Below are 113,577 nucleotides of genomic sequence, written 5' to 3'. Positions count from 1 at the left end.
GCCTGAGCGCAATTGCGCCCGCACGCCGATGCAATGGTCAAGAGAGCCCAATGCGGGCTTCACCAAACACGATAAACCTGTCCTGCCGGTCATTACGAAAGGCCCTTACGGATACCAGCACGTGAACGTTGCGGCGCAACGGCGCGATCCGCAGTCAATGCTGAACTGGACAGAGCGCCTGATCCGCATGCGCAAGGAGGCGCCGGAGATCGGCTGGGGTGACTTTACCTGCCTCGATGCCGGCGACCCGGGCGTGCTCGCCATCCGGTACGATTGGCGAAACAATGCCGTGCTGATCGTCCACAATCTCCATTCGAAGCCCGTGGAAGTTGAAATCGATCCTGATGTCGGCGAACAAGGGCACTTGTTGATCGACATCGCCGATGGCGACAACAGCGAAGCCGACGATCGCGGCAAACATTGCCTGCTCCTGGAGCCCTATGCCTATAGGTGGTTCAGGATCGGGGGACTGGATTATCTGCTGCGGCGAACCGAGATCTGAGGGCTGGCAGGCAGATCGCCCACCTCCACACGGCAAGGCCGGCGTCAAGAGGAACGGTCGGCACGCGCGGCCTACTTCGCGGCGGTCACGCGCCAAACCGTGTTGCCGACATCGTCGGCGATCAACAGGCCGCCGGCCTTGTCGACTGCCAGACCGACCGGCCTGCCATGCGTCTGGTCGTCCCCTTGTAGAAAGCCTGTGACGATGTCCTGCGGTTTCCCGCTCGGCTTGCCATTCTGGAATGGTACGAAAACGACCTTGTAGCCATTGAATTCATAGCGGTTCCAGCTGCCATGTTCGCCGACGAACGCGCCGCCCTTATATTGCGCTGGCAGATTGTCGGCGGTGTAGAAGACCATGCCAAGCGGCGCCACATGCGAACTCAGGGAGTAATCGGGGACGATGGCCTTCGCCACGAGATCTGGCCTCTGCGGCATGACGCGTGGATCGATATTCTGACCGAAATAGCTATATGGCCAACCATAAAAGCCGCTATCTTTGACTGAGGTCATATAGTCAGGAACGAGATTCGGACCAAGTTCGTCGCGTTCATTGACGACCGTCCAGAGCGCATGTGTCTGTGGCTCCCAACTGAGGCCATTGGGATTACGCAGGCCGTTGGCAAAAATCCTGAAGCTGCCGGTCTGCCGGTCGACTTCTAGGATAGCGGCCCGGTTCTTTTCCGCCTCAATGCCGTTTTCCGTGATGTTGCTGTTTGAGCCGACGCCGGCATAGAGCTTGTTGCCGTCTTCGCTGGCGACGAGGCTCTTCGTCCAATGATGGTCGATCGGCCCGCCGGGGAGTTCGGTCAGCACGGTGCCGGGCTCGGTTATCTTCGTCTCGCCCTCCTGATAGGGATAGTGCCTGATGGCATCGGTATCGGCGACATAGAGTTCATTGCCGACAAGTGCCACGCCGAAGGGCGAATTGAGATGGTCGAGGAAGGTCTCCTTGACTTCGGCGATCCCATCGCCATCGGCATCGCGCAGCAGGGTAATGCGGTTGCTTCCCTCGTTGCTGGAGCCACCGCCCGAGGTCGCCATGGATTCTATCCAGCCCATGATCAGATCCTTGGGCCGCTTGATCGACGCGGCAGGCGGCGCAATGGATTCGACCGCCAGCACATCGCCGTTTGGCAGGACATAGACCGAGCGCGGATGTTTCAGCCCCGTCGCCAGCGCCTTGATCTGCAACCCATCGGCGACTTTCGGCGTTTCGCCCTCCTTCCATCCGATCACCGAGGCGACGTGCATCGGCGGTACGAGATATTGGGCCTGTTCCGGCAGTTTGGGATTGGGGCCGATTTCGCTCGCCGGGTCGGGCTCATTGTCGCTGCAGCCAGCGAGAAGCGCGCCGCTGCTGCAGAGCAGGATCAGCGCCAACGCATTGCAACGGAATAAAGCAAGGGAGCGGCTCATTGTTCGAGACCTCCTGTGCGCTGGCGCAAAATGGCCCAGCCGAAGCAAGCATTGATCACGATCAGTACGGCTGCAACGATCGAGAGGGTCAGCCCCGTCGGCACGACCGAGGTCCATGCGTCGCGGCTGTGTATGAAGGCGTTGAAGAGCGACGCTACAAAGGCGGCGATGTTGCCGATGATATAGAGCCAGCCCAAACCGCCCAGGAGAAGTCGCCCGCTGAAGATGTCGATGAGGACGGCAATCGCCGCCAGAGCGCCGAGCAGCAATCCGAAGGTGAGAAGCCAGGAGGAAAAGTTCGTCCACATCATTTCGGCTGTCCGCCAGTAGGCAATGTCGGTCAGAAGCGCGCCAACAAGGCAGGCGGCGGAAAAATGGAGCGGAACCGAACGCAGAGGTGGCGCTACGATTGCAACGTAAGAGCGCGTGGTCGTGTAGGTCATGGTGTAATCCGTAAAGCTTTGCCGGGCGCTTGCCTAACCACTACCACTGGAAATTGTTCCGGGTATGCGAATTGAAAAAGCGGCCGTCCCCGGGGCTTGCGGCATTTTGACCGGAACCGAAGCCGATGATCCGGCGTTGGTCTCCGGTTTCAAGATGAAAGTTTTTGCCGTGCCCCAAAACCAGCGCGCCGCCGCCAGGCAACAGCAACCTTCCGCTCCCGCAACAGACGAAGCCCCGGTCAAAGAGGCAGAAAACACTGCCGAGAAGGACCAGGAGAAGGAAAAGCGACCCTCTGTCATCAGGCGTCATCCGATCGCCGCTCTTCTCATTGTTCTTGCGCTGATTGCCCTTGCTGCCGCCGGCTACCTGGTCTGGCTTATCTATTTCCATCCCTATGAAACGACGGATGATGCGTTCGTCGATGCGCGCAGCTTCTCCGTCGCGGCCAAGATCTCGGGTTACGTGTCGGAGATTCCCGTCTCCGATAACCAGCATGTCGATGCCGGAACGGTGATCGCCAAGATCGACCCGCGCGACTACCAGATCGCGCTCGATCAGGCGCGTAGCCAGATAGACGTCGCAAAGGCTGCCATTTCGAGCGCCGAAGCTCAGATCGCCGCTGCAGCGGCGGCAATCGACGAGGCCAAGGCGCAGCTGGCATCGGCAGAGGCCGCCCTTCAATATGCCAAGGACGAGAACAACAGGCAGCAGCAACTGGTCAAAAGCGGTGCGGGCTCCGAGCAGGCAGCCCAGCAGGCAATGTCTACCTTGCGGCAGAACGAGGCGAGCACCGCTCAGGCCCAGGCAAGCGTTACCTCAGCCATCAAGAACAAGGCGGCTGCCGAAGCGCAGAGGGCAAGTGCTGTCGCCAGCCTGCATCAGGCGGAAGCCCAGGTCGAAACTGCAGAGCAGAATCTCAGCTATACGACGATCACGGCCGCACAGCCCGGCCGTGTCGTGAAGCTCAGCGGCTCGAAAGGCCAGTATGTTCAGGCGGGGCAGGCCGTCTCGATGTTCGTGCCAGATGAGATCTGGGTGACGGCCAATTTCAAGGAAACCCAGTTGACGGATATGCGGCCGGGTCAGCCCGTCGATGTGACGATCGACGCATATCCGGATCACGTCCTTCGCGGCCGTGTGGATTCTGTCCAGCCCGGTTCGGGCACGGCCTTCTCGCTTCTTCCCGCGGAAAACGCGACCGGCAATTTTGTGAAGGTAACCCAACGCGTGCCGGTCAAGATCGTTATCGACAGTTGGCCGAAGGATGTGGCGATCGGTCCCGGCATGTCTGTGGTTCCGACGGTAACCGTGCGGCCGAGGAACCGAGATGAGTGATGCCACGACAGCCGATGGCATGCCGGCATCAGGTGCGCGCGTCGCCAATCCGTGGCTGATTGCCCTGGTCGTCTCACTTGCAACCTTCATGGAAGTTTTGGATACGACGATTGCCAATGTGGCGTTGCGCTATATCTCCGGCGGTCTTGCCGTCAGCGCCGACGAGGCTTCATGGGTCGTCACGACCTATCTCGTCTCCAATGCCATCATTCTCGTCGCCAGCAGCTTCATTGCCAAGCGTTACGGTAGACGGCGCTTCTACCTTTTGTGCCTTGCCACCTTCACCATTGCCTCCATCTGCTGCGGCCTTGCCTGGAACCTCGAATCCCTGCTGATTTTCCGCATGATACAGGGCTTTGCAGGCGGCGGGATGGTACCGATCTCCCAGTCGATCCTCGCCGATTCCTTTCCGCCATCGAAGCGCAGCCAGGCTTTTGCCCTGTTCGGCGTCGCCGTTGTCGTCGCCCCCGTAGTCGGCCCGACGCTCGGCGGCTACCTCTCTGACAATTTCTCCTGGCACTGGTGCTTCCTGATCAACGGACCGGTCGGCCTCTTCGCTTTCATCCTCGTCTACGTCCTGGTGAACGAGCCGGATTCACTGCGTCAGGAGCGGGCGAGGATGCGCCGGCAAGGCGTGCGTTTCGATATTGTCGGCTTCCTGATGGTTGCCACCTTTCTCGGGGCGCTCGAATTGGTTCTTGATCGTGGCCAGACGGAAGACTGGTTCGGCTCGAACTTCATCATAGCCGCGACGGCGATCTGCGTTGCAGCTTTTCTTCTCGCGATTCCCTGGCTGATGAACGCGGCCAATCCTATCGTCGACGTCCGCCTGCTGGCAAGCCGGCAATTCGGCTCCTGTTTCATGGTCATGCTGGCGACGGGCGCGATCCTAATCGCCACGACCCAATTCATTCCATTGGTTCTGCAACAGAATTTCGGCTACACGGCGACCTGGGCCGGCCTTGCGCTGTCGCCTGGCGGCCTCGTCACGATGTTCATGATGTTCGTGGCCGGACGGATCTCCAATAAGTTCCAGCCGAAATACCTGATCGCCATCGGCACAGCGATCATTGCTGCCGCCATGTACGACATGACGCGCCTCAATGGCGACTTGAACTTCGGCTTCTTCGTCTGGTCGCGCATCTATCTCGGCCTCGGCCTGCCGCTGATCTTCATCCCGATGACCGCAGCCTCCTACGATGGCCTGAGGCCCGACCAGACGGACCAGGCGTCGGCCCTCATCAATGCGGCGCGCAATACGGGTGGTTCGATCGGCGTTGCGATTGCCTCAAACGTGCTTGCCCATCGCGAACAGTGGCATCAGAACCGATTGATTGAACATGTCATTCCCTCCGACCCTGCCTACAATTATGCGCTGCAGGGAGCGACGCAGTATTTTGCCGACAAGGGGGCAGGAACGGTGGACGTGCAATCGCAGGCTATGGGCTGGATAGGACAGCAGGTGCAGATCCAGGCGAGTTATCTTGCCTATATCGACGTTTTCCACACGCTCATGTGGCTGTCGCTCGCGGTCCTGCCGCTGGCCTTCATCCTGCGCAAGATCAATCTTGACGAAGGGTCAGGTGGCCCGGCTGGACATTAATCCGACCTCTCGCTCCGCGCGTTTTACCATCCCCCAATCTGGGGGTTCATTCGAATCGCCGCATATACTATGATTGAAATGTGATATTCACACGAGACAGGTACTGATGACCCCAGAAATGTCTGGCTTTGAGTGCACGCGCGGCAATAGCGCATCGGGCAAACTCAAGCTCTCAAGCAAACTCCCCTATTTCCTCGTTGCGGGTCTTGCAGTGGCGGTGTGGGCAAACTCAAGCGAACAGCCGCATGAGACCGAACTGGCAGCGCAGCAAGCCGCGCCGCCTTCGCTTGCACGATAAAACGATCGCAAGTAGACCCTGCCAGGATTGGTCTGGCAGGAGTCGGATTTAAATTCTTACACCGCTCGTCTCATCGAAAAGATGCACCTGCGCCGGATCTACCGTTACGCCGATTGTCTGGCCCGGTTGAGCCGTTCCTCTACCCGTTTCGACAATCGTCAGTTCCGGCGTCGTCGCGGCGGTGATGAAGGTCGAGGAACCCGTGGATTCGACCACTGCAACCGGTACATCAAAGCTCCCCTGCCCCTGAGTGGTGATATCGATATGCTCCGGCCTGATACCTGCGGTAACCTTGCGGCCGGGCTGAACCTGATGGTCGATGGCAATCCGCTGCCTGACCGCGCCGAGATCGAGCGTCAGGCTCTTGCCATCCTCATCTGCAATCGCGGGAATGAAGTTCATCGCGGGCGAGCCAATGAAGCCGGCGACGAACTTATTGGCGGGCTTGTCGTAAAGGTCGAGCGGCCGGCCCTGCTGCTCAATGATGCCTTCGCGCATGACGACGACGTGATCGGCCATCGTCATGGCCTCGATCTGGTCATGCGTGACATAGACAGAGGTCGCATGCAGGCGATCGTGCAGGGCCCGGATTTCCTTGCGCATATGGACACGCAACGCCGCATCGAGATTCGACAATGGCTCATCGAACAGGAAGGCTTTCGGATGGCGGATGATGGCACGGCTCATGGCGACACGCTGGCGTTGGCCTCCCGATAGTTCACGCGGATAGCGCTTCAGGAGATGCGAGAGACCGGTGGTGGCCGCGACCTCTTCGGCAGCCTTCTTCGCTTCGGCCTTAGCGACACCACGCATGCGCAGGCTGTAGGTGAGATTTTCCTCGACTGTCATATGCGGGTAGAGCGCGTAGGACTGAAACACCATGGCAACGTCGCGCTTGCGCGGCGGAACGCCATTCATCAATTCGCCGGCAATTTTCAGGCTGCCGTCGGAAATCGTTTCCAGGCCGGCCAGTGAACGCAGCAGGGTAGACTTTCCGCAACCGGAAGGGCCGACCAGCGCAACGAACGTGCCTTTGGCGATGGAAAGATCGATATTCTTTAGCGCGTGGAAAGCGCCGTAATATTTGTTGACGCCGGCAAGCTCGATCTGAGCGGTCATTTGAGGGCTCCTGAGGTGAGGCCGGATACGATGCGGCGCTGCAAAAGAACGAAGATGGCGAGGATCGGCGTCACATACATCGTCGCGTAGGCCATGATGTTGTTCCACTCGTTGGTGTTCGGACCCATGAAGGAATTGAGCCCGACGCTTGCCGGCTGAAGCTCGGCCGCCTGAATCATCGACTTGGAATAGACGAACTCGCCAAACGCCTGCATGAAGATGAGAATAGCACTGACCAGAATGCCGTTACGGGCAAGCGGCAGCACGATGTTAAAGAAGGCGCCGACACGCGAGTTGCCGTCGACAAGGGCCGCCTCTTCCAGTTCCATCGGGACCGCCATGAAGGTGGCGCGAACCAGCACCACGAAGAAAGGCATGCTCTTTGCGGCAATGGCGATGATGACGGCGAGCCGCGGATAGTTCAGCATCCCGATCTGCGAGAATCCGACGAAGATCGGCGTAATCATCAGCGAGGCAGGCAGAACCTGCAGCATGAGGATGAGAAAGAGGCCGATATCCACCCAGATATTGCGGTAGCGCGCCAGCACATAGGCACAGCCGACGCCGAGTGCAGTGATGATGACCACCGCGCCGATCGCGATCACCAGCGAATTCCAAAGATAACGCCCCATGTCCCGGCTTTCCCAGACGTAGGCATAAGTACCCCACTGCGGAGAGGCGGGCCAAAAGCTCGGCGGAGTGGCAAACATCTCCGAGCCGCTTTTCAGCGCGGTAATATACATCCAGTAGAGCGGGAACAGGTAGATCGCCGCCATGATGATGGCGATCACGAGCATCAGGCGATTGCGTGCAGTCTCGCTCATCCGCGCACCTCGTGGCGGGTCGAGCGCACGTAAACCACAGAGGCGACCATCACGAAGACGATCATGATGACGGAAATGGTCGCGCCCTTGGCGAAGTCATATTGGCGGAAAGACAAATCCCAGGCCCAGTATTGCGTGACGTTGGAGGAGTTGTTCGGCCCGCCGGACGTGATGGCGGCAAAGAGGTCGAACTGCTGCAGCGTGAAGATCAGGCCGAGCGCGATGATGGCGCCAATGGTGGAGCGCATCATCGGCAGGGTTATCGTCCAGAACCGCTGCCAGGCCGTGGCACCATCAAGTTCGGCTGCCTCATAGAGATCGACGGGAATGCCGGAGAGGCCAACGGACAGCAGGATCATGTTGAAAGAGGTGCCGAGCCAGATATTGGCGATGATGACGGCGTAGAGCGAATAGTGCGGATCCGAGCGCCAGAAGATATTGCCGGAGATGATGCCGCTTTCCTTCAGGATGAAGTTCAGCACCCCGAAATCGCCCGAGAGGATCCAGTTCCAGATCGCGCCGACGACGAGGCCGGGCATGACCCAGGAGACGAGGAAGAGACCACGCAGCCAGGAAGCACCGGGGAAATTGACCCAGAAGAACAGAGCCAGGCCGAAACCGATCAGGAACTGTCCGGCAATGGAGCCGACGACGAATATCGCCGTATTGTAAAGGATCGGCAGCGTCTCCGGCTGCGCGAAAAGATCCACGTAATTCTTGAAGCCCACCCAGGGGCGCGAGAAGGTGCCGAGGCTGAACATGTCAACCTCCTGAAAGCTCATCACCACATTGTAGATGAGCGGCAGGCCTGCCATCAGGAACAAAAAACCGAGCGGAAAGGCGACAAGCACGATATCGAAACCGCGGCCATCCCTGATGCTGGAAAAGGTCCTTCTCATGGGTCCTCCAATGCTCCGAACGGGGCTGCCTTGGCCGATGCCTGAGCAGCCCCTGCCGGGAGGAAAAGGGAGATGGCCATCAGGCCATCCGGTGACGCGGAAGATCAGCCAAGAACTGCCTTGATCTTGTCGGCAGCCTGATCAAGCGCATCCTTCGGGCTCATTTGGCCGGTCAGCGCGGCCTGAATGGCGTCTTGGATAGCCTTGGAGATCTTCGGCCACTGCGGATGCGGGCCGCGCGGTTTGGCGTATTTCAGCTGCTCGAGGAAGACCTTCAGCGCAGCATCCTTCAGCGGTTGGCCGGTTTCCGGGATCGAGATGTCGGAGCGGGCCGGAAGCTGGCCGAAGTTCTTGAACATCTTGTCGTCCTGCGAGGCGAAATATTCGAGCGCCTTGAAGGCTTCGGCCGGGTGCTTGCTGGTCGAGAAGATCGCCCAGTTGAAGTCGCCCATTGCCGAAGAGCGCTCTGCACCCTCCTTCGGAACCGGCAGCAGCGTGACGCCCCAGTCGAACTTGGCTTCCTGCACCATGCGGTCCAGCTCCCAAGGGCCGGAAATTGCCATGGCGGCGTTGCCGGAATTGAAGGTACCGGTCGAATCCCACTGACCACGCGTCAGCGTATCGGGCGAGGCGAGTTTCTCGTCCATGATCGTCTTCCAGATTTCGAGCGCCTTGACCGCACCGTCGGCATTGATGTGCTCGTAGCTGCCGCCGCCCATTTGCGCCCAGGGCAGGAACTGGAAGGTGCCTTCCTCATTGGCCTTGGCCGAAAAGGCAAGGCCATAGACGTTCTTGGCCGGATCGGTGAGCTTGCGGGCATCCTCGACGAGTTCGTCCCAGGTCTGCGGCGGCTTGTTCGGATCGAGCCCCTTCGCCTTGAACATGTCCTTGTTGTAGTAGAGCGCGATTGTGTTCGTCGCCTTCGGCACGCCGAAATACTTGCCGTCCCATTCGACCGATTTCAACGGTCCGGGGAAGTAGTTTTCGGGTTTGATGACCTTCGAGTTCTTGATCATATCGGTGAGATCAAGAAAGGCGCCGCGCGATGAAAACAGCGCATGTTCGGGATTGTCGACAGCGATGATATCGGGCGCCTGGCCGGTGGCATAGGCGCGCATCGCTTCGGTAACGACGTCATCGAACTGGATCAGGCGATATTCGATGGTGATGCCATTGTGCTGGTCGTTGAATTCCTTGACCAGGTTCGGAGCCGGCTGGGTGTCCTTGTCCAGCGACCAGAGCGTCAGCTTGACGTCTTCCGCCTTGGCCGACAAGCCGAAGAGCGAGACGCCTGCGAGCGCCAGCGCGCCCAGAATTACCGATTTGCGGATAGCCATAGTTCTCCTCCTTTGTGGTTATCCATTAAATGGCCGGCGATTTCCTCCACGCCGACCATATTCGCTCATACCGGATCGACGACGAAATCGCCGCCCCGAGCATGTTTGAGGTGGTTCAGCGCGTAGACCTGCCCGGTCATTTCGAGGGCGTCACGATAGACCGGGTCATGCCAGCCTTCGATGTCGATGGAACCGGACCAACCCGCAAGCCGGAGTTCGGAGATGATGTCGGTCCAGTTGCTGTCGCCGAAACCCGGCGTGCGCATGAAGACGAACTTCTCTTTGCCGAAAATGCCATGTTCCTTGATGACATCCCAACGGATGGTCGCATCCTTGCCGTGGACGTGGAATATCTTACTCGCCCATTTGCGGATCTGCGGCAGCGGCTCGATCAGATAGACCATCTGATGGCACGGCTCCCATTCCAGGCCGATATTGTCGTCGGGCGTCTCGTTGAAGATCAGCTCCCAGGCATCGGGATTGTGAGCAATGTTCCAGTCGCCGGTCGCCCAGTTGCCATCCATGGCGCAATTTTCGAAGGCGATTTTGATGCCCTTGTCGGCGGCGCGCTTGGCGAGCTCGCTCCAGATCTGTTTGTAACGCGGCAGGCTGTCAGTCAGCGGCTTGTTGCGGATGCGGCCGGTGAAGCCTGCGACGCAGGTGGCGCCAAAGTGATGCGCGTTGTCGATGCAATCCTTCCAGCCTTGCAATGTCTGCAGGTCCATCTCGGTCTCCTCGAGCGGATTGCCGAACATGCCGAGCGTTGAAATGGTGATGTCCCGGTCGCCGATCGCGTCCACGCTGCGCTTGCCGAGTTCGGCAAGATCCTGGCCGTTGGTCGTCTGCCAGAAGAAGGGCTCGAAACTCTCGAAACCCATATCGGCGATCTGGGCGATGCGTTTGTCAGCGCCGCCCTTCGAGGCGCTGACCATGGTTCCGATACGAATGGCTTTGGCGGGATTGCTCACATCATCTATCCTTATGCTGAAATTTCAACGCGACGCCCGGTCCTGGCGCTTTCGATCGCGCCGAAGACCATGGCGAGGCTTCTGATATTGTCGGAGCTGACCGTCTCCGGCCGCGTGCCGGTACGTATCGCTTCAATGAAACTCGCGATCACGCTGGCATGCCCATGCGTGTCCTCTTCGCGCTCAGGCGCGGGAACCTCAACGGGTGAAAAACCACGAAGCAGGCCCGGCTCATTGCCGGAAACCGCTGCTTTGAAGCCATCGGCGCCGTCCCAGGTCAGCATTCCCTTCGAGCCGACGATACGCCACTGGCTTTCCCAACTCGTGCGCTCACCTTCGGCACACCAGGAGCCGCGATAGGTGAAGACGACATCGTCCGAGAATTCGAAAGTGGCATTGGCCGAGGCGCCATGCCGATACCAAGAGCCCTTGGGGTTACGCTCGACGCAGTAGACGGCGAGCGGCTTTTTGCCAGCCACATAGCGGGCAGCGTCGAAAGTATGGATCGCCATGTCGAGAAGCAGGACATTGTCCATCTCTTCGCGGAAGCCGCCAAAATGGGGAGCAATGAAGAAATCACAATGTATGCCGGTCAGTTCACCGATCGCCCCGCTTTCGACGAAACGGCGCAGGCGTCGGACGCCGGAGATGAAGCGGCGGTTCTGAATGATCGCATGGATTTTGCCAGTTTCGGCGGCGAGATCGATTAGCGCCGCCCCTTCTGCAAGCGAAGTCGCCATCGGTTTTTCAGAGAGCACATGGCAGCCGGCCTTCATGGCCGTCGAGACGATATTGAAACGAGCGGTCGGAATAACGACGTCGAAAACGATGTCTGCTTTGGTTTCAGCGATGACGGTGGCGAGATCAGTGCCGACCCGAGCCGCGCTCAAACCGAATTCCTCGGCGAGCGTTTCGGCAGCTGCCGGATTGACGTCGACCAGGCCGACGATCTCGATCGTCTCGGCAAGATCAGGCGTTTCCTTGATAGCACGCAGCCAACCTTTAGACATAGCTCCGCACCCGCACAGAACGGCATTCAATTTCACGATTTCCTCCAAGGGTGCGTCTCAGTTTCCTCCCGAAACGCCTTCCGTAAACGTTTACGATCCTAAGCGGAAACGTTTACTGCTGTCAATGGCTGGCTGTTTTAGTCAGCTGTTGCGAAAAATCGCAATGACGACGGGCGGTTAGGCCGAAACCTTCGGCGATGCAGCAACAAAAATTTTTGAATCTCGCGTAAAATGGCATCTCCGCTTCACGCCAGATGCTTTCCGTAAACGTTTTCCCATGGCAATAAGATGGGATGATCCGCATTCCTGAAGAAAGATCGCCTCAGATGAAAGGTATTCGTCAGCTCGCAAAACATCTCGATATATCGATCGGGACGGTCTCGCGCGCGCTGAATGGTAAGGCGGATGTCAACGAAGAGACGCGCAAGCGCGTGCTAGCGGCCGCCGAAGAATTCGGCTACGTCGCCAACCAATCCGGTCGCAGTCTTCGGCAAGGGACGACCAATGTTATCGGCCTGATGATCGAAACCAGCAAGGAAACAGTCGAAAACAGTGACAACTTCTTTCTCGGCGTGACGGGTGGGCTGCAGAGCGTGCTCTCCCGCCACAATCTCGATCTCGTCATGCTCCCCTGCCCAAGCGACGAAGACCCCTACGAATACCTCAAGCGCATGGTGGCACGACGCGTCGTCGATGCAATGATCATCTCCGCCACACAACGGATCGACAAGCGCATCGATCTGCTCGTCAAGGCCAAGATCCCCTTCGTGACACTCGGCCGCAGCTCTTCCGGCGGCAACAACTACACCTGGATCGATCTGGACTTCGAAGGCGTCGCGACCTGCGCCGTCGACCGCCTCGTCGCCAAAGGGCATCGCCGCATCGCGATCGCGGCGCCGTCGAGCGAAATCAATCTCGGCTATGTCTTCGTGGATGCCTATCGAAAGGCTCTGGAAAAGCACGGGATCAAATATGATCCGGAGCTGGTGATCCGCGTGAAATCCAGCGAACAGGGTGGCTATCAAGCCGGCGATGAACTGCTGTCGATCGACGACAGGCCGACCGCCATCATCCTGATCTACGAACTCATGGCGATCGGCCTCTACCGCCGCCTGGTCGAAGCCGGTATCGTGCCAGGCCGCGACCTTGCCGTCATCGGCTTCCGAGAAGAACCGCGTGCAAAATTCCTGCAGCCGACGCTCACCTGCTTCCGCATGTCTCTACGCGACCTCGGGGCCGAACTCGCCGAAACCTTGCTTGCAAGCATGCCTGCTTATTCGGAGATCTACCGTAACGGCGTACGCAACCGGATTTGGCCACTAGAGCTTGCCCCCGGCGAGAGCGATGCTTTCAGTCTGAGAGGCTAACCCATACTCACCATCAAATAGACATGCCGCCTTCCGGCGGCATGTCCCAGACTGCTGACAAACCCCTGGCCTCGTCGAGGGGTTTGTGATTCATTGGGATATGTTGAAGAAACCCGCTCCTGAACAGACGGCGCTCGAGATGGTGACGCTCGACAGCCTGGTGCCGAAGGATCATCTGCTTCGCAAGATCGACGCGGTGATCGACTTCTCCTTCATCCATGAGCGTGTGGCGGGGCTTTACTGTGCCGACAACGGCCGGCCGGCGCTCGATCCGACGCTGATGTTCAAGGCCTTGTTCATCGGTTATTTGTTCGGCCTGCGCTCGGAGCGCCAGCTGGTGCGCGAGATCGAGGTGAACGTCGCCTATCGCTGGTTTCTGCGGCTGAAGCTGACGGATGGGGTGTTCGATGCCTCGACCTTGTCGCAGAACCGCCGGCGGCGCTTTACCGACGCTGCCGTCGCCCAGGACATCTTCGACCATATCGTCGAACAGGCGATCGGCCATGGCCTGATCGACGGTCAGGTGCTCTATACCGACTCGACGCATCTGAAAGCCAATGCCAACAAGGGCAAGTACGATCTTGCCCTGATCGAGAAGTCGCGCTCCGACTACTGGGCCGAACTCGACCGAGCGATCGAGGCGGAACGGGCGCTGCACGGCCAGAAGCCGCTGACGGAAAAGGACCGCGAGCCGGCGGTCAGGCAAACCAAGGTCTCGCGCACCGATCCCGACAGCGGCTATATGGTGCGCGACGGCAAGCCGAAGGGCTTCTTCTATCTCGACCACCGCACGGTCGACGGCAAGCTTGCGATCATCACCGATACCCATGTCACGCCGGCCAATGTGCATGACTCGATCGTCTATCTCGATCGGCTCGACCGTCAGCGCAGCCGCTTCGGCTTCGGCGTCGGGGCTGTCGGTCTGGATGCCGGCTATGCGACATCCGGCATCGCCAAAGGGCTTGAAGACCGCGGCATCCTCGGCGTCACCGGCTACCGCAATCCGACCCCGCCAAAAGCCGGCATGATGCGCAAGTCGAAGTTCGTCTTCGAGCCGGAGATGGATGGCTATCGCTGCCCCGAGGGACAGCTGCTCGCCTATGCCACCACCGACCGCAACGGTTACAAACATTACGCATCCGATCCAGCCATCTGCCGCGACTGTCCGTTGCTGGCCTCCTGCACGAGCAACGCTAAGACCATCCGCACCATCACCCGCCATGTCTGGCAAGAGGCCCGCGAACGCACCGACGCCAACCGCCTCACCCCTTGGGGCAAGGCGATCTACAAGCGGCGCAAGGAGACGGTCGAGCGCTCCTTTGCCGACGCCAAGCAGCTTCACGGCCATCGCTACGCCCGCTTCCGAGGCCTCACCCGCCTCGCCTGTCAGTGCTTGCTGGCCGCCGCCGCCCAGAACATCAAGAAGATCGCCATGGCGCTGACCAAAGGGCCCAAACCGGCCACGGCGTGAGCCGACAAACCCTCTTCAGCTTCGCCCAAACAACGCAAACCCTGAAATCCAATCCGCAAAAACAAAACCCGCCGAAAATATCGACGGGTTTGTCAGCAGTCTGAGACATGCCGCCTTCCGGCGGCATGTCCTGATCTAGCTCAGACAATTATACGGTGAACCAGTTATGAATGTCCGAGGCGATATTACCCTTCAGGATAATCGATTCACCGTCGTGACCTGGGGTCGATCCCGTGTAAGAGATGATGGTGTCCCCGGCAAAATGCGCGACGCTCCAGTCGTCAGCAGTCGTACCTTCGACTTTGACCTTGTCGACGGCAGCATTGAAGCCTTCGATGACGTCAGTCACGAGTGAGGCAGCCATATCGCCAAGCTTGAAGACGAAGGTATCTGCACCACCACTTGCGATCATATGATCGACGCCAGTGCCGCCAATGACCGTCGAGGACTTCAGGTTGACGCCATGAAGATCGATCGTGTCATCGCCGGCACCTGCATTGATGATGACGGACGAATTGCTGCCGTCCGTAACGCCGTTGCCACCGTTAACGGCAGTTGCGCCGCTGATTCCGCCAATTGCATTGAGGCTCTGGCCGGCCTTGATCGTAATCGTGTCGTTGCCGGCACCCGTGTCGACCGTAGCTGCGTTTACCCAGTTCTTGTCATTTGACAGAAGCGAGATCGTTACGGTGTCATTGCCCGAGCCGGTCGTAACGTTTGCACGCTTGACGTTGAGAATTTCGACCGTCGAAGCAGTGGTGCCGCCGAGATGGACGTCAGCCTGAACGAAGTCCTTGAAATAGACGTTTTCTGCACTGTCGGATTGGGCCAAAACGTTCTTGACCGAATTCCACTTCCCGACCACGTCGAAGTTGAAGGAATTCGTAGCCGCGTCGAAGTTGACGGCGACATTGCCACCCGTACCGGAACCGCTGACGGGTGCAACCCCGACGTTGACAGAGCCCGATTGAAGGGTCGAGCCGTTTTGATCGGATACTTCCTGCTTCTGCGTGCTGTTATCAAGAGCACTATTATTCTGCGCGTCGATGCTTTGAAGGTCGAAAACGGTAGAGGCACCACCGTTCCCGAACGTGACTGTCAAACCTGCCATGAATGTTCTCCGTTGCTTTTCTAACAAAGCTTTCGTTGCGACGCCCGATACACTAATTTCACCAGCGACAAACGTCTAAGTTTACTAATAATTAAGCATAAGATTTTGGCAAGTATGCAACAGCGATGAAAGAGAGATTTGATCAGGCCCTTTTTGGTACAATAGACCGACGAGATCACTCTTCTCTGAATGCCAGTCGCAGCCTATCTCTGAAAGGTTTGGTGAAATACGATATGACCGTGCGGTCTGCGGTCTTGATGAATATTTCGGCGGGCATGCCTGGATAGAGGGAGCCCTCGGACAGATTCTTCAGAGTGGTCATATCAGGCGTTATTCGCAGCGTATAAAACGCTGCCCCTGTACGCGGGTCCGTCTGAAGGTCAGGCGAGATGACGGAAACTTTCCCTGCAATATCAGGCGTCGTCGTCTGGTTGAACGCTGTAAACCGGATATCGACCGGCTGCCCCTTGTAAATCTGGTCAATATCCTTGGGCACGATGGTTGCTTCAACTTGCAGTTCGTCATGCTCGGGGACGATGAGCATCAAGACTTCGCCCGGCTGCACCACTGCGTTAACGTTGTGAACGCCGAGCTGATAGATGCGGCCTGCAATCGGGGCCCGGATCTCTAGGCGGGCGAGCTGATCCTGAGTCGCGGCCAGCCGCTCTTCATATTCGGCGATACTGGCCTCAACCGAGGTCAGATCCTTGGACACTTCCGACTGCCTGTCTTCGTCGAGTTGCAGGAGCTGGAGGTCAAGCTCGCCGATTCTGCCTTCAGTCTGCGCACGGGCCGCGATACCCTGACCCATCTGCCCTTCAAGCTCAGACTTGCGGCGCTTATAATCGTTCAGCCGCTGCTGTGTCGTCAGGCCCTTTTGATAGAGCGTATTAACCTTCTCAAGGTCCTGATCAACAAGGCTGACCTGATCCCGGATCGCATCGATCTGAACCGTCAGACCATTGACTTCATCGGTTAACTGTTGCTTTCGCGTGACCATCTGCCTCTTCATGCCTTCAAGGGCATTCTTACGGCTGATGAATAGATTCTGTTCGCTTGCAACGAGCGTTGCAGCCGATTTGGACGTTGTGAGCTCGGACAGTTTTTCGGGAACCGTCAACTCGGATGCGCGGGATGCTTCGGCCTGAAGTCTTGCGCGGCGTGCATAGAGTTGCGCAAGCGTATTTTCCGCAATTGAAAGATTGGCCTGTACTACCGTTCCATTCAGGCGGACGAGCACTTGATCGGCATCCACCCGATCGCCCTCCTTGACGTCGATTTCGCTGACAATCCCGCCAGCTAGATGTTGTATTTTTTTTGTGTTTCCCTCGACGATGACGCGCCCGGAGGCAATGACCGCGCTCGACAGCTCGGTCGTCATCGCCCATCCGAAAACGCCGACGACCAGGCCGAATGCCAACAGGACGACGGCGGCGATGTGCTTGGCAAGCGGTAATTTTGCTAGATTTCGCAAACGCATGGCGGCCTCATCACACGTCATTCGCAGCGGATGATGACCCAGCATCTTCGATCACTCGCGGCTGTTGATCCGATGTGACCGGCCGGATATTCTGACGCAGTACCTGCCCGAAAATCTCTTCCTTCGTGCCGAACCGCTGCAGCTTGCCAGCTGCAATAACCGCAACCAGATCCACATTCGCAAGCGCGCTCGGCCGATGTGCGATGACGATCACAATGCCGCCTCGCGCCCTCACGTTGGCGATCGCGCCGTTGAGAGCGTTTTCACCTTCCGCGTCCAGGTTTGAATTGGGTTCATCCAATATGACGAGGAAAGGGTCCCCATAAAGCGCTCGCGCCAAGGCAATACGCTGTCTCTGCCCGGCTGAGAGTGCGTCGCCATTGGCTCCAACCTTGGTCTTGTAGCCCTCTGGCAGGTTCAAGATAAGATCGTGAACATTTGCAGCTTTTGCGGCATCGATGATCGAGGCGGGCGTCGCATCAGGCTGGAAACGAGCGATATTCTGCGCAACCGTGCCAGCCATTAATTCGACCGTTTGCGGCAGGTAGCCTAGATACTGACCAAGCTCATCCATGTCCCATTGATCGAGATTCGCTCCGTCAAACCGCACCTTGCCGTAGCGTATCGGCCAGGCACCGACGATCAGACGCGCAAGCGTTGACTTGCCGGATGCACTCGGTCCGATGACGCCGAGTGCGCTTCCTGCCTGAAGCTCGAATGAAACGTCAGCCAGCGTGACTGTAGACCCGTTGGGCGGAGTTCCGGTCAAATTTTCAACCGAGAATGTGAAGGCCGGTCGGGGTAAAGACAGCGCTCTTTCTGTTTCCGGGGCAATTTCGAAAAACTTTTGAAGGCGTTTCCAACCCTGCCGGGCGGATGTGAAGCTGCGCCAATTGCCGATCGCCTGCTCCACCGGCGCAAGCGCTTTTGCCGAAAGAATCGATCCGGCAATGATGCTGCCCGCGGTAGCGTCGCCACTCACTACGAGCACAGCCCCCACGGCCATGACGCCCGATTGGATGATCATGCGGGCCACACGCGACGCAGCGCCGTAGGCACCGACAATATCGGCCGCCCTTCGGCTCTCGCGCTTGTACTGGCCGTGCAGCTCCCGCCATACCGCCATCATCGTGCCTGACATGCCCATGGCTTGAATGGCTTCGGCGTTGCGGACACTGCTACCTGCAAAAATGTTACGCTGGCCGCGCGCACTCGCCGCCTTCTCGTTCAGCGCTGCGGTGGACCAATTCGTCAGCACCGCCAAAATAACCAGAATGACGGCACCGATCAGGACACTGACCCCGATCCAGGGATGAAGCAGGAAGCAAATGAGCAGGTAAAATGGCAGCCACGGGAAATCAAACAGGGCGTTGGGACCGTTACCAGAAAGAAACCCGCGAATCTGGTCGAGGTCGGAAAGAGCCTGCAGACCATCACCCTTGACCTCACCGGAAAAAGGCACTTTGAGCAGCGCCCTGTACATGCGGCCTTCCAGTTGTTGGTCCAGAATATCGGCTACCCGCGTCAGCATCTGACCACGGACGACATCGAACCCCATCTGAAAGCCGTAGAGCAACAGGACAAGCATACATAAGGCAATCAGAGATGGGATGCTCTTGCTCGGCAAAATGCGATCATAGACTTCGAGCATAAATAAAGAGCCGGTCAAATGCAGCAGATTGATAAATCCACTAGCAACCGCGACCGCAAGAAATGCATACCATGTTCGAGATAGAGACACGCCGCTATCGATTTGTTTACTAAAACTGAATTCCATCAAGCATATTTTGCTGAATATATCAATCAGTGCGTGAAGTCTCGGCGCTCCATTTTTGGTGCCTCTGTTATCTTAAAACAATCATTACTGAGCTTTTTGAAAGAAGTTTTGCAAAATATGCAACCTATGGCGAATTTTATTAAAGACCGTTCGGTTGTCTTTTTGTAAATATGCCACCCTCTGCGTGCATTTTATATCGAGAATATTGACGTAGTTATTCCGACGCAGCGTTGAACCATCCATACACCCGCCCAGTCACCAAAACTTCACACAGCCTTCAAGAAACTGTCTCGTCTGCCCGCTAATCGTCGCCAACACGTGATGCAATTTCTTTTGCAAGGGAGAAGTATTATGTCAGTTAAATTGCAGAATACGATTGCGGCCAGCGTCGTCGCTCTGATGTCCATGGTTGGTTCGGCACATGCCGATACGACGGTGAAGTTCTGGCACAGCTTCAGCAAGTCGTCCGGCGAGGCGCTCAGCAAGATCATCGCCAATTTCGAAGCGGCCAATCCCGGCATTCACATCGAAGGCGAATTTGTTGGCGATTACAACGATATCGTCGCAAAGCTGCAAGCGGCCATTCCCGCCAATCGCGCCCCCGATGCCGTCATCATGGAAGTCACCCGCTACGGCCTCTTTGCCGATCGCGGCGCCCTGATCGACCTCACACCCTATTTCAATGCCGACCCGCTGAAGGACGACCTTTACGACTATGCCCGTGAAGTCGGCGTCTATAACGGCAAGAACTACATAGTGCCGTTCAACTCGTCCACGCCGGTCCTCTACTACAACAAGGACATCCTGGCGCGCGCCGGCTTCACGACGGAACCGTCCCTCAAAACTTTCGCAGACATTCTTGCCGTTTCGAAGGCAATTACCGAAAAACTCGGCTCGGAAGGCATCACCGGCATTGCTGCTCCCGGTCAGTTCGCCCGCTGGGGTCTCGTCATGTCCAACGATAGCGAGCTCATCGACTCCAAGACCAACGACATCCTGCTCGACTCGCCAAATACGATCGAAGCGTATCAGTGGATGGCCTCGCTCGTTCATGACCACAAGGTTGCCTCTCCCGACGGCGTCACCGATGAAGATGTCGGCCGCGACGCCTTCTATGCCGGCAAGGTCGGCATTTCCCTGAACTCGACGGGTGATTATGGCGGCGCCAAGAAGGCGCTCGGTGACAAGCTCGAAGTCCGCCCGATGCCCTGCAACAAGGTCTGCTCCGTTCCGATCGGCGGCGCTGGTATCGGTATCCTCTCGACTTCTTCGAAGAACGTCCAGGACGCAGCCTACAAATTCATCAGCTATGCCGCTTCGCCGGAGGCAAACGCCATCTGGTTCGCCGCGACAGGCTACCTGCCGATCAACAAGAAGAGTGCGGCCCAGCCCGCCGCCGCCGAAGCGCTCGCCAAGAAGCAGGGCATCGATGTCGCCATCAAGCAGCTCGATTTCGCCCATGGCCGTGCCCGTCCGCCGGTCGTCACCTGGATGCGTACGACCGAATACAAGATGTGGGAAGCCATGGCGCTCGGCCAGCGCGACGTTGCCGAGACGATGAAGGACTTCGCCGCACAGACCCGCGAAGAAGCCAAGCGTTCCAGCAACTAAGCCTCTCCCTTCAGCAAGACGGTGGACCATGAGGCCCGTCGTCTCAACTGTCTCGGTCCCCATGCTGCGAAAACTCACACCCTATCTCCTGGTCGCACCGCTGATCCTCTTCATCACGGTCTTTACCTATATTCCCGTTATTACCAGTGTGAACCTCAGCTTTCGGCACTGGGACTTCCTGTCGCCGACCATGCCTTTCGTCGGCTTCGATAATTACCGCCTGTTGCTGAACTCTCGCGACTTCTGGAATTCGTTACAGATCACCGCTATCTTCGCGCTGATCTCCGTACCGATCAGATTGTCTCTGGCGTTGGCGGTCGCGAGCTACCTCGTCCGTGAGACGTTGCCCTCGCGGCTCTTGCGCGGGGCATTGTTTCTTCCCTCCGTCACATCGACCGTTTCGATCGCTGTCGTCTTTTCATGGATCTTCGCTACCGACTACGGCATGGTGAATGCTGCTCTGACCTCGCTCGGTCTCGGCAAGGTGCAGTGGCTGCAGGATCCGCAACTTGCTTTGTGGGTGCTGATCTTCGTCAATACGTGGAAACAGCTCGGCTACGATATCATCATCTATATCGCCGGCCTGCAGGCTGTGCCGCAGGAACTCTATGACGCCGCCGCCGTCGATGGCGGCCAGCGTTTCCACGTGTTCCGGCGGGTGACCGTGCCGCTCGTCATGCCGACCACCTACTTCCTCCTGGTTATTTCCGTCATAGAGGCCTTCCAGGTCTTCACCATCGTCAACATCATGACCCATGGCGGCCCGGCGGGTGCTACCGACATGCTCGTTAATCTGCTCTATCGCATAGGGTTTACGCTCTTCGACATCGGCAGAGGTTCGGCGCTCGCCGTCCTGCTTTTCATCTTTCTGATTATGCTGGCGCTGATCAAATCCTTCGTCATAGGCCGGAGGGTCCATTATGAAGCGTAAGAACGCTGTCGTCACAGGTCTTGCGCTGTCTGCCGGGCTGATCTTCCTTTCGCCTGTGCTTTATTCCATCTGGATGTCGTTCGAGACCGCGCAGTCCTATTATACAGGCAGATACGAGTTCACCCTGGATAACTATGTTCGCGCTGTCGCCGAGTATAATTTCGCCCGTTATCTCCTCAACAGCATCATCGTGTCGGGGCTGGTGACGCTGCTCGGCATCACGGTCGCGACCACAGCGGCCTTCGCCTTCGCGCGCTACCGGTTCCGGGACGGAAATCTTCTCTTCGGTGCGACGGTCGCCACGCTGATGATCCCCAGCCATATCAGCCTCATTCCAAATTATCTGACGCTCGCCAAGGCGGGGCTGCTTGATACCTATGCCGGCCTCATCCTGCCGGCGATATCGAATGGCTTTGCAGCCTTCTTTCTGCGTCAGTATATCAAGGGCATACCGAAGGCGCTGGACGAGGCAGCCTACATGGACGGCGCCACACCCTTGCAGGTGCTCTGGCGGGTGATCGTGCCGATAGCGCGGCCGGCCATCTTCTCGATGAGCCTCTACATCTTCATCTCAGAGTGGAACAACTATATTTGGCCGCTGGTCGCCGTCGGCAAGGATGATCTCTACACACTGCAGATCGGCCTCGCCCGCCTCTATCGCATCAATCCCGGCGAGGGCCTGGTCGACTGGCCTCTCGTGATGGCCGCCTCCACCCTCAGCATCCTGCCCGTGCTCCTCGGTTTTCTGCTCGTCGAGCGCCATCTAGTGCGCGGTATCACGCTCGGCGCCGTTAAATAACCATGAAGAAGGACAAGCACAGAATGACACGCATTGCTTCGCACCGCGGCGGTACTCTGGAATTCGGTGACAGCACGCCCCAAGGTTTTGCAGCCACGGCAAAGATGTCGCTGGAGGAGGTGGAGTTCGACGTTCATCCGACAGCCGATGGCGCGATCATGGTTCATCACGACGCGACGCTTGACAGCACGACGGACCGTAGTGGTGCAATCGCAGCCATGAGCGAGGCTGAAGTTCGCGCCGCCATCATCAACTACGGCGCCGGCGGACATCCAATCTCGCTTGACGAACTCTGTGCGATCTATATCGACAGCGCGGTTGATTTTCGCTGCGAGATCAAGCCGGGCGTCGATGGCCGGCCCTACGAAAATTTTGTGCCGCGCGTCATCGAAACCCTTGCCCGCCACGACATGCTGGAAAGGACGACCTTCTCTTCCTTTCTAGTGGAATCGCAGGATGCGCTTTCGAAGGCCACCAGCCGGCCCAAACTCTGGCTTGTCAGCCCGCCGGTACTGCGGCAGCTTGGAACCGCAGCCATCATCGAAGTCGCGAAGGCCCACGATATCCCGGAAATCGGCATCCATGTGGATACTGCCGATTCTGCGTTGATGGCTGAGGTCAATGCTGCCGGCCTCGACTTCGGCTGCTGGGCGGCCCATTCAGCTCGGCAGATCGAAAAGGTTCTGGCGCTTGGCGTGAAAATCTTCACAACAGACCGGCCGAGCCTTGCAATCGCCATTCGCAATCGCCTCCGTGTGGAGGCCGAGCAATGAGCGGCATCTCCCTGCGGGACATCAGAAAATCCTATCCCGACGGGCCAGAGATTCTGCACGGCGTCTCCATGGACATCAAATCAGGCGAATTCGTCGTCATTGTCGGTCCGTCCGGCTGCGGAAAGTCCACGCTGTTGCGGCTGATTGCCGGGCTTGAACGCTGTGAGGAGGGCCTTATCGAAATCGGCGGTCGGCGGGCAAATGATCTTGCGCCCCAGGATCGCGACATCGCCATGATTTTCCAGAATTACGCGCTCTATCCGCACATGACGGTGCGCGAGAACATCGCCTTCGGCCTGGAGTTGCGCGGCATGCCGAAAGCCGAACGCAATGCGCGCGCCGAAAGCGTCGCGAGGACGCTGCAGCTCGAAGCGTATCTCGATCGCAAACCGGGTGCACTTTCCGGCGGCCAGCGTCAGCGCGTAGCGATGGGCCGTGCCATGGCGCGCAACAGCTCCATCTTCTTGATGGACGAGCCGCTGTCGAACCTCGACAACGCGTTACGCGTCGCCATGCGCACCGAAATCAAGGAACTACATCACCAACTCGGTGCAACCATCGTTTATGTCACCCATGACCAGACCGAGGCCCTCTCGCTGGCTGATCGAATTGCCGTGATGAAGGACGGCGATCTCTTGCAGTTCGATACACCTGAAGCGATCTACGATCAGCCGCAGAACCGCTTTGTCGCGGGCTTCCTCGGCGTGCCGCCGATGAACTTCCTTCCTGTCGAACATCTTCCCGGCTGGCAGGGCCGTTCGGGTCTGGTAGCCGGGCTGCGCCCCGAATCCATGACGATCCGTGTCGAGAAGCCTGAGCAACCCGCCCTTCCCGGCAGGCTTATGCTGTCGGAAATGACGGGTTCCGATATCATCCTACATTGTGACAGCCCGGCCGGGCGCATCACGCTGACCAGTCCGCGCAAGGACGTGCCGCGCCACGCCGACAACTTCTGGATATTGTGCGACCTTGACCGGGCCGTCTTTTTCAATAGCCAGAGCGGGAGCCGCGTCGATCTTTCAGCTGAAGATCGTCGAATCTAGACGCCGCTTGCCGCCCGGGCCCGGAAAGCTGCCCACGAAAGTGACGCAATGGAAAGATCGAACGAAATTCCGCAACTTCTCGGTGATCTCATCAGCCGCAACTCGACGAGGCTTACCGAGGCCGACACGCGCCTTCTCGACGTAATGATGCAGGACCCCATCCGCGCGGCGATGGAAAACGGCAAGACCGTCTCCTTTCGCGCCGGCGTGCATCCGGCGTCAGCCGTGCGGCTAGCGCGCCGTCTTGGCTTCAAGGGCTATCCTGAATTCAGAACCTTCCTGCAAGCCAACCTCATTGAAGGCGGCGGCGATTTCGAAAATCCTGCCGCTCGCATGGCAGCCCGTCTCGTCCGGGCGGAAGAAGGCGGTGTCCTCTCCTCCGTGCTCGACAGCGAGATTGCAGCTCTCCAGCAGGTGCGTAACGCGGTTGCCGATGCCGATATCAGAGGCTTTGCGGAAATGCTGCGCGACTGTCGCCGGGTACTAGTCTTCGGACGCGGCCATTCCGCCGCCCTCTCCTCACTGATCGCGCTGCGGCTCAATCGCTCTGGATATCCGTCTATCGATGTGGCAAGCCAGATGCACCTGATCGCTGAAGTGCTGGCGACGTTGAAGCCGGGCGACGTCGTCTGGCTGCTCGCCTTTCGCAAAGCCTCGCCGCTCATTCATCAGATTAGAAGGATCGCCGCAGAAAGAGGCGCCAAAACACTGGCGCTGACGGATCTCCTCAGTGCCCGCATCGATCCCGCGCCCGATCGGCAGATATCAGTTTCCCGTGGCGAAGCCGGCGAATCGCAGTCGCTAGTCGTTCCCATGACCATCGCCAATGCCGTCATTCTCGACCTCGCCGCCATCGATGACGGCCGTTCGCTGCGCGCGCTTAGCAGTTTCAAGGCGTTCCGCGGGGACTGTGGTCTATCGCCGGTGATTCTCTAGCGGCCGAAGGCAGACACGAGCGCCGACAACCTAAAGGAAATCGAAAGACGCTGTCGCTGCACGCCTCTGATCATCGAAACCCAGACAGATCTACAATCGGCTCTCTCTGAAGATCGGAAATCCCGATCAAGCTCTTATAATCACATTAACAACACACTGTGATCAAACTCCCGTCCAACTACTTCCTACGGTAGTTGACCGTGACCACGGTCAAGGAGGGAATATGTCTGTCGATCTAAGCGCCAGTACCTATGTTCATTCTAAACCCGCTACCGCCCATAACTATCTTCTGCCGACAATTGTCGATGTACTTGAAGACAATTTCGAAGCCGCCGATCAGACAACGGTTTTCGATCTTGGTTGCGGTACCGGTGGGGCCGCAGCCCTGCTTTCTGACAAAGGCTATGAAGTAGCCGGCGTTGATCCTTCTCAGGACGGCATTGCAAAGGCCAATATGGCTTATCCGGATCTTCCGCTGGAAATTGGATCAGCCTACGACGATCTTGCCAACCAGTATGGAACATTCGACGCTGTTATCAGCCTCGAGGTGGTGGAGCACGTCTACGATCCGAAGACTTTCTCGTCGACTATGTTTGATCTGGTGAAACCGGGAGGTCTGGCCGTCGTATCGACGCCATTTCATGGCTACTGGAAGAATCTGGCACTGGCACTAACCGGCAAGATGGACGACCATCATATGCCGCTCAAGGATCATGGCCACATCAAGTTCTGGTCGCCGAAAACCCTTGGGACGCTCCTGCTGGATACGGGATTCGAGACTGTCGATTTTGAGTATGTCGGGCGAATCTCGCCGCTCGCAAAGTCAATGATCGCAGTCGCCCAAAGGCCCCATTAGCATTCACCAGCGCAATTCGGCCGGCCTGCGGTCTGTCCGGTCGAATTGCTCTGACGCTGTCTCCAGAAGCGATGCAATGACAATCAGCCAAAAGACTTTTGCAGTCCTTCGGCTGACGGTCGTAAATTATGCCGCCCGGGCAGCCCTGACGGGGATCTCCACGTCGATTTCGAGGATCGAAACGTTCTCGCCCCGGTCAATCCTTATCTGAAGGCGGTCGCCTTCGATTTCGACGTGTTTGGCGATAACAGCCAGGATCTCCTCCCTCAGTACAGACACGAGATCCGAGCCGGGAGACGCGCGTTCGTGCGCCAGCAGCACCTGCAGTCGCTCCCGTGCAACCGGCGCGGTTTTTCTCTTCTGAAAGAAATCGAACACGCTCATGCTGCCCTCCGTCCGAAGATCTTGCCGAACAGGCCGCGCTTCTCGCCGGGGATCGATACCGGAAGAACCTCGCCATTGAGACGGCGAACCGCTTCGAAATAAGCCTTGGCCGGGGCGCTATTCTGATCGGCAAGCGTGACCGGAGCGCCGAGATTGGAAGCGCGCAGCACATCCATGCTTTCGGGAATGATGCCGAGCAGCGGGATCGACAGGATTTCCAGTACGTCATCCACCTTCAGCATGTCGCCGCGTTCAGCGCGGGTGACATCGTAGCGGGTGAGAAGCAGGTGCTTTTCGATGCGCTCGCCGCGCTCCGCCTTTTCCGTCTTGGCATCCAGAAGGCCGATGATGCGGTCGGAATCGCGCACCGAGGAAACTTCCGGATTGGTGACGACGACTGCGATATCGGCATGCCGCATCGCCAGTGTCGCACCGCGCTCGATACCGGCAGGACTATCGCATATCACCCAGTCGAAATGTTTCTTCAGTTCGTTGATGACCTGCTCGACACCTTCTGCAGTGAGGCAGTCCTTGTCGCGGGTCTGGGATGCCGGCAACAGGAACAACGTCTCAAGCCGCTTATCACGGATCAGCGCTTGGGTCAGCTTCGCATCACCCTGGATGACGTTGATCATGTCATAGACGACCCTGCGCTCCGCTCCCATCACGAGATCAAGATTGCGAAGGCCGACGTCAAAATCGACGACGACGACTTTCTCGTTCCTTTGCGCCAGCGCAGCCCCCAGCGCTGCAGTCGAGGTTGTCTTGCCAACGCCACCTTTTCCTGAGGTTACAACAATGACCTTTCCCATATCCCTCTCCTGTTTGAACCGTCTACCTGTTAAATCAGCCGCGACGCCATGATCGCATCGTTCTCAAGCCATAGTTGCGCAGCCTGACCGCGCAATTCTGCTGGCAAATCCTCTGCCGTCTTGTAGATTCCGTCGATTGCCAAAAGCTCGGCTTCGAGCTTGCGGCAGAAAATTCGCGCCGCCGCATTGCCGACCGATCCGGCGAGCGCCCTTCCGCGAAGCGCGCCGTAGATATGGATGGAGCCCCCGGCGATCACCTCCGCTCCCGAAGCGATCGAACCAACGACCGTCACGTCTCCCTCAGGGAAGACGATCGACTGGCCGGATCGCACCGGTTCGTGCAATACCAACGACGGCGCGACGGCGCGAACGATGGGCGCAGCGACCTCCCGCACCTCCGACGGCCTTGCCTTGCGCGGCGGCTGCCCTTCGGCTTGAGCATCCGCAGTCGGCACATCCACGTCACCGGCAGGACGCCCGCCGACCATGCCCGGCGGCATGCTGGCGTCGAGCTGAGAGGGCCGCGCTCCTTCGATGCCCATGACCCTGACGCCGCGCTCGCCAAGGGCCTGAACCATCGCCCTCAGCGCAGCACGATCCAGCGACAGCTCGCTTACATCCAGGACCACCGGCCTCCCGAGAAAGAAGCCTGCAGAGCGGGCAGCGAGATCGTCGAGCCGCGCGAGCCAATTGTCGAACGGCAGGTCGGGCGTCAGCACGACCGCAAGAAACGATCGGCCCTTGATGCGAATGGAGCGTGCGTCGGTTAACACGTTAGTAAACTTGGTTAATTTCGATTTAAAAGCTTTAGCTGCTTCATGGTTAACAAATCGTTAACAACAGGGTGCCGCCATCAAGAAAACCTCCGGATGAAATCCGCCAAGGGATCGTGCTAACCGCTGGCCCTAACCAGATCAGCTCCTCATCGAAGCTGAGCCATCCGCGCGCTAAAAGTCGCCGCATCTCTGGAAAAACAGGCGTAGGAACCAGAAGGTCGAGCTTACGTTTGGCCATTAGCCAATCCAATTGGGCCTGTCCGCAAACGCCATTCCCCTACCGCAATGCGTCGCCGCGGGGACCGGGTCATCGCTTCGCACTGACGGAATCAATCTAGCTGCGCCTGTGGATCGGTCAGGGGAGAACTACTTACCTGCTGGTTTCCAGGCGGGGTCGATAGCTCGTTCCGCGCTGCACATGTTCGATCGCGTCTGCTTCGAACGCGGCATCGCGCATTGCGCTAGCTGGTTCTATCCCGCCAACATCCGCCGGCAGGTGAAGCCTTCTACAATTCGTACCACACCCGCGGATCATCCGCAGATTGGATCATAACCCAATTCAGATCGGTTTTATCCCAGGTCTTTATAGCATTGGTGCGATTATCGAGCACCAGATCACCAACGTTGGTCTTCACCACCAAAACCGCGTGGCCTTCGCCATAGGGCGTTCTTGCTACCGCGATTCTGAGAGCCTTCGACGACCAACCCATCGCGATAAGATGGTCACGTTTGGTCAGAGCGAAGTCCTCGCAGTCGCCGCTTTTGACGTTCACTTCCCACACATCGTCAGAGACCTTCCCGCTTGCGTCGTTGCGCGGAACGATCGAGCGGTTGACCGAGGCGTTGACGGCGCGCAGCTGCTTATCGGCATAGGTGCTGAGTGCCACAACGGCCGCACCGCCTTTTGCCTCACACTCCTGCGGCTGACGCGCACAGAACATAACATGCGCGAAGGGCGCCATAGTCCTTTTTCTTACCTGGATATATTTGACCGACGGAGTTTCGTTCAGATCACGTGTCAGGCCAGACAGCGCACCGGCATGCAAATTCTGAGTACCAGCGAAGGAAACCAGGACGAGTGCAGCCAGAAATTTATGAGCCGACATATTGCCTCTATACGGTGTACGACAAATCCCTAGTCTGGATGCAACCAACTGACATCTCATTCGAATTTGCCTTGCCTGAGATATGGGCCAACCTACAGAACAAGATTATTCATCGGCTTAAATCGATAGTTACAATTTTAACGATTGCCCTTTTATCCATTAGCATTCGCTTTACTGCGTGCATTCAGTAAAAACTTCTTGAAAATTACTTTCTGTTGGTGCAGTCACAGTGACTTGTCTACCACATTTCCTATTACACATGCTGTCGCTCAGAATTTCTCCTCGTTTACTGCTTTATATTTACTACGGCCTGATTGTATTTTCAGTGTTACCATTCGGCTTGGTTGATATTTTGCCTCAGGCGCTGATCCTAATCCTTATGTGTATACTGGGTGGAATTGCCGTCGTTATCTACGGTCCACCAGAGCGCGGACAATGGATATTCGGTGCCGCACTCGCCGTCTTTTCGCTCACGGTTCTTTGGATCATCTTTCAGACTGTCGAGGTTCCCTTTGCGCTCTCCGACGACCCCCTATGGGCCGGGGCACGGGCAATGGCGGCGGCAGCGAAGACAATCTCCGTTGAACCCGCGGACACGCTTGCAACGTTGCTGCAATTTGCTCTGCCCGCCGTGACGTTTTTAACCGGACTCATTGTCGCGGACCGCTCGCAGGATGATCAAATAATGATCAGGCTCCTGGCCTCGGCGGCGGGGATCCTTGCGATATATGGTCTCTATCAGTTCCTGTTCCTTCCCGGCACACTTCTCGGCGAGGCGAAAACCGCCTATCGAGAAAGCCTGACAGCCACCTTCGTGAACAGGAATACCAATGCCACTTTTTTTGGCTTGGGTTTGCTGATGCAGCTCACGCTTCTATTTGATTCTTTCCTTTTCAAAGCCGACAATGCATCGCGTGAGTTGCAGAAAGGCGCGACGCTACCGCGTCTCTACTATTGCGTTATATCATGCGCCACCTTTGCGGCTTTGCTGCTTACGCAATCACGCGCCGGGATTTTTCTGACTGCGCTTGCAATACTGATCTACACTCCCTTCCTAGCAGGTCAGTGGCTTTGGATATTTCCTCATTCATTCGCGCGACTGGATTCGATATTGTCTCGTATAGCTGCCATGATTGTCGCTGCCTGCTTAGGCACGGGATTCTTTCTTCTTTTTACATCGAAAACAATGCTACGAGCGAACATTCAAGGGTTTGATGACGCTCGTTTCTGCATCTGGCCGGATGTGATCAAAGCTACATCCGACAACTGGCTTTTTGGCACCGGCTTTGGCACGTTTCGAACTGTATTTTCCGGTTATCGGGATTCCCGCTGCGGTATCTTCAATATCTTTGATCGGGCACACAACACTTATCTCGAAGGTTTTTTGACGCTTGGCGTCATATTTCCAATTCTCGCATCACTTGTCCTCGCGGCCCTCCTACTGACTTTCTGGCGCGGCTATCGCAACAGAAAGCGCAGCCGGCACTATGCAGTGCTGGGCCTGGCGACGACTATTCTCGTCTGGGGTCATGCGCTTGTCGACTTTTCCATCCAGATTCCGGGCTTTTCGGTTTTCTACGCCGCCTTCCTTTCCGGTATTGTGTGCGTATGTTACAAGCACACACTCGCGCCGGTTACCAACAAAAATGCTGCGCTGCACAAGTATAATAATGATAAAATTGAACCGGGATTAATATATTGATGAAAAATATATTACGAAACGGCGGATAATATATCGAAGACTTCTCCAATCTATTCAAATTGGTTAATTAGCAATCCGGTATGGATCGTCAGAAATTAACCATAATTCCACTGCCCTGATGTGGCGCCGTTGCCACATTAACGATTTATTGGCTATCATGGACCTCGTTCTGGCAGATATTCCCGCCGTTTTATGCTTTGCATAAGCGCCAACCTGCGAGACGAAAAACTTAACAGGGATAAGATGAGCATCAACTTTCGACGCACCTCTATCGTCGCTGCGACGCTAATCGCGCTGTCGAGCTGCACCTCGTTGCCTCGATCCGGCCCTGATCATACCGATTTCGATAAAGATGCCACAGTGAAGGTCACGACGAAGAACCGGAAGGTTGGCATCGACTATGTCCTGATTGATCTGAATAAGGCAATTCTTCCCTTCTTTAACGAGGTTAAGTCCAATTCGCTGGGCGGCTTCGGCGGCGGCAGGGGCGGTGCGCCTGATATCCCACTCGGCGCCGGCGACGTCGTTCAGATTTCTGTTTTCGAAGCTCAGGCTGGCGGTCTTTTTATCCCGTCTGACGCTGGCAGCCGCCCAGGCAACTTCATTACGCTCCCTGCACAGACTATCGACAAGAATGGTACGATCAGCGTCCCTTACGCTGGACGCGTGCCAGCCGCTGGAAGACTGAAAGAAGAGGTCGAACGGGATATCGAAGACAGGCTTGCCAGTCGCGCAATCGAACCGCAGGTGGTCCTGACAACGACAACGACAAAGTCTGCAGAGGTTGCCGTCGTTGGTGATGTCAATAATCCACAAAAGGTGCAGCTCACTCCGGCGGGCGATCGCATCCTGGATGTGATCTCGACAGCAGGCGGTCTGACAACACCCAACATCGAAACGAATGTGACGTTGCAGAGGCGGGGAAGGACGGCGACCGTTGCTTACGAGACCCTGTTGCGCAATCCCTCGGAAAATATCTATGTCGCGCCGGGCGACACTGTTTCCGTTGAGCACGAACGCCGCACTTATATCGCGCTGGGTGCGACAGGGCAGCAGAACCGTATCGAATTCGAAGATTCGAACCTGACACTTGGCGAGGGCATTGCCAAGGCCGGCGGCGTCCTGGATAACCGGGCGGATCCACGGGAAGTCGTCCTCTACCGTCAGGTCGACAGGAAAATCTTGCAGAAGCTGAACATCGACGTGTCGCGGTTCCCTGGAGCGGAAGTTCCGGTAATCTTCCGGGCCAACCTCCGTGATCCGGCGACGATGTTTGCGATCCAGCAATTCCGGATGCAGGATAAGGACGTCATTTATATCTCGAACGCATCCTCGGTCGAGCTGGTCAAGTTCCTCGATATCCTGAACTCGATAAGCTCTACGGTATCCGGTGTTTCTAATGATGCGCTCGATACCCGGAACGCGATACGAGATTTGAACTAAGACCAGACGGCAGAACAGAATGTTAGTTCTGCCGATGCGGTTTGGAATATAAAAGGTTACGCAGAATGGCAGATAAATATCTTACAACGGCTGTCGGCGCCGTAACCATGGTCGTTGCAAGCCTTGCTTTTTCATCGACTTCCTTCGCGGGAAATTGCCTTAACGGACCGGGAATGGCGTCGCCCGTAATGGTCAGCGCATTCAATGCATCTCCCGAAGCATTTCTGTTTGCAAATGGCTCAGCCATTGGCTTGTCTGACCAGGTGCGGTCGTATACCGCAACAGAAACAGATCTGACTGCGAAGATGATTAACCTTGCGAAGGCAGGGACGCCTGCGCAGATGGCTGCGATCGGCGCTGGCCTTGGACGGGCTGCCAATATATGCCGCCCTCAGCATCCGGAGCTGGCGGATGCGATCACCAAGGCGATTGCAGACGCATTGCTTGCCGATACGACGCTTGGTGGTCTCCAGACAGCCTTCGTACAGGCGCTTAACGGTCAGACCGCAACCGCTGCGTTGGGTTCGCCAGGTTCTGCGGCTGCCGCCGCGGCCGACATTGCCAATGGCCCCGCCGGCGACATTCTTGGCGGCGGTGAAGGCGATGGGTCGACCGATGGCTCCCAGAATTCTACCGCAAATCTGCTGCGGACTTCGGCAAGTGGCGGTGGTAATTTTTCGACCCAGAACACCCAGTCCGTTAGCCCGAGCGGTACCTGACACACACATACATAAAAATCTGACCTAGTGGACGAATTGTGCTGACCAGTGGAGAAATTCGCGGCAGTCGTAGGGGTTTGAAAAGAACGACACGGCTGGCGACAATCCCTTTGGGGGTACGTCGCGCCCCCTTTTTGTCTTGCTGCTTCATTGTCGTTATCGCTGCATTTCTGGTGCTCGCTGTTAGCGAACTCCATCGCTCGATTGCGTTTGCTGATATGTTTGTCGTGGCCAAGCAGATAGAACAAGACGGTGTCGTCAGCCCCAAAAGTCTCTCCCGGGTCGGCAGCATGCCCGCTGAAGTTGTCGCGGGGGCCTATTGCCGCTCCGATATCATCATGGCTGCCACAACCGTCGTGCTGAAGCAGATAGACAACGCAAATGAGGCCAATGACTACGAAGCTTGGCTGTCAGCCGTTACCGTGGCCGAGAAATTCCTGCAGCATGCGCTGAGCTGCATGCCCACCAACAGCAACTTGTGGCTTCGCCTCGCCGTCGTCCGAGCCGTTGTTGCGGAAGATCCTCAGGCTACCGCGCAGTTGATGGCGCAGTCCGTGAAGCTGGCGCCTGCTGATCAGATGGAGCTTCTCGCGCGCCTCTATTTTTGGAACAGATTCAGTGAAGCGACACTGAGATCTTCAAGCCCTTGGGTCGAGCAGGATCTCGACCTTCTCTTCCAAATGGGGGACCCTGCCCAGATTGTGCAGCAGATCCCGAATGTTCGTCCGGCTTTGATACCCTATATCAAGCGCGCCTCGATATCCTTGTCAGAATCTCGCAAGAAACTCTTCGCCAGAAGCGGCCTTGATATCTCCAAGTTGCCTTGAGCGCACCGTAGCAAGTGCGGTTAAGAAAGGATCTTAGCGGCACGATTTCCGATTCTGACCACAGTCAGTCGGCCTGTGGCATAGCAGCCCGTATCAATTCCAATTCGACCATTCCCGAGGTGGGGCCGGACTTGCGGGCTATGTCCATGGACCACAATGATCGGAAGCTCAGGTCCTCGTGTCAGGAAAGGCTCCCTGATCCACATCAAATCCTCATCGCTTTGATGCTCCAGAGGTAATCCGCTACGGATCCCTGCGTGAACAAAAACGAGATTTCCGATCTGCAACATCGAGGGCAGCTTTCCCAGCAAGATTCGATGACTGGCCGGAACCGCCTGATCCACTGCCTCTCGCAATGCCATCGTATCACCGACACGGAGTATGTGCGCAGGGTCGACACCGTAAGAGGTCAGTGTCTGGTATCCAGCGAAGCGCAACCATGCCTCCGTAGAAAGCTCATTGTTTAAGAATCTTAAAAAAAAGTCATCATGGTTGCCGCAAAGCGCAATCCTGTTGATGTTGGGCGGCGAAGGCTGGCACAGATGTTCCAGGACGTCGCAGGAACGCGCGCCTCGATCTACGTAATCCCCCAGCAACACGACTAAAGCGCGGCCATCACGCAAATCCTCGGAAATACGCTGTTCGGCACCCACGAGCTCTTCGTAGCAGCCGTGAACGTCTCCGATCGCATAGATAACAGGCCATTCGGCCGGATCCATTACAAGCCGCGTGCGTGAGGGGGCGAGACTAGCAGGCGAATCTTTTGAAAACTGCGCGACAAATTTACGGATGTTACGAAGCAACACCATTTGCCTCCTGCCGCTGCAGGGGAAAAACCGACGGCGCGCGCCGCCGTCCAACTACCGTGCGTTTCGGAGGCGAAATGCAACTTATTGTCTTGGGGCTTCTGTCAGCTACGCCAGAGGCCGAGATTCCATTCGGCATTTTCAACTATCACCAATCGGCGGACATTATAGACGATCTTCGCTCGCGATATCATCACGTCCATTTCGACACCGGACATAATAATAATGTGCACTTCACACTATTCCGATTAAAGAAAGAAAAATGCACCGGGCGTTTGGCTGGATAAAGCCACTGTTTTCCTGATATTGTTGATCTGATTTTAGACAACTGTGCCATCGCTATGCGTGCCGGCTCATCGAGCAGAAGCACAAGTTGCTCAACAGCGGCTCATTGAGAGGACAGGTCAGTGAGAACTAGCGGGCGGTCTTCCGGCCGCGTCCCGCTATAGCCGAAAAGCGGCTAGATCCGTGTAATTGAATCAATTATTTCGCGATCATCCTGATCGCTGGCGGGTAGCCCAAGACCCGCCCACAAATCGACGCCCAAGCGCCGCTCAAAAATACCGCAGATAAGACTGTAACCGGCAGCCATAATCATCAGCGGCAGCATCAAAGCAGCCAAAAGAAATGCACGAAAGAAATTGAATCTCTGACCATCCATAGGCCACCGCTCCATCCAGCAAGGGATTCACGTTCTAGAGTGGAACAAGCCTACGTTAAAAACTTAATCAAATCAAACCAAATCGATGAAGGCTGTTTTGTTTTGCAACATCGGGGCCTCCCCGATGCCGCATCACTGTGGTCGATGATCTCCATGGATCGAGACGAGACGGAAAAAAGGCCTGTTTGCCGGCGGCTCTCCGCCATGCCACTATACGATGGCGAAGGCAACTCATCGAAACGATTGCGATAGAGTGTCCCACACAGGTTGCAACGGTAACCGCTTGAGATTGCATACGGCCCGTCCATACGCATATCCTTAGGCGGCTTCGGCCAAGAGGGCCAATGCCATACAAGCCATGCGGCGATCACAAAGAGCCCTCAAGCCGATGAGAACTTCAGTTCTCTTGATAGTAATTGGAATAACGGCTGTAATAGTACTCGCTTGAGCCGTGCGATCTGTAAAGCTTGATCTTGTCCAGATCAACCTTGTTAAGAATAACGCCTGCGCATCGTTTTCTTATTTCCGGCTGCTCAGTCATTATCGACTGCACGATCCGCCGCGAGGTGTTGCCCCATTCCACTACGAGCAGCACCGTGTCGAGCAGATGGCTGATTGCACGAGCGTCGACAACAGGCCCAAGCGGAGGCAGATCAAGAACGATATAATCGTATCTCTTTGTGGCCTCGCTCAGGAGATTGGCCATTGCCGCCGAGGCCAGCACATCGGAGGAGTGCGGCACCCGATATTTGACTACAGCCGGCAGAAACGAAAGATTAGTTACCGGGTCAGTCAAAATGAGCTGGTCGAGGGGTCTGTCCTGCAGCAAAGCTTCCAGCAATCCATCAGCTGCATGCTGACCCAAGGCCCTCGTCGCACCCGGATTTCTGAGGTCACCATCTATGAGGAGTGTACGCGCCCCTTGGTTTGACAGGAGCTGCGCGAAGTTGATGGCAAGCGTCGATTTTCCTTCAGACGGCAAGCAAGAGACCACACCGATGATCTTTGTCTGGCGCATGGGGTTCTCGATATCCGCGGCCACCTTTGCATTACGAAGTGTCTCGGCAAAAGCCGACAAGGGATGCTCAACGACATACTCATGGAGGCCGCTGATCTTTCGCACTTGTTGAGCGGATTGCTCCGAAGAAATCTTGAATTCTTCGGCAGCCACCTTTGGAATATGCCCCAGATATTCAAGCCCCAGGATCTCTCGTACTTGGTCGCCTGTGCGGAAGAAGCGGTCACGAAATTCGCGAAACGCGCCAATCGCGCTTCCCGCGGCAAGCCCGAGAAAAATTGCGACCGCTAAAACCAATGGTTTTTTAGGTGCGCTTGGTTTGTCTGGAGTTTGCGCGCGGGTAATCACTCTGGCATCGGTTATAGGGAATGACTGTTGCTGCACCGCCTCTTGGAAACGGGTCAGGAAGCTCTGGTACAGGTTTCGATACGAGTCCGCCTTGCGCTCGAGTTCGCGCAATTCAACCTGAGTTTCCCCAGCGGCAGCACTAACCTGAGTTGCCTTTGCGACACTGTCCTCAAGTGATTTCTGCCTCGTCTGCGCGACATCCAAATCACTTCTATAGCTTTCGGCGATGCGATTAAGCTCGTCGAACATCTGCCGTTTATATTCGTCCATCTCGGCCTTGAGCCGCAGCACCTGCTCATGGTCCGGCCCAAGGCGTGCAGAAATTTCTGCCGCGAGCTTTGAGTCTTCAAGATACTTCTTGCGAATGTCGTTAGACGGAGAATTGTCGAGTACGTCGGTCACGATCGCATCCATCTGACCGGCATCGATAATTTTACGGATACGATCAAACTTCGCCTGAGCGCGCGCAGTGTCAGCCTGGGCTTTAATGAGATTGCTGCTGAGCTCAGAAAGTTGCTGGTCTGTCAGCAAATTTCCGTCGGTTGCAACAAGACCGTGGTCAGCCCGGAATTTTTGCACTGCCAGGTCAGATTCGAGCGCTTTTTGCTTGAGTTCATCAATACGCTCTTGCAGCCAACCGCTTGCGCGGCTTGTCGCCTCAAACTTTGAATTTAGCTTGTCTACCAAGTATGCGTCGGCCAAAGCATTCGCTATAGCTGCCGCCTGATCTGGCGAGCGCGATGTGTAGCTAATCGACAGTGCGTAAGACTTGCCAACGCGCTCGACGTCCATATTGGCATTCAACATGCTGGCCGCATCTTGCCGCCGATCGTCAGCGGCCGTCACCAAGTCCGCGCTGGCGAACCAAGAATTGAAATTCAAGGCTGACTTCAAAAACTGTGTGAGAGAAAAATCTGACGCCATGAATACCGGATCGTCAGCGAGCTTGAGATTATCAACGACTGCCAATGCGATCGTATCAGATTGAAACAGCTGAATTTCACTCAGCAACGCGGTTTCGTCATCTATTGGTGCGCCCAGCGAAGAAAGTTGATTTATCAACTCTGAGTTGCCGCGGTCGATCAGAACGCTGGTCGATGCGGTAAAATATCGCGCGGTCGTCAGGAGATAGATAACCGCCAACACGGCAAAAAAAGCGACACAGATCCCAACGACACGCCATTGGCGGCGCGCTATCGCGAAAAGCTTCTCAAAATCAATCTTTTCGGATTGATCATCGGTTTGAGATACCGCCAATACGGTCGGTGAATTCGGCGAAAGCATCCAGCCTCCTGTACAGCAATGTCAGTGACAAACTTGGCGTAGGCTCATTTCAAGGCAGCGGCCCGCACGACGTACGACAAATCTCTTGAGCAACCAATGGCTTTCCTATTCCTTCTCCGTTATTTGAACGGCCTCGCGCGCCAGGGCACTAGCCAATAACGGATCGAAGATAGTCTACAAGTTTTGCATCCGGCGCGGCGGCCACGTTCAATTCGGTTTCTTCTGCTGGAGGGCGAGCAATTAGCTCACCCAGTTCAGCTTCTGTATAGGCGACCCGTATTCCCGGCCTCCCGTCAAGTTGACCAGCGGTTGCCAGTTGGTGGTCATTTCTGTGCTCACCAAACGCGGCACGCCGGGGAAACAAGATAATCGGCTTCTTGAACCTCTTGGCTGCAAGAACCGTCCCTGTTCCCGCATGGGACACAATCAATGAAGTCCTGGCAAATACGCCGTCCATCTCCAGGGGTGCGATCGTTTCTACCCACTCGAAATTGCGTGGCTTGTATTCACCCTTCCCGATCTGAGCGAACATCGGCGTAGAAATGTTCTGGGCCATTTCATCCAAGGCCTTAACAAGGCGATCGAACGGTAATTGCGTGCCGACCGTAATCAAGATCAAAGGACTGCTCCCGCAAAATGAGGTCCGGATGGGCGAGCCAGATGTTGCCATTGGGTAAGCCATGTCGTTGCGACAAAACCGGCCAGCTTTCCGGACATAGACAGTTCTTCGGCGTTGGCAATGCTATCTATCCAGATGGTTTTCTTGCCCATGATCCGAGCGGCGAGCAAGCAGAAGAGACCGGGAGCCGCACCTGTCGAGATGACGACATCTGCCCTGGACCGGAAAACGAGACTGAACGCCGCGAAGAAGCAACGGACAGACATCCACAGATCATTCCTGTTGCAATCAGGAAGGCAATATCCGTCCGTGATTGAATATTTTTGCAAAAGCTCGGGAATGGTGGTCGCGAATACAACGTTGGCCTCGTCAAATGCCCCACGCAGAGCGATCAACTCATCCCAATGGCCGCCTCCCGATGACACTGCCAGAATTTTCCGATTTTGTTTTGGCTCGTATGCGCTTGCGCTCATCGTTATCGCCTTTTCGTTTTCAGAATGATGGGAGAGCAGGTTAGCGGCAGAGCTGCAACCATAATCGGCCACACGAGAGAAGGGGACAGCATCATCGCAGCCTCTGTAAGCCCGCCAATAGCGATCAGCAGCAGGATTACTGCCTCTCTCGACTGCGCCTCTCTCATTTGGGTCGAACTTTGCGTCATGATTGTCTTTAAATATATGCGAGATAATACATAAAGTGTCCACAATACCGTTGCAGGAACACCAATACTCAAAGCAAGTTCCAGATAAGAATTATGGGTGGACTTCGCCTCAAAAGTAACATGGACATATTCCTTTATTATATCCGGCTGCTTAAACGTCGAAAATCCATAACCCAGAAGAGGTCGCTCGTAGACAAGCGGCAAAAGCTGATCCCAGATATTCGAACGGCCGGAGAATGTCAGGTCCTTACCAAAGGCACTTGCAATAGCTTCGGCGACGCCGAGGTAGGCCAGAGATCCCAGCAAGCCCAGCAAAATACAAAAAAGAAGGACGAAAAGAGATTTTACCGTGATGTTTCCAACCGCGCTGATCACTCTCAAACCAAAGAGCATCGATGTACCCACGCCAATCATCACAACTGCCGTCGAGGATCGCGCCAAAACAACGAGTAGGAGCGTCAGCAGAAGAGCTAAGTTACGAATGAGCATCTCGTAACTCAGCCGCCTAAGCGGCGATTTCATGTCCAATATGATTATGAAGGCGATAGCGCAGAACTGGCCCAAGCCGTTCTTGTGATAAAAAAGTCCTTTGACCATCCCGTCGTAGTCATTTCCCTGCATGACCGCAAACTGGGGAAACGCAAAGGTGTAAAGGACGTTGGCGAATATCGCGACGATGCAAAAATTTCTGGCCAATCGGAGGGTTTCTACGCTGCCGTATCGTAAACGAAACAACAGAGGTGGCAGGGTGATGACGACTATGGCCACCAGTCCCCTCAAAGAGGCCGACAGCTGGACAGACTGAGCTGCTGATGCAATGCATAGAACAGCGATTATCATCAGCAACGGGGGAGTACGCCGGAAATAAGCAACAAACCGGTTCGGCTCAAGAAAAGCGTAAATAGCTGTCAGCGGGATCAGGCTGTAAAGAATGAACTGCTGCGGCAAAACACTAAGGTCCGAGCCGTCATCAAAGTTCGCCGGCAAACCATACCACATCCCCGTTCCGCGCCAGAGTGCGATATAAAACATTATCGACAAAAGGCCGTGGATAAAGACCTCTTTCCGAATGGCGAGCCTCGACCTTCCTAGCCTCTTTTGCGGCGAGATCCTTAGACTGTGCTGATAGGGGCTGCTGATGCTCATGGCGCTGATATGGCCTACTTCGTAGCTGTAGATGGCATTTCTTTCGGCGGCTGATATTCTTGATAGAAATGACCAAATAGACCGGTTACGACCCCGGCACCCCGCAACAGATGCGTGAGCGCTCGCATTCCGAGATAAGGTGACACCGCCAGTGTCGGCAACATGGCCACACCCAAGCCCGTCCGCATTATGCCGTATATCAGCCGGTAAAGCCGCTGCTTGCGATTTCCGTGTAGAACTTCGCTCACCGCAAAAGTATTGCCGAGGCGGTACTGTCGCTGCAGCACCCACTTCCACGTCATCCGCTTCAGCGGGATGATATCATAGACCATTGCGCGCTCGGTCCAAACGATTTTCATCCCCAGTTTGACTGCCTGATTGAAGAAAAGGTAATCTGTTCCACCGGTATTCAGCATTTTTTCTTCAAAGCGAAGCTTCCAAGATTTTACCAGTTTGTAGTCGAACATCACATTGTTGGACGCCGCATAGTCGATGCGTGCACCTTCCTGGTTCCGGGCGCTTTCAAATACGCGCGCCTTGACCCAGTATTCCGGCGGGTTCTGCGGATAGACCGGCACCACGTAGCCGTAGACACAATCGGCTTGCTGCTTGATGCATGTGTCAAGCATCGCATCCATCCAGCCCTCGGTTGCCCATTCGTCATCATCGAGAAAACAAAAATAGTCGGGATCCACCAACTCGCCCGTATCCGGCGCCGGTTGCGGCGCCTTATCCAGAGCGTGATTGCGTGCAACAGGAATACCTTGACGGGGCTCGACTGAATAAACGAGATCGAAGGCCCCTTTCGTATCGAAACCTTCTACGATACCGCGGCTGCTTTCGGTCGCGTCGTTGTCAACGACCAAAACTGTCATATGATAGGGTCGAGCGGGATGTCTCGTCTGGTTTATCAGCGAATCCAGGAGCTTTTTGATACCTTCCGGCCGCCGATAGGTCAGTACAGCAACGGTTATGCGCCAGATCTTATTGTCAGCTGACTGCACGGCGTCCATCTCATGTCCGGTTGTCATTGCGGTAGCCTTTCAGTTTTCTGATCAGACGTTTGCGGGCCGCAGCGATGACGATCTGCGATACTGCGGTCTGCCCAAACGGACTATCTGCCAAGGCACGCTCGGCCTCCATTCGGAGCTGCGTGAATGGCGTGCCGGCCTCGGCGATACCTCCGGCTATCAAGCCTTTGCCGAGCGCATGAAGCCCGCTGTAACGACGGGCCAACTCCAGACCCGTGGCAATCATGATCTTAGGACGCAGGCTGCTCGCTCTGGATGTGCCAGTGTACCGATTTGCCTGGTGAATTCTTTGAAAGGTGAGCGGCGTCGAGACGATGGCACCCCGGCCAAGATAGACCGCCGCAAATTTCAGATAATTATCGCTCAGCACAACATCCTTGGCCGTCTTCATCGGCAAGATCTGTTCAATAAGGCTACGCCGAAAGCTCAAGCCGGATGTCGGCACCGGGATTGACGGATAATGCCCTCGACGGATCGCGTCACGCTGATCGTACATCTGGACCTCCAGCTTCTCTGACGGCCCCTCAGCCTCTGTTGTCGTCACCCGATCGAAACACCAGTCCAGAGAATCACGATCATACAACCGAGCAATCTGACGGAGCTTTCCGGGGAGAAATGCATCATCGGAATCGAGCAAAAAAATGATTTCACCACTCGCAACGGCAAAGCCTGCGTTGAAGCTTGAGGCCTGGCCGCCATTCTCTTTGAATACCGGCACAATTTGCGAGCCGTATGACGAGATGATGTCACGCGAGTCATCCGTCGACCCATCATCAACCACGACGATTTCGAGTTCAGCGTAATCCTGCGCGAGAACGCTATCGATGCACGCACGCAGATAGCGTCCATAATTATAGTTGTTGATAAGCACCGAGATTTTCATCATCAGCCTCTCATTTGCTAATGACGGGCTTGGTCGAAGCCTTCGCGATGGCGCCTCGAACCTGGTTAAACAAGCGCAATGCGGTACGCGGAGAGACTGCTCCGGATATGGCAGCGATCGTTATCCATTTGATCGACCTATAAGCGCCCAAACGCGCAAAAGCAGGCGCCTGTCGTGCCAGAAATGCGCGATAAGCATTATTTCCGATGTCTCCCCGCACGGTGTCTAGCCACGCAAGTGACCTGTCGAGGCGTTCAGGCGACAGGCTAACTCTGTCAGGACGATCATCCACGCGCCAGATCGTCAAATGTTGAGGCACGTGCAGGAAACGATATCCGCGCCGCTGAGCTCTGATCAGGAAATCCCAGTCTTGATGGATCCTGAGATCGTCCCGAAAGCGTACAGCTCTCGCAATACCTGTCGGCATCAACCAGGAGCTGGTCTGAACATGCGCCTGAGACCAATTCAGAAATATGTAATCACCTATTTTCTGATCGGGCTGAAGCGGCATGTTGTTGAGCAGGGTTTGCGTCCGGCCGTCGTCTATGATGAGGTTCGTAAACGAGATCGTTCTATCGTCCGAACTGGTCAACAATGCGCTTAGCTGAATTTCAAGCTTGCTCTTGGACCACTCGTCATCTGAATCCAAAAAAGCAACAAACTCACCTTTTGCATTGTCGATACCAGTATTGCGCGCGACCCCTCCCCCGCGATTTTGACCAAGTGCTATCACGCGCAACCGCGGATCTTCGACCTGTTTCAGGACTTCCAGAGTATTATCAGCAGACGCGTCGTCGACGACGACTATCTCGATATTCTTATAAGTTTGGGACAGGACCGATTTTACTGCCGCCAAAGTCCTGGCAGCACGATTGTAGGTCGGAATGACCACTGAGATAAGCGCTTGCTCTGTCACGTGCCAACCCACCTCTTATTTGTTGGTCAGTACGCTTTTCAGGCGCATGAGTGCACGGCGAGACTGTGGTAGCTCGCCGCCGGGCACGGATAGACGGATTGCCAGCTTGGTGGCATCAGTCAGACGCACCCGTGAATCGCTCCAGCGTTGGCGCAAGCCTTTCGCCGAAAGAAGCAACCCTGCCCCCAGGCCTTTGAATGTGCCGAGATAGAACCCCCGTTTCACGCCGACCAAGACCGCGAGAAAAACGTTGAGGAATGCGCCAGATACTTTGAAATTATACTTGAACGCCAAATAAACGACGTTTCTGACATGATAGTATATTCTGCCATCAGACCAGGAAACTCTCCGTTCGGCGGATACTTTATGCCTGATACAAATGGCCGGCTGATAAATGATCCTCTGCCCCTGGTTCATAAGGCGATAGGCAAGGTCAACCTCCTCATGCAAGAAGAACAACACGTCATCGTATTCCCCAGCCTTCTCGAAAGTCGACCGACGCAGAATATGGCCAGCGCCAACAAAACGGGCCGTTTCGAAAGAGCGATCTGACCAAGTTTGAATGGGATGGGGAAAGGGCCAACTGCTTCTGTCGTCAACGCCTTCATCATATGTGACGATTTTGAAAGCCATGGCGGCGACGCCTTGGTCACGCTCCATCAACTCCACGGCTCTCGCGGCCTGCTTATCGTCCATAAAGACCGCATCATTGTCCAAGGCAATGATGTACGGCGCAGATCCGAGCCTCGACGCCTGATTGCGACCGCCAGGCACCCCATTGTTACGTTCGTTCGTTACCAGCTTCACATTGGGGTACTGCGCACAGAATGCCGTAAGTTTTTTCAGGCCATCGGCCTGGGAGCCCTGATCAACAATCTGGACGTGGACTGAGACATCAACTTGCTCAAGCGCACTCTGTATCGCCTCGATAGTATCATCTATTCTATCCCAGGATAGAATAATGATATCAACTTCAGGAAGAGCATCAGCCGACATTTCCGCTCCTGTTATTTGACATGACCAAAGACCGCCTCCCGAGAAATTTCTTAATGACGCCTGCGATCTCCGCCTCGACGGCCAAACTTGGCCGTCCCGCGAGAACCCACAAAAGCGCATGTGAAGAACAATAGACCGCCGCACCCACAACTGACATGACGAACAGCGCCAGCGTGGCAGTGTGGCTGCTATCGACCGGCGGGAGCGCTGCCCCTGTCACCAGAACGCTTAACACCATTGCAACGCCGCTGACCCAGCTGCGCCAGGTAACGAAAAGCTGGTCCCAAATTCTCAACCCGGTCAACGAGCGCACGAGATAGAAATTGACGACGGACACCAACACGCCGCCTGAGACGACACGCGCTATGAGCAGCCCCGTCATTCCAAAGAAATATAGGCCGATAAAAACAATCGGGACGCGCAGAACAAGGAGAACGATGCCGCGATTGAAGAGATTTCGGGTAGCGCCGACGGCATATGCAAGTGCATTTGCCGGGCCGAATACAATCTGAATGCCCAAAACTGGCGCAATGAACTGGATAACTTTCGCGGCTATGGACCAGTTCGGCCCAAGCATCAGATAGACAAACGGCTCTGCGACGAGAGCGAGGCCTACGCCAAGCGGCATTCCTATCGCAAAAAACGACGCCTGACTTTTCTGATAAGCCTGTTTTAGCCGCGCATTGTCATGAGTCATTTTCGCAAAGCTTGGAAATAGGACACGTTCCAGCGGCTGCGCAGCAGATTGCGTGATCATTGCGGAAATGTTGTTGCCGACGTTGTAGGCACCAAAAGCAGATATCCCGAGCAGGCCACCGGCGAGAAAATTATCAAACCGGCTGCCGATAACGGATACGAACTGATTGAACGTCAGCCAAATCGAGAAATCCAGGATCTTTCGCCATGATCCAAATGAGATGCTCGGACGATAGGGTGCGTAGATATACGAAACGACAATTCCCGAGCAGGAGGCTGCGACGGCGCCGGCGACAATTGCCCAATAGCTGTTGGTCGCCAAGGCCAGGGCAACCGAAACCACCAATTGCGCCGTGTATTCCATCGCCTCTGAAAAAGCGACCGTTTTGAAGTCGAGATCCTTGGAGTATCGGATGAAATGCGGGCTCTTCAAACCGTTCAACAGAGGTCGCGACGACAGACCAAGGCAGACACCAATGAGGCGCGAATCATTATAGATGTGCGCCATCACAAAACCGCTGCCGATCATGACAGCCGACAGCGCCAGACCGCGGATGGCACTTAGCGTGAAAGCAGTATCAAAATCCTCCTTGTTCGCATCCTTATGGTGAATAAGCGCATTGGCGAGGGAAAGGTCGGTGACTGTGGTAAGGATCGTCAGCAATGTCGTGCCAAGCGCCACAAGGCCAAAGTCCGCCGGCACAAGAATACGCGCGAGAATGATGATCATCGCAAGGTTGGCGACGCGACTATAGAAGACGCCCGTCAGCAACCATATGGATGCCAATAGCGTCTTGCCTCCTACTGAACCCGTTTCTGATTTCGGCAATGGCTCGCTCATCGCATCGCTGACCTTTTATTTTCAGTCGGGTTTGGCAATGCACTGATACTAGCGGCAATCAGACCGCCGGCCGACCGGGCAGAACGGGATTGCTCGATAATGTAGGGTGCTACCTTGGCGTAAAAATCTGTCAGACTATTGCTGAAGCGACGTGCAAGGGCCGCGAAAGATTCCCGGTCAATGTGGGATATATCCGTCACCCACTCGCCCTGCGAGAGCGAGTTATAAAGCTCGGTGGTCTTAAATTCGTAGGCGATCGGCAGAACGGGAACCCCAGCGCAAAGCGACAGGATCGCCATATGCATTCGGGTTGAGATAACGAAATCGAAGCCCTGCAGTTGAGCGAGCAAATCCTCAGGCTCGTGGAAAGCGTGGTCAACGCTGACGGATTTGCGCGTTTCATCATCCAGCCGTTCGAAAATGCGCTGGCCGACGGCGGAGTCATCGTATCGATACTCAGGGATGCCCTGGCACGTCGAAAGAAATACGATTTCGGCATTATCTTCACGCACCAGCGCGGTCACAGCCCCGGCTACCGCGTCAAGATAACGCTCCATACCCTCTGCCGGGCTTCGCCCTTCAAAATGTGCCCAGTCCCGAACAGAGACCGCCACTCGCAACCTCTCACCGGCCCGCGCACGCGATGGCGCGGAGAGGCGCTCAATATCCGCGAGCGCAAAAACACTGTCGGCGACAACCTCTAGCCGGTCGTGCGTGATATCGATGTCGCGCAAATATTGCTGCGACCGAGCGTCCCGGAGAAGGACCAGGTGTGCCTGGTCCAGAATCTTTTTGACGGCAATCCTGTTCTTCGGCTGGTTAAACGGACCGAGCGATTGTGTGAACAACACAAGCGGCTTCTTGAGGGCTAAGTCCTTTTCAAACTCCTCGATGCGCTCATCGAGGCCATAGCGCTCAACAAGATATGTGCCGCCTGTCGAAATCACCATATCGGCTTTCGAATAAATCTCGATGTTGCGAGCGACTTGTGGATCCAACAGAAGGCTTCCACCCGCTTTGCGCCCACTGGACATAACAGAAAGCATACGTCGAAACTCACGACGCTTGATCCGGTCGATATTGCGGCGAAGCCTGATGCTCCACTGCTGGCCGAGAAAGGTCAGTACCGGCTTCGTTGCCAGAAGAGATGTCGTCAAGGGATAGAAATCGATACCCGAATAGTACCGGCGCGCGATCTCGGGATCGCTGTCAAACACCGAAAACTGAACATCATCTCCAAAGGTTTCGCGTATTATTTTCATAATCGCGATCAGGATGGCAGCGTCGCCTGCATTCAGACATACGGTATTTTCTATAACCACATGCATCAATCGACCTATTGTTTTGATGAGATCTTTGAAAGCTCGTTCATCAGAACGCGAGCTTGTGTCCGCTCATTATATTCGCGCTCTATGATCGCGCGGCCTGCCTTACCCATTGCCAATAGAAGTTCCGGCTGCGATCCAAGCTTTTCCATTGCCGCTGACAGAGCACCAACATCGCGCTCGCCGACGAGGATGCCTGAAGAGCCGTCCGCTACAAGTTCCGGGATGCCGCTATGGTGCGTGCTGATCACGGGCAATCCCATGGCCATTGCCTCCATGATCGAAACAGGAATACCTTCCATATCCCCATTGGCCGCGACCACACTGGGCAAAACAAAGATATGCGATTGGTCCAGCATTGCCCTGACATCCTGATGCGCAAGCGCTCCATGCAAGGTGATCCTGGCGTTGGATTGGGAGATTGCTTGAATCTCTTGAAGATCCGGACCGTCTCCAATGACGTCGAGGCAAATGTTCAGGTCAGGCCGACGCGCTGCCAAAGCTTTGAACGCCTCAACCGTGTAACGGTGGCCCTTTTTCTCCGTCATTCGACCGATCGTGATGAACCGCGTCGCTTCGCCAGGGGCTGCAGCGCGCTGCTTGTATTTGAAGGCATTGGAATCGACACCAAGACGGATGGTGCGAATCTTGTCGGAGGGCGCCCCGAGCTCCACAAGGCGGCGATGCCAGAAATCGCTGATCGGAATCAGCAGGTCTGCCTCAGCGAACAACGTGTCATACGCGTCGGTCGATTCGACGAGATATTGCGTGATGTCATAACCATGAAACACGGTCGTTATGGGCGACCTCACCAGACCATGTTTTTTCAGGTCGGCAATAACTTTGCCGGCAGGCCCGAAATGGCAATGAACGATGCTGTCGGGCTGAGACTGCAGTCTGTCTGCAATGGCAAGCTTCGTGGAAAACGGCACCACGGAATCGCCACTACGTGCTGCCGACAGAATATTCGGAAGCAATGCAGGATTCCTGATCAGCAGCTTTGACGCAGCTCTCACCGCCGCCATCAACCGTCGCGCCCGACCGGAACTCTCCGCTCCATTGAAGATCGTATCAACTCGATCTTCGTAACCATAGACTTTCGGAAGATTCGAGCGATTACCCGAAGGTGCCTTGCAAGAGAGCACCCTGATATCACCGCCGAGTTCGGCAATGCTGCGGATTTCATTAAATACGAATGTCTGGCTGAGTTCAGGAAATGACAACGAGAAATAAACAACGGGAAAAGGTTCAAATTCCCTCGTCGCCTCTTCCACATTAATTCTCTGAGAATAATTCATGTTTACGCTCACCCTGCTTCGTCTCCGACGCCAATTGCCAGAAGTTTTTGGACGAAATCATTCCGCGGGTTCGTCGACAGCCATGCGTCCGTAACGTGAAATAATCTTGATATCGCTTCTAATAATTTTGGCAGGATTGCCGACCACAAGCGAGCGCGAAGGCACACTCTTCGTTACAACAGCGCCGGAGCCGATGACACATTCGTCACCGATCTCAACTCCCGGCAAAATAATGCTTCTCGCACCGATGAAGCACCTTTTGCCGATCCGTGTGTCAAGAAAAAGACCACGTGTAAGATCGTGGGTCAGTATTGCGGCTTCGAATGCAACATAAGTCTCTTCTCCAATATGCATGCCCTTGGGATTCGTCTTGTCGAAACGCACACTTAAGGAAAAGCTGGCGGTTGGATGGATGTCCATGCCCCAGAATTTCGTGTAGTAGAGCCACTTCAGTTTGACGATCGCATTGCGCCATCGACGAAATGAGTAGAGACCCCATTTGGGCTGGTTTCCATTCTTAGCCATCACGCGCGCCTCGCTGCCGCAAACTCACCCAGAACCGCGTCGTAATAGTCTTCGAGCAGCCGGGTCTGATGGAGGATATCGAATTTCTCCGAGACCATCGCTGCCGCCCGGGCGCTGAAAGCAGCCCACATATCCGTATCGTTCAAGAGACGCCCTATCGCATTTGACATGCCAGCGGTGTCTCGTTCGGCAACCAGAAAACCTGTTGCCCCATCTTCGACAGCCTCACCGACTCCGCCTGAACGAAAAGCGACGACCGGCGTCCCCACAGCCTGAGCTTCCAAATTTGCGAGACCGAAAGCCTCTGCATGACCATTTTCCAAAGTCACACTCCCATGTAGATAGAGCTCGGCTTCGGCAAGCAGGTTTTTTATGTGCACCTGCGAAAGGTTTTCATAAATCGTTACCTTTGGCAAGCTTTTGCGCGCCAAAGCCTCGATTTCTCCCCTTAAAGGGCCATCTCCGACCATGACAAACTCGATCGGATTACCTTGCGCTGCAGCATGAGACAATGCCTCGATCATGTAGCGATGCCCCTTGTACTCGATGAAGCGGGCGACAGAAACGACCAACCCCTTGCGCCGCTTCGCCGACGACCCTTTGAACATCGTGAGGTCCAAACCGATGTAGTGGCGCAGTATCCGTTGTTCCGGAAAACCGATTTCCAGCAGCCGTTCGCGAATGAAATCGGATACCGCGATACTCCAGCCGTTCCAACCTGCCATCTGTTTGCGACCGTGCGAGAAGAAACGCACCTGATTGAAGCCGCCCGGACCTTTTGGGTCGCCGCTATATGTCGCGTCGAAGCCATGAAAAGTCGTGATGAGTGGCAGTTTGGCAGACTGTGCAAGCGGTCCGATCACGTAACCGTTCTTACCGAAATGGGCATGTATGAGGTGTGCTTTTTTAGTGACCGGAAAGAGTGCCGGAATGCCGATCCGGGGAATCTTCAAAAGTAGTTCCCCCGCACGCATGCGAGGCGAACTTCTTATGTTTTCGACCTCTATCTTCTCTTGTTGAGTATGGGCGGAATTAACCCGGGTTCCTGCGAGGATTGTCGCTTTGTAATTCCGGAAAGATTGCGCTTGATTGATAATGAACGACTGACTTGGGGGTAAAAAAGTTTCGACGTAGATGGCGACATTTTTCACGATAAACTTCCGGATCTTGATGTTCGGCGGACTTATAGGCTGTTAAGGGCAGCCGTGAGACCTTCGACTGTACTTCTTGGCTCGTTATTGTCGTCGTAGAGATTAATGTATTTGCGGCAAGCGCCGACGGGCTTCGGCTCCAGCTCTCCGTATTTTTCGGCCAGCCCCCAGACCGTTACGCCCTTTAAATTGGCGCTTTCTGCGACAGTCGTAACGAAAGACCCGAAGATTTTGCCGTAATCGGCCTCAGTAAATTTCTTGTCTGCGTAGGTGAAGCGGCACGAAGCATCGAGTTCCGTGATAAATACGGAAAGGCCCATACCCTTCAGCTCTCCACAGAACCGTGAAACGCCGGCCTCATCAAGCTTGTCGAGGCCTGGGCGAAAGTGCCCCTGAAGTCCAACCGCGTGGATCGGCGCACCCTTTGCGAGCTGGGCCTCTATCAGTTTCAGGAGCAAAATTCGTCGTTGTTCGAAATTCGAGCCCGCCTTTTCCAAATGAGCTTCATTGAGAACAAGAGTCGCGTCCGGGTCAGCCTCGTGGGCGGCTAGAAAGCTTTCCGTCACATAGTCGTCTCCCAGCAAATTTTGAATTGCCCAGGATCGCATCTCCGCGACATCGTACTCCATCGGTTCATTGACGACGTCCCAGGCATCGACCCTACCCTTGAAATGATCGACGACCGTGCGGACATGACGCAGCATGACGTTGCGGGCCTCCTCCGCATCTTTAATCCGAGACACCCAGGTCGGGACGTTTTTCCACACGAGCGTATGGCCGTAGCTTTTCATGCCTTCAGCTTCGGCGAATGCAACGATCGCATCTGCTTCACCGAAGGCAAATTTGCCGGGTGACCGTTCAGTACCCACCCATTTCATCGCATTACGGGCAGTCAATGAGTTGCAATGTGTCCTGTAGAGATTCCTTAGCCATTCGTCCTTTAGGTTCTGGTAGTCGATGGCACTGCCGAATCGAAAGCCTTTCCTGTCCGCCAGGCTTCTCAGAGAATCTTCAATTTGCGCGGATGCCTCACTGAGATATCCATAGCTCATCAGGCCTGTAGCTGCGCCAGCAGCAGCTTTCAGAAACTCACGTCTATGCATTTGCAAGATCTCCAATGACTGCAATTCTGCTTCAAATTGCCGTTGAATGAAGGAGTTCACGTCTCCGGCAGGTGATAGTCCGGACAATGACGGCTATTGTTTGCACGCTGACCCTGAAATGCGATTGACGAGTTCGGGAACGATGATCTGCGATGCCGCCTCGGGCTTTGGATGCGCGCCATCCGGTATTGCCCGCTCACGTTCCGCCGGCGCAAGCTGCATCCAGAGACCCCGAAAATCTACAAACTCCAGGTGTCTATTTTGCGCCTCCTGCTTGTGTGCCTCGATATAATCATCAACGAATGGCCGGATGGCTCCGCGAATCCCGGAAAAGGGATTCATTGCCATAACGATGATCCGAGCGTCGGGAAGTCTCTTGCGCAATTCATCGAGAATGTAGGCCATGTTGGTTCGGCTGGCGGCCACAGAGACAAAACGGTGGAGGGTGGCATCGTTCGCGTAAAACTCGACCAAAACGATGTCCGGCCTCTCCGCTACGACCCTATCCAGATGCGTTTTCGCCCAATATGAGGTGGCACCGCTCATCGCGACTTTTGTCACCTTGACCTCGCGCCCGAGACAGGACGACAGCTGCCTCTGCAAGGAGGGCTGCCAGCCGCCGACATCCGTCAACGACGTGCCGAAGCTCACGATCTTCAGTTCCGACGCGGACGCCATCACGTCATGAGCACCGAACATAATTGCGACACCTAATAATACGCCGCGCATCCGACTCGCCACCTTGTTGCCGATCATCGGTTTCGTCTGCGACCAGACCCGACGAGCTACGAATTGTTTCATCAGCCAAGCGGCTGCGGATGCCATTTTCACAGGTCAATAGGTTAACGCGTCAGAAACACGAAACAATGGCAGCGCCTGATTTTTTTGCACTGCACACAAACAACTTGCCATTGGTAGCGCCATATTTCGAAACTATCACAGATGATGGTCTCTGCGATCAACTATTTGAATTTTTAAGAAATTCAACAAGAGCACGCTGGGCTTGAGATCAGCAAAAGAGCTCAACTCTAAGAGATTCTTCGGAATCGGCGGGTTCCAGTGGTATATTGAAAATGCAAAGTGTGTCGTGTAGCTGTTGCGCTGCACGACGAATTTTTTCCTCAAAGGGGCGATACGGTGAAATAGCGCCATGGTTGCTCAGATGGAGGTAGGTTTGCTCTCACCCGAAAAAGCGATTCCGAACAGCGACTACGAGTCGGTCGGCGACGACCAGGAAGAGTTTATCGATTTTGAGAAACTGTTCTCGATAGCGAGACGGCAATGGATGGTCGTAGCCGTTTCGATATTCGTCTTCTTGCTGCTGGGCATTGCCTATCTTCTCACCGCCGTCCCGCAGTTTACTGCGACAACGAGTGTGCTGATCGATCGCGGTAACAGCGAAATTCTGAATCAACTGGCAAATATGGGCGTTCAGGTTGATGACGATGGCGCCATCTTGAGTGAAGTCGAGCTTTTCAAATCCGACACGGTCGGACTGGCCGTCGTTGACAAGCTCAATCTGCTCGACAACCCGGTTTTCATGTCGGCCCCGCCGTCACTGTCAAGTATGATACGGTCCGCGTTTAATGTTCGGAAATGGTTTTCCGACAGCAGCGATGGGGTGGTTGATCAAGATGTGCGACGCATGAAGGCTGCCACGAACGTGGCAAACAACATGGATGTTGAGAGGACGGGTAAATCCTATGCCCTGTCGATCAGCTATACATCGACTTCACCGGAACTCGCAGCCAGCATCGCTGATTCGATTGCGAATGCATATCTTCTGGATAAGCTTAACTCAAAGTACGATGCAACCAGAAGAGCCAGCGACTGGCTGCAGAAGCGAATTGACGAGCTTCGACAGAAAGCGCTTGATTCGGATCTGGCTGTTCAGAAATTCCGATCTGAGCATGGGCTTGTGGCCGTGTCGACGAACGGCAGCTCATTGCTGCTCAGCGATCAACAACTGTCCGAGCTCAACAGCGCCCTCATAACGGCGCAGTCCGATACGGCCAAGGCGCAGGCAAAATATGATCGCGTGAAAGCAATCATCGATTCCGGCAAAACGGATGCGATCGTCAACGACGTGCTTGATAGCTCCATCTCGAACGACTTGCGCAAGAAGTACCTCGAAGCTTCCAAGTTCGAATCGGAACTGGAGGCGCGCGTTGGAGCGGACCATATACAGGCGGTAAAACTGCGCGGTGAGATGGCCGAATATAAACGGCTCATGTTCGAAGAGCTGAATCGCATTGCCGAGAGCTACCAGAGTGAACTGGAAGTGGCTCAAACACGCGAGAAGTCGTTGGCAGATAGCGTGGCGCATGCGACCGGCATTTCCAGCGCGGCGAACGAAACGCAGGTGCAGCTTCGCGAGCTCGAGCGCAATGCAGATACATACAAGAACCTCTACCAGACCTTCCTGACGCGTTTTCAGGAGGCGAGCCAACAGCAGTCATTTCCGATCACCGAATCTCGCATCATTACGAAGGCGCAGGTTCCGACGCGCCCAAGCACCCCGAAGAAACCTTTGATACTAGCGCTGGCGATTTTCGCCGGAGCAATGTTTGGGGGCAGTATCGGAGCCTATCGCGAATTCCGCGACAGGTTCTTCCGAACGGGTGAACAGGTCAGAGATGAGCTGGGCATGGAGTACATAGGCCATGTTCCACTCATGTCCGAGGCGGAACTCGCCCCTCCACCCGCCACTTCCTCCGGCTCTCCACGTGACTTGAGCGATGTGAGTTTGGCGACGCGGTATGTGGTTAATCACCCGCTTTCGGCCTTTGCCGAAACGCTCAGAAGCGCCAAGCTTGCTGTCGATATGGCCAACCCTGGAAAGCGGTGCAAAATCATCGGCATCATTTCGAGCTTGCCTGGCGAGGGAAAATCGACAGTTTCGATCAATTTCGCGCAACTCTTGGCAATGCAGGGCTCTCGGACTCTTCTGCTGGATGGCGACCTGCGCAATCCCGGGGCAACCCGCGCAATAGGCAGGCACGCCGAAAACGGGATTATCGAGACGCTCCTCGATAAAAGACCGGTCAGAGATTCTGTCCTCGTCGACAGCAAGACGAAACTCGCCTTCGTTGCAGCGGTCGTCAAACGCCGCATGCCTCACTCATCTGACTTGCTGTCGTCGCCGCTGATGGCAAACCTCCTGGAAGAGATGAGCGGCTTTTTCGATTATATCGTGATTGACCTGCCCCCGCTTGGCCCCGTGGTGGATGCCAAGGCCGTCGGGCCGATGCTCGACGCCTCGCTCGCCGTCATCGAATGGGGCCATACGTCCAGACGAGTCGTTCGATCGACGTTTAGCAGCCACCCGGAATTGATACAGAAATGCCTTGGCGTGATACTGAACAAAGTCGATACGGCCAAATTGAAACTCTATCATTCGTATGGCTCGGGCGAGTACTATTATAGCCGTTATTCGGCCTATTACCACGAATCCTAAAACGCCTTCCCTAGTGGAACATGAAATGCATTGTGCGGCGAAGTTCGCCGCACAATTTTGCTCAAGCGTACCTCGCAAAGAATTTGCCGATCGCCTCGATTTCGTTCGGGCGGATATCGTGACCGCCTGAATGCCATTCCAACTGCACATCGGCCTTCTGAGCCTCGAAATAGCCGGAAAGCGCTTCAGTCAGCGCGGCCGGCGAGATCGGGTCGCGCCGACCTGCCGTGATCAGGACCCTGCGCCCGTTGAGATCGGGATTGGCGTGCGGACGAAAGGGAATGAGCGGATGGAGCAGTGCCGCCGCATCGAACAGACCCTTTTCGATGAGTACGTTCGCCAGAATGTTGGCGCCGTTCGAGAAGCCGAGACCGAGGATCTTGGAGGCCCGGTGTGTCGCCGTCAGATCCTGGACATAGTCGGCCATCTTCGCAGTCGCCCGCTCGAGATCGGCCATGTCATAGACCCCTTCCCCCGTGCGCTTGAAGAAGCGGGCTGCGCCATATTCGGAGACATCTCCGCGCGGTGAAACGATTGTCGCTTCCGGGAGCAACCGTCTGCCGAAATCGAAGAACTGGTTCTCGTCACCACCGGTTCCGTGAAGCACGAAAAGGATGGGTTTGCCGGGTGCACCGGCATGCAGCCGGTGCATATAACCACTATCGGTCATTGTCCTATCTCCCTTTAGGCTTCGAGCGGCTGCAGGTGCTGTTCGATGAGAGCACGCAAATGAGCGTGCTGCTGCGGCAGCTTCAACGCTTCGCCGAGATGGGCGGTGTCCTCGTCGCGGTCGAAACCGGGCTCGTTGGTTGCGATCTCAAACAACACACCGCCGGGCGTGCGGAAATAGATCGCCCAGAAGTAATCGCGATCGATGACCGGGGTAACCTGATAACCCGTGTCCATCAGCGCCTTGCGCACTTCAAGCTGCTTCTCGCGGTTTTCGACTGCGAAAGCGACATGATGGACGGAGCCGGCACCTGGAAGCGCGCGGGCAATATTCGGCATGGTCTCGAGGTCGACGAGATGCGCCCCGTTACCGCCGGGCATGATGAACCGCTTGACGCCATCTCGTTCTTCCTGAACCTCATACCCCATGAATTTCAGAAGCTCGGCGGTGGCGCCATCATCCCTCAGCCGCATGGCGACGGAGTGGAACCCTCTGATAGCCTGATCCTCGCTGATGCCGCCATGTGTCCAGGGAGCGCGGGTATCATCCTTGACCTCGACGAGCGAGAAACCGTCGCCGTCAGGACCAGCAAAATTCAGGCGCTTCTCGCCGAAGCTTTCCTCAGCTTTCAAACCGCCGACGTTGAGCTTCGTCAGCCGATCGCTCCAGAACCCAAGCGAGCCCTGCGGAACCGAGTAGACTGTGGTGCCGACCTCACCGGTACCCGGACGCCCTTGCGGCATCTTCGGGAACGGGAAATAGGTCATGATCGTGCCCGGCGTGCCGGTCTCATCACCGTAATAGAGGTGATAGACGTCAGGAGCGTCGAAATTGACGGTCTTCTTGACGCGGCGCAAGCCCAGCGCGTTGGTGAAGAACTGGTTGTTGGTGCGGGCGTCCTCCGCCATCGATGTGACGTGGTGCAGACCCTTGATTTGATCGAGCATTTGAGACCCCTTTCTGCCCGCGTCAGGCGGGCTTTCGATGGGTCATAGATGAGCGCTTCCGTCCGTTTCTCATAGCCCGGCAAGCCGACACGCATTGTCTTCATTTTGTGAACGACAACAGGAAGGCGTTCAAGGATTGACAGGAAGCTGCCAGTCTATCGGTACGCGACCATGCGATTGCAGGAAGGCGTTCGCCTTGGAGAAATGACGCGATCCGAAAAAGCCGTTATGGGCCGAGAGCGGCGATGGATGCGGCGCCTTAAGCACTAAATGTCGTCGCGCATCGACAAAAGCCGCCTTCTTTTGGGCATAAGAGCCCCAGAGCATGAAAACGGCAGCTTCGCACTCATCGTTCACCTTGCGAATGACGGCGTCGGTGAAGCGCTCCCAGCCCTTGCCCTGATGCGAGGCAGCCTGCGCTTCTTCCACGGTCAGTACGCTGTTGAGCAGCAGCACTCCCTGCTGAGCCCAATGTTCCAGGAAGCCGTGCCGAGCCGGCGCGATGCCGAGATCCGTCTCCATCTCCTTGTAGATGTTGACAAGCGAAGGCGGAATACGCACGCCCGGCCGCACGCTGAAACATAGGCCATGCGCTTGCCCCACGCCGTGGTAAGGATCCTGTCCGAGGATTACCACCTTAACCTTCGCAAGCGGAGTGAGGTCGAGGGCGCGGAAATATTCGCTCCCCTTGGGAAAAATCCGCCGGCCGAGTTCCTTCTGCTCCAGCAGGAAGGTCTTGAGTTGCTGCATGTAAGGACTAGCAAACTCGCCTTCGAGAGCCGCCTTCCAGCTCTCCTCTAGAGTGACTGACGTCTCGCTCACGACGCACCTCCGGATCAACGCGGTTGATGTAGGACAGCCGTTCTAACAAAAATGTCTATGCCCGCAATACACAACAGATGCAGCGCATACCCTCTGTCTCGCAAAAGCGAACAACTGTCATAAATCGGAAATTCATTAATATTAGCAAAAGCTCTGGCAACGATACGTAAATGATGGCAATACTTCGGTTATGTCGCCTGCCGATTTAACTATGTCCTGATTTTGCTGTTTACCCAAGCAAATCAGCACAGTAGAAACGGTCGTTCACAGCGCGAGGGTGTTTCGCATGAAGTTTGGGACTAGCGGCCTTCGCGGTCTGTCGGCGGATCTCAAAGGACGCTCTTCGGCGCTATATGCCACTGCCTTCGGCAAATACTTGCTGCAAAGCAAGAGAGCAGAACCGGGCGATCCCGTTCTGATCGGGCGTGACTACCGCGACTCCAGCCCGGGGATCGCGGGCAATTGCGCCGGTGCGCTGGCAAGCCTCGGATTCGAAGTTCTCGACTGCGGCGCCGTTCCGACTCCAGCACTTGCACTTTATGGCCTCGAGAGAAAGGCCGCGTGCCTGATGATAACGGGTTCGCATATTCCTGCTGACCGCAACGGCATCAAGTTCTATCGCCCTGACGGCGAGATCGACAAAACGGACGAAGCCGCAATTACCCGGCTCGCCGCCGAAATCGAAGCCTCCGGCGAGGCTGTCGTCAGCACGCCGGCCGCCTCCGAGGATCACTCTGCGCCCTGTCTGCAGCTCTTCTTCGAGCGCAATACGGGCCTCTTGCCCAAAGCAGCACTCGCTGGGATGAAGGTCGGCGTCTATCAGCACAGCACCGTCGCCCGCGATCTGATGGTCGATATCCTCGCCTATTATGGTGCCGAGGTCGTCGCCCTTGGCCGATCCGAAACCTTCATTCCTGTAGACACCGAAGCCGTGTCCGAAGAGACGATCGCCCTTCTGAAGAGTTGGGCTTCAACGCATGGCCTTGACGCGATTGTTTCCACCGACGGCGATGGCGATCGTCCGTTGGTTGCCGACGAGAGCGGAACGCCGCTGCGTGGCGATCTCCTCGGATTGATCGCGGCGAATTTCCTGGGCGCCGGCACCGTCGTCACGCCAGTCACCTCCAATTCCGGCATTGAGGCGGCCGGATCTTTTAGCGTCATCCGTACCCGCGTTGGCTCCCCCTTCGTGATCGCCGGCATGGAAGAAGCGGTTGCCGCTGGCAAGGATCTCGTCATGGGCTTCGAGGCGAATGGTGGGATGCTGACGGCAACACCTTTCGACATTAACGGTCGCAGTGTGCGAGCATTGCCCACTCGCGATTGTTTCCTGCCGATGCTGGCGACGCTTTCGCTTGCTGCGATCCGCAGGGAGCCGCTTTCGGCCATTGCAGCCTCCTACAAACTGCCCTTTGCCGCCGCCGACCGCCTTGAGAATTTCCCGGTCGAAACCAGCGCAGCCTTGATGAACTACCTGCGCGCATCCGATGCCAATCTTGCGGAGTTCCTGCAACCGATCGGGGAAGTGGGTTCGAAAAGCGATATTGACGGTTTGCGCGTGACGTTGCGTGATGGCAGCATCATTCATTTCCGTCCGTCTGGCAACGCGCCGGAAATGCGGTGTTACGTGGAAGCCGAGGGCGAGACAGGTGCCTCCGACCTGTTGCATGCCGGACTAACCCGAATTAAGCGCTGGGCAGAAACCCGGTAAGCATGCGACAAATTTAGCCGTTCATTTCGAGGAAGAACATCCGATGACACAGAAAATCGTCCCCGTGATCATGGCTGGCGGCAAGGGTACACGCCTTTGGCCACTCTCGCGTGCAACCGCGCCGAAGCAGTTCATCCAGTTCGTTGGGGACAAGACGCTGTTTCAGGAGACCCTGGTCCGCGTTGCCGATCCGGCACTTTACGAAGCTCCCATCGTCGTGACGAATGAGGATTTTCGCTTCCTCGTTGCAGAACAGGCACGCGAACTCGATATTCGCCTCGCCGCAGCCTTGCTGGAGCCTGTTGCCCGCAATACTGCTGCGGCAGTGGCTGCAGCAGCAAGCCTGGCTTCAGAGCATTTCGGTAAAGATGCTATTATCCAGATGCTGGCATCCGATCATGAGATTCTTGCCGACGAGGCTTATTTCGATGCCATCCGCACCGCGCGGGATGCAGCGGCGAAGGGCAAGCTCGTTACCTTCGGCATTACGCCGACGGAGCCGGCGACAGGCTATGGCTATATAGAGGCAGGTAAGCAGATCTCGGGCGGTACGCACGAGGTCAAGCGCTTCGTTGAAAAGCCAGTTCGCGAAAAAGCCGAGGAAATGTTGGCCGCCGGTGGTTTCTACTGGAATTCCGGCATCTTCATGTTCCCGGTCGCCCAACTGCTTTCCGAAATGGAGAATTATGCACCGGATGTCCTGAAGGCGGCCAGCAAGGCTGTTTCCGGAGCGACACGTGATCTGGACTTTACACGTCTCGACGCAGAACAATTCGCAAAGAGCCCGGATATTTCCATCGATTATGCAATCATGGAAAAGACGTCCCAAGCGGTGGTCGTGCCTTCCGCCTTCAAATGGTCAGATCTGGGCAGCTGGGATGCCATATGGAAGACCGGCGTTCAGGACGAAAACGGTAACATAGCCGCCGCCAATACAACTGTCGTCAACACCCGCAACTCGCTCGTCATGACTCATGGTGTGCATCTCGCCGTTCAGGGCATGGACGATGTAGCGGTCATTGCCAGCGAGGACGCTGTCTATGTCGGCCCGTTGAAGGAAAGCCAGCAAGTCGGTAACCTCGTCAAGCTGCTTGCCGGGCAGAAGAAGACGTCAAAGCTGACGGAGACACACCCCACCTCCTACCGTCCCTGGGGAGGCTACACGTCGATCTTCAATGGCGACCGTTTCCAAGTGAAGCGTATCTTCGTCACGCCAGGCAAAAAACTGTCGCTACAGAAACACCATCACCGCTCCGAGCACTGGGTTGTCGTGAAGGGAACGGCGGAAGTTACGATCGGTGAAAACGTACAGATGCTGCGCGAAAACGAATCGGTCTATATCCCACTCGGCGAGGTCCACCGTCTCGCTAATCCCGGCAAAATTATCCTGGAACTCATCGAAGTCCAGACCGGCTCCTACCTCGGCGAAGACGACATCATTCGCATCGTCGACGAGTTCGGCCGCTCTTAACATTCCATTAAAACGCCATTTAGGCTTGATTTGTTGCGTTGCAGCATATAGCCCAAATGGCGTTATTTTAACTTGGAGACAGCTTCATGCGTATCGTTATGATTGGTTCCGGTTATGTCGGCCTCGTTTCTGGCGCCTGCTTTGCCGACTTTGGTCACCACGTGACTTGCGTCGATAAGTCCGAAGCAAAAATTGCGGCGTTGGAAGCCGGCGAGGTGCCGATTTTTGAGCCTGGTCTCGAGGCTATTATTCAACAGAACCGCGAAGCCGGACGCCTTGATTTCTCGACAAACCTCGTTCCCTCGGTCGGCGAAGCGGACGTCGTTTTCATCGCTGTTGGCACGCCGTCACGACGCGGCGATGGTCATGCCGACCTGAGCTATGTCTATGCTGCGGCGCGTGAAATCGCTGCCGCCGTCAAGGGATTTACGGTCGTCGTGACAAAATCCACCGTCCCGGTCGGCACTGGTGACGAAATCGAGCGCATCTTCCGCGAAGAGTTCCCGGAAAAGGATATTGCTGTCGTTTCCAATCCGGAATTCCTGCGGGAAGGCGCGGCTATCACCGACTTCAAGCGTCCCGACCGTATCGTGATCGGCACGGAGAACCCCCGCGCCATCGAGGTTATGCGCGAGGTCTACCGCCCGCTCTATCTCAACGAAGCGCCTCTCTACTTCTGCGAACGACGGACGTCGGAACTCATCAAGTACGCCGCCAACGCCTTCCTGGCGATGAAGATCACCTTCATCAACGAAATTGCGGACCTCTCCGAAAAGATCGGTGCGGATGTCCAGAAGGTTGCCAAGGGCATCGGCATGGATAAACGCATCGGCGATAAATTTCTGCATGCAGGCCCTGGTTACGGCGGCTCCTGCTTCCCGAAGGATACGCTCGCGCTCGTCAAGACCGCACAGGACTTCGACAGCCCGATACGTCTCATCGAGACGACGGTCGCGATCAATGACAACCGTAAGCGCGCGATGGGCCGCAAGGTCATCGCCGCCTGCAATGGCGATGTGCGCGGCAAGAAGATCGCCATCCTTGGTCTGACCTTCAAACCGAACACCGACGACATGCGCGATGCGCCATCGATCACCATCGTTCAGGCTTTGCTCGACGGGGGCGCCGCAGTCCATGCCTTCGATCCGGAGGGCATGGAGGCCGCAAAGAGCATGCTCGGCCCGATCACTTACGGCAAGGACCCCTACGAGATCGCCGTTGATGCCGACGCAATCGTCATCGTCACCGAATGGGAAGAGTTCCGTGCGCTTGATCTGAAGCGCCTTAAAACGATCATGAAAACTCCTGTGATCGTTGACTTGAGGAACATCTATTCTCTGAGTGACGTGACTAAACATGGCTTCGGTTATTTTGCCATCGGCAAGAAACCCGAGAAAAGATAGGAACGGACGACCTTCGTTGCTGGAAAGGCGGGCTTCGCTGGCCCGCCGCCTGCTGCCGGATCACTCTCAAGAGCCCGGCTTCGCCTGTAACGATGTCAGATCGAATTGCGGCATCTGGCTGCCGGCGCATTTTTCCCGCCTCCGCCGCATCATCTCATGGCTGCCTCAACAGTTCCTATCGCGGCACCAATCGAGCGTTTCTTCGGCGAAGTCGACCACTCCGCCGAACCTCTGACATTATATACTGTCCGCAAGAAACCTACAGAGCTTATGGCGCTTAACTGTTCGCCGCTGTGGTATTAAGCGCGACGAATAGGTCTTGCGTTACTTTATTTTTCTCCAGCAGCTGGCTTTTCTACTCGGTTTATTTTTTATATAATTAATAAACGATGTAATCAGGCATGCAGGTAATCACCTTGCGTAGCGCAGACGACAATGCTGATGATTACATCCACTGGGCCCCAAACCTTTCGCAGGCCTATATCTATCCTGCTGTCGTTCGCGAGCTGAAACGCAATTCCTCGATTCACGCGGTTTTCGAGATCGGATGTGGCACCGGTGATGTCCTGCAACGTTTGTCCGTAGATGGCTTCAAGGTTTACGGTATCGATCCATCGCTGGATGGCATCAACCAGGCCAGAACGAAATATCCGATGCTTCCTGTGGAAATCGCATCAGCCTATGATCGCCTTGTCGACAAATACGGCGAATGGGATGCCGTTCTGTCGCTTGAGGTTATAGAGCATCTCTATCGCCCTCGTAAATTTGCCAAAACCGCCTTTGATCTCCTTCGGCCTGGGGGTCTATTCGTGTTGTCAACACCGTTTCACGGGTACTGGAAGAACCTCGCCCTTGCCGTCGCCGGAAGGATGGATGAGCATTTTATGCCTCTCCGAGACCATGGGCATATAAAGTTTTGGTCAGAAAAGACTATCAATACGCTTCTTGTTGACACAGGATTCCACCGTATAAGGATCGTTCGGACCGGACGAATCCCTACTTTTGCAAAGTCGATGGTGGTTTTCGCGACCAGGCCTCACGGATGACGAGCTTTCTGATCATTGGACCCGAAACCGCCAACTTCACCATCCTTCTCGCGCATGGCGCGGGCGGAGCGATGGATTCCGCCGCAATGACGGGTCTATCGAAAGCACTCGCAGATGGCGGCTTCAGAATAGCGCGTTTCGAGTTCGCCTATATGGCGCAACGGCGCCTGACCGGAGCGATCAAGCCTCCACCGCGCGCCGACCATCTCCTGGATGAGTATCGTGCCGCGATCCATCAACTGGACGCCGGCAAACTGATCATCGGCGGCAAGTCGATGGGAGGCCGCGTTGCAAGCATGATCGCCGATGAGACTTTCGCGGCAGGAAAAGTCAGGGGCCTGCTCTGCCTCGGATATCCGTTTCACCCACCAGGAAAACCCGACCAGCTTCGCACTGCGCATCTGGAAAGCCTTCGCACGCCCACTCTGATCTGTCAGGGAACACGCGATCCCTTTGGATCAAGGTACGAGGTCTCATCCTATACGCTGTCAGATCAGATAGATTTCCTCTGGCTGGAAGATGGCGACCACGACCTGAAGCCGCGGAAGAAGATTTCCGGCTATTCCGTCGCCGATCATCTGCGGCGGCTGTCGGAACGCACGACGACCTGGGCTGAACGGTTGTAGTAGCCTCACTCTCACAGCGCCGGATATTTCGATGATATCAACGGCTTCATCAATATTTAAACCTGTCCGCTAAACACTTTTAAAAGGTTTGCTTGTCGAATGACGCCCTCGCGCATCAGCGCAGAAATCAGGGCTTAAAACAAGGTGCGGCTTTTCAGGCCGGCTTTGTCATCCGATGAGAAATCAATCATGAGCGCGATCGAAGGCAGGAAGATCGACAGCAATCTTTCTATCTATCTTGATTTACTTCGGCTCGGCGCGGCCGTCGTCGTATTCCTCTCCCATGCGCATATTTTCCTGCTCCCCTCTATCAAGATCGGACCCCTTGGTTGGGGTCGGGAAGCAGTCGCCATCTTCTTTGTTCTCTCAGGATTTGTCATCAGCTACATCCGGCAGGTGAGCGAAAAGGAATGGCGGATATACCTCGTTGCCCGTATCGCTCGAATAATGCCCGTTGCCCTGCTGGCGATCGCGGTGATCTTCGTCGCCGACAGCATCGGGATGCGCGCGAACGCTTTTTACTATGATTTCATCAATACCGGATTTTTCAGGCCGATATCACTCGAAGCCGCCCTGGCCTATGTGACCTTCACAAATCAGTTGTGGTTTGTGCATGCCGTTTTCGGCAGCGGCGAGCCTTATCGGTCGCTGGGCTTCGAAGTTCAGTACTACCTGTTCTTCGGGTTGTTCGCTTTTTCGCCGCGGCGCGCGAAAGTACCATTGCTATGCCTTTGGGCTGCTGCTGTTGGTCCGAAAATCCTGATGTATATGCCGCTGTGGCTCATGGGCTGGTCAACGATGAAGTGGGTCATCGAACGTCCGCCATTGCAGCGCCCCATCTCAATCGCAATGATCGGCGCATCGCTTGCACTATTCGTCAGCCTGAAATTTTTTGCCGATCGCGCAGCGACCAACATGTACGAGACCTGGTCATTGTCTCAGGAGGCGACTAATTTCGTATATTTCAATCTCATCGGTCTTGCCGTGGTCCTGCACCTCATTGGCGCGGCATCGCTGCTGTATCAGGCTCCAATACTGTTCAAGAAGACAGGTCCGGCGATCAAATGGTTGGCTGGTGGCAGCTTTACGCTCTATCTGGTCCACCAGCCGCTCATCCTGATGTTTGCGTCCTTCCTGCATCCGGTGGAGGAGCATATTCCGATGGCGGCGGCTTTGCTCGTCGCCTGCTTCATCCTTTGCTTCCTGCTGGCGGAAGTCGCCGAACGCCGGAAGAAGTTTTTCGCCTCACTCATCGTGACCCTGCTGCCGACGCTGGCGCAAACGAGCCACAAGACACCCGTCAATACTGTTTCCGACACAGTCCCTTCGGACGATGCAGCGCCGTCTGCCTCGCAGCTCATTCAAGTCTTCGAGGAAATGCAAAACGCTCTCGATAGAGAAGAAAAAGCGGGCGACACTCATGATGCACCGCCTCGCGACCGCGTATCGCGCGCCTGAGCGATCGACCTCCATTCCCTCCGGCTCTGGCTGATCTGGTGCACTCGCCTCAGTGAACGCTCGGGAGCTTCACCGCAGAGGCGAAATCCTCCGCGACGAGTTCGCTGATCGCGATCAATGTTTCTTCGACCGTAAAACCGGAGGCGACGGTCGCATCGATCAAGTCCTGCAGATCCGCTCCAATGGCCTCACGACAATCGTCAAGCCGATCATCGGAAACCGTCAAACTACGCAACTCTTCCATGATGTCCTTTTCCAAAATAGAGGGTTCGTGTCGAGCGCCGCAGGCATATTGCGGCGCCGCATCTGTCATCAGCGTGTGGATGCGCGGCGCCTTGCGGCCGGCAGAAGCCCTTCGCGCTGCATCCTTTTGCGTGCAGCCTTGCGCTGTCGGGCAATCGCCTGGGCTTTTTCGCGGACACGGCGCTCAGAGGGTTTTTCATAGGCCCGTCGCTCTTTCATCTCCCGAAATAACCCTTCGCGCTGCATTTTCTTCTTCAGAGCGCGGAGCGCCTGCTCAACATTGTTGTCTCTGACAATGACCTGCATGTTTTCTCCTTTCGGATGATAGCGTTGAGCCCGCTCGGCCTGGGCAATTCCTCGGCATTAAATCTGTGCGAATGGCACAGTCGGAGGCAGCCTTGGATGAAAACGATCAAAGGATTGCGCTTTGTCACCGTGCTGTGCCGGTGCGATTACCATCTGTGCGGAACCAGCTCATGATTGCTGTTGCGAAAATCCTGCGGGACCGCGCATCCTCAAGAGGAGCTCTTGTCGTTTTGTGGGCCTTGCCCAGTCGGTACGGGTGGTCCCACGTAAGTAAGAACAACATGATGGTATTGCAAGACAGTCCGATCCGCCTCGACCACCGGCCGATGGGAACTTTCTGAAGCCACGCACATTCCCTTCGCCGAGTGCGGACCGTGTCAACCGGACGCGATAGGGATGGTGAACATGGCGATTTTTCCGGTTTCCCGCCATGGCTAACGAAACGGCAGACGAGCACCCAACCTGTCCGGTCCGCCTCGCCGCCCGGAGGTCGATTGAAAATAGCAACCTATAATATCAACGGAATTATCGGTCGCCTTCCGATACTCCTGCGATGGCTGAGAGAGGATGCGCCTGATATCGTCTGCCTTCAGGAACTAAAAACTTCCGACGACAAATTCCCTCAACGGGACATCGAACGTGCCGGCTATCGCGCCGTCTGGCATGGCCAAAAGAGTTGGAACGGTGTGGCAATCCTTGCGAGAAATGTTTTGCCGGTGCTTACGCGTCGAGGTCTGCCAGGGGATCTGGACGACAGCCACAGCCGCTATATCGAAGCTGCCGTAAACGGGCTTTTGGTCTGCTGCCTCTATCTTCCAAACGGCAACCCTGCTCCCGGCCCGAAATTCGACTATAAACTGCGCTGGTTTGGTCGACTGCATGACTACGCAGGAGAGCTCTTGGATCTTAAAATTCCGACCCTGCTCATCGGCGACTTCAACGTCATGCCAACCGACATGGATGTCTATTCTCCGGAACGCTGGCGCGATGACGCCTTGTTCAGGCCCGAAGTCAGAAAAGCCTATGCCAGGCTGGTTCAACAAGGATGGACGGACTCACTTCGCTACCTTCACCCGAATGAGCGAATCTATACGTTCTGGAAATATTGGAGAAACTCATTCGAACGCGACGCAGGACTGCGGCTCGACCATGTCCTTCTCAGTCCCGACCTCGTGGGACATCTTCGCTCTGCCAGCGTCCGCCGCAATCCTCGAGGGTGGGACCATACCAGCGACCATGCGCCGCTCATGATCGAGCTCGATCTCCCCTGCGCGACCGGCCGGAGCCGGTAACTTCACAAGTATAGAGCGCGGGTGAGACCTCTTCGTCCGCACGATCCGGAAAAAGCTGACGACGCATGCGATCAAGGGTCTCAGCTTCCTTCCGCGTTCTTGCGAGCAGATCGCTGGTGACATCGCCGTAGCGTGAGCCGTCCGCCGGAGCAACGCCGACAGTGCCGCCGCTCGACAGGAAGTCGCAGAAAGATCGCACCGATCGAAGACGCGTGGTGATCTCGATATAGTAGCTATCGTGTCCGGCCATTGCTCATCTCCTTTCGTCCCCAAAGGTTAATGCGCACTGCGTCAATATGATGGCACTTTTCGAGCCTTAGAGCACCACGAAAGGCACTGAGCCATGCTAGCGGGCGTCGGTCACCGCGCCAGCATAGGAAGTTATTCTCTTTTGACAGGAACATTCACCCTCCGGCTGCCTTTGTCCTCGCAAGGAGAATTGCCATGGCCGACGCTCGCACCACCTTCCATGAAGTCCTGTCGGAGATCGAAACGCTCGCGACTTCAAACGCAGCAGTCCATTTCGGTCGCTGGACCGTCGAATATCTGACTCGACGCGAGATATTCTTTCAGTTTTCGGGAAATCGCAGTCACGCAGGCGGAGATGCAATGGGGCACCGGTTTGACGGTACACGCGAGACGTTGACAGCCCTGCCCTCAGACCTGCTCGTTCCCGCCATCGCGGACTTCGCCAAGAATGCGATCACGGCCTTCTACATCGGAGCAAGTACGTCGGTGACGGCAATCGCCCGGGAAGCCGTCGATTGCTCCGTGCGGGCACCGGAAGTGCTGCGGGTGGACATCACCGTCGATGATGAGGATCTGTTCGCAGGCACGAGATCCCTGACAAGGCTGGCCTTTGTCGGGCTCTCTGCCAACGAGGGATGGTCGCCGCTTGTTCCATGTGCCGACGTCCTGACCACCAGTGACATGATCCATCCGTTCTGGTGCCACGGCAGACAAGTGGCCCGAGCAAGGCTGCCACAGATCAGGATCTGATGAGACGACGTCCCGCCAGATGCGAGTTGTTCGCCCCGCTGCGAGCGACGGTTTGATGGACGTTCAATCAAATAGCTCACCACGTCCAATCTGTCCTTGCTTCGCATCGACATCGCTGATTACCGGATCGTCGGCAGGACTGGGATCTCTGGTGTTTGCGTCTTTGAGAGACTGCGCCGCCTCAACGAGCGCCACAGTCATTTCATCCGTGCCCCAACCCGCGGCGTTGGCATCGGCGATAAGTGCCTCCAGGGCAGCGCGGGCGGCATTGGTCGCGTCCTTAAAACGACGCGTGGGATCACTGCTTGTCGGGACTGGAAAACTCATATGCGTTCCTTTCGAGGTTGGAACTAGGTATCGCCCTTGAAGTGAACGCAGAGAGCGACAAATGGATGCGTCGTCCGGCAAGTCGTGCGCGAGCTTCGGAACCAATCGCCAGCGCATCGGTTGATATACTGAATCCGTGCCAAAGGAGACGCGAACCGGCAGAATGGCCGGAGGGAGGTTTCGATGCATCTGAACGGAGCAAAGGTGACCCATCAGCAGCAAGCTTGGCATATCGACTTTTTCGGCGACGCCGGCGAGCAGCTGACGGTGCGCCTTCCCGACGCGGCGGCGCTGAGCGAAGAAGACGCCATCGACTGCGCCAGGAAGATGATGGTGCAGTTGACAGCCTTCGGCACCCGAGGCGGCGTACCAAGCCTCAATCGTTACGACAGCTTGAGCAACGGCAATTTCGACGACGACGAACAGCCCTCTGGAATGAAACATTAAGGGATCGCCTTCGATGACAATACGACACGGGAGCTGCAATTGCGGCAAAGTGCTTTATCAGGTGGAGGGCGAACCAAAGCGCATCGGGCTCTGTCATTGTACCGACTGTCGACAGGAGAGCGGTGCGGCCTTCACTTATTTCGCTGTCTGGCCCGCGTCCGCGTTTAAAACCACCGGGGAAACTGCGGTGCATCATGGCCGCCGCTTCTGTCCCGCCTGCGGCTCGCGGGTCTTTGCCAGCAACGAAGACGAGGCCGAGATTAAACTCGGAACTCTTCAGGATGCGCCGACCGGCCTCAAGCCCACTTATGAACTTTGGATCAAACGGCGCGAACCCTGGCTGCAGCCGGTCGAGGGCGCCGAACAGTTCGTGGAGGATCGGATTTGATAGGTGTAGATGTCGGATAGCGAGCTGCAGCATCCTCTTTGGCACAAGGATGCAATCATTTATCAATTGCACGTCAAATCATTTTTCGACGCCGATGGCGATGGAATCGGCGTTTTCCAGGGGCTGACGCAGAAGCTGGATTACCTGGCACAGCTCGGCATCAACACCATCTGGCTGCTCCCATTTTACCCGTCGCCGGGTAAAGACGACGGTTACGACATCTCCGACTATGCGGGCATCCGCCCGGAGTTCGGAACGCTCGACGACTTCAGTCGGTTTGTTGAGCAAGCCCACGCGCGGTCGATCCGGGTGATTGTCGAACTGGTCGTCAACCACACGTCCGATCAGCACCCTTGGTTCCAACGGGCAAGACGAGCGCCTCCGGGATCACCCGAGCGTGACTTCTATGTCTGGTCGGACACGGACGAGAAATTCAAAGAAACCCGCATCATCTTCGTTGATGCCGAGAGGTCCAACTGGACCTGGGACCCCTTAGCAAAATCCTATTTCTGGCACCGCTTTTATTCCCACCAGCCCGATCTCAACTATCGAAACCCGGCAGTAGTCGAGGCGCTTCTGAATACTATGCGCTTTTGGCTGGATCTCGGCGTCGATGGCTTCCGTCTCGATGCCATTCCGCATCTGGTCGAGCGGGACGAGACACGCAACGAGAATCTGCCTGAAACTCATGCGCTTTTGAAACATATCCGCAGGACTCTTGACAGCAGTTATCCCGGCAAGGTGCTTCTTGCCGAAGCCAATCAATGGCCGGAGGAAGCACGCGAATATTTCGGCAAGGGCGACGAATGCCATATGGCTTTCCATTTTCCGCTGATGCCGCGGATCTTCATGGCGATCGCCAAAGCCGACAAACAGCCGATCGTCACCATTGTCGGCCAGACATACAATATCCCGAAGAGCTGCCAATGGGCGATCTTCCTAAGAAATCACGACGAACTGTCGCTGGAGATGGTCAGCGAAGAGGAACGCAACTTCCTCTGGGATACCTATGCGGCAGACAAGCGGGCGAGGCTCAATCTCGGTATCCGCCGCAGGCTCGCACCGTTGATGGGTCAGGACCGCAGGCGCATCGAGCTCCTGCATGTCCTGCTCCTATCATTGCCGGGCAGCCCGGTACTCTATTACGGCGACGAGCTGGGGATGGGTGACAATATCGATCTGGGAGACCGGAACGGAGTGCGCACTCCGATGCAATGGTCGCCAGAGAGGAATGCCGGCTTTTCGACCGCACCCGAACAGCAGCTCTCTCTGCCGCCGATCGACGATCCGCAATATAGCTTCAGGGCGATCAATGTCCGCGAGCAGGAAGGCGATCCGCATTCGCTGCTCAACTGGCTTCGCCGCATCCTGCAGCTGCGCAGAGCGCATCAAGCCTTCGGGCGCGGAACGATCCGTTTTCTGGAAAACGACAACCCGGCCGTGATCACCTACCTGAGTGAATATGGCGAAGAGAAATTGCTCTGTGCCGCCAGCCTATCGGACGCATCCGTGGCCACCGATGTGCAACTCGTTGGTTTGAAGGGCCGAGCCCCGGTCGAACTCATCAATGGTGAGCCGTTTCCCGAAATTTCCGAAACCGACTACCGGCTGACCTTTCAGCCCTATGGCTATTATTGGCTGCGCCTTGATTGAACTTTTTGGGTCTTGAAAGCAGGGCACGTTATCGTGCGGCCGTCACATCGTTGAGTTCCGCCATCAAGGCGCGACCGCTGGACCAGGCAATGACCAGATAGGCAAGCCCCCCAACCACAATCCCCATAAAAAGATCGACGAAGGGAAGATGCAGGCTACCGCCTGCCAGGTAGAGAGCAAGCGCGACAGCCCCGACCATGACACAGGCGCCCAGACCGGCAGGAAAGATCCTCCGCAATAGCGATTGCCAGCGGAATCCCGTGCCGCGCTGCAGGAAATAGAGGGATACGGCAGTCGTCGCTGCCGCAGCCACCACCTGGGCGACAGCGACATTGAGCAGTGCCGGCCCGATCCAGCCGGCGACTGCCAGGCAGGCGAGGCTGGTCGCCGTAAACAGCATGTTCAGGCGTGGCAGAAGGGCAACCCGACCGATAATGCTGAGCACTGGCTCGTTGAGCATCTGGATCACGGCAATGCCGCGCGCAGCGGCCAGCAGAATGAGGACCGGCGCCGCTGCAAGCCATTGAGCGCCGAGCAGTGCGTTGACGACCTGTTCCGATATCACGGCAAGGCCCATGAAGACGGGTAGCGCTGCAAAAGCCGTCGCTGCCATGATCAATCCGGTGAGACGGCTGAGGCCTTCAACGCCGCCGCCTGCCCCGCTCTGCTGGCGCGAGAAGTAGCTCCATGCCAGCATACGCACAGGCTCTGAAATCAGCTCGGTGACGGCGCCAACGATGCGGCTTGCCATTCTGTAGAGACCGACCTCCGTCGCCCCGATGAAGAAGACGATCAGGAATTCCGCGCCGTAACTTTGCGCAAATTGCATCAGGCGCGATGCCAGCAGCCGCGTAGAGTAGGCCAATGCCTCGCGGGCGGTGGCCAGCTTGAATTCGAAACGGGGAAGCCAACGCGCAAAGCCAGTGGACATCAGAAGCGCAACAAGCACGACGCAACACCGCCCCGCTGCAAGCGCGACAATGCCCCAGCCGAGCAAAAGCCCTCCGGCAGTCACGAGAAGGCCGGAAAACTCCGAAGCCGCCTGATAGCAGGCAAGGTCACGAAGGCGTCGCCCCCTCACCAGCACGCCGCTCTGGCAGATGATGAAAGTGCCGGGAACGATAGTGGCCATCAGCAACAACAGTGCGAGGACGATGGATCCACTTGGCGTCAGCCAGATAAGGGAAACAGCAAGCCCGAGGAAGCCGAGAATGGTGAACGCAAGGCCACTTGCAAGCGCGCAATAGAGGACGGTACCAGGCAGTTCCCTATCATGCGGCGCAGCAATCAGATATTCGCTCCATCCGGCCTCGGCAATCTTTGATTGCAGCAATACGGTCGAGGAGACCATGGCAAAGACACCGACCTCGGCCGGTGACAGGACGCGAGCGGCGACCAGCAACGTGCCGATGCCGCAGAGCTGACTCACCAGGCGCGCGCCCGAGACCCACAGCGCATCCCGTGAGGTAGATGCGTTGCGTGACTTCTGATCTTCTTCTGCGCCGGACATTGCAGTTGATGCAACACTAGATGTGCCCATGGTCACATGTTCTTTTCAGTTTACCTGTATTATATATTGGCATTCCTGCGCGCTTCGCATGTGTTACCGAAGTAACAACTTTAGATTATATTCGATATTGACGATTTATACTCAATTCTGCATAGTTAATTAGAAATTACAATCATGCATATGAGGATTTGCCAGCAGATGCATGGATTTTATCCGGTTGTTTGCGGTGCCACGAAATCGTTTGTTGGCCGTTTGGGACCGAAGGGGCGTAATCATGATGATACTCGCACATCGTGGCTGGTGGCATGCACCCCATGAGCGGAATAGTTTAGGAGCATTCGAAAAGGCATTTGCAGCCGGGCATGGCGTTGAACTCGATGTTCGCGATCTGAACGGCGAGCTGGTTATTTCACACGACCCTCCCACAACCGGCGCGCTGCCTTTCGAGCGCGTTCTTGAATGCTATGCAGCAAATGGCGCGCCCGCACGGCTGGCCATCAATATCAAGGCTGACGGCCTATGCCCGGCCCTCTTGCCGATGCTGGAACAATATGGGGCAACCAAACGCTCCTTTGTTTTCGACGCCTCGGTTCCCGATCTCAGGCCCTACCTCGATAGCGATATTCCCGTCTTCACTCGCTTCAGCGAGGTCGAGATCCACCCCTCCTTCTACGAACGCTGCGAGGGTGTCTGGGTAGATTCGTTCACCGAGAAGCCAGCCTCTATCGAACGAGCAATCGACGATCTCAGACGCGGCAAATATGTAGCAATGGTCTCGCCGGAACTGCACAAGCGCGCACATGAGGCAGCCTGGACCGCCTGGTCATCCGAACTGCGGCAAGCTGCGAAGAGTGGCCTTCCGCTTGAGCGGCTGATGATCTGCACCGATCTGCCCGATGCGGCCGAGCAAAGCTTTGCCTGGATGGTTGAGGAGAAAGTCACATGATCCGAGCTGTGTTGTTCGACATGGATGGCGTGCTGATCGACGCCAAGGAATGGCATTACGAGGCGCTGAACCGGGCACTCGATCTTTTCGGCATGCCTATCGATCGACAGGCGCATCTGGCAACGTTCGATGGCCTGCCGACCCGCCGCAAGCTGGAGATCCTCTCCCGTTCCAATGGCCTGCCGAAAGGGCTCAACGATCTGATCCATGAGCTGAAACAGGACTATACGATGGAGCTGATCTATACCCGCTGCAAGCCCGTATTTGCCCATCAGTATGCGTTGAGCCGCCTCAAGCATGACGGCTACAAGATCGCCGTTTGCTCGAACTCCATCCGCGTAACCATCGAGTCGATGATGCGGCGCGCCGGGCTGATGGAATATATCGACCTCATCGTTTCCAACGAAGACGTCACCCGCGCAAAGCCGGATCCGGAAATGTATGTGACGACGATGGAGCGCTTCGGCCTCAGGCCGGATGAGTGCCTGATTCTCGAGGACAACGAATATGGCCTGAAAGCCGCGCGCGACAGCGGCGCTTACGTCATGCAGATCGGAACGCCGGCCGACGTCATCCACGGCCGGATCGTATCGGAAATCAAGCGCGTTTCGGAGGTGATGGCATGATCGTCCTGTTCCCCACCACGGGCGCAAGCCCCCACTTCAGCCCTGAGGATTATGCGTATCCGCGCCCACTCATCGAGGTGGCCGGAAAGCCGATGATCCTGTGGGCCATCGAAAACATGAAGTCGCTCGGTGGCGATACGCATTTCCTTTTCGTCGTCGATCAGCAGGATGCCGTCAAATATTCCTATGAGCGGATCTTCGACCTGAGCACAAACGGCCGCTCGGAAGTGGTGATGCTAAAAGGCCCGACGGCCGGCGCGCTCTGCACTTGCCTGATGGCGGTTGATAGAATTGATCCCACCGAGCCGCTGGTCATCGCCAATAGCGACCAGATCATCGACACCCGTCTTGCATCGGTGATTGCGGAATTTGAGGCTGCGAACGCAGATGCCGGTGTCATCACCTTCGAGACGATCCACCCGCGCTGGTCCTACGCGACCCTCGGCGACGACGGTCTCGTGAACCGCACCTCCGAGAAGGAAGTGATCAGCAACAAGGCGATCGCCGGATTTTACTATTTTCGCGAGGCGCAGATCTTCTTCAAAGCGGCGACTGCCGCCTTGCGGCACGGGGTTACCGTGGAAGGCCGCTATTTTGTAAGCTCTGCGCTGAACGAGGTGATCCTCGATGGTGGTCGCGTTGTTTCCGAAAACATCGCTGCCGACCGCTATCACAGCTTCTACAACCCGAAAATGATCGAGAATTTCGAGGTAAACGGTGTGCGTCGCCTGTCAGCCGCGCATGCCAATCCGCCCGTGCAGTTGGTGGTGCCTGCTGCCGGTCGCGGCAGCCGCTTTGCCAAGGTTGGCTTCACGCGTCCAAAACCGTTCATCGACGTGCTTGGCCGCCCGATGATACAGCATGTGCTGGAAAACACCCTGCCGCCCGGCGGACAGCCGACAGTCCTGCTGCTGCGCGAACATCTGGAGAGCCAGGCGGATGCGGTGGCAGACCTGCGCTCGCAGGGCGTCGGTATCGTCTCTGTCGATCAGGTGACCGAGGGCACGGCCTGCACGGTTCTTCTGGCGCGCCAGCAACTCGACGAGGAGGCTCCGCTTCTCATCGCCAATTCCGACCAAGTCGTAGATATGCGTATCGTCGATTTCATTGACGATTGCATGGCGCGCGATCTCGACGGGTCGATCCTCGTTTTCCGCGATCCGAAGCGCGACCCGAAATGGTCCTTCGCCGAAACGGATGCGGCAGGCTTCGTGCTCAGGGTTGCAGAAAAGCAGCCGATCTCCGAACTCGCGACCGTCGGCATCTACTTCTTCCGTCGCGCCGGCGATTTTATGAAAGGCGCGCTCGACATGATGGTGCACAATGATCGCACCAACAACGAGTTCTATGTCTGCCCCGTTTATAATTATGCCATCCGCAATGGTGCACGCATTGGCGTTTACGAGATCGACGTCAGGAACATGCATGGGCTTGGCACGCCCGAGGATCTGGCTGAATACCTGCAGGGGCGCGAGCAGGCCTATGCATGACGTCGATCTCAGACCGGGCGCGACCGCGCCGCTGAACATCATCATTCCCATGGCCGGGAATGATTTTGAGAAGCTCGACGGCTCGGTAAAGGCAGAAATGCCTGTTGGAAAGACGACGTTGCTCGGCGCCACGCTGGAAGCGCGCCCCTGGTGGGGCGCTGCGACCGTGCCTGTTTTTGTGCTTCGAGACAAACCTGTCTCGCGGCGCTACGCCCAGGAAACATTGCTGACGCGCTATCCGACCGCGCGGCTCGTATGGCTGTCCGAAATGAGCGGCGGCGCTGCCTGGAGCGCTGCGGCGGGTGCGGCCCTCGTCGCTTTTCCGGATTCACCTGTCGTCATTGATCTCTGCGACATCATCTTCGACAGCGATGCAGATATTGCTGCATCCTTTGCTGCCGATTCCAACCTCGGCGGTCTGGCGCTCACGTTTGGCTCCCGTAATCCGCAATATAGCTATATCAGGCTTGGAGACGATGGCCGGATGCTGGAAGCGAGGGAGAAGATCGTCATTTCCGACAATGCGTCGGCAGGCGTCTATGCCTTCCGCAACGTCGCCATTTTTCATCTGGCTCTGACGCATAGCCTGCAGAACCGGGCGAGCCTCGCGCATAACGGCCTGCTCTTCGTCTGCCCGATGCTGAACGGCGTCGTCGCACATGGTTTCGATGTCCGGACGCTGCCGGCGCGTGACGTGTTCGATGTTAAGATCGCAGACGCTGCCCTTGCTGGGTAGCGTCGAAGATGCGGGAGAATACTGGCGCCGCTCCGCTTCGAAAGATCCGAGCGGAGCCTCACCAACGATCCGCTCGACACGCGTTCGCGAGGATCGGGACCTAGCAAATAGGACGGGAGTTTATCATGACAGCCGGGACATCGAGCAAATTGCCCTCCCTCGCCATCATCATACCCTGCTTCAACAATGCCGAGACATTAGCTGAGGCGCTCGACAGCGCTCTGGCGCAGGATTATCCAGATTTCGAGGTGCATATCTGCGACAACGGCTCGACGGACGGCAGTCGGGAAATAATCGAATCCTACTCGTCGCCACGGCTAAAGCCGGCCCTGCACCGGGATGTCGTACCGCGCACGGACAACTGGAATCGCGCCTATACCGCCGGCGCGCATGCAGATTACCTCGTTACCCTGCACGCGGACGACCGTCTTGCGCCGGGGGCGTTGCGCGCTATCGGGCGTGCCGCAACGCGCCATCCTGCCCTGATCCATGGCCGTTTCCGACAGATCACCTATGAGGGCGATCCCATTCCCGGCCGTCGCTTCGGGTGGAGCTACAGCAACAGCGGAGAAGCGTTTCGGGAACTGTTGCTGCTCAACAATATGGTCGCGATGCCAGGTGCGACCATTCGCACAGACGTCTTTTTCAAGGCCGGTCGCTGGGATCCGGCCTGGCAATACCTGCAGGATATGGAGCTCTGGTGGCGCTGTGGCGAACTCGGAGAAGTGGCATTCGTCGCCGACACGCTTGGCGACCACAGGGCCTACAAACATCCGCAAGCGCTGCACCGACATGCCGAGGAACATCTCCGCTGGGCGACGCGCAAACTTCGGAACGCCCCGACCCGCCGGTTGCGGCAAGCCGCGGCTGATGGTCTCAATGCTTATCTCGAACGCCTCGAAACAGAAGTGCATGCCTTGCCAGATGTCGCTGCCAGCCTGGTGGGTCCGGTGAGGGACGCCCGGTCAGCGCTCGCCAAGGCACCCGGCACCCGCGTCGACGCTCTGCGCCGGCAAAGGCTGCTGCGCATGCGGGCTGCCTCGCTATCGGCAATCACTAATTTCTTCAGAAAACTCTCGCCTTGGCAGCTTGGTCACGCTGAAGACCGATGACATTCTGACGTCCCGGATTGGCGTAGGCGCCCCCTTCATGGGGCGGCTACGGACCGACCCGGATACTGTCGGTGCGAGCAACATTTGATGTTTGCGCTCCATAGCCGTCGTCAGAGACATTCACATCCCGCTGCAGAGGAACCCATACCTGGGCGCCGCGACGGTTATTGCGATCCTCCGAAATCACAATCGCGGCGATGAGTCCTGCCATCGCAAACAGGATCGCTATGACAGGCATGGCAAAGCCACTGGATCTTTCCTTGGGATAGACCATTAATAACCTCCCTCGACCCGGCGACGTTGTCGCCGCCGGGATGGCCTAAAATCAGGCCGAGATGATGTAGACGATCGCATAAGAATTGGGATCAACGATCACGATCCGGCCATCCGCGAGAATGAAGAAGCGATAAGCCTTGTACTGCGGCACGATCTCGACGATTCGCGGCGGAAGTGGCTCAAGCCTGATCTTCTTCGGAATGGTCGCGCCGACCGAGACAGTAAAGTCGGTTTCACGAACCGGCTCGACGTGGACTTCTTTGACCACCTGACGAATTTCTGTCTGCTGTTCGACCGAAATATTCACATTGGTCGCATTGCCTGTTTCGGTCGTGGTGCTGCTCTTGCCGTTGACCGTCGTGTTGTTCTCGACATTCGTATTGGTGTTCGATTTCGTGTTTGTGGAACTGCCATCCGACGGAGCCTTGCTGCCCGACTTCTGCTGATCGTTCGTGCTGTTCGACGATCCTGAGGGCTGGCTGCCGCCAGAGCTTTGCGTTTCGGTCGAGGACTGGCCGGACTTCGTTGTATTTGTGCTACCGGCATCGGTACCGGTCGACTTCTTGGCATTGCCGGGCTGTGAAGTGCCCGAGGAGGTGCCATCGGACGTACCGGATTGCGGCTGAGGCTTTGATGTCGACTGGCCGGACGATCCTCCAGTTGACGGTTCACTGCTGTCGGCAGGCGCTTGCGGCGCCTGGCCGCTGGTCGCACCGTTACCGGTGTCAGAACCGGAGGAGCTGCCTCCCGTTACCGCACCCGAATTTGGCTGTTGTTGTGTTTCGCCATCGGATGAGGCGCCATTTTGCGTCGCACCTTTCTTGGGCAGGATTGGTGCATCCTGAGCAGAAGCGGAAATGATGCCGACGGGCGAAGCGCCAATCGACAATGCCGTCATCAGGACGGCAAGCGTCTTGGTTTTCATGACAATCTCTCTGTGTTTGCTGGTCGCACAAGTCCATCGCCGCCGTTCGCGGCGACTTCAACGCCTGTGCTTGGATTGAATGGGACGCGGCATTGCCGCGCCCGGTACCGGGTCAGTTGAGGACCTGGATCACCTTGCGGGAAGACGGCTCGACGATGACACGTTCATCGTTGACCACCGCATAGGCATATTTCGGATTGTCGGGAACGGGTGTTACGACAACCGTTTGCGGAAGAGGCTGACCGACAACGATCTTTTCTTTGACGACCACGCGGGCCTGCGGAGCCGGGGCCTCGCGAACATAGCTCACAACCTTCTGCGGCGGCGGATCGATGGCCGTGCCGACAATTGCGCCGGTTACACCACCAACTGCGGCGCCGACCGGACCGCCGACAATTGCGCCGGTCACGGCACCACCGGCGGCTCCGTTGACAGTCGAAGATTGGGCAAGTGCCACGCCCGACATGAGAGACGCGGCCACTGCCGTGCCTACTATGAGCTTGGAGAGCATTTTTTCCTCCTTTGGTTTTGCGGCCTCCTTGACCGCTGCCAATTCAACGACCGGCATTCATCGCTGTTCCGACACTCGGACCTCAGTCGGAGTCACCTCGGACTTTGGTCTGATGATGCCCAGACTGAGGTCCGAGAGCCGGAACACAGCGTCTCTCCCGCCCGTTCGCTCTCTGTTGAAAGAGGAGTTTGGTTATGGACGACAGGAACGAAATGCCGCAAATTTCCAGCGCGTGGAATGCATCCCTGCTAGCTCTCGTCGTCTTTCTTGCCGTCATGCTCTATATCTTCGGCACGGCCATGTCGGGCGATACCGACCAGTTGACTGCCAGCATCCCGAGCGCCGATGTCATCGAGGCTCGGTGAAGAGGATAAGTGAACTGGAAAAGTCCAGCCGATGCGATAGTTTGAATGAATCGTCGCAATTAAGGTTGGAAATGAACTGGCCCATACGCTGGAACGCCCGCTCCCTCGCCTCTCAGTTCTTCATTATGGGAGGGCTTGTTTCCCTTGCCGCGATGTTCGTCGTCGGGCTCATCGTCACCCATCTCATCCAGGATGCGGTCATTCACAATTCCGGTGCTGCATCAGCACTCTATGTTGACAGCGTCGTCGCCCCTCTGCTTCCGGATATGCAGAAGCAATCGCTGCTCGATGAAGCAAGTGCGCTGGCGCTCGACGAAACACTCGGACAGGGCGCGCTCGGCCGCCGTCTCGTATCGTTCAAGCTGTGGCGCCGTGATGGGACAATTCTTTATTCCAATGAGAAGGAACTGGTGGGGAAGACGTTTCCGGTCAATGATAAGCTCGCTCAAGCATTTGCAGGCTCGCTGGTCGCACGTTACGAGATCGCAAGCGACCCTGAAAGCGCTGAGGAACGCAGTCTCGGCAAGCCGTTCATGGAAATTTACAATCCCGTTTTGCAGCCCTGGTCGGGAGAGGCTGTGGCCGTGCTTGAATTCTACGAGACGGCCGAAGGACTGGAAGACAGTCTTGCATCGGCACGGCTCAGGAGCTGGCTGGCCGTGGCCGGGCTGACCGCAATCTTCTTTCTCGCACTCTCCATTCTCGTCTTTCGGGGAAGCAGAACAATCGAAGTCCAGCGCGAAGCACTAAAGGCAAGAGTAGACCAGCTCTCCGCACTTCTCGCCGAAAATCGCGGCCTCCAACGCAAGCTTCAATTGTCCTCCCAGCGCGCCGCAGCCTTGAACGAAACATATTTGCGCAGTATCGGCGCCGATCTGCATGACGGCCCGGCCCAACACATCGCCTATGCTTCGTTGCGTCTCGACAGCGACTTGCTGATCGATGCAGCCACCCAGCCGGAGGCGCGCGAGGAGGAACTCGCCTGGATTCGTTCGAGCCTTGCCGAGGCGATGAAAGAGATCCGCGATATCTGCAAGGGACTGGTCCTACCGCAAATCGAGAAGGCTTCGATCACAGAGATCGTGAAACGCGTAGTCGAGGCTCATCAGCAAAAAACAAACACCATCGTTGATACAACAATTGACGAGGACGATCCGGAGCTTGCCCCTGCTCTCAAGATCTGCATCTACCGCTTCATTCAGGAGGCGCTCAACAATGCCTATCGCCATGGCGGCGGCATTGAGCAGGCCGTCAGGGCGACATCACACGGTGGCAGCGTCCGCATAGAAGTCAGCGACCATGGCGAGGGCTTTGATCCGACGCAGGTGAGGCCGGCGAGCCTCGGCCTTGTGGGGCTCAAAGAACGGATCGATAGCCTTGGCGGCGAATTCAACATAAAAACCGGCGAAGGCGGAACGACTGTCATCATGACCTTCGCGCCCATGGAAGTGGAGGAATAGAATGACGTCCATCAAGGTCGGTGTCGTGGACGACCATCCCCTGTTCCGCGAGGGGGTAACCCGCAGCCTCTCCGAGGTCAGCGATTTTGTCGTCGTCGGAGAAGGCGCCAACACATCTGATGCCGCAATGATCGCCGCCGATGCTCGTCCGGATGTGCTGCTTCTCGACGTGTCGATGCCAGGGGACGGGCTCTCGGTGATCGACGAGGTGCTTTCCATAAGCCCGGACACTAAAATCCTCATGCTCACCGCCTCGGAGGAAGTCGATACGCTCATCGAAGCGATGCAACGCGGAGCAAAGGGTTACCTTCTGAAGGGTGTTGGTTCGCGCGGCCTGGCTGAAGCGATCCGCGCCGTTTTCAAGGGAGCCCGTTATGTCTCCCCGGCGATGTCGGCCAAAGCCATGGAATATTCGTTGAACGGGCAGGCATCGGAAAGGGACACGCTCACCCCTCGCGAACGCGAAGTGATGGATCTCGTTGCGCAAGGCCTTTCAAACAAGCACATCGGCCTGCGTCTCGATCTGCAAGAGAAAACCGTAAAGCATCATATGACCCAGATCCTGACTAAGCTCGGCGTCACGAACAGGACGGAAGCGGCGTTGAGATGGCGCGAAAAGCGCTAGCGCAGGAAGCGCGTGAGCCGCATACTGTCAGCAGATGTCGCACGCCTGTTGATGATCGTGCGGCCTTTCGAATCCTTCATGATGTAGCGTCCCGCACGAAGGGTTTCGGTTATTCCATTCGTATGCCGGACATCGATCGATCCGTCCGTATCCTCGGTCGCGTCTGCTCCTGATGTTGAGGGCGCATTGTCCGTGCTACCGGTTCCGTTCGAGCCGGATCGGCTGTTCCCACCGCTATTGCCGTTGCCGCCCGAATGTCCGTTACCATTGCCGCCGGAGTTGCCGCCGCCGTTTCCGCCGCCATTACCGTTGCCGCCGCCATTACCGTTTCCGCCGCCATTACCGTTTCCGCCGCCGTTACCGTTTCCGTTCCCGCCGCCATTACCATTGCCGTTTTCGTTCTTTGCGAATGCTGCCTGGATGGCGAGCGAGGGGAACGAACCCGCCACCTCGACTTTCAACGGTATAAGCGTCGCGACGGCAAGAACACTCGCGCCGCAGCCCTTTAGAAAATTGCGCTTCGAGATCACCATCGTCCTTTGCCTTGAGCTTCGTCCAAACTGGCCTGCTGAAAACAGTAAGCACGAGATTGACCGGTTGTTTCGAAATTGCAAGACGATCGGACATAGGTACCAGTTGGCCTAAGACTTTGGTCCCGGATATCAAACAGGGGCCGCGTCCAAGGACTGAATTTTGTCACAGCAAGAATCAAATGGCCTAGTTCAGATCACGGGAGAAATGCACTGACGTCTTGGCCCGCTGAACGGCTGGTAGGTGTTGTCCGAAGCACGATAGGAATTATAGCGGGCGGCGCACCATGATATATGCGGATCGCGGCCTGGATCTGTCGCAGGTAGCCCGACGGAGAGCTCTCTTTCGTCGATCACGCACGGCTTCCGGGGTCCACCATCAAAAGGCTGGTATGTATTATCAGCTACATTATAGGACTGGTAGCGCTGCCGGCACAGGCTGAGATGACGGCTGCCGGCCATCCATTCCTGCTTCGGCTGCTCAATCGCCCCCGTCATGGTAGCGTCAGGTGGTGCAATTGCCGATACACCAACCAGGTTGGCATGCGTTGAAGACGAAGTGTCGTCCGCGGCGGCTTGGAAGGGCGGAAGGCGCTCGTAATTTTGCGTTTTCGGATCGACACGCGTCGGCGTCGTCGTCCAGAGCGGCGCATCGAGATTGGCGAAATGATGTGGCTCCGGTTCCTGCAGTCCATATGAAGCAAATCCGAGCCCACCAACCAGAACGATTCCGAACATGGCCAGATATATAGATGGCGCAACAAGCGACTTCATGACGCAATCTCGCATTCCCGTTCACATAGAAATTAGAAATGCCGGGCTTCGGTTCCGCGAGCAGGTCTGAAATCGCGTTTTTTGTTTCGCCAACGGAGAAGATAATTACCGGGATATCATAGCTCATTCCGTCGCAGGCCTCCGACATATAGGAATTTATTGCCATCGCCCCGATTTTGACGGATAGCTGTTTTAACGGGTGATCCAATCCACAACAGCAGATCGCAGGCAGAAAGAGGAAGCATGTCGCACAGAGCGGGCAGCGCCGACCTCCCCCTTCATGGAGGGCGCGTGCCGCCATGGCTGGGCAACCGGATGACGACACTCGGCGCGTTGATTACCGAAGCAATCGTCCACCACTATGGGCGAGACGAGTTTCTGCGGCGGCTCGCTCATCCCTTCTGGTTTCAGTCATTCGGCGCCGTCATGGGTATGGACTGGCATTCTTCCGGTATCACGACCAGCGTTCTGGGCGCATTGAAGCGCGGGCTGAAGCCACGATCGAACGAACTCGGCCTGCATGTCTGCGGCGGACGCGGCGCGCAATCGCGCAAGACACCGGACGAGCTGATGGCGATCGGCGATCGCACCGGCCTCGACGGAGCCGGCCTCGCAAAGACCAGCCGCCTTGTCGCCAAGGTGGATAGTGCGGCCGTCCAGGATGGTTTTGATCTTTATCTTCATGGTTTCATCGTCGCCGATGACGGTCATTGGGTGATCGTTCAGCAGGGGATGAATGGCGACAAGCGCCAGGCCCGGCGCTATCACTGGTTCTCGGAAGGGCTGGAAAGCTTTGTCAATTCTCCGCATGCGGCAATCGAGGGCCGCTCGCAGGGCGAGATCGTCAACCTCGCCGACAGGCGGGCGGAAAAATCTCGAAACGGCCAGCTCGATCTTCTCGCCACGCTTGGACCTGATCGCATTATCCGGGAGGCTGCCGCCCTCGCCTGGAAGTCGGACCCCGCACCGGAGCCGGTCGCGCAGCCGATGCTGCCGCATCTCATTATGCCCGCGCATCACGATGTGCGCGAGAGCGACGTCAACATGAGGCGCCTCCATGGCAATCTAGCAGCTGCCGCCGATCGCGGGCCTGTCGACTTCGAGGATCTGCTTCTCGTGCCGGGTGTCGGCGCCCGTACGGTCAAGGCGCTCGCGCTGGTCGCAGAAGTGGTGCATGGCGCGCCTTGCCGCTTCTCCGACCCCGCTCGCTTCTCCATTGCCCATGGTGGCAAGGACAGACACCCCTTCCCCGTGCCGCTCAAGGTCTATGACGAGACGATCAATGTCATGAAATCGGCCGTGTTGAAGGGAAAGCTCGGGCGCGAGGAGGAGCTGCAGGCGCTACGCCGGCTGGACGATCAGTCGCGTTCCATGGAACGTTACGTCACTGGCCCTGATCTCAAAGAAATCGTCGCCGGCGAGTTCCAACAATCCTCCGCTTTCGATGGCCGCAGCGTCTTTGGCTGGGAGCCCCCTCCGGAGAATGCGCCGGTGGACGCCGAAATACGGTCGCACCCAGGCAGGCGCTAGGCGCGCTGGCGCAGGGCACCGCCACAGGCCACCTGTTCAGGTCTGCGGTGGCGCCACCGGCCGGCTCATAATGCCGGCGCGGTCGACCTCAGGCAGGCTAGCCGCCCTCCAGGGCCGATACTGCGAGGCAATTATGTTCGGCCCGTTGGAGCTGCGGGGCTTTGCCTGCTCAAAAAAGCCAACGCTCCGCTCACAGGGTGGCGGCCGATCTTGCAGCCTGCTCGTAATAACCCGAGAGGGCGCGCAGATGGGCGGCGATACTGGAAAGATCCTCCTGCGAAAGGCCGGAAACCTTCGTCGCCTCGACGAGCAGGCGCTCACGGATTTCCGAATAACGCCTCAACGCCTCCAGACCCTTGTCGGTGACCTGGATTATCTTCTCTTTGCCTGATTTTCCGGTTTTGACGAGCCCCGCCGCTTCAAGCTTCTTCACCGCGTAATTGGCAACATGTGTATCTTCGATATCGAGCACAAGGCAGAGGTCGGACAATGTCTTCGGCCGGTCTCGATGGCGGACCGAGTGGATGATCAGGATCTCGACCGGCGACAGGCTAGGCACACCCGCGGCCGCCATGCAACGGACCATCCAACGATTGAAGGCGTGGGAAAAGAGGATCGATCCGTATTCGAGTTCCGAGAGGGCCGGCGAGCTGCCAAGCGCCAGATGAGCGGACGATACGATCAGATTGCGCGCAGGCTTCTGTTCCTGATCGTCAGCCATCAAGGCGTTCCTCATCACGAACGGCACCACTGGGCGGCCCATATCCGCCACCAGTAGGCGTCACCACCGTGAAGGCTTCGCCGGCCTCCAGCACCGTATGGGCAGCCCCGGTCAATTCATCAGTTCTGCCGTCATTCCGGCGCACGTAATTGTGGCCAATCTCACCCGATTCGCCGCCCTTCAGCCCAAAAGGCGCGACGCGGCGATGGCCGGAGAGGATGGCAAATTCGAGCCTCTCAAGCGTGCGGATCGTGCGCTGCGTACCGTTGCCGGCATGCCACTGACCGCGACCACCGGAATTCGGCCGGATATGGAAATCCTCCAGCACGACCGGGAAACGGCTCTCCAGAATTTCCGGATCGGTGAGGCGCGAATTGGTCATATGCGTATGGACAGCATCGGCCCCGTTGAAGCCAGGACCGGCCGGCGCACCGGAGCAGATGGTTTCGTAATATTGATACTTGTCGTTGCCGAAGGTGAGGTTGTTCATCGTACCCTGGGCTGCGGCCATGGCGCCAACGGCGCCGATGAGGCAATTGGTGACCGCCTGACTGACTTCGACATTGCCGGCGACGACGGCCGCGGGATAAGCCGGAGTAAGCATAGTGCCATCGGGGATGACGATGCGGATCGGCCGCAGGCAACCCGCATTCATGGGAATATCAGCCTCAACGAGCACGCGGAAGACATAAAGCACGGCCGCGCGGGTAACGGGCGCCGGCGCGTTGAAATTGTCCGGCCGCTGCGGCGAAGTACCGGTGAAATCGACTGTCGCTTCGCGCTTTTCCCGATCGATCGAGATCTTGACAACGATCTTGCAGCCCTGATCCATCTCGTAGGAAAATTGCCCGTCCGGCAGCCGGTCGAGAACACGTCGCACGCTTTCGGCGGCATTGTCCTGCACATGGGCCATATAGGCATCGACCACGTCCTCGCCGAAAAGCGCGATCATCTTCTTCAGCTCCGCCACACCCTTTTCGTTGGCGGCAACCTGCGCCTTCAGGTCATTGACGTTCTGCGCCAGCGTGCGTACCGGATAACGCGCCCCGGTCAAGAGATCGGCAAGGGCATCTTCACGGAAATGGCCTCGATCGAGCAGCTTGAAATTGTCGATATAGACGCCTTCCTCCTCGATATGTGTCGCAAGCGGCGACATCGAGCCCGGCGAGATGCCGCCGATATCGGCATGATGCCCACGGCTCGCCACCCAGAAGCGGATGCGTGTCCCGGCATCATCGAAGACCGGCGTGCAGACGGTCAGATCGGGCAGATGCGTGCCGCCATTATAGGGCGCGTTGATCAGGAAGACGTCACCCGGTTGGATGATCGGATTTTCGCGAATGGCGGTCGCGACAGATGCATCCATGGAACCGAGATGCACGGGCATATGTGGCGCATTGGCAACGAGATTGCCCCGCGCATCGAAGACCGCGCAGGAGAAGTCCAGCCGCTCCTTGATATTGACGGAATAAGCCGTGTTCTGCAGCGTGACGCCCATCTGCTCGGCGATCGACATGAAGAGGTTGTTGAAAATCTCCAACATAACGGGATCGGCCTTGGTGCCGATCGCCGTGCGTTCCGGCGAGGCCTTGATGCGGGTCAGCACGATATGATCGCGCGCCGTCAGCTTCGCCTGCCAGCCATCTTCCACGACGATGGTCTGGTTCTGCTCGATAATGATGGCCGGTCCGGTGACGGTCTGACCAGGAAGGATACGATCGCGCAGAACGACCGCAGCATCATGGCTCTCGCCCTGTGAATGGAAGCGCGTATGGCGGATGGCGGGCGCTTCACCGCTGCCCGTCTCGCCACGATCGACATCGATCTCAGCAGCTGCACCGCCGATGCATTCGACTTCGGCTGCTTCGACGACCAGAGGCTTATCCGCGGCGATGAAACCGAAGCGACGCTTATGCAGCACCTCAAACTCTTTTCGAAGCCGTGTTGCATCATCATCTTGCGGGAACAGTGCCTCGACAGCGAGCAAGGTATCAGTGCCAGCATAGCGGATATGGGCACGAAGCACCGTCTTGATCTTGGCGGCATCCACGCCCTGCGCAACAAGCTCTAGAAGGCATTCACCCTGCAGCTCAAGGCCAAGCGCAGTAATCGCCGCCGGAGCCTTTCGATCGAGCGACACGCCGAGTGCCTTCTGACGGGTGGAGCGGATGTCGGCAAGCCCCATGCCATAGGCCGACAATAGCCCGGACATCGGATGCAACAGGATGCTTTTCATGCCGAGCGCATCGGCGACCAGGCAGGCATGCTGGCCGCCGGCGCCACCGAAGCAATTCAATACATAACGCGTCACGTCATAACCGCGCTGGACGGAGATCTTCTTGATCGCCTCGACCATATTGGCGACGGCAATGCGGATGAAGCCGTCAGCCACTTCTTCCGGGCTGCGCCCATCGCCGATCTCGGCTGCCAGTTCGGCAAATTTCCGCCGCACCGTCTCGACATCGAGCGGCTGATCCTGGTTCGGACCAAAGATTGCGGGGAAGAAATCCGGCAGCAGCTTGCCCGCCATGACATTGGCGTCGGTGACCGCGAGCGGCCCGCCATTGCGATAGCAGGCTGGACCTGGATAGGCTCCGGCAGAGTCAGGCCCGACGCGGAAGCGGCCGCTCTCAAAATGCAGGATGGAACCGCCGCCGGCTGCCACCGTATGGATCAGCATCATCGGCGCGCGAACGCGCACGCCAGCGACTTCCGTTTCGAAGGCGCGCTCATATTCGCCGTCGAAATGCGCAACATCCGTCGAGGTACCGCCCATGTCGAAACCGATCACATGGTCGAAACCCGCCTGTTCGCCGGTCTTGGCAAGACCGACCACCCCACCCGCCGGACCGGACAGGATCGCGTCCTTGCCCTGAAACAGGTCGGCCGCCGTCAGGCCACCTGACGACATCATGAACATGACGCGTGCGCCGGTTCTTGCGACATCAAGCTCATCCGATACTTGCCGCACATAACGGCCGAGCACCGGCGAAAGATAGGCATCGACAACGGTCGTATCGCCTCGGCCGACCAGCTTGATAAGCGGCGAAACCTCATGGCTTACGGAAACCTGCTCGAAACCAATGGCGCGAGCAATGCGCGCAGCCGCTGCCTCGTGCTGCGGATATTTATAGGCGTGCATGAAGACGATGGCGACGGCGCGATAGCCCCTGACACGCAGATCGCGCAGCGCCGCTTCGGCCGCGGTCTCGTTGAGCGTTATCTCGACAGTCCCGTCAGCGAGCACGCGTTCGTCAAGCTCGATCACATCCTGATAGAGCGCTTCGGGCTTAATAATCTCGGTCGCAAAGATCTTCTTGCGTTCCTGATAGCCGATGCGCAGAGCGTCGCGGAAACCCTTTGTCGTGATCAATGCCAGGCGCTCACCCTTACGCTCGAGCAGCGCATTGGTCGCGACGGTAGTGCCCATACGCACCTCGCCGATCAGGCCGACCGGGATCGGCTCACCGGTGGTTAAACCGAGATGGAGACGGATCCCGTGAACAGCGGCATCGCGGTAGGCCTCCGGATTTTCGGAGAGAACCTTGCGGGCGTGCAAGACACCGGACGGGTCGCGCCCGACTATATCGGTGAAGGTACCGCCACGATCGATCCAGAAATCCCAGCTACTAGCTGTAGTGTCCGACAAAATCGCCTCCGCCGTTCGTTTTCGATATTGCTAAGAAATTATCGATAAATCGTCAACGTTGTGCGATGTGGATCTGCTGTACTGGTTCGGTGTTGGCCGAAAAGCAAACGCCGCGGTCAATAGACCGCGGCGCTGAAAGGACCAAACGGGCGCTTAAAAGCACCCGCTCGCCATGTTTATGAACGAGATGTCAAATCGTCAGGCAGTTCGGCATTGTGGTACTTGCGATAGATGTCGCGCAGCACCTTATTGCCGAAGTTGGTCTTGACCCACTGGTCGAGCCAGGTCTTCAGGTTCGCTTCGCCTTTCGGGATACCGATGCCGAGGTTGGTTTCCTTCTGGGTGAATTTCACCTGCAGGGGGTGGTCGGCCATCTTCTTGTTGATGCCGTTGATGACAGCCGACTGGCTGGAGAGAATATCGACCTGACCAGAGACGACCGACGTGATCAGCGTTGCGTCATCCTCGAAGCGGACGATATTGGCGCCCTTTGCATTGGCGGTGATGTCCTGATCGTTGGTCGTGGCGCGAGTGACACCGATGCGCTTGCCATCGAGATCGGCATAGTTCTTGATCTCAACGCTCGGTGGAGCCGCGACGACGAGGGCCAGCGTCGCATAGGGGACGGAATAGTCGATTGCCTTCTTGCGCTCTTCGGTAATTCCGAGCGAGGAGACGACCATGTCGGCCTTGCCGGTCTGGACCGAGGGTACACGGGCGGCGTTGGTGATCTCGACCAGCTCGAGCTGCACGCCGAGATCCTTGGCGATCAGCTTTGCGGTCTCGATATCGGAACCTGACGGCTGCAGGTTTTCATCCACGAAGGAATATTCGGGAATGCCCATCGCGACCGCGATGCGCACCTTGCCGGCCTTCTTAATGTTGTCGAGAACATCGGCATGGGCGACGCTTGTCAGCGCCAGCAGGCCAGCACCTGCCAGAACTGTCAGTTTCGAAATCATTTTGCTCGGCATATTCCAAGTCTCCTCTACTCGATTGCCTCTGCCCGTTCTCCGACGGGCCTCCTCTAAAAACCCGCATCGGCTCATCCGAGGCAGGCAATTTCCTCCCGCTCGCGCGAGGCCTAAAGCTCTGCGGCCATGAATTCCTTGAGTTCGAGCGTCTGCGGGTTGCTCAGGATATCGGCGCCACCCGTCTCCCAGACCTTGCCGGTGTGCATGTAGATGACGCGATTGGCGGCGCGCTTGGCAAAGCCCATCTCATGGGTGACGACGATCATCGTCATGCCTCCGCGGGCAAGATCTTCCATGACGCGCAGCACTTCGCCAGTCAGCTTCGGATCAAGAGCCGAGGTCACCTCATCGAACAGCATCACCTTCGGCTGCATGGCGAGCGAGCGGGCGATGGCCACGCGCTGCTGCTGGCCGCCGGACAGTTGCTCCGGATAGGCATCGATCTTTTCCGACAGGCCGACCTTGGCGAGCACCTGTTTGGCGATCTCGAAGGCCTGATCCTTGCGCATGCCCTTCACGCGACGCAGGGCCAGCATGATGTTTTCGGCGACCGTCATGTGGGGGAAAAGGTTGTAGCTTTGGAACACCATGCCGATATCCCGGCGCAAGGTTCTGAGATCGAGCCGCGGATCGTCGACACGATGGCCGCAGACTTCGATCGAACCGTCCTGGATCGTCTCCAGACGGTTGATGCAGCGCAGAGCCGTGCTCTTGCCGGAACCGGACTGGCCGATCAGCGCCACCACTTCGCCGGCATTGATCTCGAAGGACACACCCTTCAGCACCTCCAGCGCACCGAAGCGCTTGACGACATTGGTGAGTTTAACGGCGACCGACATTGAGTTTCCTCTCGAGAGAGCGGCTCCAGACCGACAGCGGATAGCAGACGCAGAAATAGAAGAGCGCAGCGATGCCGAAGACCAGGAAGGGCTGGAACAGGGAATTATTGATGACCTGCGCCGCACGCGTCAGCTCCAGGAAACCGACGACCGAAGCAAGCGAGGTATTCTTGACAAGCTGGACGAGGAATCCGACCGTCGGCGGCGTGGCGATCCGCAGCGCCTGCGGCAGGATCACGTCCCGCAGCGCCTGCCAGCGCGTCAAGCCAAGGCATTCAGCCGCCTCGAACTGGGTGCGCGAAATGGACTCGACCGAACCGCGCCAGATCTCCCCGAGATAGGAACTCGAATAGATCATCATGCCGAGGCCGGCCGCCGCCAGCGGCGGCACGGAGATATTGATCACCCCGAGGCCGAAATAGAGGATGAACATCTGGATCAGGAGCGGCGTACCCTGGACGATCTGGATATAGATCAGCGCTGCGCGCCGGACCCACAGGAAGCGGGAAATACGGCAGAGCATGACGAAGAAGCCGGCAATACCACCTAACAGGAAGGCGAGCGCGGATAGCACTACCGTCCAGAGGAGGCCATCGAGCAGATAGATCAGGTGATTGAAGGAAAACCCACCGAGCATGGCAACCTCTAGAGCGACGTACCGAGCCGGCGGCGGCGCGGGAAGGCGATGAGACCGAGGCCGTAAAAACCTGCCCGCATCAGATAGGTGATGGCGATATAGAGGACCGCGACGACCACATAGGTTTCCAGCGATCGGAATGTGTTCGATTGGATGTTGTTGGCGACGCCCGTCAGCTCCTCGGCGGAGATCTGCGAAGCGATCGAGGTTGACAGCATCATCAGGATGAACTGACTGGAAAGTGCCGGGTAAACACGCTCGATCGCCGGCAGAAGGATGATATCGCGATAGATCTGGAGCTTCGACAGGCCGAGCGCTTCAGCCGCCTCGATCTGGCTCGGATGAATGGAATCCATGCCGGCGCGCACGATCTCGGCCGTATAGGCACCGACATTGATGACCATGGCAAAGACAGCCGCCGCAATGATCGGCAGACGGATGCCGACTGAAGACAGGCCGAAGAAGATGAAGAAGATCTGCACAATGAAGGGCGTGTTGCGCACCGTCTCGACATAGATGCTGACCAGGGTACGCAACGGCCCGATCGACGAGCGGCGGGCGACCGCGCAGGCGACGCCGATCACCAGACCGATGATCACCGAAAAGACGGTGATTTCGAGCGTGACGAGCGCGCCGGACAGGAAATCGCTCCAATAGGGCAGCAAGGCCGAAAAATCGAACTGGTACTGCATATCCTCCTCCATTCCGGCCACGCCAACTCCACTGGCGCGACCTCGCCGTGCCACCGGACGGCGTCATGTCTCCTCCGGCCGTCGCGTCAGCGCGCCAGCCAGCCTCCATCGACGGGCAGCACGGTGCCGTGTACGTAATCGGATGCCGCGGATGCCAGGAACACCGCGGCACCGCCGATATCGCCAGGCTCGCCCCAGCGGCCGGCGGGTATGCGCGCCAGGATGCTCGCATTGCGATCGGCATCCTCACGCAGCGCGGTCGTGTTGTTGGTGATGAAATAGCCGGGGGCGATGGCATTGACGTTCACGCCCTTGCCCGCCCATTCGCAGGCAAGCAGCCGGGTCAGACCTGCAAGGCCGCTCTTCGATGCCGTATAGGAGGGGATGCGGATCCCGCCCTGAAAGGAGAGCAGCGAAGCGATGTTGATGATCTTGCCGCGCCCTTTTTCGAGCATATGACGGGCAGCGGCCTGAGACAGGAAAAAGGCTGTCTTCAGGTTGACATTCATCACCGCGTCCCAGTCTTCCTCGGTGAAATCGATCGCATCGGTGCGGCGGATGATGCCGGCATTGTTGACGAGAATGTCGAGCCCTCCAAAACGCTCCAGCACCTCCGCAACGATCGGCTTAACCGGTTCGATCGTGCCAAGGTCTGCCTGGATGACGTGGAATCCCACCCCCGCCCTCGCGACCAAGGCTTCCGTCTCATCCATCGACGAGCGGCCGACGGCGACGATCGAGGCACCGGCTTTTGCCAGCGCAACGGCGATCCCCTGTCCGATGCCGGTATTGGCGCCGGTGACGACAGCTATTTTTCCCGAGAGATCGAAGAGAGCCTGCATCGCCATCATCTCAGATCGCCAATAGCGATATGGTCCATATCTGTGAAGCTCTTGTTGTCGCCGGCCATTGCCCAGATGAAGCTGTAATTCTTTGTGCCTGCACCCGAATGGATCGACCAGGGTGGCGAAATGATCGCCTGTTCGTTGGCAACGAGCATATGGCGGGTCTGTTGCGGCTCGCCCATGAAATGGAAAACACGCTGGTCGGCATCGAGGTCGAAATAGAGATAGGCCTCCATGCGCCGGTCATGCGTATGGCTCGGCATGGTGTTCCAGATGCTCCCGGTCTCCAAGCTAGTGAAGCCCATGGTCAGCTGGCAGGACTGGCAGACCTCCGGATGAATATACTGGTAGATCGAACGTTTGTTGGCGGTTGCCGCCTCGCCCGGCGTCAGATGCCGCGCCTTGTCACGTGTCAGAAGTACGGTCGGATGGCTTGCATGGGCCGGCGTCGAGACGAGGTAGAATTTTGCCGGATTGCCGGCATCTCCGCTTTCAAAGCTGATATCGACGGCGCTTCGGCCAACATAGAGGCAGTCATACTTCGCCAGTTCGTAGGCCCTGCCATCAACGACCACGCGGCCCGAATGACCGACATTCAACACGCCGAGTTCGCGCTCTGCAAGAAACCTATCCTGGCCGATCGCCTTCGGTGCAGTCAACGCCAACCCCTTGCCGAGTGGCGCAGCACCACCGATGACCATACGGTCGTAGTGGGAATACGTGAGCCTGATTTCACCTGATACAAACACCGTCTCGACCAGGAAATGACGCCGCAATGCTTCAGTATCGAAGCCGCGGACCGCCTCAGGATGGGAGGCGTGTCGTACGTCAATCTGCATTGGAATGATCCTTCTCTCCTACAGATGCCGCCATCGGCGGGGCATCCTCAATGAAATAGGCTGGGTCGAGCATCTCGGCCTTCTCGACTTCGTGCAGCAGCTTGCCGAGATGAAATTCCATAGCGGCCTTCGCCCCATCCTTGTCACCGCTGCGCATGCAATCGATGACGGCGGCGTGCTCTTCGATGACGCGCGCAAGTCGGCCCTGCTGCGGCAGCGTCAGAAGACGGTAACGATCGCTATGCACCTTAACTTGCTGGATAATCGCCCAGATGCCGGGGAAGCCGGCGATAGTGCTGATCAGCTGGTGAAAATTGTTATCGATGATGTGGAAGGTCGCGACGTCGCCCTCCCTATGGCAGGCATCGAGATCGGCAAGATTGCGCTCCAGCGCCTTAAGGCCAGCCGGCGTCATCTTCTCGACCGCGATCGAAATCGTGGTGTCTTCCAGCGCCTTGCGCACGAGGATCGCTTCATAGAGCGCCCGGCGCGGGATACGGGAAACGAACGTGCCCGATTGCGGAAAGACGTCGACGAGACCGTCATCTGCAAGACGAATGATCGCTTCACGGATCGGCGTGCGGCTGACACCGAACTGCGCCTCAAGCTCTTTCTCGTTCAAAAGCTCCATAGGTTTCCGGCGGAGCGACACGATATCGTCTAGGAGCGCATTGTAGACGAGCGTCGCCGCCCGCGGGGCCGCCGCCCTCTGGTGCGAAAGCAACGTGACCCCTTGTAGGGAGCGCTTCTTACGCATCATTCCAGAGGACGAATTCATCGCGTTCCTTTACCGGCAAGAACCGAAAATCGAATGTTTGAAATCACCGGGAACCGCCTCCCTTTGATTGATGCGGAAGTAATATATTAGTATCCAACTTCTTGCAAGTGTATCATCGAGCACCTGGAAACCGTGGAAAAACTGCTTTATGAGCGGGAGTTGGCATTGGGGGCAAAGGGCGATGCCGCTCATCATCAGTGATCGCGATGGGAAATTTGCCGATCAACCGAAAGATATGACGACCCGATTGCACCAACCACCACGTGATGACGCCGCACCATCGTTCCGTCAGCGACGCCGTATTTAAAACAGCATTGAAAGAAGGTTCTAATGCGCCATTTTTTGACGCAACCAGAATGGCCGTTGCGGTCTTAAAACAGGCTCAATGCAAGGGTCGGCGTACGCGGTGGCGCCGGCGCCCCGGTTAGGGATACACCGCGACCAGAGGGAACAAAAAAATGAAAGTACTTTTGGCCTCCACCATTCTCACAGCCGGCGCCATGTTCGCGGGCGGAAGCGCTTTTGCCGCCGATTGCGGCAATATCACAATCGCAAGCATGAACTGGCAATCCGCAGAAGTGGCTGCAAGCCTCGACAAGATGATCCTTGAGGAAGGTTATGGCTGCACGGCAGAAATCGTCAGCGGCGATACCGTCCCCACGCTCACTTCCATGGCCGAAAAGGGCGAGCCGGACGTTGCGCCCGAAGCCTGGGTCAGCCTGCAGCCGGAACTGGTCAAGCGCGGCCTTGAAGGCGGCAAGGTGGTCGAGGGCGCCAAGATCCTCTCGGATGGCGCCATCCAGGGCTGGTGGATCCCCAAATATACCGCCGAGGCTCACCCCGACATCAAGACCATTCCGGATCTTCTGAAACATCCCGAGCTCTTCCCCGCTCCGGAAGATAAGAGCAAGGGCGCCGTCTTCAACGGCCCGCAGGGATGGGGCGGCACCGTCGTCACCACACAGCTCTTCAAAGCCTATAATGCCGAGAAAGCAGGCTTTACGCTCGTCGATACCGGTTCGGCGGCGGGCCTCGACGGTTCGATCGCCAAGGCCTATGAAAGCAAGCAGCCCTGGGTCGGTTATTATTGGGCACCGACTTCTCTGCTCGGCAAATATGAGATGGTCAAGCTCGGCTACGGCACGGAATATGATGCCGCCGAATGGAAGCGCTGCACCTCTGTTGCCGATTGCCCTGATCCCAAACCGAATGCCTGGCCTGCCGATGACGTGCAGACGCTGATCAGCAAGAAATTTGCCGACCGGGGCGGCCCCGCTATCGATTATCTGAAGAAGAGGGCATGGACCAACGACACCGTCAACAAGCTGATTGCCTGGATGACAGACAACCAGGCAACAGGCGAAGACGGCGCCAAATACTTCCTGAAGAATAATGAGCCCCTCTGGAAGGACTGGGTCTCGCCGGAAGCCGCCGAAAAGATCAAGGCGTCGCTTTAATCAATCAGACATGGGCAGCCTTGCCGCTGCCCAGACAATCCTTCGGCGCGACGGCCAAAACAACAATCGGCCGCCGCCATTATCTATTTTGGGGAACCGGCATGGATTGGCTCTGGAAATTTCCGACAATGAACGACGATGTGCTGCGCGAACTGAAGAAGAGCGTCGACGAAGGATTTCGCGCCTTCACTCGGGCCTATGGCGACAGCATCGAAGCAGCCTTCAGCCCGCTGCAAAGTTTTCTCATCTGGGCAGAACGGCTGCTGACCGGCACGCCCTGGCCAATCATTCTGATTGCTTTTGCCGCCATTGCCTGGTTTGCCAGCCGCAGCTGGAAGGTCGTCGTCGGCTGCGTTCTGACGCTCGTTGTCATCGGCTATTTCGACATGTGGCAGGATACGATGAAGACGGTGTCCATGATCTTCGTCTGTACCGTGCTTTCGATCGTCATCGGTCTGCCGCTCGGCATCCTGATGGCACGGTCGAACGCGATGCAGAGGATCGTCAACCCGATCCTCGACGTCATGCAGACCATGCCGAGTTTCGTCTACCTCATCCCCGTCGTCATGCTTCTCGGCATCGGTCGAGTTCCTGGCGTCATTGCCGTCGTTATCTACGCCCTGCCGCCGATGATCCGTCTCACCAATCTCGGCATCCGCATGGTGGACGAGAATGTCCTGGAGGCAGCCGATGCCTTCGGCTCGTCGAGCTGGCAGAAGCTTCGCAACGTCCAGCTGCCGCTGGCGCTGCCGACCATCATGGCCGGTATCAACCAGACGATCATGATGGCGCTCGCCATGGTGGTCATTGCCTCCATGATCGGCGTTCAAGGGCTTGGCCAGCCGGTCCTCAAGGCCATTTCCAACCAATATTTCACCCTCGGCGTCTTCAACGGTCTCGCAATCGTCGGCATTGCCATCATCTTCGACCGGATCAGCCAGGCCTATGGCCTGCGGCTACAGAAGCACCGGGAGATCGTGCATGGCTAGCAATTCGATCGAGATCCGGAGTCTCTTCAAGATCTTCGGCCCGCGCGGCCGCGACTATGTGGAAGCCGTCAGCAAGGGCATGTCAAAGACCGAGCTCAATAAGGAGCATGGTCATGTGCTCGGGCTGAAAGACATCAACATCACCATTCCCGGCGGCAAGATCACGGTCATCATGGGTCTTTCCGGCTCCGGCAAGTCGACGCTGATCCGCCACATCAACCGGCTGATCGATCCCACATCGGGCGAAGTCCTCTACGGCGGTGCGGATGTCTGCCGCATGGATACCCTGCAGCTTCGCGAATTCCGTCGCCGGAAGACCGCCATGGTTTTCCAGCGTTTCGGCCTGCTGCCGCATCGCAACGTTCTGCAGAACACAGTCTACGGTCTCGAAATCCAGGGGGTCGCAAAGGCGGAGCGCGAGGAACGGGCCAATGCCTGGATCAAGCGCGTCGGTCTGGAGGGCTTCGGCGGGCACTATCCGAACCAGCTCTCCGGCGGTATGCAGCAGCGCGTCGGCCTGGCGCGGGCGCTCACCAATGATGCCGAAATCCTTCTGATGGATGAAGCCTATTCTGCGCTTGATCCGCTGATCCGCGTCGACATGCAGACGGTCCTCCTCGATCTGCAGAAAGACCTGAAAAAAACGGTGGTCTTCATCACTCACGATCTCGACGAAGCTCTTCGGCTCGGGGAGAAAATCGCCATCCTGCGTGACGGTGAAGTCATCCAGCAGGGTTCGGCGGCTGAGATCGTCCTCAGCCCCGCCAATGATTACATCGCCGCCTTCGTCAAGGAGGTCAATCGCGGTCGGGTGATCAGGATCGGTGCCGTCGCGAAGCAGATTTCGGTCGAAAGCCAGCTGCAGCTTTTCGAAGACATGGATATCGAAGGAGCCCTGCGTGAAATGTCTCGCGCCGACGTCTCCTCTGCCGCCGTCATATCACGGGAAGGTCAGCTGCTTGGGGGCATATCGCTGCAGCAGTTGCTGGCGCTGCTCCTGCATCAGGCATAATAACCTTAAGCAATCAGACGGCATGCGCCTCAAACGCGTGCCGTTTGTTTAAACATGGTTAATTTTTTCATTATAATCATCTCATGGAAGGAACCGAACGACACGTCCGGGTGTTGATAGCACGCTGTGGAGGACCCTGAAGATGTTCAAATTTTTCTCGATCAATCCGTCGACCGAGGACTTCGGCGCTGATACCGGCACCTATGCCGACGGCATGACCGACCGCTACTACCGTGATCTGACCGGCCGCACTGAACACCGTTTTCGCTCGGCCCACGAGCGCGACTATGGCGCAGCCCGCGAGATCGTTGAACATGCGCCCCGCGGCGCGGTCGGCAACTGACGACGTAGAAATGGACGAAAAATCCCGCGTCCAATACGGCATCGACCTGAAACCGGAATCGACTCTCGGGGATTTTAAGACGTAGATTCAAGAGTGAGAGCGTCCTTTGCGCGTCCGGATGGACGCGCAAAGGACGCTCTGACGTTTGGACGCGATGGCATCCGCCGCGTCCAAACAGAGCTTTCCAATCAGACGAGATCGAAACGATCAGCGTTCATCACCTTGTTCCAGGCGGCAACGAAATCCTTGACGAACTTCGCCTTGCCGTCCGACTGCCCGTAGACTTCAGCAAGAGCACGAAGCTGCGAGTGCGAGCCGAAGATCAGGTCGACGCGGGTGCCGGTCCATTTCAGTTCCTTCGTCTTGCGATCGCGCCCTTCGTAGACGCCATCCTTGCCTGCAACGGGAGCCCAGACGGTGCCCATGTCGAGCAGGTTGACGAAGAAGTCGTTGGTCAGCGTTTCCGGATGCGCTGTAAAGACGCCATGCTCGGGCTTGCCGACGTTCAGGACGCGCAGACCGCCGACGAGCACGGTCATTTCAGGCGCAGTCAGCGTCAAGAGCTGGGCACGGTCGACGAGCGCTTCCTCGGCCTTCATGAACTGCTTGCGCTTGCTGTTCACATAGTTGCGGAAACCGTCGACGCGCGGCTCCAGAACTGCGAAGGACGCAACGTCAGTCTGCTCTGCGGATGCATCCATGCGGCCCGGCGTAAACGGCACGACGATGTCGTGACCGCCGGCCTTGGCCGCCTTCTCGACGCCGGCCGCACCGGCAAGCACGATCAGATCGGCAAGCGAGATCTTCTTGCCGCCGGTCTGCGCGGCATTGAAGTCCTTCTGGATGCCTTCCAGAACACCCAGAACCTTGGCGAGCTGCGCCGGTTCGTTGACCTCCCAATCCTTCTGCGGAGCAAGGCGGATGCGCGCGCCGTTGGCGCCGCCGCGCTTGTCGGAGCCGCGGAAGGTCGAGGCCGAAGCCCAGGCCGTCGAGACCAGTTCCTGCACCGAAAGACCAGAGGCCGCGACCTTGGCTTTGAGACCGGCGATGTCCTGGTCGTCCACGAGCGGATGGTCGACGGCCGGGATGACGTCCTGCCAGATCAAGTCTTCGGCCGGCACTTCCTTGCCGAGGTAGCGCACCTTCGGTCCCATATCGCGGTGGGTCAGCTTGAACCAGGCCCGGGCGAACGCGTCGGCGAACTGATCCGGGTTTTCCATGAAGCGGCGCGAGATCTTCTCGTAGATCGGATCGAAGCGCAGCGCCAGATCGCTGGTCAACATGGTTGGCAGTTGCTTTTTCGAAGGGTCGTAGGCGTCCGGAATGGTGGCTTCGGCGTTCTTCGCGACCCACTGCTTGGCGCCGCCCGGGCTCGTCGTCAGCTCCCATTCGAAACCGAAGAGGTTTTCGAAGAAGTAGTTGCTCCACTTCGTCGGCGTCTGGGTCCAGGTAACTTCCAGACCGCTGCCGATGGCATCGCGCCCGACGCCGCTGTTGAAGGTGCTCGCCCAGCCCAGGCCCTGGGCTTCCAGCTCACCACCTTCCGGATCGACACCGACAAAGGACGGATCGCCCGCACCATGGGTCTTGCCAAAGGTATGGCCGCCGGCAATCAGCGCGACGGTCTCTTCGTCATTCATTGCCATGCGGGCGAAGGTCTCGCGGATGTCACGCGCGGACGCGAGCGGGTCGGGAGTGCCGTTCGGGCCTTCCGGGTTGACATAGATGAGGCCCATCTGCACGGCACCGAGCGGCTCTGCAAGCTCCCGTTCGCCGCTATAGCGCTCGTCGCCGAGCCAAGTGCCTTCCGGACCCCAGTAGAGCTCTTCCGGTTCCCAGACGTCGGCGCGGCCGCCGGCGAAACCGAACGTCTTGAAGCCCATGGATTCGAGCGCGACGTTGCCTGTCAGGATCAGCAGGTCGGCCCAGGAGATGCTGTTGCCGTATTTCTGCTTGATCGGCCACAGCAGGCGGCGGGCCTTGTCGAGGTTGACGTTGTCAGGCCAGGAGTTGAGCGGCGCAAAGCGCTGCTGGCCCTGACCGGCACCGCCGCGGCCGTCGGTGATGCGGTATGTGCCGGCGCTGTGCCAAGCCATGCGGATGAAGAGACCGCCGTAGTGACCAAAGTCAGCCGGCCACCAGTCCTGCGAATCCGTCATCAGCGCGTGCAGATCTCTCTTCACCGCATCGAGGTCGAGCTTCTTGAACTCTTCGGCATAGTTGAAATCCTTCCCCATCGGATCCGAAAGGTCGGAATGATGATGCAGCACCTGCAGGTCGAGCTGGTTCGGCCACCAGTCACGATTGCCTCTGCCACGTGCTCCCGAGTGGTCAACCGGACATTTGCCCGCATTTTCAGGTTTCTGGTCCATAGTTTTCTCCTGTTGCTCCAGGCGACCGTTCAACAGTCGCCTTGTCCGTTAAACTATCGGGCCTGATTGCGTGCCTACACTCGTCCGGTTCGATCGGGGTGCACACATCCTCCCTCTCCTGCCTTTTTATCGGAAGCATATGATAATTTTAAGTTGGATTTACTGATGGCCGCGATAAGTTCGCCTTATGACCAATGTTACGCTCAAACAGCTCCGTTATTTTGAAGCCTTGGCGCGTCATGGCCGCTTCCGGCATGCGGCCGATGCCTGTGCGATTTCGCAGCCCGCCTTATCCATGCAGATCAAGGAGCTCGAGGGGGAACTCGGTGGAGATCTCTTCGAACGCGGTGCGCGGGAAGTGAGGCTAACGGCCTTCGGACAGCTGTTTGCGCTCAGGGTTCGCGACATTCTACGCGCCGTGGACGAGCTCGGTGATCTCGCCCGCTCTTCGCAAGACAAGTTGCTGACACGGCTGAGAATCGGAATCATTCCGACCGTCGCTCCTTATCTGCTTCCGGCGATCATCAGCGACCTGAACAGAACCTTCGACAATATTGAAATTCAGGTACGTGAAACGCTGACGGCCAAGCTCGTGCACGAAGTGGCACAGGGCGAACTGGATCTGGCGGTAGTCGCATTGCCGATATCGGCGCCATCACTCACAGAAATCAAGTTGTTTGAAGAGGAATTCCTGCTGGTCCGGCGACGCGAGGACGAAGGTAAGCCGGTGCCGGAGCCTGAGGCCCTGCGCGAAATGCGCTTACTTCTCCTGGAGGAAGGGCACTGCTTTCGCGATCAGGCCCTGTCCTTCTGCGGCATAGAATCGACACGTCCGCGGGAGATTATGGAGGGGAGCTCACTTTCCACGCTGGTGCAGATGGTCAGCGCCGGCATTGGCGTAACCCTGATCCCCGAAATGGCGGTGCCGGTGGAGACGCGCTCTGCGGATGTTTCCGTCTCCCGGTTCCGTACGCCGCAACCCTTGCGAACGATCGGGATTATCTGGCGCAATTCGACGCCGCTGGTCAAACAACTCCTGCAGATTTCCGATGTCATCCGCCATTCGGCCGGAAGCCTGCGCCGTCAGGTCTCGGCGGACTGAGCCAGATTCTGCACCCGCCGATTTCGTGACCGGTTTTACTACCCTACTGGCCGGCCCACTAGCCGGCTTGCCGGCTGCGCTCTAGCTTCCGCACTAAGCGATCGGCAGCGATCCGGCTTCGGGAGCCATCTCGGTATAGGGCGAGGGTTCCATTTCACCGAAAGAGCCGCTTGTCCGTAACGAGGGGAGCATGGAATTGGATTTGATCGACCTGATGCCGATCACGCCGAATTGGGCGGACATCGCAATCCGCCTGACGGCAACGATCATCGCCGGCGCATTCATCGGCCTCGACAGGGAGCGAGGAGGACATGTTGCGGGGTTGCGCACGACCATTCTCGTCGGATTGGCGGCATGTCTCTCGATGATCCAGGCAAATATCCTTCTGGCAACGAGCCAGAGCACGAACGGATCGATGGATATATTGCGTTTCCCGCTCGGCGTCCTCACCGGCGTGGGCTTCATCGGCGGCGGGGCAATCCTTAAAAGGGGCGACATCACCACCGGCGTAACCACGGCGGCTACGCTCTGGCTGATCACGGCGATCGGCCTCTGCTTCGGGGGTGGACAGATCGTTGTCGGCGCCATCGTAACTATTCTCGCCGTCCTGATCCTTTCCCCGCTGAAGCAGGTAGACCGATGGATATCAGGTCAACAGAACGGCATGGTGGCAATCACACTTCCGGTTGACGCCGGTATCCCGGATCTGAAGGCAACGGTTATCGAGCTCTCCGAAGCAAGGTTTACAGGGCTCACAGACAGTAATAACGGGCATCGCGAGCTGACCTACGAGATCAGGTGGGAATCCGCTCGAGGCGTTCCAGGCGCGGATCAGATTGCCGCATCATTGGAAAAGAACTTCCGTGTCATGCGTTTCGAGCATCGCGCCACCGTATCATAGAACGTCTGCCTCCAAGCGTTCTGCATGATAACGACCGTCGCGCAGCACTCGCGTCGCGACGGTAGAATCCCCGACGTCAGGGTCTTTCAACAGTCTCAGCTATTAGGGAGTCGATAACCGGGAGGCAAATGTCCGATCTTGACTTTGAATAGCTTGGTCATGCCTTCGCGCATTTCAGCTTCATCGACATAACCCTTGTTGCTCGGATCGATGATCGACCAACGGTCTTCGCTGCCGATGGCGTCATAAGCGTATCCCTTCTGATCGGCGAGGCGTGCCTGGCCGGCCAGATATTCGTCCCTGGTGACCTTACCGTCCTTATTGATATCCGCCCATCGCATCTGCGAACTGGCCAGCCCGTCGTAGAATTGCGCAATACGCTCCTCCTCGCTCGGAAGCGATGCTTCCTCCGTTGTCTTTCGAGGCGAAAAATCGATATTCTCGTCGTTGACGGAAGGTGCCTTTCGGGCCTTCGGCACAAAGAGGTCATAAACTGAATTATCAGATCCTATTCTCATCGATGTAATATCCCTTTCCGGCTGGGCTGACGCAGTCAGGAAAGGCTGCTGGGCTTATCTGGACCTTGCTAAAACGGCGAACTGGAGCCCTGCGTTACAATTGAAATCAAAATGTGCGGCCCCCGTTTCGACACCGCTCCGACCGTCGGATCTGCAGCCGCAGCGACGGATAGTTGCTTTTCAATAAGGCAGCGATCGGTTGGCTCAACGATCGTTTGCGTTGACGAAACAGCGAGATGAAAGAAGGCTGGGGTGATGATGGAATGGAGAATGACCTTGCCGCTTCTTGTTCAGAACAACAGCCGGATGCAGCGCTACGAGCTGCCGATCAACACTGATGCGATGGCCATAGCCTACTACAGGATGGAGGGCGACAAGATCGTCCTTACCCACACCGAGGTACCGTTCGAATATTCTGGCGCTGGAATCGGAACGAAGCTCGCTGACGGGGTGTTCGCGCTGATCAGGAAAAACGGCCAGAAGGTCGTTCCGCAATGTGAGTTCATGGCGCATTATGCCGCAAAGCATCCCGAATATAATGATCTGATCACTGGCTGATATTTTCGCCTGTAGCAGCCAAAGACGCCTGCAGCAGCCACATGGGATCGCTTCCGCAGCGGCCGCATTCTCATGCGGCCGCTATATCGGTCGACCGGTTATTATGCCAGTCCGGCCTTGTCCAGGCCGTAGAGCTTGTCCGCCGAACCCGGCACTGCCTTGACCGCAACGCTAATCCGGTTCCATGCATTGATGGCCATGATCTGGAAGGTGAGGTCGGACACTTCCTTCTCGGAAAGCTGGCCGCGAACCTTCTCGTAGAGTTCGTCCGGAACGCCGGTGTCGGAGAGCTTGGTGACTGCCTCCGTCCAGGCAAGTGCTGCCCGCTCGCGGGGGCTGAACAGCGTCGATTCACGCCAGGCGGCGACGTGATAGAGCCTGAGTTCCCGCTCGCCATGGATCTTTGCTTCCTTGGAGTGCATATCCACGCAGAAGCTGCAGCCATTGATCTGGGACGCCCGGATTTCGACCAAGTCCCTGATTGTCTGCTCGATGGAGCTCTCTTTCAGCTCCATGGTGAACGCCGTGAGCTTCTTAACGAGCTCCGGCGAAAGGTGGGCATAGTTCAATCTTTGCGTCATATCATCCTCGTCCTTCGAATTTCTGACTGGGGCAGACCGCCGAGGCAATCGCCTGCACTCGGTCATAAAACGAGTAGCAAGGACTAGAAAAAGCGGTAGCTAAACATCGGTTGGGGGCCGAGGCTGTTGCGCCTGCTGCGGTCTCGGGAGACTGCTCATCGCGATACATGTTTGTGCATTTCGGTTTCGATGAAATCCGAAAAGAGACGCAGGCGGTAAGTGGGCATCCGACCGAAAGCGTGGACAGCCTGGAAGGGCATGGTCTCCAGCTCGAGGTCAGGCAGGAGCTGGACTAGTTCCCCTCGATCGAGCTCTTCCTGGACGATGCATTTCATCAGGTAAGCGACGCCCAGTCCGCTCAATGCCGCAACGCGGATCGCCGTCGCCGTATCGAGATCCACCTGGCCCGTCGGTATCATTGTCACGCCGTCGGCAAAACGAATGGGATAGGGATGACCGTCGATCGCATATCGCGCGAAGGGAACTTCGCGCAGCCTCTCCACCGAGCTCACCCATCCCCATGTTTCGATAAAGGCGGGAGATGCGACCAGCGCCATCTCCAGATGCACAAGCGTCCGCGTCATCAGGTCGCTTCCCGCGACTTTGCCGACGCGAAATGCAATATCGTATTTTTCACGGATCAGGTCCACGTGCCGATCCGTCGTCCCGAGATCGAGCGTTATGCCGGGATGCTGTGGCAGGAAGCGCGTGAAGATGGGCGGCATGAGTAGCCTCGCAAGCTCGCTTGGGAGGCTTATGCGCAAATGGCCGGTCGCGCCGCGATCCGTCTGCAAGACGTCCGAAGATTCTTCGATCTGCCGAAGAAGCGGCGCAATGTTTCCGAAGAAGGTCTCACCATCGGGCGTCAGCGTCAGGATGCGTGTCGAGCGACGAAAGAGCTTCAACCCCAGCAGGCTTTCCAGCCGTGAAACGCTTTTCGATACCCCTGATGGCGTTGTCTGCAGGCTGCGCGCGGCAGCGCTGAAAGACCCCGTTTCCACGGTTCGCACAAATGCGATCAGTCCCGCAGTTTCGCTCAGCAAATTGCCCATCTCGCCTCACTCCGCTGCAGATAATTTAGTCTGCACGCAGATAGCAACGCCCGGACAATCGAGTGCGGCAGCACTGGGGTCACGCATGCGCATGGTTACGGAATACCGATCGAATGGCCTGCAGAAGGTAGGACCGCCGGCGATCATGATGCATGGCATGATTGCCGGCGTTCTCGCTCAATGCCTCTCGATGCGCGAGATTTGCGGCCAGGTCCTCCGCGAGTTCAGGACGATCGTTCAGGAGCGGTGCAAAGGCTTCCTTGCCGATCTCATAGACGGTCACCCGTGTTACCGCCTGCAGGGCATGGCTCTCGCCAATTCCCGCAAGGAACCCCCCTTCGCCAAAAAAATCGCCCGGCGCCAGGCGTGCCGTCTCCTCGCCATCTCTCCGCATCGAAACGATGCCTGCCCGGACGATCATAAGGCTGGCAAGAGTGTCTCCCTCTTTCGCGATCTCCTCACCGGGGGAAAAAGTGCGTTTGGCTGCGGATGCCGCAAGTGCGATTATTTCATCGGCTGTGAGCCCCGAGAAGACGGGGATCGCTTCGATCAGACTTTGCGCAGGACTTGCACCGGAAGCCAGCGAATTCTCTGCGAGGGGCTCACTCGCCATGATGACCTTGCTGAGCGGCATCGCCAGTTGAAGTCCGCTGGACTTGCAGTGTCGGTACACGAGGTCGATCACCTCACTGCGGGCGATGCCTCGCTGCAGCGGGCTGGTTACTTGGAAATAGAGTTCGATACCAACCGCGCTGGCATCTATGCCGACAAGCGAAACGGCCGGCGGCGGATCTTTGATGATGGAATTGCAGCTATCCAGCACCGTCTGCATGACGCCGAGGATCATGTGTGGCATATGTGTCGGGACAATCCGGACCGACAGAGTGATCAGGTGGTTCTCATCCGGCCGGCTGATATTGGTCAGCCCGAGTTTGGCAAGCACGCTGTTCGGCAGGACGACGATATTGTGAGCAGCCGTCAACAGATGCGTCGAGCGCCAGTCGCTGGCGACAACCCGCCCTTCCGTGCCGTCGCTGAGCAAGATCCAATCACCGATGACATAGGGACGCCCCAGTGTCAGGGCGATCCCCGAGAACACGTCTCCCAATGTGTTCTGCAATGCAAGACCGAGGATGACGGCAATGACGCCTGATGTTGCGAGCAACGTGCCGATCGGAACCCCGAAGACGAAAGCCATTACCGACAGGGCAACACCGAGATAAACGACCGCGATCAACAGGTCCTGAATGAGCCTTGCCTCCCTCGGCCGGCCGTCCAGCACGATGTAGATGCGCAGGAACCCGATGACGGCCCAGGAGAGGTGAACCCACCAGAGGATTTTGGCAGAGACAAAGAGGACGCTCACGCCTTCCAGATGCGGCGGGTCAAAGCGAAACGGGATAATCCTTCCGAGCATCAAAACGATCGTCATGGCGACGAAGAAGGCGATCTGGGCAATGAGGCGCGCGTTTGGCCGGGAGCGCCCCTGCAGATGCCACACGACGATGCCAGCTATGCCCAAGGCGTTCAGCAAGACGGCAAACAAAATGATTTCCTGCGGCATCCGGTTCTCTCATCGATAAAAAGTACTGAGAAACACACCCACCGCCGCCGCCTGGAATACAGCGACCGGGGTGTTCGCGAAGAGACTGGTTTTGAGCTCGCGCTCCTGTGGAACTATGCTCGTCGCCCCCTCGGGAAGCCAGCTGGGAGCGTCGTGAATCTCCAGAAAATCGACCTTCTAGAAGCTAAGCATGATCCGGCTGCCCGACCACTAAAACAAAGGTTGGCTTGACACCAAACCTGCCATCTGTTGTTCGCCAGCCTTAACGTGCCAACCCTCGGGCTATCGCCAATCGGTCCGGGCAATATTTATCGACGCCACCATCACAGTTGAAAACCCAGCCGAGATCGGAGCAGACTTCAAGATCTTCAAAGGACCGCGGCATGAGAATCTTTGATTGAGCAGGCTGGGTCGGATCTCTCGCGTGAGGCAAACTTCCGTTTAGTTGAAATGCGGCTGTTATGCGTTACCATAGGATGCAGACTTGGCGCTGTCTCACGCGGAAAGAGGCCGTCGCTCGTGCCTCCAGTGGCATCAACGAGGCCAGGAGCCGGCGAATAGATCGGTGCACATCTGAAAGACGATGTGGTTTTGCTTCTCTTGATGTCAGCGAGTCATAAGGCATCGCCAATGCCTCGAAATGTCGGGTGAACTGGCTCAATATTGTCAGAGGTCTTATGCAGTCCGCGCAAAAAACGACGATCGCAATCATTGATGACGATCCGTTTCTGCTGGAATCGCTGAAGGATCTGTTCGAAACGACGGGGGTTGAAAGTCGGACCTATACGTCCGCGGACGCCTTCCTCAATTCCGGCGACATGCATCGCGTGCATTGTGTACTGACGGATATGAGGATGTCCGGAACCAGTGGACTTGACCTGCTTTGCGCCGTGGTTCGGGAGGGCGGTCCGCCGGTGTGTATTATGACGTCTTTTGCCGACAACCGCACCGAAGCAGCGGCAAGATCATCAGGCGCGGCCGCCTTCATGGAAAAACCGCTGAATTCCAAGGACCTGATGGAATTCATAGCCTCCGCTGCAGAGCGCTGATCCCGATCATCTCGCCCGGGACCGCAGAGCCAACCGTCACTATGCTGCTAGGCGCTGACAGGCGGCAAGGGTCCAGACTCATCGTTTGAGCCTCGGGCGCTCATCCACCATCACATCGCAATCCAGAATATAGCCGGTTCCACGTGCCGTCTTGATCAGGCTCGGTTTTGACGGTTCCGTTTCGAGCTTGCGCCGCAGGCGCAGAACCAGTGCATCGATGCTTCGGTCGAAGACCTCTTCCGAATGGACGCGGCTTGCTGCAAGCAACCGCTCACGGGACAATACCTGTCTCGGCGCGTTCAGAAACGCGACCAGAAGATTGAATTCAGCCGCAGTCAGCTTCGTTTCGCCAATGTCCAGCCGCGTAAGCGCCCGCTGACGCAAGGAAAGCGTCCAGTCGCCAAACAGATAGATACGGCGTCCGCGGTCGGCCTCAGGCGGGGACCTCACCCGCATGGCTGCCTTAAGCCGTGCGAGGAACTCCCGCAGACCGAACGGCTTGACGATGTAGTCGCTTGCGCCGAGTTCGAATCCCAGAACCTTGTCGGCTTCCTCGACCCGGTCAGCGCTGGTGATGATGACCGGCGCCGAAAGGATCGACAGTTGGCGCACGATCTCCAGGGCGTCCTCCCCCTTAAGGTTCAGATCGATGACGAAGGCATCGACCATCTCCGTCGAGAGCACATTCTGCAGGTCATCACCACTGCCTACGGCGGTAACACGAAACGCCTGCTGCACAAGGTATTCACTGATGAGACTGCGTGCAGAGTGATCGTCATCGGCAATGAGGACATGCTGCATGGGTTTCTCCGTCTAGCAACGCGACGGGGCACTGGTCTGCGAGATATAACAATGGCTTGCGATGAATCTGCCGTCTGTGGCGCCCCCTCCTCGTTCATAATCGAAGAGCACCGGACGGACGATCAAACGTCCGTTTAGGTTTAACCGGAACATCGGCAGGTCTACGGTGCCGCAAACGTCGGCCCTCAAACCGCCATGCGCGCAAGCCCCGCCATTCAAGCCGACAGACTATCGTAGATGAAACTGAAGTATAGCTCGCCATCCTCCCCATAGAATGTAGAATTTCTCGGCCTGACTCGACGGCGATATGCTTTCAGAACTGGAACTTTCACAACGCTTATTAAGTGTTTCTAGACAAGGAGACTTACGTGGATCCGCAACAATTTCGGCCAACGCGCCGAGATACGATGACGGGAGCGATTACACTTGCGGTCGCTGCCGCAACATTGAAACTTTCCTCACCTGCAATGGCCGACGAGCCAAAGAAATCGAAGGAAGAACATGCTATGAGCAATCAATACGTCACAACGAAAGACGGCACTCAGATCTTTTACAAGGATTGGGGTCCGAAGGACGCTCAGCCGATCGTCTTCCATCACGGCTGGCCGCTCAGCGCTGATGACTGGGATAACCAGATGTTGTTCTTCCTCGGCAAGGGTTATCGCGTCATCGCCCATGACCGCCGAGGTCACGGCCGCTCCAGCCAGGTCAGCGACGGCCACGATATGGACCATTACGCCGCAGACGCCGCAGCGGTCGTCCAGCACCTTGATCTTCGCGACGCGATCCATGTCGGTCATTCGACCGGCGGCGGCGAGGCAACGCATTATGTCGCGCGGCACGGCAAAGGTCGGGTCGCCAAGCTCGTCCTCATCGGCGCCGTCCCGCCGATCATGGTCAAGACCCCGGCCAATCCGGGCGGTCTGCCGATCGAAGTTTTTGACGGTCTACGCGCTGCACTGGCGGCTAACAGGTCGCAATTCTACATCGACCTGGCCAGTGGCCCGTTCTATGGCTTCAATCGCCCGGGCGCACAAGTATCGCAGGCGATTGTCCAGAATTGGTGGCGTCAGGGCATGGCCGGCGGCACCAAGCCCCATTACGATGGCATTAAGGCATTTTCGGAAACAGACTTTACCGACGACCTCAAGTCGATTGAGGTTCCGACTCTCGTTATGCACGGCGACGATGACCAGATTGTCCCGGTCGCCGATTCCGCGCCGCTTTCCGCAAAGTTGCTGAAGAATGCGACGCTGAAGATCTACAAGGGTCTGCCGCATGGCATGGCGACGACGCACGCCGACATCGTCAATGCGGATCTGCTGAGCTTCTTCAAAGCCTGATGATTTCGGGAGGCGCCGGCAAGGCGCCTCCCTCCCGGACAGTGCAGGCCGGACTGAGCAGGTTTGAACCGCAGATCGACTTTATCCGCGGATATCGGCATGACAAACAGACGCAAAATGATCAAAGCCCCTTTCGGGGCTTTGACTATTTCTATGCGGATTTCAATGCCCGATCAGTGACCCGGAGGCGGCGTCGCCGTCTTGACCCACTCGGAGTACCGCGTCTTGCCGATCCGTGCCTGGCTGCCAGGCATAAGGGAGCCTTCTTTGAGGAGGGCACCGAAGTAACGGGTCTGGTCATCGGCGACGACATCGCGCTTGTCGCCGATCTGCCGCATGTAGCGGGTGACGGCGTCCGCAATCTTGATCGGCTCCGGACCGGCGATCTCGATCGTAGCATTCAGCGGATTTCCGAGAACGACGTCGACGAGTGCGTCAGCAACATCATCCGAGAAGATCGGCTGCATCATGGCCGGTGAAAGGTGAACCTTGTCACCCTGCACGCCGGACTGGGCGATGGCGAACATGAATTCGAAAAATTGCGTCGAGTGAACCAGGGAATAAGGAATCCCAGATTCTTTGATGATCTTCTCCTGGGCAAGCTTGGCGCGCATATAGCCGCTGTCTGGAAGACGTTCGGTGCCGACGACGGACAGAGCGACATGGTGCTTCACTCCGGCCGCCGCTTCAGCGGACGCAATATTCCGGCCCGCTGTCTGGAAAAAGTCCATTACCGCCTTATCCTCGAACGAGGGGGAATTCGAGAGATCGACAACGACCTGCGCTCCCTTGAGAACGTCCGCAAGGCCCTCGCCCGTGATCGTATTGACGCCAGATGCGGGAGATGCGGCAATAGCCTCGTGGCCCTTCGCCTGGAGGCGTTTGACGAGCTTTGTACCGATAAGGCCTGTCCCGCCGATGACAACAATTTTCATGATGTGCTCCTTTTGCTCTACTAGAGGATTCGAAGAACGCCACGCTTCGGGAGCGAGGCGACGGGGCCTGCTAATTCAGGCGAGTTTTGCCCAAACCAAGCGTTACAGCAGCAGTCACAGAATCCATGGACCTGAAGAATTCCCGCAATTCCCTTGCAAAATTAACAGGTTGCATCATCGCTTCGGTTCTGGATCCATTATGGAATGATTGGCTGCGTTGCCAGCGGCCAGGACTCAAGCCTAAGCGATTATCTTTGGACTCATACCCAAACATACGTTGGGGATCGGCTGACGGCCGGCCGAACAAGAATCCAGCGGGAATGCCTGATTGAACGAGCTACAGCGAGGCGGTCTTCCTTGGAATGCCGATCGCTTTGACCACAGCGTCCGGCGGTTTTTAGCCCCGCTGAAGCTGCTCGACCTTGCGGACCAGATCCGCCAGGGAACGGCACTGCATCTTGCGCATGAGGCTCATCCGGTGAAGCTTGACTGTCATTTCGCTGATGCCAAGCTGATAGGCGACCTGCTTGTTCATCAAACCACTTGCCACCGCATGCATGACCTCCTGCTCCCTCGGGGTCAGGCTGTTCGCGAGCGTCTGAACGCGTTTTAGTTCCTCATTCGACTTGCGACGTTCGTCGTCCACCTTGATCGCATGATCGACAGCATCGAGGAGAACCTGATTGACGAATGGCTTCGTGATGAAATCAGTGGCGCCGGCCTTCATCGCCTTAACGCTCGTTGAAACGTCCGCGTGGGCCGTCAGGAATATAAGCGGCAGCTTGCAGCCCAAGGCCAGAAGCTGACTTTGAAGGTCGAGGCCCGTGCCACCCGGCATCCGTAGATCCACGACAATGCAGCCGGCCGCGTTTACATCTGCCCACTTGAGAAACTCCAATCCGCTTGGAAAGGCCGACGCGCGCTTATTGGTTACCGTAAAAAGGTCCAGAAGGGCGCTGCGCATCTCTGCATCATCATCGATTACGTAAATGATCGGCTCGGCGCTCTTGTCCGTCTTTACCTGAGCGTTTTGCATCGAATTACCTCTTTGGTGCCTGGGAGATTGTCCAACAACCGAATAAGCTGCCGCCTCCCCGCTCCATGCTTTGCTGGCGCCCGAAAGCCAACGCCTGCTTCCTCAGATGTCGAACAGATAACACGGACCAGATGCCAGTGGACGGTACACCTTGGTTTACTACCGCCGGCCAGACCAGCTCGTTCCTCCTTAGTCCTCAAAGTACGAACAAGACCGGCAGCAGACGCTGCCGGCCTTGCCTGCTCGACGACGTAAGCCGGATGGGTTGGACGCTCGACTGCCAATTCGTTGGCCGCAGGAAGAAGCCGGAAAAATGCCTGCGTTCATCATCTCCATCGTGTCCGGTTAACACGGCTCACGAATGCTCAGATACCGGCCGATGCAGCGCCTGGCATCCCTAACCTTGGTTTGCCAAACTCTGGTTTTATTGATCCTCCGAATATCGGGCGTGGCCGATCGCGCCATCCCTAGTTCGGGTCAACCCAAAACTTCGTTTTATCGATCCGATCCCTGAAACGGCTATCCTTTCAAGAAGTCAGGCAAATCCCGGAGACGTGAGATGAAAATTACGGTGGTTGGCGCGAGCGGGATGATGGGATCCAAGATCGTTCGAGAACTGGAACGAGGTGGTCAGTCTGTCAGCGGAGCTTCGACCAAGACGGGCGTCAATGCCTATACCGGCGAAGGGTTGCAGGCGGCGCTTGCCGATACGGACGTAGTGATCGACGTTACGAATTCCGGCTCGTTCGGAGATTCCGACGCGCTCGACTTCTTCAAGCAGGCGGGGAAGAATCTGCTGATGGCGGCAAAACAGGCAGGCGTTGGACACTACCTCGCACTGTCGGTCGTCGCGGCGGATCGCCTCGTCGAAAACGACTACTTCCGTGCAAAGCTGGTGCAGGAAAACCTCATAAGGGCTTCCGGCCTGCCCTATACGATCGTCCGATCCGCGCAGTTCTTCGAGTTCTTCAACGGGATCATCAATTCGGCAGCCGAGGGCGATGGATTTCGGCTGTCGCCAGCACTGGTGAGGCCGATCGCGGCCGATGAGGCTTCAACCCTGATATCCCAGATCGCAATCGGCTTGCCCCATAATGACATCGTTGAAATCGCCGGCCCGGAAGCCGTCCCGCTGGACCAGTTGGCACGCGAGATACTGACGGTGACCGAGGACACGCGGTCGATCGCAATCGATCCAGATGCGCCATACTTCGGTGTCGGGCTTGCGAACGCGACGCTTCTGCCGGGCGCCAACGCTCTGGCCGGAAGTCTGACGTTCCACGACTGGCTTTTCCGGTCGCTGATTGCAGCCCAAGAAGGCGGCGGATAACAGCGCGCCAAAGGCCGGCAGCATTTCCGCATTTACGGAGGTTAGAAAACGAAAAAGGGAGGCGCCACCAGCGCCTCCCTTTCAATATCGGAGAGACCTCTTCCTTAGTCTAAGCTCGCACGCTTGCAGCTCCCTGCCGGTTCGCGGAGCCGGCGGTCTGTTGAACTGCCCAGAGCGTCGCCAGGATCCCGAATATCGCCGGCAAGCTTACCGCCGGAAAATCCCGCAAGATGACGGACGAGGAACAGATACCGACGGCAACTTCCCAGAGGTGGAAGGTGGCATGTGCGATGAGCCAAAGCGTCGCCCCTGTCCACAGCTCGACCCGCCGGCTCGCCTTCCACACACCAATGGCAAAGGCAAGAGCGATGAAGCCCTGGATAATGCCGATATCGCGAATGAAATGCTGGTTGAACATCCCTGTATCAGTCACGCCGGGGATAAAATAGTACCAGCTTTCAGGATCGTAGAGCATGTAAAGGGCGAGCCAGCCAGCAAGCAATGTGTTGAAACCGACCATGACGTATACAGTGAATTTCGTGACCTGCATCGCAATCTCCTTGGATAAGCGGACCCCAAAATTAACATCGAAGGCCGCCGCTTACTTCCCAAACCAAGGTTTGAGAACCAGTCCTGTCTTGAGCAGCTTGCGCCTACTCAACCTTTGGTTACAATGTTCGCTCTTGTCTTGCGTCCCCTGATCGCTGGGAGATTCATAAACCTCTTCGGTGGCCATTGCGCCCGGTTCCATACCGTTGCCTACTCCCTTTTCAGTAGACCCTACCGCTGTTCTGCGAAGTTGAATAGAATGCAACCTATTGTAAATTTTGCCGGTGTTACTCTTTTCAACAAAGGACACCAGCTATGTCATCCACGGAAGATCCGCAGCTGCCGCGCAATGCCGCGCGCAGACATTTTCTAGGTGTTAGTGCGGCCACCGGTGCCAGGCTTGCCGGCTTGGCAGCCTTGGCAACGGCAATTTCCACGTC

112 protein-coding genes (1 of these 112 only partly in view) are annotated in these 113,577 nt (G+C 57.0%); 48 read left to right on the top strand and 64 right to left on the bottom strand.

Features of this window, described 5'->3' with window-relative positions; translation table 11 throughout:
* On the top strand, positions 1-502 hold the 3' end of the coding sequence (locus FHX08_RS30035) for an alpha-amylase family protein (protein WP_132657759.1). The gene continues 1,160 nt to the left of window position 1, outside the view; the window shows 502 of its 1,662 coding nt (coding positions 1,161-1,662); its start codon lies beyond the left edge, outside the window; its stop codon occupies positions 500-502.
* 71 nt (positions 503-573) lie between these two features.
* Here the strand turns inward: FHX08_RS30035 and FHX08_RS30030 are convergent, their stop codons facing one another.
* Both FHX08_RS30030 and FHX08_RS30025 read right to left on the bottom strand, forming a co-directional pair.
* Positions 574-1,920, bottom strand: a complete 1,347-nt coding sequence (locus tag FHX08_RS30030; RefSeq protein WP_132657757.1) for a sorbosone dehydrogenase family protein — start codon at positions 1,918-1,920, stop codon at positions 574-576.
* The gene (locus FHX08_RS30025) at positions 1,917-2,363 is read right to left on the bottom strand and encodes a DUF2231 domain-containing protein (protein WP_132657755.1); all 447 of its coding nucleotides are present in this window, start codon (positions 2,361-2,363) and stop codon (positions 1,917-1,919) included. The genes FHX08_RS30030 and FHX08_RS30025 overlap by 4 nt, the downstream gene beginning before the upstream one ends.
* Before the next feature lie 154 nt (positions 2,364-2,517).
* On the opposite strand from FHX08_RS30025, the gene FHX08_RS30020 reads away from it, so the two are divergent.
* The 3 genes from FHX08_RS30020 (at position 2,518) to FHX08_RS30010 (ending at position 5,600) form a co-directional block, all read left to right on the top strand.
* Positions 2,518-3,699: an HlyD family secretion protein gene (locus tag FHX08_RS30020; protein WP_132657829.1), complete on the top strand. Its 1,182-nt coding sequence runs from the start codon at positions 2,518-2,520 to the stop codon at positions 3,697-3,699.
* Positions 3,692-5,302: a DHA2 family efflux MFS transporter permease subunit gene (locus FHX08_RS30015; protein WP_246698420.1), complete on the top strand. Its 1,611-nt coding sequence runs from the start codon at positions 3,692-3,694 to the stop codon at positions 5,300-5,302. The genes FHX08_RS30020 and FHX08_RS30015 overlap by 8 nt, the downstream gene beginning before the upstream one ends.
* A 106-nt stretch (positions 5,303-5,408) precedes the next feature.
* Complete coding sequence (locus FHX08_RS30010) at positions 5,409-5,600, top strand: hypothetical protein (protein ID WP_132657753.1); 192 nt, start codon at positions 5,409-5,411, stop codon at positions 5,598-5,600.
* Between the two features lie 48 nt (positions 5,601-5,648).
* Here FHX08_RS30010 and FHX08_RS30005 read toward each other — a convergent pair whose 3' ends face one another.
* The 6 genes from FHX08_RS30005 to FHX08_RS29980 all read right to left on the bottom strand — a co-directional run bounded on the left by FHX08_RS30005 (position 5,649) and on the right by FHX08_RS29980 (position 11,793).
* Positions 5,649-6,719, bottom strand: coding sequence for an ABC transporter ATP-binding protein (locus tag FHX08_RS30005; RefSeq protein ID WP_132657751.1), 1,071 nt, complete (start codon positions 6,717-6,719; stop codon positions 5,649-5,651).
* Positions 6,716-7,543, bottom strand: coding sequence for a carbohydrate ABC transporter permease (locus FHX08_RS30000; RefSeq protein WP_132657750.1), 828 nt, complete (start codon positions 7,541-7,543; stop codon positions 6,716-6,718). The genes FHX08_RS30005 and FHX08_RS30000 overlap by 4 nt, the downstream gene beginning before the upstream one ends.
* The gene (locus tag FHX08_RS29995; protein ID WP_184328122.1) at positions 7,540-8,442 is read right to left on the bottom strand and encodes a carbohydrate ABC transporter permease; all 903 of its coding nucleotides are present in this window, start codon (positions 8,440-8,442) and stop codon (positions 7,540-7,542) included. The genes FHX08_RS30000 and FHX08_RS29995 overlap by 4 nt, the downstream gene beginning before the upstream one ends.
* Before the next feature lie 104 nt (positions 8,443-8,546).
* Positions 8,547-9,779, bottom strand: a complete 1,233-nt coding sequence (locus tag FHX08_RS29990) for an ABC transporter substrate-binding protein (RefSeq protein ID WP_132657746.1) — start codon at positions 9,777-9,779, stop codon at positions 8,547-8,549.
* A gap of 65 nt (positions 9,780-9,844) precedes the next feature.
* Positions 9,845-10,747: a sugar phosphate isomerase/epimerase family protein gene (locus FHX08_RS29985; RefSeq protein ID WP_132657745.1), complete on the bottom strand. Its 903-nt coding sequence runs from the start codon at positions 10,745-10,747 to the stop codon at positions 9,845-9,847.
* Positions 10,748-10,758: 11 nt separating this feature from the next.
* Entirely contained in the window at positions 10,759-11,793 is a 1,035-nt protein-coding gene (locus FHX08_RS29980; RefSeq protein WP_132657743.1) for a Gfo/Idh/MocA family protein, read from the bottom strand.
* A gap of 290 nt (positions 11,794-12,083) precedes the next feature.
* Between FHX08_RS29980 and FHX08_RS29975 the strand changes: the two genes are divergently transcribed.
* Both FHX08_RS29975 and FHX08_RS29970 read left to right on the top strand, forming a co-directional pair.
* Positions 12,084-13,124 (top strand): substrate-binding domain-containing protein, encoded by a 1,041-nt coding sequence (locus tag FHX08_RS29975; protein ID WP_132657741.1) that lies wholly within the window; start codon positions 12,084-12,086, stop codon positions 13,122-13,124.
* Positions 13,125-13,224: 100 nt separating this feature from the next.
* Positions 13,225-14,595 (top strand): IS1182 family transposase, encoded by a 1,371-nt coding sequence (locus FHX08_RS29970; protein WP_132657739.1) that lies wholly within the window; start codon positions 13,225-13,227, stop codon positions 14,593-14,595.
* Between the two features lie 148 nt (positions 14,596-14,743).
* Here FHX08_RS29970 and FHX08_RS29965 read toward each other — a convergent pair whose 3' ends face one another.
* From FHX08_RS29965 to FHX08_RS29955, 3 genes are all read right to left on the bottom strand, one after another.
* Entirely contained in the window at positions 14,744-15,706 is a 963-nt protein-coding gene (locus FHX08_RS29965) for a rhizobiocin (protein ID WP_132657737.1), read from the bottom strand.
* 175 nt (positions 15,707-15,881) lie between these two features.
* Positions 15,882-17,186, bottom strand: a complete 1,305-nt coding sequence (locus tag FHX08_RS29960) for an HlyD family type I secretion periplasmic adaptor subunit (protein WP_132657735.1) — start codon at positions 17,184-17,186, stop codon at positions 15,882-15,884.
* 10 nt (positions 17,187-17,196) lie between these two features.
* Positions 17,197-18,963, bottom strand: coding sequence for a type I secretion system permease/ATPase (locus FHX08_RS29955; protein ID WP_132657825.1), 1,767 nt, complete (start codon positions 18,961-18,963; stop codon positions 17,197-17,199).
* A 351-nt stretch (positions 18,964-19,314) separates the two neighbouring features.
* Between FHX08_RS29955 and FHX08_RS29950 the strand changes: the two genes are divergently transcribed.
* The 7 genes from FHX08_RS29950 to FHX08_RS29920 all read left to right on the top strand — a co-directional run bounded on the left by FHX08_RS29950 (position 19,315) and on the right by FHX08_RS29920 (position 25,912).
* On the top strand, positions 19,315-20,574 hold the full coding sequence (locus tag FHX08_RS29950; RefSeq protein WP_132657733.1) for an ABC transporter substrate-binding protein: 1,260 nt from the start codon (positions 19,315-19,317) through the stop codon (positions 20,572-20,574).
* A 61-nt stretch (positions 20,575-20,635) separates the two neighbouring features.
* Complete coding sequence (locus FHX08_RS29945) at positions 20,636-21,505, top strand: carbohydrate ABC transporter permease (protein WP_132657824.1); 870 nt, start codon at positions 20,636-20,638, stop codon at positions 21,503-21,505.
* Positions 21,495-22,304: a carbohydrate ABC transporter permease gene (locus FHX08_RS29940; protein WP_132657731.1), complete on the top strand. Its 810-nt coding sequence runs from the start codon at positions 21,495-21,497 to the stop codon at positions 22,302-22,304. Before FHX08_RS29945 ends, FHX08_RS29940 begins: the two co-directional genes overlap by 11 nt.
* A gap of 23 nt (positions 22,305-22,327) precedes the next feature.
* Positions 22,328-23,077 carry a glycerophosphodiester phosphodiesterase family protein gene (locus FHX08_RS29935; protein ID WP_132657729.1) on the top strand — a complete coding sequence of 250 codons (750 nt, stop codon included), beginning with the start codon at positions 22,328-22,330 and terminating at the stop codon, positions 23,075-23,077.
* A complete protein-coding gene (locus tag FHX08_RS29930; RefSeq protein ID WP_132657727.1) occupies positions 23,074-24,120 on the top strand; it encodes an ABC transporter ATP-binding protein in 1,047 nt (348 codons plus the stop codon). The genes FHX08_RS29935 and FHX08_RS29930 overlap by 4 nt, the downstream gene beginning before the upstream one ends.
* Positions 24,121-24,168: 48 nt before the next feature.
* Positions 24,169-25,056: a MurR/RpiR family transcriptional regulator gene (locus FHX08_RS29925; protein ID WP_184328121.1), complete on the top strand. Its 888-nt coding sequence runs from the start codon at positions 24,169-24,171 to the stop codon at positions 25,054-25,056.
* A gap of 223 nt (positions 25,057-25,279) precedes the next feature.
* Positions 25,280-25,912 carry a class I SAM-dependent methyltransferase gene (locus tag FHX08_RS29920; RefSeq protein ID WP_132657724.1) on the top strand — a complete coding sequence of 211 codons (633 nt, stop codon included), beginning with the start codon at positions 25,280-25,282 and terminating at the stop codon, positions 25,910-25,912.
* Between the two features lie 126 nt (positions 25,913-26,038).
* On the opposite strand, the gene minE is transcribed toward FHX08_RS29920, so the two are convergent.
* The 4 genes from minE to FHX08_RS29900 all read right to left on the bottom strand — a co-directional run bounded on the left by minE (position 26,039) and on the right by FHX08_RS29900 (position 28,990).
* The gene (gene minE, locus FHX08_RS29915; RefSeq protein WP_132657722.1) at positions 26,039-26,296 is read right to left on the bottom strand and encodes a cell division topological specificity factor MinE; all 258 of its coding nucleotides are present in this window, start codon (positions 26,294-26,296) and stop codon (positions 26,039-26,041) included.
* Entirely contained in the window at positions 26,293-27,108 is an 816-nt protein-coding gene (gene minD, locus FHX08_RS29910) for a septum site-determining protein MinD (protein ID WP_132657720.1), read from the bottom strand. Before minD ends, minE begins: the two co-directional genes overlap by 4 nt.
* A gap of 29 nt (positions 27,109-27,137) precedes the next feature.
* Entirely contained in the window at positions 27,138-27,881 is a 744-nt protein-coding gene (gene minC / locus FHX08_RS29905) for a septum site-determining protein MinC (protein ID WP_132657718.1), read from the bottom strand.
* A gap of 509 nt (positions 27,882-28,390) precedes the next feature.
* Positions 28,391-28,990, bottom strand: coding sequence for a transglutaminase-like cysteine peptidase (locus FHX08_RS29900; RefSeq protein WP_132657716.1), 600 nt, complete (start codon positions 28,988-28,990; stop codon positions 28,391-28,393).
* A gap of 259 nt (positions 28,991-29,249) precedes the next feature.
* Between FHX08_RS29900 and FHX08_RS29895 the strand changes: the two genes are divergently transcribed.
* Both FHX08_RS29895 and FHX08_RS29890 read left to right on the top strand, forming a co-directional pair.
* Complete coding sequence (locus tag FHX08_RS29895; protein ID WP_132657714.1) at positions 29,250-30,692, top strand: O-antigen ligase; 1,443 nt, start codon at positions 29,250-29,252, stop codon at positions 30,690-30,692.
* 243 nt (positions 30,693-30,935) lie between these two features.
* On the top strand, positions 30,936-32,135 hold the full coding sequence (locus FHX08_RS29890; RefSeq protein WP_132657712.1) for a polysaccharide biosynthesis/export family protein: 1,200 nt from the start codon (positions 30,936-30,938) through the stop codon (positions 32,133-32,135).
* Between the two features lie 22 nt (positions 32,136-32,157).
* Here FHX08_RS29890 and FHX08_RS29885 read toward each other — a convergent pair whose 3' ends face one another.
* Positions 32,158-32,382, bottom strand: coding sequence for a hypothetical protein (locus tag FHX08_RS29885; RefSeq protein ID WP_132657710.1), 225 nt, complete (start codon positions 32,380-32,382; stop codon positions 32,158-32,160).
* 94 nt (positions 32,383-32,476) lie between these two features.
* Here FHX08_RS29885 and FHX08_RS29880 point away from each other — a divergent pair, with 94 nt between their 5' ends.
* Positions 32,477-32,854: a hypothetical protein gene (locus FHX08_RS29880; protein ID WP_132657708.1), complete on the top strand. Its 378-nt coding sequence runs from the start codon at positions 32,477-32,479 to the stop codon at positions 32,852-32,854.
* A gap of 38 nt (positions 32,855-32,892) precedes the next feature.
* Positions 32,893-33,681 carry a hypothetical protein gene (locus FHX08_RS29875; protein ID WP_132657706.1) on the top strand — a complete coding sequence of 263 codons (789 nt, stop codon included), beginning with the start codon at positions 32,893-32,895 and terminating at the stop codon, positions 33,679-33,681.
* A gap of 20 nt (positions 33,682-33,701) precedes the next feature.
* On the opposite strand, the gene FHX08_RS29870 is transcribed toward FHX08_RS29875, so the two are convergent.
* The 17 genes from FHX08_RS29870 to FHX08_RS29790 form a co-directional block, all read right to left on the bottom strand.
* The gene (locus FHX08_RS29870; protein WP_132657704.1) at positions 33,702-34,490 is read right to left on the bottom strand and encodes a metallophosphoesterase; all 789 of its coding nucleotides are present in this window, start codon (positions 34,488-34,490) and stop codon (positions 33,702-33,704) included.
* A 457-nt stretch (positions 34,491-34,947) separates the two neighbouring features.
* On the bottom strand, positions 34,948-35,148 hold the full coding sequence (locus FHX08_RS29865) for a hypothetical protein (protein ID WP_132657702.1): 201 nt from the start codon (positions 35,146-35,148) through the stop codon (positions 34,948-34,950).
* Positions 35,149-35,545: 397 nt separating this feature from the next.
* Complete coding sequence (locus FHX08_RS29860; protein WP_132657700.1) at positions 35,546-37,798, bottom strand: polysaccharide biosynthesis tyrosine autokinase; 2,253 nt, start codon at positions 37,796-37,798, stop codon at positions 35,546-35,548.
* A gap of 148 nt (positions 37,799-37,946) precedes the next feature.
* A complete protein-coding gene (locus FHX08_RS29855) occupies positions 37,947-38,417 on the bottom strand; it encodes a glycosyltransferase (RefSeq protein ID WP_132657698.1) in 471 nt (156 codons plus the stop codon).
* Positions 38,414-38,890 (bottom strand): glucuronosyltransferase, encoded by a 477-nt coding sequence (locus FHX08_RS29850; protein ID WP_132657696.1) that lies wholly within the window; start codon positions 38,888-38,890, stop codon positions 38,414-38,416. Before FHX08_RS29850 ends, FHX08_RS29855 begins: the two co-directional genes overlap by 4 nt.
* A gap of 2 nt (positions 38,891-38,892) precedes the next feature.
* A complete protein-coding gene (locus tag FHX08_RS29845) occupies positions 38,893-40,224 on the bottom strand; it encodes an O-antigen ligase family protein (protein WP_245508380.1) in 1,332 nt (443 codons plus the stop codon).
* Between the two features lie 14 nt (positions 40,225-40,238).
* The gene (locus tag FHX08_RS29840; protein WP_132657694.1) at positions 40,239-41,255 is read right to left on the bottom strand and encodes a glycosyltransferase family 2 protein; all 1,017 of its coding nucleotides are present in this window, start codon (positions 41,253-41,255) and stop codon (positions 40,239-40,241) included.
* Positions 41,239-42,138 carry a glycosyltransferase family 2 protein gene (locus FHX08_RS29835; RefSeq protein ID WP_132657820.1) on the bottom strand — a complete coding sequence of 300 codons (900 nt, stop codon included), beginning with the start codon at positions 42,136-42,138 and terminating at the stop codon, positions 41,239-41,241. The genes FHX08_RS29840 and FHX08_RS29835 overlap by 17 nt, the downstream gene beginning before the upstream one ends.
* Positions 42,139-42,148: 10 nt before the next feature.
* On the bottom strand, positions 42,149-43,054 hold the full coding sequence (locus FHX08_RS29830; protein ID WP_165911973.1) for a glycosyltransferase family 2 protein: 906 nt from the start codon (positions 43,052-43,054) through the stop codon (positions 42,149-42,151).
* 15 nt (positions 43,055-43,069) lie between these two features.
* Positions 43,070-44,050, bottom strand: coding sequence for a glycosyltransferase family 2 protein (locus FHX08_RS29825; protein WP_165911972.1), 981 nt, complete (start codon positions 44,048-44,050; stop codon positions 43,070-43,072).
* Complete coding sequence (locus tag FHX08_RS29820; RefSeq protein WP_132657689.1) at positions 44,040-45,587, bottom strand: lipopolysaccharide biosynthesis protein; 1,548 nt, start codon at positions 45,585-45,587, stop codon at positions 44,040-44,042. Before FHX08_RS29820 ends, FHX08_RS29825 begins: the two co-directional genes overlap by 11 nt.
* Positions 45,584-46,915, bottom strand: a complete 1,332-nt coding sequence (locus FHX08_RS29815; protein WP_132657687.1) for a polysaccharide pyruvyl transferase family protein — start codon at positions 46,913-46,915, stop codon at positions 45,584-45,586. The genes FHX08_RS29820 and FHX08_RS29815 overlap by 4 nt, the downstream gene beginning before the upstream one ends.
* 8 nt (positions 46,916-46,923) lie before the next feature.
* The gene (locus tag FHX08_RS29810; protein ID WP_132657685.1) at positions 46,924-48,210 is read right to left on the bottom strand and encodes a glycosyltransferase; all 1,287 of its coding nucleotides are present in this window, start codon (positions 48,208-48,210) and stop codon (positions 46,924-46,926) included.
* A gap of 57 nt (positions 48,211-48,267) precedes the next feature.
* Positions 48,268-48,735 carry an acyltransferase gene (locus FHX08_RS29805; RefSeq protein ID WP_132657683.1) on the bottom strand — a complete coding sequence of 156 codons (468 nt, stop codon included), beginning with the start codon at positions 48,733-48,735 and terminating at the stop codon, positions 48,268-48,270.
* Complete coding sequence (locus tag FHX08_RS29800; RefSeq protein ID WP_132657681.1) at positions 48,735-49,886, bottom strand: glycosyltransferase; 1,152 nt, start codon at positions 49,884-49,886, stop codon at positions 48,735-48,737. The genes FHX08_RS29805 and FHX08_RS29800 overlap by 1 nt, the downstream gene beginning before the upstream one ends.
* Positions 49,887-49,918: 32 nt before the next feature.
* The gene (locus FHX08_RS29795) at positions 49,919-50,989 is read right to left on the bottom strand and encodes an endo-1,4-beta-xylanase (protein WP_132657818.1); all 1,071 of its coding nucleotides are present in this window, start codon (positions 50,987-50,989) and stop codon (positions 49,919-49,921) included.
* Positions 50,990-51,082: 93 nt separating this feature from the next.
* Positions 51,083-51,688: an SGNH/GDSL hydrolase family protein gene (locus FHX08_RS29790; RefSeq protein ID WP_245508385.1), complete on the bottom strand. Its 606-nt coding sequence runs from the start codon at positions 51,686-51,688 to the stop codon at positions 51,083-51,085.
* A 475-nt stretch (positions 51,689-52,163) separates the two neighbouring features.
* Here FHX08_RS29790 and FHX08_RS29785 point away from each other — a divergent pair, with 475 nt between their 5' ends.
* The gene (locus FHX08_RS29785) at positions 52,164-54,446 is read left to right on the top strand and encodes a polysaccharide biosynthesis tyrosine autokinase (protein WP_409527429.1); all 2,283 of its coding nucleotides are present in this window, start codon (positions 52,164-52,166) and stop codon (positions 54,444-54,446) included.
* A 61-nt stretch (positions 54,447-54,507) separates the two neighbouring features.
* On the opposite strand, the gene FHX08_RS29780 is transcribed toward FHX08_RS29785, so the two are convergent.
* The 3 genes from FHX08_RS29780 to ung all read right to left on the bottom strand — a co-directional run bounded on the left by FHX08_RS29780 (position 54,508) and on the right by ung (position 56,885).
* On the bottom strand, positions 54,508-55,116 hold the full coding sequence (locus tag FHX08_RS29780; RefSeq protein ID WP_132657678.1) for an alpha/beta hydrolase: 609 nt from the start codon (positions 55,114-55,116) through the stop codon (positions 54,508-54,510).
* Positions 55,117-55,130: 14 nt separating this feature from the next.
* On the bottom strand, positions 55,131-56,063 hold the full coding sequence (locus FHX08_RS29775; RefSeq protein WP_132657677.1) for a VOC family protein: 933 nt from the start codon (positions 56,061-56,063) through the stop codon (positions 55,131-55,133).
* Positions 56,064-56,192: 129 nt separating this feature from the next.
* The gene (gene ung / locus FHX08_RS29770) at positions 56,193-56,885 is read right to left on the bottom strand and encodes a uracil-DNA glycosylase (RefSeq protein ID WP_132657675.1); all 693 of its coding nucleotides are present in this window, start codon (positions 56,883-56,885) and stop codon (positions 56,193-56,195) included.
* A 286-nt stretch (positions 56,886-57,171) separates the two neighbouring features.
* Here ung and FHX08_RS29765 point away from each other — a divergent pair, with 286 nt between their 5' ends.
* The 6 genes from FHX08_RS29765 (at position 57,172) to FHX08_RS29740 (ending at position 64,600) form a co-directional block, all read left to right on the top strand.
* Positions 57,172-58,596 (top strand): phosphomannomutase, encoded by a 1,425-nt coding sequence (locus tag FHX08_RS29765; protein WP_132657673.1) that lies wholly within the window; start codon positions 57,172-57,174, stop codon positions 58,594-58,596.
* A gap of 43 nt (positions 58,597-58,639) precedes the next feature.
* Positions 58,640-60,067, top strand: a complete 1,428-nt coding sequence (locus tag FHX08_RS29760) for a mannose-1-phosphate guanylyltransferase/mannose-6-phosphate isomerase (protein WP_132657672.1) — start codon at positions 58,640-58,642, stop codon at positions 60,065-60,067.
* An 86-nt stretch (positions 60,068-60,153) separates the two neighbouring features.
* Positions 60,154-61,470, top strand: coding sequence for a UDP-glucose/GDP-mannose dehydrogenase family protein (locus FHX08_RS29755; protein ID WP_132657670.1), 1,317 nt, complete (start codon positions 60,154-60,156; stop codon positions 61,468-61,470).
* Between the two features lie 401 nt (positions 61,471-61,871).
* Positions 61,872-62,516, top strand: a complete 645-nt coding sequence (locus tag FHX08_RS29750; protein WP_132657668.1) for a class I SAM-dependent methyltransferase — start codon at positions 61,872-61,874, stop codon at positions 62,514-62,516.
* Positions 62,513-63,142, top strand: a complete 630-nt coding sequence (locus tag FHX08_RS29745; RefSeq protein ID WP_132657667.1) for an alpha/beta fold hydrolase — start codon at positions 62,513-62,515, stop codon at positions 63,140-63,142. Before FHX08_RS29750 ends, FHX08_RS29745 begins: the two co-directional genes overlap by 4 nt.
* A gap of 189 nt (positions 63,143-63,331) precedes the next feature.
* Complete coding sequence (locus FHX08_RS29740; RefSeq protein WP_184328120.1) at positions 63,332-64,600, top strand: acyltransferase; 1,269 nt, start codon at positions 63,332-63,334, stop codon at positions 64,598-64,600.
* A gap of 49 nt (positions 64,601-64,649) precedes the next feature.
* Here the strand turns inward: FHX08_RS29740 and FHX08_RS29735 are convergent, their stop codons facing one another.
* Complete coding sequence (locus tag FHX08_RS29735; protein WP_132657663.1) at positions 64,650-64,844, bottom strand: hypothetical protein; 195 nt, start codon at positions 64,842-64,844, stop codon at positions 64,650-64,652.
* Positions 64,845-64,912: 68 nt separating this feature from the next.
* Positions 64,913-65,149, bottom strand: coding sequence for a 30S ribosomal protein S21 (gene rpsU / locus FHX08_RS29730; RefSeq protein WP_132657662.1), 237 nt, complete (start codon positions 65,147-65,149; stop codon positions 64,913-64,915).
* Between the two features lie 494 nt (positions 65,150-65,643).
* On the opposite strand from rpsU, the gene xth reads away from it, so the two are divergent.
* Positions 65,644-66,441, top strand: a complete 798-nt coding sequence (gene xth / locus FHX08_RS29725) for an exodeoxyribonuclease III (protein ID WP_132657661.1) — start codon at positions 65,644-65,646, stop codon at positions 66,439-66,441.
* Here xth and FHX08_RS29720 read toward each other — a convergent pair.
* Complete coding sequence (locus FHX08_RS29720) at positions 66,395-66,691, bottom strand: hypothetical protein (protein ID WP_132657659.1); 297 nt, start codon at positions 66,689-66,691, stop codon at positions 66,395-66,397. The two genes, xth and FHX08_RS29720, sit on opposite strands and share 47 nt — an antisense overlap.
* 194 nt (positions 66,692-66,885) lie before the next feature.
* Here FHX08_RS29720 and FHX08_RS29715 point away from each other — a divergent pair, with 194 nt between their 5' ends.
* Positions 66,886-67,440, top strand: a complete 555-nt coding sequence (locus FHX08_RS29715) for a hypothetical protein (protein ID WP_132657658.1) — start codon at positions 66,886-66,888, stop codon at positions 67,438-67,440.
* A 63-nt stretch (positions 67,441-67,503) separates the two neighbouring features.
* Here FHX08_RS29715 and FHX08_RS29710 read toward each other — a convergent pair whose 3' ends face one another.
* Entirely contained in the window at positions 67,504-67,767 is a 264-nt protein-coding gene (locus FHX08_RS29710) for a hypothetical protein (RefSeq protein WP_184328119.1), read from the bottom strand.
* Positions 67,768-67,971: 204 nt separating this feature from the next.
* On the opposite strand from FHX08_RS29710, the gene FHX08_RS29705 reads away from it, so the two are divergent.
* From FHX08_RS29705 to treS, 3 genes are read left to right on the top strand one after another with little or no spacing between them, the layout of a single operon-like run.
* Entirely contained in the window at positions 67,972-68,214 is a 243-nt protein-coding gene (locus tag FHX08_RS29705; RefSeq protein WP_312862221.1) for a hypothetical protein, read from the top strand.
* A gap of 13 nt (positions 68,215-68,227) precedes the next feature.
* Positions 68,228-68,602, top strand: coding sequence for a GFA family protein (locus tag FHX08_RS29700; RefSeq protein ID WP_132657652.1), 375 nt, complete (start codon positions 68,228-68,230; stop codon positions 68,600-68,602).
* A gap of 9 nt (positions 68,603-68,611) precedes the next feature.
* The gene (gene treS, locus FHX08_RS29695) at positions 68,612-70,255 is read left to right on the top strand and encodes a maltose alpha-D-glucosyltransferase (protein WP_184328118.1); all 1,644 of its coding nucleotides are present in this window, start codon (positions 68,612-68,614) and stop codon (positions 70,253-70,255) included.
* A 28-nt stretch (positions 70,256-70,283) separates the two neighbouring features.
* Here treS and FHX08_RS29690 read toward each other — a convergent pair whose 3' ends face one another.
* Complete coding sequence (locus tag FHX08_RS29690) at positions 70,284-71,765, bottom strand: oligosaccharide flippase family protein (RefSeq protein ID WP_165911971.1); 1,482 nt, start codon at positions 71,763-71,765, stop codon at positions 70,284-70,286.
* Between the two features lie 274 nt (positions 71,766-72,039).
* Here FHX08_RS29690 and FHX08_RS29685 point away from each other — a divergent pair, with 274 nt between their 5' ends.
* From FHX08_RS29685 to FHX08_RS29665, 5 genes are all read left to right on the top strand, one after another.
* Complete coding sequence (locus FHX08_RS29685) at positions 72,040-72,711, top strand: hypothetical protein (protein WP_132657646.1); 672 nt, start codon at positions 72,040-72,042, stop codon at positions 72,709-72,711.
* The gene (locus tag FHX08_RS29680; protein WP_132657645.1) at positions 72,708-73,337 is read left to right on the top strand and encodes an HAD family hydrolase; all 630 of its coding nucleotides are present in this window, start codon (positions 72,708-72,710) and stop codon (positions 73,335-73,337) included. The genes FHX08_RS29685 and FHX08_RS29680 overlap by 4 nt, the downstream gene beginning before the upstream one ends.
* Entirely contained in the window at positions 73,334-74,827 is a 1,494-nt protein-coding gene (locus FHX08_RS29675) for a glycosyltransferase family 2 protein (protein ID WP_132657643.1), read from the top strand. Before FHX08_RS29680 ends, FHX08_RS29675 begins: the two co-directional genes overlap by 4 nt.
* Entirely contained in the window at positions 74,820-75,563 is a 744-nt protein-coding gene (locus FHX08_RS29670; RefSeq protein WP_207896904.1) for a hypothetical protein, read from the top strand. Before FHX08_RS29675 ends, FHX08_RS29670 begins: the two co-directional genes overlap by 8 nt.
* A gap of 125 nt (positions 75,564-75,688) precedes the next feature.
* Positions 75,689-76,675: a glycosyltransferase gene (locus FHX08_RS29665; RefSeq protein ID WP_184328117.1), complete on the top strand. Its 987-nt coding sequence runs from the start codon at positions 75,689-75,691 to the stop codon at positions 76,673-76,675.
* Between the two features lie 46 nt (positions 76,676-76,721).
* Here the strand turns inward: FHX08_RS29665 and FHX08_RS29660 are convergent, their stop codons facing one another.
* The 3 genes from FHX08_RS29660 to FHX08_RS29650 all read right to left on the bottom strand — a co-directional run bounded on the left by FHX08_RS29660 (position 76,722) and on the right by FHX08_RS29650 (position 78,387).
* Entirely contained in the window at positions 76,722-76,949 is a 228-nt protein-coding gene (locus FHX08_RS29660; RefSeq protein ID WP_132657639.1) for a hypothetical protein, read from the bottom strand.
* Positions 76,950-77,000: 51 nt separating this feature from the next.
* The gene (locus FHX08_RS29655) at positions 77,001-77,876 is read right to left on the bottom strand and encodes a DUF1236 domain-containing protein (RefSeq protein WP_132657638.1); all 876 of its coding nucleotides are present in this window, start codon (positions 77,874-77,876) and stop codon (positions 77,001-77,003) included.
* A gap of 112 nt (positions 77,877-77,988) precedes the next feature.
* Positions 77,989-78,387 (bottom strand): DUF1236 domain-containing protein, encoded by a 399-nt coding sequence (locus FHX08_RS29650; protein ID WP_132657636.1) that lies wholly within the window; start codon positions 78,385-78,387, stop codon positions 77,989-77,991.
* Between the two features lie 194 nt (positions 78,388-78,581).
* Between FHX08_RS29650 and FHX08_RS29645 the strand changes: the two genes are divergently transcribed.
* The 3 genes from FHX08_RS29645 (at position 78,582) to FHX08_RS29635 (ending at position 80,837) form a co-directional block, all read left to right on the top strand.
* A complete protein-coding gene (locus tag FHX08_RS29645; RefSeq protein WP_165911970.1) occupies positions 78,582-78,752 on the top strand; it encodes a hypothetical protein in 171 nt (56 codons plus the stop codon).
* Positions 78,753-78,823: 71 nt separating this feature from the next.
* The gene (locus FHX08_RS29640) at positions 78,824-80,212 is read left to right on the top strand and encodes a sensor histidine kinase (RefSeq protein WP_132657634.1); all 1,389 of its coding nucleotides are present in this window, start codon (positions 78,824-78,826) and stop codon (positions 80,210-80,212) included.
* A 1-nt stretch (position 80,213) separates the two neighbouring features.
* Positions 80,214-80,837 (top strand): response regulator, encoded by a 624-nt coding sequence (locus tag FHX08_RS29635; RefSeq protein WP_132657633.1) that lies wholly within the window; start codon positions 80,214-80,216, stop codon positions 80,835-80,837.
* Here the strand turns inward: FHX08_RS29635 and FHX08_RS29630 are convergent.
* Together FHX08_RS29630 and FHX08_RS29625 are read right to left on the bottom strand one after the other, a co-directional pair.
* Positions 80,834-81,370 carry a hypothetical protein gene (locus tag FHX08_RS29630; RefSeq protein WP_165911968.1) on the bottom strand — a complete coding sequence of 179 codons (537 nt, stop codon included), beginning with the start codon at positions 81,368-81,370 and terminating at the stop codon, positions 80,834-80,836. The two genes, FHX08_RS29635 and FHX08_RS29630, sit on opposite strands and share 4 nt — an antisense overlap.
* Positions 81,371-81,559: 189 nt before the next feature.
* Positions 81,560-82,141: a BA14K family protein gene (locus FHX08_RS29625; protein ID WP_165911969.1), complete on the bottom strand. Its 582-nt coding sequence runs from the start codon at positions 82,139-82,141 to the stop codon at positions 81,560-81,562.
* A gap of 243 nt (positions 82,142-82,384) precedes the next feature.
* Here FHX08_RS29625 and FHX08_RS29620 point away from each other — a divergent pair, with 243 nt between their 5' ends.
* The gene (locus FHX08_RS29620; protein ID WP_132657627.1) at positions 82,385-83,671 is read left to right on the top strand and encodes a DUF763 domain-containing protein; all 1,287 of its coding nucleotides are present in this window, start codon (positions 82,385-82,387) and stop codon (positions 83,669-83,671) included.
* 190 nt (positions 83,672-83,861) lie between these two features.
* On the opposite strand, the gene FHX08_RS29615 is transcribed toward FHX08_RS29620, so the two are convergent.
* The 9 genes from FHX08_RS29615 to FHX08_RS29575 form a co-directional block, all read right to left on the bottom strand.
* Complete coding sequence (locus tag FHX08_RS29615) at positions 83,862-84,392, bottom strand: winged helix DNA-binding protein (protein WP_132657625.1); 531 nt, start codon at positions 84,390-84,392, stop codon at positions 83,862-83,864.
* Positions 84,385-88,041, bottom strand: coding sequence for a hydantoinase B/oxoprolinase family protein (locus FHX08_RS29610; RefSeq protein WP_132657624.1), 3,657 nt, complete (start codon positions 88,039-88,041; stop codon positions 84,385-84,387). Before FHX08_RS29610 ends, FHX08_RS29615 begins: the two co-directional genes overlap by 8 nt.
* 176 nt (positions 88,042-88,217) lie before the next feature.
* Positions 88,218-89,015 carry a transporter substrate-binding domain-containing protein gene (locus tag FHX08_RS29605; protein ID WP_132657623.1) on the bottom strand — a complete coding sequence of 266 codons (798 nt, stop codon included), beginning with the start codon at positions 89,013-89,015 and terminating at the stop codon, positions 88,218-88,220.
* Positions 89,016-89,125: 110 nt separating this feature from the next.
* Positions 89,126-89,854 (bottom strand): amino acid ABC transporter ATP-binding protein, encoded by a 729-nt coding sequence (locus tag FHX08_RS29600; protein ID WP_132657621.1) that lies wholly within the window; start codon positions 89,852-89,854, stop codon positions 89,126-89,128.
* A complete protein-coding gene (locus FHX08_RS29595) occupies positions 89,838-90,491 on the bottom strand; it encodes an amino acid ABC transporter permease (protein WP_132657619.1) in 654 nt (217 codons plus the stop codon). Before FHX08_RS29595 ends, FHX08_RS29600 begins: the two co-directional genes overlap by 17 nt.
* 8 nt (positions 90,492-90,499) lie before the next feature.
* Positions 90,500-91,183: an amino acid ABC transporter permease gene (locus tag FHX08_RS29590; RefSeq protein ID WP_132657617.1), complete on the bottom strand. Its 684-nt coding sequence runs from the start codon at positions 91,181-91,183 to the stop codon at positions 90,500-90,502.
* An 86-nt stretch (positions 91,184-91,269) separates the two neighbouring features.
* Entirely contained in the window at positions 91,270-92,025 is a 756-nt protein-coding gene (gene kduD / locus FHX08_RS29585; protein ID WP_132657813.1) for a 2-dehydro-3-deoxy-D-gluconate 5-dehydrogenase KduD, read from the bottom strand.
* 5 nt (positions 92,026-92,030) lie between these two features.
* On the bottom strand, positions 92,031-92,867 hold the full coding sequence (gene kduI, locus FHX08_RS29580) for a 5-dehydro-4-deoxy-D-glucuronate isomerase (RefSeq protein WP_132657615.1): 837 nt from the start codon (positions 92,865-92,867) through the stop codon (positions 92,031-92,033).
* Positions 92,857-93,645 carry a GntR family transcriptional regulator gene (locus FHX08_RS29575; protein WP_132657614.1) on the bottom strand — a complete coding sequence of 263 codons (789 nt, stop codon included), beginning with the start codon at positions 93,643-93,645 and terminating at the stop codon, positions 92,857-92,859. The genes kduI and FHX08_RS29575 overlap by 11 nt, the downstream gene beginning before the upstream one ends.
* A gap of 458 nt (positions 93,646-94,103) precedes the next feature.
* Between FHX08_RS29575 and FHX08_RS29570 the strand changes: the two genes are divergently transcribed.
* From FHX08_RS29570 to FHX08_RS29555, 4 genes are all read left to right on the top strand, one after another.
* On the top strand, positions 94,104-95,102 hold the full coding sequence (locus tag FHX08_RS29570; RefSeq protein ID WP_132657606.1) for an ABC transporter substrate-binding protein: 999 nt from the start codon (positions 94,104-94,106) through the stop codon (positions 95,100-95,102).
* A gap of 101 nt (positions 95,103-95,203) precedes the next feature.
* Positions 95,204-96,091, top strand: coding sequence for a proline/glycine betaine ABC transporter permease (locus FHX08_RS29565; RefSeq protein ID WP_132657604.1), 888 nt, complete (start codon positions 95,204-95,206; stop codon positions 96,089-96,091).
* Entirely contained in the window at positions 96,084-97,103 is a 1,020-nt protein-coding gene (locus FHX08_RS29560) for a glycine betaine/L-proline ABC transporter ATP-binding protein (protein WP_132657602.1), read from the top strand. Before FHX08_RS29565 ends, FHX08_RS29560 begins: the two co-directional genes overlap by 8 nt.
* A gap of 142 nt (positions 97,104-97,245) precedes the next feature.
* Positions 97,246-97,446 carry a hypothetical protein gene (locus FHX08_RS29555; RefSeq protein ID WP_132657600.1) on the top strand — a complete coding sequence of 67 codons (201 nt, stop codon included), beginning with the start codon at positions 97,246-97,248 and terminating at the stop codon, positions 97,444-97,446.
* Between the two features lie 188 nt (positions 97,447-97,634).
* Here the strand turns inward: FHX08_RS29555 and katG are convergent, their stop codons facing one another.
* Positions 97,635-99,818, bottom strand: a complete 2,184-nt coding sequence (gene katG, locus FHX08_RS29550) for a catalase/peroxidase HPI (RefSeq protein ID WP_132657599.1) — start codon at positions 99,816-99,818, stop codon at positions 97,635-97,637.
* A 187-nt stretch (positions 99,819-100,005) separates the two neighbouring features.
* On the opposite strand from katG, the gene FHX08_RS29545 reads away from it, so the two are divergent.
* Together FHX08_RS29545 and FHX08_RS29540 are read left to right on the top strand one after the other, a co-directional pair.
* Positions 100,006-100,920 (top strand): hydrogen peroxide-inducible genes activator, encoded by a 915-nt coding sequence (locus FHX08_RS29545; RefSeq protein WP_132657597.1) that lies wholly within the window; start codon positions 100,006-100,008, stop codon positions 100,918-100,920.
* Between the two features lie 190 nt (positions 100,921-101,110).
* Positions 101,111-101,821: an MgtC/SapB family protein gene (locus tag FHX08_RS29540; RefSeq protein ID WP_132657595.1), complete on the top strand. Its 711-nt coding sequence runs from the start codon at positions 101,111-101,113 to the stop codon at positions 101,819-101,821.
* Positions 101,822-101,916: 95 nt separating this feature from the next.
* Here FHX08_RS29540 and FHX08_RS29535 read toward each other — a convergent pair whose 3' ends face one another.
* Positions 101,917-102,339, bottom strand: a complete 423-nt coding sequence (locus FHX08_RS29535) for an EF-hand domain-containing protein (protein ID WP_132657593.1) — start codon at positions 102,337-102,339, stop codon at positions 101,917-101,919.
* A gap of 270 nt (positions 102,340-102,609) precedes the next feature.
* Between FHX08_RS29535 and FHX08_RS29530 the strand changes: the two genes are divergently transcribed.
* The gene (locus FHX08_RS29530; protein WP_245508377.1) at positions 102,610-102,897 is read left to right on the top strand and encodes a GNAT family N-acetyltransferase; all 288 of its coding nucleotides are present in this window, start codon (positions 102,610-102,612) and stop codon (positions 102,895-102,897) included.
* A gap of 101 nt (positions 102,898-102,998) precedes the next feature.
* On the opposite strand, the gene FHX08_RS29525 is transcribed toward FHX08_RS29530, so the two are convergent.
* The 3 genes from FHX08_RS29525 to FHX08_RS29515 all read right to left on the bottom strand — a co-directional run bounded on the left by FHX08_RS29525 (position 102,999) and on the right by FHX08_RS29515 (position 106,094).
* Positions 102,999-103,478: a carboxymuconolactone decarboxylase family protein gene (locus FHX08_RS29525; protein ID WP_132657591.1), complete on the bottom strand. Its 480-nt coding sequence runs from the start codon at positions 103,476-103,478 to the stop codon at positions 102,999-103,001.
* A 155-nt stretch (positions 103,479-103,633) separates the two neighbouring features.
* Positions 103,634-104,530: a LysR family transcriptional regulator gene (locus FHX08_RS29520; RefSeq protein WP_132657589.1), complete on the bottom strand. Its 897-nt coding sequence runs from the start codon at positions 104,528-104,530 to the stop codon at positions 103,634-103,636.
* Between the two features lie 79 nt (positions 104,531-104,609).
* Entirely contained in the window at positions 104,610-106,094 is a 1,485-nt protein-coding gene (locus FHX08_RS29515) for a cyclic nucleotide-binding domain-containing protein (protein WP_132657588.1), read from the bottom strand.
* Positions 106,095-106,771: 677 nt separating this feature from the next.
* Here FHX08_RS29515 and FHX08_RS29510 point away from each other — a divergent pair.
* Positions 106,772-107,143: a response regulator gene (locus FHX08_RS29510; RefSeq protein WP_132657586.1), complete on the top strand. Its 372-nt coding sequence runs from the start codon at positions 106,772-106,774 to the stop codon at positions 107,141-107,143.
* Between the two features lie 78 nt (positions 107,144-107,221).
* On the opposite strand, the gene FHX08_RS29505 is transcribed toward FHX08_RS29510, so the two are convergent.
* The gene (locus FHX08_RS29505; protein WP_132657584.1) at positions 107,222-107,944 is read right to left on the bottom strand and encodes a winged helix-turn-helix domain-containing protein; all 723 of its coding nucleotides are present in this window, start codon (positions 107,942-107,944) and stop codon (positions 107,222-107,224) included.
* A gap of 506 nt (positions 107,945-108,450) precedes the next feature.
* On the opposite strand from FHX08_RS29505, the gene FHX08_RS29500 reads away from it, so the two are divergent.
* Positions 108,451-109,287 (top strand): alpha/beta fold hydrolase, encoded by an 837-nt coding sequence (locus tag FHX08_RS29500; RefSeq protein WP_409527427.1) that lies wholly within the window; start codon positions 108,451-108,453, stop codon positions 109,285-109,287.
* Between the two features lie 173 nt (positions 109,288-109,460).
* Here FHX08_RS29500 and FHX08_RS29495 read toward each other — a convergent pair whose 3' ends face one another.
* Positions 109,461-110,222 (bottom strand): SDR family oxidoreductase, encoded by a 762-nt coding sequence (locus FHX08_RS29495; protein WP_132657581.1) that lies wholly within the window; start codon positions 110,220-110,222, stop codon positions 109,461-109,463.
* Positions 110,223-110,619: 397 nt separating this feature from the next.
* Positions 110,620-111,258 (bottom strand): response regulator transcription factor, encoded by a 639-nt coding sequence (locus FHX08_RS29490; protein WP_132657579.1) that lies wholly within the window; start codon positions 111,256-111,258, stop codon positions 110,620-110,622.
* A 559-nt stretch (positions 111,259-111,817) separates the two neighbouring features.
* Here FHX08_RS29490 and FHX08_RS29485 point away from each other — a divergent pair.
* Complete coding sequence (locus tag FHX08_RS29485; RefSeq protein WP_132657577.1) at positions 111,818-112,588, top strand: SDR family oxidoreductase; 771 nt, start codon at positions 111,818-111,820, stop codon at positions 112,586-112,588.
* Between the two features lie 109 nt (positions 112,589-112,697).
* On the opposite strand, the gene FHX08_RS29480 is transcribed toward FHX08_RS29485, so the two are convergent.
* Entirely contained in the window at positions 112,698-113,138 is a 441-nt protein-coding gene (locus FHX08_RS29480) for a hypothetical protein (protein ID WP_132657575.1), read from the bottom strand.
* Positions 113,139-113,577: the final 439 nt, after the last annotated feature.

Source organism: Rhizobium sp. BK529 (assembly GCF_014194105.1).
GTDB lineage: Bacteria > Pseudomonadota > Alphaproteobacteria > Rhizobiales > Rhizobiaceae > Rhizobium.
Note: the sequence above shows the minus strand (reverse complement) of the source record. Positions and strands in the feature narration are given on the sequence as shown.

Bases quoted from the DNA above. Each gene is read 5' to 3' on its own strand.
- FHX08_RS30030 (WP_132657757.1), bottom strand. From the start codon at position 1,920: ATGAGCCGCTCCCTTGCTTTATTCCGTTGCAATGCGTTGGCGCTGATC.
- FHX08_RS30025 (WP_132657755.1), bottom strand. From the start codon at position 2,363: ATGACCTACACGACCACGCGCTCTTACGTTGCAATCGTAGCGCCACCT.
- FHX08_RS30020 (WP_132657829.1), top strand. From the start codon at position 2,518: ATGAAAGTTTTTGCCGTGCCCCAAAACCAGCGCGCCGCCGCCAGGCAA.
- FHX08_RS30015 (WP_246698420.1), top strand. From the start codon at position 3,692: ATGAGTGATGCCACGACAGCCGATGGCATGCCGGCATCAGGTGCGCGC.
- FHX08_RS30010 (WP_132657753.1), top strand. From the start codon at position 5,409: ATGACCCCAGAAATGTCTGGCTTTGAGTGCACGCGCGGCAATAGCGCA.
- FHX08_RS30005 (WP_132657751.1), bottom strand. From the start codon at position 6,719: ATGACCGCTCAGATCGAGCTTGCCGGCGTCAACAAATATTACGGCGCT.
- FHX08_RS30000 (WP_132657750.1), bottom strand. From the start codon at position 7,543: ATGAGCGAGACTGCACGCAATCGCCTGATGCTCGTGATCGCCATCATC.
- FHX08_RS29995 (WP_184328122.1), bottom strand. From the start codon at position 8,442: ATGAGAAGGACCTTTTCCAGCATCAGGGATGGCCGCGGTTTCGATATC.
- FHX08_RS29990 (WP_132657746.1), bottom strand. From the start codon at position 9,779: ATGGCTATCCGCAAATCGGTAATTCTGGGCGCGCTGGCGCTCGCAGGC.
- FHX08_RS29975 (WP_132657741.1), top strand. From the start codon at position 12,084: ATGAAAGGTATTCGTCAGCTCGCAAAACATCTCGATATATCGATCGGG.
- FHX08_RS29970 (WP_132657739.1), top strand. From the start codon at position 13,225: ATGTTGAAGAAACCCGCTCCTGAACAGACGGCGCTCGAGATGGTGACG.
- FHX08_RS29965 (WP_132657737.1), bottom strand. From the start codon at position 15,706: ATGGCAGGTTTGACAGTCACGTTCGGGAACGGTGGTGCCTCTACCGTT.
- FHX08_RS29960 (WP_132657735.1), bottom strand. From the start codon at position 17,186: ATGCGTTTGCGAAATCTAGCAAAATTACCGCTTGCCAAGCACATCGCC.
- FHX08_RS29955 (WP_132657825.1), bottom strand. From the start codon at position 18,963: ATGGAATTCAGTTTTAGTAAACAAATCGATAGCGGCGTGTCTCTATCT.
- FHX08_RS29950 (WP_132657733.1), top strand. From the start codon at position 19,315: ATGTCAGTTAAATTGCAGAATACGATTGCGGCCAGCGTCGTCGCTCTG.
- FHX08_RS29945 (WP_132657824.1), top strand. From the start codon at position 20,636: ATGCTGCGAAAACTCACACCCTATCTCCTGGTCGCACCGCTGATCCTC.
- FHX08_RS29940 (WP_132657731.1), top strand. From the start codon at position 21,495: ATGAAGCGTAAGAACGCTGTCGTCACAGGTCTTGCGCTGTCTGCCGGG.
- FHX08_RS29935 (WP_132657729.1), top strand. From the start codon at position 22,328: ATGACACGCATTGCTTCGCACCGCGGCGGTACTCTGGAATTCGGTGAC.
- FHX08_RS29930 (WP_132657727.1), top strand. From the start codon at position 23,074: ATGAGCGGCATCTCCCTGCGGGACATCAGAAAATCCTATCCCGACGGG.
- FHX08_RS29925 (WP_184328121.1), top strand. From the start codon at position 24,169: ATGGAAAGATCGAACGAAATTCCGCAACTTCTCGGTGATCTCATCAGC.
- FHX08_RS29920 (WP_132657724.1), top strand. From the start codon at position 25,280: ATGTCTGTCGATCTAAGCGCCAGTACCTATGTTCATTCTAAACCCGCT.
- minE (WP_132657722.1), bottom strand. From the start codon at position 26,296: ATGAGCGTGTTCGATTTCTTTCAGAAGAGAAAAACCGCGCCGGTTGCA.
- minD (WP_132657720.1), bottom strand. From the start codon at position 27,108: ATGGGAAAGGTCATTGTTGTAACCTCAGGAAAAGGTGGCGTTGGCAAG.
- FHX08_RS29900 (WP_132657716.1), bottom strand. From the start codon at position 28,990: ATGTCGGCTCATAAATTTCTGGCTGCACTCGTCCTGGTTTCCTTCGCT.
- FHX08_RS29895 (WP_132657714.1), top strand. From the start codon at position 29,250: ATGCTGTCGCTCAGAATTTCTCCTCGTTTACTGCTTTATATTTACTAC.
- FHX08_RS29890 (WP_132657712.1), top strand. From the start codon at position 30,936: ATGAGCATCAACTTTCGACGCACCTCTATCGTCGCTGCGACGCTAATC.
- FHX08_RS29885 (WP_132657710.1), bottom strand. From the start codon at position 32,382: ATGGCTGAGCCATTTGCAAACAGAAATGCTTCGGGAGATGCATTGAAT.
- FHX08_RS29880 (WP_132657708.1), top strand. From the start codon at position 32,477: ATGGCTGCGATCGGCGCTGGCCTTGGACGGGCTGCCAATATATGCCGC.
- FHX08_RS29870 (WP_132657704.1), bottom strand. From the start codon at position 34,490: ATGGTGTTGCTTCGTAACATCCGTAAATTTGTCGCGCAGTTTTCAAAA.
- FHX08_RS29865 (WP_132657702.1), bottom strand. From the start codon at position 35,148: ATGGATGGTCAGAGATTCAATTTCTTTCGTGCATTTCTTTTGGCTGCT.
- FHX08_RS29860 (WP_132657700.1), bottom strand. From the start codon at position 37,798: ATGCTTTCGCCGAATTCACCGACCGTATTGGCGGTATCTCAAACCGAT.
- FHX08_RS29850 (WP_132657696.1), bottom strand. From the start codon at position 38,890: ATGAGCGCAAGCGCATACGAGCCAAAACAAAATCGGAAAATTCTGGCA.
- FHX08_RS29845 (WP_245508380.1), bottom strand. From the start codon at position 40,224: ATGAGCATCAGCAGCCCCTATCAGCACAGTCTAAGGATCTCGCCGCAA.
- FHX08_RS29840 (WP_132657694.1), bottom strand. From the start codon at position 41,255: ATGACAACCGGACATGAGATGGACGCCGTGCAGTCAGCTGACAATAAG.
- FHX08_RS29835 (WP_132657820.1), bottom strand. From the start codon at position 42,138: ATGAAAATCTCGGTGCTTATCAACAACTATAATTATGGACGCTATCTG.
- FHX08_RS29825 (WP_165911972.1), bottom strand. From the start codon at position 44,050: ATGTCGGCTGATGCTCTTCCTGAAGTTGATATCATTATTCTATCCTGG.
- FHX08_RS29820 (WP_132657689.1), bottom strand. From the start codon at position 45,587: ATGAGCGAGCCATTGCCGAAATCAGAAACGGGTTCAGTAGGAGGCAAG.
- FHX08_RS29815 (WP_132657687.1), bottom strand. From the start codon at position 46,915: ATGCATGTGGTTATAGAAAATACCGTATGTCTGAATGCAGGCGACGCT.
- FHX08_RS29810 (WP_132657685.1), bottom strand. From the start codon at position 48,210: ATGAATTATTCTCAGAGAATTAATGTGGAAGAGGCGACGAGGGAATTT.
- FHX08_RS29805 (WP_132657683.1), bottom strand. From the start codon at position 48,735: ATGGCTAAGAATGGAAACCAGCCCAAATGGGGTCTCTACTCATTTCGT.
- FHX08_RS29795 (WP_132657818.1), bottom strand. From the start codon at position 50,989: ATGCATAGACGTGAGTTTCTGAAAGCTGCTGCTGGCGCAGCTACAGGC.
- FHX08_RS29790 (WP_245508385.1), bottom strand. From the start codon at position 51,688: ATGTTCGGTGCTCATGACGTGATGGCGTCCGCGTCGGAACTGAAGATC.
- FHX08_RS29780 (WP_132657678.1), bottom strand. From the start codon at position 55,116: ATGACCGATAGTGGTTATATGCACCGGCTGCATGCCGGTGCACCCGGC.
- FHX08_RS29775 (WP_132657677.1), bottom strand. From the start codon at position 56,063: ATGCTCGATCAAATCAAGGGTCTGCACCACGTCACATCGATGGCGGAG.
- FHX08_RS29765 (WP_132657673.1), top strand. From the start codon at position 57,172: ATGAAGTTTGGGACTAGCGGCCTTCGCGGTCTGTCGGCGGATCTCAAA.
- FHX08_RS29760 (WP_132657672.1), top strand. From the start codon at position 58,640: ATGACACAGAAAATCGTCCCCGTGATCATGGCTGGCGGCAAGGGTACA.
- FHX08_RS29755 (WP_132657670.1), top strand. From the start codon at position 60,154: ATGCGTATCGTTATGATTGGTTCCGGTTATGTCGGCCTCGTTTCTGGC.
- FHX08_RS29750 (WP_132657668.1), top strand. From the start codon at position 61,872: ATGCAGGTAATCACCTTGCGTAGCGCAGACGACAATGCTGATGATTAC.
- FHX08_RS29745 (WP_132657667.1), top strand. From the start codon at position 62,513: ATGACGAGCTTTCTGATCATTGGACCCGAAACCGCCAACTTCACCATC.
- FHX08_RS29740 (WP_184328120.1), top strand. From the start codon at position 63,332: ATGAGCGCGATCGAAGGCAGGAAGATCGACAGCAATCTTTCTATCTAT.
- FHX08_RS29735 (WP_132657663.1), bottom strand. From the start codon at position 64,844: ATGGAAGAGTTGCGTAGTTTGACGGTTTCCGATGATCGGCTTGACGAT.
- rpsU (WP_132657662.1), bottom strand. From the start codon at position 65,149: ATGCAGGTCATTGTCAGAGACAACAATGTTGAGCAGGCGCTCCGCGCT.
- FHX08_RS29720 (WP_132657659.1), bottom strand. From the start codon at position 66,691: ATGGCCGGACACGATAGCTACTATATCGAGATCACCACGCGTCTTCGA.
- FHX08_RS29715 (WP_132657658.1), top strand. From the start codon at position 66,886: ATGGCCGACGCTCGCACCACCTTCCATGAAGTCCTGTCGGAGATCGAA.
- FHX08_RS29710 (WP_184328119.1), bottom strand. From the start codon at position 67,767: ATGAGTTTTCCAGTCCCGACAAGCAGTGATCCCACGCGTCGTTTTAAG.
- FHX08_RS29700 (WP_132657652.1), top strand. From the start codon at position 68,228: ATGACAATACGACACGGGAGCTGCAATTGCGGCAAAGTGCTTTATCAG.
- treS (WP_184328118.1), top strand. From the start codon at position 68,612: ATGTCGGATAGCGAGCTGCAGCATCCTCTTTGGCACAAGGATGCAATC.
- FHX08_RS29690 (WP_165911971.1), bottom strand. From the start codon at position 71,765: ATGTCCGGCGCAGAAGAAGATCAGAAGTCACGCAACGCATCTACCTCA.
- FHX08_RS29685 (WP_132657646.1), top strand. From the start codon at position 72,040: ATGATGATACTCGCACATCGTGGCTGGTGGCATGCACCCCATGAGCGG.
- FHX08_RS29680 (WP_132657645.1), top strand. From the start codon at position 72,708: ATGATCCGAGCTGTGTTGTTCGACATGGATGGCGTGCTGATCGACGCC.
- FHX08_RS29675 (WP_132657643.1), top strand. From the start codon at position 73,334: ATGATCGTCCTGTTCCCCACCACGGGCGCAAGCCCCCACTTCAGCCCT.
- FHX08_RS29670 (WP_207896904.1), top strand. From the start codon at position 74,820: ATGCATGACGTCGATCTCAGACCGGGCGCGACCGCGCCGCTGAACATC.
- FHX08_RS29665 (WP_184328117.1), top strand. From the start codon at position 75,689: ATGACAGCCGGGACATCGAGCAAATTGCCCTCCCTCGCCATCATCATA.
- FHX08_RS29660 (WP_132657639.1), bottom strand. From the start codon at position 76,949: ATGGTCTATCCCAAGGAAAGATCCAGTGGCTTTGCCATGCCTGTCATA.
- FHX08_RS29655 (WP_132657638.1), bottom strand. From the start codon at position 77,876: ATGAAAACCAAGACGCTTGCCGTCCTGATGACGGCATTGTCGATTGGC.
- FHX08_RS29650 (WP_132657636.1), bottom strand. From the start codon at position 78,387: ATGCTCTCCAAGCTCATAGTAGGCACGGCAGTGGCCGCGTCTCTCATG.
- FHX08_RS29645 (WP_165911970.1), top strand. From the start codon at position 78,582: ATGGACGACAGGAACGAAATGCCGCAAATTTCCAGCGCGTGGAATGCA.
- FHX08_RS29640 (WP_132657634.1), top strand. From the start codon at position 78,824: ATGAACTGGCCCATACGCTGGAACGCCCGCTCCCTCGCCTCTCAGTTC.
- FHX08_RS29635 (WP_132657633.1), top strand. From the start codon at position 80,214: ATGACGTCCATCAAGGTCGGTGTCGTGGACGACCATCCCCTGTTCCGC.
- FHX08_RS29630 (WP_165911968.1), bottom strand. From the start codon at position 81,370: ATGGTGATCTCGAAGCGCAATTTTCTAAAGGGCTGCGGCGCGAGTGTT.
- FHX08_RS29625 (WP_165911969.1), bottom strand. From the start codon at position 82,141: ATGAAGTCGCTTGTTGCGCCATCTATATATCTGGCCATGTTCGGAATC.
- FHX08_RS29620 (WP_132657627.1), top strand. From the start codon at position 82,385: ATGTCGCACAGAGCGGGCAGCGCCGACCTCCCCCTTCATGGAGGGCGC.
- FHX08_RS29615 (WP_132657625.1), bottom strand. From the start codon at position 84,392: ATGGCTGACGATCAGGAACAGAAGCCTGCGCGCAATCTGATCGTATCG.
- FHX08_RS29605 (WP_132657623.1), bottom strand. From the start codon at position 89,015: ATGCCGAGCAAAATGATTTCGAAACTGACAGTTCTGGCAGGTGCTGGC.
- FHX08_RS29600 (WP_132657621.1), bottom strand. From the start codon at position 89,854: ATGTCGGTCGCCGTTAAACTCACCAATGTCGTCAAGCGCTTCGGTGCG.
- FHX08_RS29595 (WP_132657619.1), bottom strand. From the start codon at position 90,491: ATGCTCGGTGGGTTTTCCTTCAATCACCTGATCTATCTGCTCGATGGC.
- FHX08_RS29590 (WP_132657617.1), bottom strand. From the start codon at position 91,183: ATGCAGTACCAGTTCGATTTTTCGGCCTTGCTGCCCTATTGGAGCGAT.
- kduD (WP_132657813.1), bottom strand. From the start codon at position 92,025: ATGCAGGCTCTCTTCGATCTCTCGGGAAAAATAGCTGTCGTCACCGGC.
- kduI (WP_132657615.1), bottom strand. From the start codon at position 92,867: ATGCAGATTGACGTACGACACGCCTCCCATCCTGAGGCGGTCCGCGGC.
- FHX08_RS29575 (WP_132657614.1), bottom strand. From the start codon at position 93,645: ATGAATTCGTCCTCTGGAATGATGCGTAAGAAGCGCTCCCTACAAGGG.
- FHX08_RS29570 (WP_132657606.1), top strand. From the start codon at position 94,104: ATGAAAGTACTTTTGGCCTCCACCATTCTCACAGCCGGCGCCATGTTC.
- FHX08_RS29565 (WP_132657604.1), top strand. From the start codon at position 95,204: ATGGATTGGCTCTGGAAATTTCCGACAATGAACGACGATGTGCTGCGC.
- FHX08_RS29560 (WP_132657602.1), top strand. From the start codon at position 96,084: ATGGCTAGCAATTCGATCGAGATCCGGAGTCTCTTCAAGATCTTCGGC.
- FHX08_RS29555 (WP_132657600.1), top strand. From the start codon at position 97,246: ATGTTCAAATTTTTCTCGATCAATCCGTCGACCGAGGACTTCGGCGCT.
- katG (WP_132657599.1), bottom strand. From the start codon at position 99,818: ATGGACCAGAAACCTGAAAATGCGGGCAAATGTCCGGTTGACCACTCG.
- FHX08_RS29545 (WP_132657597.1), top strand. From the start codon at position 100,006: ATGACCAATGTTACGCTCAAACAGCTCCGTTATTTTGAAGCCTTGGCG.
- FHX08_RS29540 (WP_132657595.1), top strand. From the start codon at position 101,111: ATGGAATTGGATTTGATCGACCTGATGCCGATCACGCCGAATTGGGCG.
- FHX08_RS29535 (WP_132657593.1), bottom strand. From the start codon at position 102,339: ATGAGAATAGGATCTGATAATTCAGTTTATGACCTCTTTGTGCCGAAG.
- FHX08_RS29530 (WP_245508377.1), top strand. From the start codon at position 102,610: ATGACCTTGCCGCTTCTTGTTCAGAACAACAGCCGGATGCAGCGCTAC.
- FHX08_RS29525 (WP_132657591.1), bottom strand. From the start codon at position 103,478: ATGACGCAAAGATTGAACTATGCCCACCTTTCGCCGGAGCTCGTTAAG.
- FHX08_RS29520 (WP_132657589.1), bottom strand. From the start codon at position 104,530: ATGGGCAATTTGCTGAGCGAAACTGCGGGACTGATCGCATTTGTGCGA.
- FHX08_RS29515 (WP_132657588.1), bottom strand. From the start codon at position 106,094: ATGCCGCAGGAAATCATTTTGTTTGCCGTCTTGCTGAACGCCTTGGGC.
- FHX08_RS29510 (WP_132657586.1), top strand. From the start codon at position 106,772: ATGCAGTCCGCGCAAAAAACGACGATCGCAATCATTGATGACGATCCG.
- FHX08_RS29505 (WP_132657584.1), bottom strand. From the start codon at position 107,944: ATGCAGCATGTCCTCATTGCCGATGACGATCACTCTGCACGCAGTCTC.
- FHX08_RS29500 (WP_409527427.1), top strand. From the start codon at position 108,451: ATGAGCAATCAATACGTCACAACGAAAGACGGCACTCAGATCTTTTAC.
- FHX08_RS29495 (WP_132657581.1), bottom strand. From the start codon at position 110,222: ATGAAAATTGTTGTCATCGGCGGGACAGGCCTTATCGGTACAAAGCTC.
- FHX08_RS29490 (WP_132657579.1), bottom strand. From the start codon at position 111,258: ATGCAAAACGCTCAGGTAAAGACGGACAAGAGCGCCGAGCCGATCATT.
- FHX08_RS29485 (WP_132657577.1), top strand. From the start codon at position 111,818: ATGAAAATTACGGTGGTTGGCGCGAGCGGGATGATGGGATCCAAGATC.
- FHX08_RS29480 (WP_132657575.1), bottom strand. From the start codon at position 113,138: ATGCAGGTCACGAAATTCACTGTATACGTCATGGTCGGTTTCAACACA.